108 protein-coding genes and 1 pseudogene are annotated in these 110887 nt (G+C 71.8%); 43 read left to right on the forward strand and 66 right to left on the reverse strand.

Features of this window, described 5'->3' with window-relative positions; all coding sequences use genetic code 11:
• From ACIOC0_RS37795 to ACIOC0_RS37830, 8 genes and pseudogenes are all read left to right on the forward strand, one after another.
• The coding region (locus ACIOC0_RS37795; RefSeq protein ID WP_402161177.1) for an alpha/beta fold hydrolase at window positions 1-2661 on the forward strand (2661 nt) is incomplete at its 5' end.
• A 150-nt stretch (window positions 2662-2811) separates the two neighbouring features.
• Window positions 2812-3021, forward strand: coding sequence for an MbtH family protein (locus ACIOC0_RS37800; protein ID WP_351097890.1), 210 nt, complete (start codon window positions 2812-2814; stop codon window positions 3019-3021).
• A 34-nt stretch (window positions 3022-3055) separates the two neighbouring features.
• Window positions 3056-3313: an acyl carrier protein gene (locus ACIOC0_RS37805; protein WP_402161180.1), complete on the forward strand. Its 258-nt coding sequence runs from the start codon at window positions 3056-3058 to the stop codon at window positions 3311-3313.
• A complete protein-coding gene (locus tag ACIOC0_RS37810) occupies window positions 3310-4578 on the forward strand; it encodes a beta-ketoacyl-[acyl-carrier-protein] synthase family protein (RefSeq protein ID WP_402161182.1) in 1269 nt (422 codons plus the stop codon). Before ACIOC0_RS37805 ends, ACIOC0_RS37810 begins: the two co-directional genes overlap by 4 nt.
• Window positions 4575-5648 carry a beta-ketoacyl synthase N-terminal-like domain-containing protein gene (locus tag ACIOC0_RS37815; RefSeq protein ID WP_402161183.1) on the forward strand — a complete coding sequence of 358 codons (1074 nt, stop codon included), beginning with the start codon at window positions 4575-4577 and terminating at the stop codon, window positions 5646-5648. Before ACIOC0_RS37810 ends, ACIOC0_RS37815 begins: the two co-directional genes overlap by 4 nt.
• Window positions 5645-6397 (forward strand): 3-oxoacyl-[acyl-carrier-protein] reductase, encoded by a 753-nt coding sequence (fabG, locus tag ACIOC0_RS37820; protein WP_402161185.1) that lies wholly within the window; start codon window positions 5645-5647, stop codon window positions 6395-6397. The genes ACIOC0_RS37815 and fabG overlap by 4 nt, the downstream gene beginning before the upstream one ends.
• Window positions 6394-7200 (forward strand): 4'-phosphopantetheinyl transferase family protein, encoded by an 807-nt coding sequence (locus ACIOC0_RS37825; protein WP_402161188.1) that lies wholly within the window; start codon window positions 6394-6396, stop codon window positions 7198-7200. Before fabG ends, ACIOC0_RS37825 begins: the two co-directional genes overlap by 4 nt.
• A pseudogene (locus tag ACIOC0_RS37830) lies at window positions 7197-8141 on the forward strand (hydroxyacid dehydrogenase); the annotation flags it as partial. The gene ACIOC0_RS37825 and the pseudogene ACIOC0_RS37830, both read left to right, overlap by 4 nt.
• A 137-nt stretch (window positions 8142-8278) precedes the next feature.
• Here the strand turns inward: ACIOC0_RS37830 and ACIOC0_RS37835 are convergent.
• Window positions 8279-9352: a LuxR C-terminal-related transcriptional regulator gene (locus tag ACIOC0_RS37835; protein ID WP_402161190.1), complete on the reverse strand. Its 1074-nt coding sequence runs from the start codon at window positions 9350-9352 to the stop codon at window positions 8279-8281.
• Window positions 9353-9462: 110 nt separating this feature from the next.
• On the opposite strand from ACIOC0_RS37835, the gene ACIOC0_RS37840 reads away from it, so the two are divergent.
• The 10 genes from ACIOC0_RS37840 to ACIOC0_RS37885 all read left to right on the forward strand — a co-directional run bounded on the left by ACIOC0_RS37840 (window position 9463) and on the right by ACIOC0_RS37885 (window position 19556).
• Window positions 9463-9843, forward strand: coding sequence for a hypothetical protein (locus ACIOC0_RS37840; RefSeq protein ID WP_402161192.1), 381 nt, complete (start codon window positions 9463-9465; stop codon window positions 9841-9843).
• A gap of 83 nt (window positions 9844-9926) precedes the next feature.
• On the forward strand, window positions 9927-10133 hold the full coding sequence (locus ACIOC0_RS37845) for a hypothetical protein (RefSeq protein WP_352246736.1): 207 nt from the start codon (window positions 9927-9929) through the stop codon (window positions 10131-10133).
• 2 nt (window positions 10134-10135) lie between these two features.
• Entirely contained in the window at window positions 10136-10411 is a 276-nt protein-coding gene (locus ACIOC0_RS37850) for a chorismate mutase (RefSeq protein WP_402161195.1), read from the forward strand.
• Between the two features lie 78 nt (window positions 10412-10489).
• The gene (locus tag ACIOC0_RS37855; protein WP_402161196.1) at window positions 10490-14437 is read left to right on the forward strand and encodes an amino acid adenylation domain-containing protein; all 3948 of its coding nucleotides are present in this window, start codon (window positions 10490-10492) and stop codon (window positions 14435-14437) included.
• Window positions 14437-15213 carry an SDR family NAD(P)-dependent oxidoreductase gene (locus tag ACIOC0_RS37860; protein ID WP_402161198.1) on the forward strand — a complete coding sequence of 259 codons (777 nt, stop codon included), beginning with the start codon at window positions 14437-14439 and terminating at the stop codon, window positions 15211-15213. Before ACIOC0_RS37855 ends, ACIOC0_RS37860 begins: the two co-directional genes overlap by 1 nt.
• Before the next feature lie 36 nt (window positions 15214-15249).
• A complete protein-coding gene (locus ACIOC0_RS37865) occupies window positions 15250-16287 on the forward strand; it encodes a 3-oxoacyl-ACP synthase III family protein (protein WP_402161201.1) in 1038 nt (345 codons plus the stop codon).
• Between the two features lie 10 nt (window positions 16288-16297).
• Window positions 16298-17260, forward strand: a complete 963-nt coding sequence (locus ACIOC0_RS37870) for a zinc-binding dehydrogenase (protein WP_402161203.1) — start codon at window positions 16298-16300, stop codon at window positions 17258-17260.
• 388 nt (window positions 17261-17648) lie between these two features.
• A complete protein-coding gene (locus ACIOC0_RS37875) occupies window positions 17649-17900 on the forward strand; it encodes a hypothetical protein (protein ID WP_402161205.1) in 252 nt (83 codons plus the stop codon).
• Entirely contained in the window at window positions 17900-18292 is a 393-nt protein-coding gene (locus ACIOC0_RS37880; protein WP_402161208.1) for a DNA-binding protein, read from the forward strand. Before ACIOC0_RS37875 ends, ACIOC0_RS37880 begins: the two co-directional genes overlap by 1 nt.
• A 595-nt stretch (window positions 18293-18887) precedes the next feature.
• Window positions 18888-19556 (forward strand): DUF5134 domain-containing protein, encoded by a 669-nt coding sequence (locus tag ACIOC0_RS37885; protein ID WP_402161210.1) that lies wholly within the window; start codon window positions 18888-18890, stop codon window positions 19554-19556.
• 544 nt (window positions 19557-20100) lie between these two features.
• Here ACIOC0_RS37885 and ACIOC0_RS37890 read toward each other — a convergent pair.
• Together ACIOC0_RS37890 and ACIOC0_RS37895 are read right to left on the reverse strand one after the other, a co-directional pair.
• Window positions 20101-20316: a heavy-metal-associated domain-containing protein gene (locus tag ACIOC0_RS37890; RefSeq protein WP_402161212.1), complete on the reverse strand. Its 216-nt coding sequence runs from the start codon at window positions 20314-20316 to the stop codon at window positions 20101-20103.
• Window positions 20317-20548: 232 nt separating this feature from the next.
• Window positions 20549-22000, reverse strand: a complete 1452-nt coding sequence (locus ACIOC0_RS37895; protein ID WP_402161215.1) for a PepSY-associated TM helix domain-containing protein — start codon at window positions 21998-22000, stop codon at window positions 20549-20551.
• Between the two features lie 327 nt (window positions 22001-22327).
• On the opposite strand from ACIOC0_RS37895, the gene ACIOC0_RS37900 reads away from it, so the two are divergent.
• Window positions 22328-22519, forward strand: coding sequence for a hypothetical protein (locus ACIOC0_RS37900; protein WP_402161217.1), 192 nt, complete (start codon window positions 22328-22330; stop codon window positions 22517-22519).
• Window positions 22520-22573: 54 nt separating this feature from the next.
• Here the strand turns inward: ACIOC0_RS37900 and ACIOC0_RS37905 are convergent, their stop codons facing one another.
• The 3 genes from ACIOC0_RS37905 to ACIOC0_RS37915 form a co-directional block, all read right to left on the reverse strand.
• Window positions 22574-23104: a copper resistance protein CopC gene (locus ACIOC0_RS37905; protein ID WP_402161220.1), complete on the reverse strand. Its 531-nt coding sequence runs from the start codon at window positions 23102-23104 to the stop codon at window positions 22574-22576.
• A gap of 32 nt (window positions 23105-23136) precedes the next feature.
• Window positions 23137-23583 (reverse strand): superoxide dismutase family protein, encoded by a 447-nt coding sequence (locus ACIOC0_RS37910; protein ID WP_402161223.1) that lies wholly within the window; start codon window positions 23581-23583, stop codon window positions 23137-23139.
• A 372-nt stretch (window positions 23584-23955) separates the two neighbouring features.
• Window positions 23956-24756, reverse strand: a complete 801-nt coding sequence (locus tag ACIOC0_RS37915; RefSeq protein ID WP_402161225.1) for a hypothetical protein — start codon at window positions 24754-24756, stop codon at window positions 23956-23958.
• A gap of 154 nt (window positions 24757-24910) precedes the next feature.
• Between ACIOC0_RS37915 and ACIOC0_RS37920 the strand changes: the two genes are divergently transcribed.
• The gene (locus ACIOC0_RS37920) at window positions 24911-25318 is read left to right on the forward strand and encodes a hypothetical protein (RefSeq protein ID WP_402161227.1); all 408 of its coding nucleotides are present in this window, start codon (window positions 24911-24913) and stop codon (window positions 25316-25318) included.
• Between the two features lie 12 nt (window positions 25319-25330).
• Here the strand turns inward: ACIOC0_RS37920 and ACIOC0_RS37925 are convergent, their stop codons facing one another.
• Entirely contained in the window at window positions 25331-25624 is a 294-nt protein-coding gene (locus ACIOC0_RS37925) for a hypothetical protein (protein ID WP_402161229.1), read from the reverse strand.
• A gap of 3 nt (window positions 25625-25627) precedes the next feature.
• Window positions 25628-25843, reverse strand: a complete 216-nt coding sequence (locus ACIOC0_RS37930) for a hypothetical protein (protein WP_402161231.1) — start codon at window positions 25841-25843, stop codon at window positions 25628-25630.
• A gap of 282 nt (window positions 25844-26125) precedes the next feature.
• On the opposite strand from ACIOC0_RS37930, the gene ACIOC0_RS37935 reads away from it, so the two are divergent.
• Window positions 26126-26737: a DJ-1/PfpI family protein gene (locus ACIOC0_RS37935; RefSeq protein WP_402161234.1), complete on the forward strand. Its 612-nt coding sequence runs from the start codon at window positions 26126-26128 to the stop codon at window positions 26735-26737.
• 18 nt (window positions 26738-26755) lie between these two features.
• Here the strand turns inward: ACIOC0_RS37935 and ACIOC0_RS37940 are convergent, their stop codons facing one another.
• From ACIOC0_RS37940 to ychF, 25 genes are all read right to left on the reverse strand, one after another.
• Window positions 26756-27598 (reverse strand): ABC transporter ATP-binding protein, encoded by an 843-nt coding sequence (locus tag ACIOC0_RS37940; RefSeq protein WP_402161236.1) that lies wholly within the window; start codon window positions 27596-27598, stop codon window positions 26756-26758.
• Window positions 27595-28566 (reverse strand): FecCD family ABC transporter permease, encoded by a 972-nt coding sequence (locus ACIOC0_RS37945; RefSeq protein WP_402161239.1) that lies wholly within the window; start codon window positions 28564-28566, stop codon window positions 27595-27597. The genes ACIOC0_RS37940 and ACIOC0_RS37945 overlap by 4 nt, the downstream gene beginning before the upstream one ends.
• 56 nt (window positions 28567-28622) lie before the next feature.
• Window positions 28623-29663, reverse strand: a complete 1041-nt coding sequence (locus ACIOC0_RS37950; RefSeq protein WP_402161489.1) for an ABC transporter substrate-binding protein — start codon at window positions 29661-29663, stop codon at window positions 28623-28625.
• 92 nt (window positions 29664-29755) lie between these two features.
• The gene (locus tag ACIOC0_RS37955) at window positions 29756-34072 is read right to left on the reverse strand and encodes an amino acid adenylation domain-containing protein (RefSeq protein ID WP_402161242.1); all 4317 of its coding nucleotides are present in this window, start codon (window positions 34070-34072) and stop codon (window positions 29756-29758) included.
• On the reverse strand, window positions 34069-34314 hold the full coding sequence (locus ACIOC0_RS37960) for a phosphopantetheine-binding protein (RefSeq protein ID WP_402161244.1): 246 nt from the start codon (window positions 34312-34314) through the stop codon (window positions 34069-34071). The genes ACIOC0_RS37955 and ACIOC0_RS37960 overlap by 4 nt, the downstream gene beginning before the upstream one ends.
• 49 nt (window positions 34315-34363) lie before the next feature.
• Window positions 34364-35947, reverse strand: a complete 1584-nt coding sequence (locus ACIOC0_RS37965; protein WP_402161247.1) for a fatty acid--CoA ligase — start codon at window positions 35945-35947, stop codon at window positions 34364-34366.
• 22 nt (window positions 35948-35969) lie between these two features.
• Window positions 35970-36506 (reverse strand): FcoT family thioesterase, encoded by a 537-nt coding sequence (locus ACIOC0_RS37970; protein ID WP_402161249.1) that lies wholly within the window; start codon window positions 36504-36506, stop codon window positions 35970-35972.
• Entirely contained in the window at window positions 36503-37393 is an 891-nt protein-coding gene (locus ACIOC0_RS37975; RefSeq protein WP_402161251.1) for a TauD/TfdA dioxygenase family protein, read from the reverse strand. Before ACIOC0_RS37975 ends, ACIOC0_RS37970 begins: the two co-directional genes overlap by 4 nt.
• Before the next feature lie 23 nt (window positions 37394-37416).
• Complete coding sequence (locus ACIOC0_RS37980; RefSeq protein ID WP_402161253.1) at window positions 37417-37656, reverse strand: acyl carrier protein; 240 nt, start codon at window positions 37654-37656, stop codon at window positions 37417-37419.
• Complete coding sequence (locus ACIOC0_RS37985; protein ID WP_402161255.1) at window positions 37653-38708, reverse strand: beta-ketoacyl-ACP synthase III; 1056 nt, start codon at window positions 38706-38708, stop codon at window positions 37653-37655. Before ACIOC0_RS37985 ends, ACIOC0_RS37980 begins: the two co-directional genes overlap by 4 nt.
• A gap of 55 nt (window positions 38709-38763) precedes the next feature.
• Window positions 38764-40137: an MFS transporter gene (locus ACIOC0_RS37990; RefSeq protein ID WP_402161258.1), complete on the reverse strand. Its 1374-nt coding sequence runs from the start codon at window positions 40135-40137 to the stop codon at window positions 38764-38766.
• A 219-nt stretch (window positions 40138-40356) separates the two neighbouring features.
• The gene (locus ACIOC0_RS37995; RefSeq protein WP_402161261.1) at window positions 40357-41112 is read right to left on the reverse strand and encodes an aspartyl/asparaginyl beta-hydroxylase domain-containing protein; all 756 of its coding nucleotides are present in this window, start codon (window positions 41110-41112) and stop codon (window positions 40357-40359) included.
• Between the two features lie 105 nt (window positions 41113-41217).
• Window positions 41218-41913, reverse strand: a complete 696-nt coding sequence (locus ACIOC0_RS38000) for an ATP-binding cassette domain-containing protein (RefSeq protein WP_402161264.1) — start codon at window positions 41911-41913, stop codon at window positions 41218-41220.
• A 105-nt stretch (window positions 41914-42018) separates the two neighbouring features.
• Window positions 42019-42621, reverse strand: a complete 603-nt coding sequence (locus ACIOC0_RS38005) for a sigma-70 family RNA polymerase sigma factor (protein ID WP_402161267.1) — start codon at window positions 42619-42621, stop codon at window positions 42019-42021.
• Between the two features lie 217 nt (window positions 42622-42838).
• A complete protein-coding gene (locus ACIOC0_RS38010; protein WP_402161269.1) occupies window positions 42839-43546 on the reverse strand; it encodes a hypothetical protein in 708 nt (235 codons plus the stop codon).
• 134 nt (window positions 43547-43680) lie between these two features.
• A complete protein-coding gene (locus ACIOC0_RS38015) occupies window positions 43681-44184 on the reverse strand; it encodes a copper chaperone PCu(A)C (RefSeq protein WP_402161272.1) in 504 nt (167 codons plus the stop codon).
• Between the two features lie 8 nt (window positions 44185-44192).
• A complete protein-coding gene (locus ACIOC0_RS38020; protein ID WP_402161275.1) occupies window positions 44193-46493 on the reverse strand; it encodes a heavy metal translocating P-type ATPase in 2301 nt (766 codons plus the stop codon).
• Window positions 46493-46762, reverse strand: coding sequence for a hypothetical protein (locus ACIOC0_RS38025; protein WP_402161491.1), 270 nt, complete (start codon window positions 46760-46762; stop codon window positions 46493-46495). Before ACIOC0_RS38025 ends, ACIOC0_RS38020 begins: the two co-directional genes overlap by 1 nt.
• Before the next feature lie 144 nt (window positions 46763-46906).
• Window positions 46907-47857, reverse strand: coding sequence for a GlxA family transcriptional regulator (locus tag ACIOC0_RS38030; RefSeq protein WP_402161278.1), 951 nt, complete (start codon window positions 47855-47857; stop codon window positions 46907-46909).
• A gap of 180 nt (window positions 47858-48037) precedes the next feature.
• A complete protein-coding gene (locus ACIOC0_RS38035; protein ID WP_402161281.1) occupies window positions 48038-48667 on the reverse strand; it encodes a DJ-1/PfpI family protein in 630 nt (209 codons plus the stop codon).
• Between the two features lie 103 nt (window positions 48668-48770).
• On the reverse strand, window positions 48771-49547 hold the full coding sequence (locus ACIOC0_RS38040; protein WP_402161283.1) for an ABC transporter ATP-binding protein: 777 nt from the start codon (window positions 49545-49547) through the stop codon (window positions 48771-48773).
• Complete coding sequence (locus tag ACIOC0_RS38045; protein WP_402161286.1) at window positions 49544-50620, reverse strand: FecCD family ABC transporter permease; 1077 nt, start codon at window positions 50618-50620, stop codon at window positions 49544-49546. The genes ACIOC0_RS38040 and ACIOC0_RS38045 overlap by 4 nt, the downstream gene beginning before the upstream one ends.
• Window positions 50601-51671 (reverse strand): ABC transporter substrate-binding protein, encoded by a 1071-nt coding sequence (locus tag ACIOC0_RS38050; RefSeq protein ID WP_402161493.1) that lies wholly within the window; start codon window positions 51669-51671, stop codon window positions 50601-50603. The genes ACIOC0_RS38045 and ACIOC0_RS38050 overlap by 20 nt, the downstream gene beginning before the upstream one ends.
• 221 nt (window positions 51672-51892) lie before the next feature.
• Window positions 51893-52879, reverse strand: coding sequence for a GlxA family transcriptional regulator (locus ACIOC0_RS38055; protein ID WP_402161496.1), 987 nt, complete (start codon window positions 52877-52879; stop codon window positions 51893-51895).
• A 360-nt stretch (window positions 52880-53239) separates the two neighbouring features.
• Window positions 53240-54328 (reverse strand): redox-regulated ATPase YchF, encoded by a 1089-nt coding sequence (gene ychF / locus ACIOC0_RS38060; protein WP_130441592.1) that lies wholly within the window; start codon window positions 54326-54328, stop codon window positions 53240-53242.
• Between the two features lie 331 nt (window positions 54329-54659).
• On the opposite strand from ychF, the gene ACIOC0_RS38065 reads away from it, so the two are divergent.
• Window positions 54660-55187, forward strand: coding sequence for a DUF6542 domain-containing protein (locus ACIOC0_RS38065; RefSeq protein ID WP_402161290.1), 528 nt, complete (start codon window positions 54660-54662; stop codon window positions 55185-55187).
• Window positions 55188-55248: 61 nt separating this feature from the next.
• On the opposite strand, the gene ppgK is transcribed toward ACIOC0_RS38065, so the two are convergent.
• Both ppgK and ACIOC0_RS38075 read right to left on the reverse strand, forming a co-directional pair.
• Window positions 55249-55995, reverse strand: coding sequence for a polyphosphate--glucose phosphotransferase (gene ppgK, locus ACIOC0_RS38070; RefSeq protein WP_402161293.1), 747 nt, complete (start codon window positions 55993-55995; stop codon window positions 55249-55251).
• A 29-nt stretch (window positions 55996-56024) separates the two neighbouring features.
• Window positions 56025-57062, reverse strand: coding sequence for a 4-hydroxy-3-methylbut-2-enyl diphosphate reductase (locus tag ACIOC0_RS38075; RefSeq protein WP_402161296.1), 1038 nt, complete (start codon window positions 57060-57062; stop codon window positions 56025-56027).
• Window positions 57063-57194: 132 nt separating this feature from the next.
• Here ACIOC0_RS38075 and xseA point away from each other — a divergent pair, with 132 nt between their 5' ends.
• From xseA to ACIOC0_RS38090, 3 genes are all read left to right on the forward strand, one after another.
• Entirely contained in the window at window positions 57195-58418 is a 1224-nt protein-coding gene (gene xseA, locus ACIOC0_RS38080) for an exodeoxyribonuclease VII large subunit (RefSeq protein ID WP_402161298.1), read from the forward strand.
• A complete protein-coding gene (locus ACIOC0_RS38085; protein WP_402161300.1) occupies window positions 58415-58657 on the forward strand; it encodes an exodeoxyribonuclease VII small subunit in 243 nt (80 codons plus the stop codon). The genes xseA and ACIOC0_RS38085 overlap by 4 nt, the downstream gene beginning before the upstream one ends.
• 199 nt (window positions 58658-58856) lie before the next feature.
• The gene (locus ACIOC0_RS38090; protein ID WP_402161303.1) at window positions 58857-59447 is read left to right on the forward strand and encodes a malonic semialdehyde reductase; all 591 of its coding nucleotides are present in this window, start codon (window positions 58857-58859) and stop codon (window positions 59445-59447) included.
• 282 nt (window positions 59448-59729) lie between these two features.
• Here ACIOC0_RS38090 and ACIOC0_RS38095 read toward each other — a convergent pair whose 3' ends face one another.
• A complete protein-coding gene (locus tag ACIOC0_RS38095) occupies window positions 59730-60254 on the reverse strand; it encodes a DUF4245 domain-containing protein (protein ID WP_402161306.1) in 525 nt (174 codons plus the stop codon).
• Window positions 60255-60380: 126 nt separating this feature from the next.
• On the opposite strand from ACIOC0_RS38095, the gene glpX reads away from it, so the two are divergent.
• Window positions 60381-61415, forward strand: a complete 1035-nt coding sequence (gene glpX, locus ACIOC0_RS38100; RefSeq protein ID WP_402161308.1) for a class II fructose-bisphosphatase — start codon at window positions 60381-60383, stop codon at window positions 61413-61415.
• Between the two features lie 199 nt (window positions 61416-61614).
• Here glpX and ACIOC0_RS38105 read toward each other — a convergent pair whose 3' ends face one another.
• Window positions 61615-61989 (reverse strand): WhiB family transcriptional regulator, encoded by a 375-nt coding sequence (locus ACIOC0_RS38105; protein ID WP_130441576.1) that lies wholly within the window; start codon window positions 61987-61989, stop codon window positions 61615-61617.
• Between the two features lie 117 nt (window positions 61990-62106).
• Complete coding sequence (locus ACIOC0_RS38110; RefSeq protein WP_402161312.1) at window positions 62107-62793, reverse strand: DUF1707 domain-containing protein; 687 nt, start codon at window positions 62791-62793, stop codon at window positions 62107-62109.
• 192 nt (window positions 62794-62985) lie between these two features.
• On the opposite strand from ACIOC0_RS38110, the gene ACIOC0_RS38115 reads away from it, so the two are divergent.
• The 4 genes from ACIOC0_RS38115 to ACIOC0_RS38130 all read left to right on the forward strand — a co-directional run bounded on the left by ACIOC0_RS38115 (window position 62986) and on the right by ACIOC0_RS38130 (window position 69534).
• Window positions 62986-64653, forward strand: a complete 1668-nt coding sequence (locus tag ACIOC0_RS38115) for a fumarate hydratase (RefSeq protein WP_402161315.1) — start codon at window positions 62986-62988, stop codon at window positions 64651-64653.
• A gap of 191 nt (window positions 64654-64844) precedes the next feature.
• On the forward strand, window positions 64845-66230 hold the full coding sequence (locus ACIOC0_RS38120; protein WP_402161318.1) for a class II fumarate hydratase: 1386 nt from the start codon (window positions 64845-64847) through the stop codon (window positions 66228-66230).
• Between the two features lie 72 nt (window positions 66231-66302).
• A complete protein-coding gene (locus tag ACIOC0_RS38125; protein ID WP_402161320.1) occupies window positions 66303-66995 on the forward strand; it encodes a DUF402 domain-containing protein in 693 nt (230 codons plus the stop codon).
• A gap of 337 nt (window positions 66996-67332) precedes the next feature.
• Window positions 67333-69534 carry a SpoIIE family protein phosphatase gene (locus tag ACIOC0_RS38130; protein WP_402161323.1) on the forward strand — a complete coding sequence of 734 codons (2202 nt, stop codon included), beginning with the start codon at window positions 67333-67335 and terminating at the stop codon, window positions 69532-69534.
• Window positions 69535-69598: 64 nt separating this feature from the next.
• On the opposite strand, the gene ACIOC0_RS38135 is transcribed toward ACIOC0_RS38130, so the two are convergent.
• Window positions 69599-72046: a transglycosylase domain-containing protein gene (locus tag ACIOC0_RS38135; protein ID WP_402161325.1), complete on the reverse strand. Its 2448-nt coding sequence runs from the start codon at window positions 72044-72046 to the stop codon at window positions 69599-69601.
• A gap of 258 nt (window positions 72047-72304) precedes the next feature.
• Here ACIOC0_RS38135 and ACIOC0_RS38140 point away from each other — a divergent pair, with 258 nt between their 5' ends.
• The 5 genes from ACIOC0_RS38140 (at window position 72305) to ACIOC0_RS38160 (ending at window position 77189) form a co-directional block, all read left to right on the forward strand.
• Window positions 72305-73270, forward strand: a complete 966-nt coding sequence (locus tag ACIOC0_RS38140) for an SPFH domain-containing protein (protein ID WP_402161327.1) — start codon at window positions 72305-72307, stop codon at window positions 73268-73270.
• Window positions 73267-73524, forward strand: a complete 258-nt coding sequence (locus tag ACIOC0_RS38145) for a hypothetical protein (protein ID WP_402161329.1) — start codon at window positions 73267-73269, stop codon at window positions 73522-73524. Before ACIOC0_RS38140 ends, ACIOC0_RS38145 begins: the two co-directional genes overlap by 4 nt.
• A 139-nt stretch (window positions 73525-73663) precedes the next feature.
• Window positions 73664-74188: a PadR family transcriptional regulator gene (locus ACIOC0_RS38150; RefSeq protein ID WP_402161332.1), complete on the forward strand. Its 525-nt coding sequence runs from the start codon at window positions 73664-73666 to the stop codon at window positions 74186-74188.
• A complete protein-coding gene (locus ACIOC0_RS38155; protein WP_402161335.1) occupies window positions 74185-74874 on the forward strand; it encodes an ABC transporter ATP-binding protein in 690 nt (229 codons plus the stop codon). Before ACIOC0_RS38150 ends, ACIOC0_RS38155 begins: the two co-directional genes overlap by 4 nt.
• Window positions 74871-77189 (forward strand): ABC transporter permease, encoded by a 2319-nt coding sequence (locus ACIOC0_RS38160; RefSeq protein WP_402161336.1) that lies wholly within the window; start codon window positions 74871-74873, stop codon window positions 77187-77189. The genes ACIOC0_RS38155 and ACIOC0_RS38160 overlap by 4 nt, the downstream gene beginning before the upstream one ends.
• 61 nt (window positions 77190-77250) lie before the next feature.
• Here the strand turns inward: ACIOC0_RS38160 and ACIOC0_RS38165 are convergent, their stop codons facing one another.
• The 4 genes from ACIOC0_RS38165 to ACIOC0_RS38180 form a co-directional block, all read right to left on the reverse strand.
• Window positions 77251-77679: a hypothetical protein gene (locus ACIOC0_RS38165; protein WP_352246760.1), complete on the reverse strand. Its 429-nt coding sequence runs from the start codon at window positions 77677-77679 to the stop codon at window positions 77251-77253.
• A gap of 4 nt (window positions 77680-77683) precedes the next feature.
• The gene (locus ACIOC0_RS38170) at window positions 77684-78106 is read right to left on the reverse strand and encodes a roadblock/LC7 domain-containing protein (RefSeq protein WP_402161339.1); all 423 of its coding nucleotides are present in this window, start codon (window positions 78104-78106) and stop codon (window positions 77684-77686) included.
• Between the two features lie 66 nt (window positions 78107-78172).
• The gene (locus ACIOC0_RS38175) at window positions 78173-79075 is read right to left on the reverse strand and encodes a MarR family transcriptional regulator (protein ID WP_402161342.1); all 903 of its coding nucleotides are present in this window, start codon (window positions 79073-79075) and stop codon (window positions 78173-78175) included.
• Window positions 79076-79262: 187 nt separating this feature from the next.
• A complete protein-coding gene (locus tag ACIOC0_RS38180) occupies window positions 79263-80255 on the reverse strand; it encodes a LysR substrate-binding domain-containing protein (protein ID WP_402161344.1) in 993 nt (330 codons plus the stop codon).
• Between the two features lie 133 nt (window positions 80256-80388).
• On the opposite strand from ACIOC0_RS38180, the gene ACIOC0_RS38185 reads away from it, so the two are divergent.
• A complete protein-coding gene (locus tag ACIOC0_RS38185) occupies window positions 80389-80943 on the forward strand; it encodes a peroxiredoxin (protein ID WP_023547062.1) in 555 nt (184 codons plus the stop codon).
• A gap of 6 nt (window positions 80944-80949) precedes the next feature.
• Window positions 80950-81483: an alkyl hydroperoxide reductase gene (locus tag ACIOC0_RS38190; protein WP_402161346.1), complete on the forward strand. Its 534-nt coding sequence runs from the start codon at window positions 80950-80952 to the stop codon at window positions 81481-81483.
• Window positions 81484-81631: 148 nt separating this feature from the next.
• Here ACIOC0_RS38190 and ACIOC0_RS38195 read toward each other — a convergent pair whose 3' ends face one another.
• The 7 genes from ACIOC0_RS38195 to ACIOC0_RS38225 all read right to left on the reverse strand — a co-directional run bounded on the left by ACIOC0_RS38195 (window position 81632) and on the right by ACIOC0_RS38225 (window position 90044).
• Window positions 81632-82945 carry an AI-2E family transporter gene (locus ACIOC0_RS38195; protein ID WP_402161348.1) on the reverse strand — a complete coding sequence of 438 codons (1314 nt, stop codon included), beginning with the start codon at window positions 82943-82945 and terminating at the stop codon, window positions 81632-81634.
• A 157-nt stretch (window positions 82946-83102) separates the two neighbouring features.
• On the reverse strand, window positions 83103-83837 hold the full coding sequence (locus ACIOC0_RS38200) for a transglycosylase SLT domain-containing protein (protein WP_130441540.1): 735 nt from the start codon (window positions 83835-83837) through the stop codon (window positions 83103-83105).
• Window positions 83838-83898: 61 nt separating this feature from the next.
• Window positions 83899-84582, reverse strand: coding sequence for a transglycosylase SLT domain-containing protein (locus ACIOC0_RS38205; RefSeq protein WP_402161351.1), 684 nt, complete (start codon window positions 84580-84582; stop codon window positions 83899-83901).
• 417 nt (window positions 84583-84999) lie between these two features.
• On the reverse strand, window positions 85000-86325 hold the full coding sequence (locus tag ACIOC0_RS38210) for a PhoH family protein (protein WP_402161353.1): 1326 nt from the start codon (window positions 86323-86325) through the stop codon (window positions 85000-85002).
• Between the two features lie 365 nt (window positions 86326-86690).
• On the reverse strand, window positions 86691-87464 hold the full coding sequence (locus ACIOC0_RS38215; protein ID WP_130441532.1) for an isoprenyl transferase: 774 nt from the start codon (window positions 87462-87464) through the stop codon (window positions 86691-86693).
• A gap of 893 nt (window positions 87465-88357) precedes the next feature.
• A complete protein-coding gene (locus ACIOC0_RS38220) occupies window positions 88358-89167 on the reverse strand; it encodes a methyltransferase domain-containing protein (RefSeq protein WP_402161356.1) in 810 nt (269 codons plus the stop codon).
• Between the two features lies 1 nt (window position 89168).
• Window positions 89169-90044 (reverse strand): LLM class flavin-dependent oxidoreductase, encoded by an 876-nt coding sequence (locus tag ACIOC0_RS38225; protein WP_402161359.1) that lies wholly within the window; start codon window positions 90042-90044, stop codon window positions 89169-89171.
• A 65-nt stretch (window positions 90045-90109) separates the two neighbouring features.
• Here ACIOC0_RS38225 and ACIOC0_RS38230 point away from each other — a divergent pair, with 65 nt between their 5' ends.
• The gene (locus ACIOC0_RS38230) at window positions 90110-90487 is read left to right on the forward strand and encodes a DUF192 domain-containing protein (RefSeq protein WP_402161362.1); all 378 of its coding nucleotides are present in this window, start codon (window positions 90110-90112) and stop codon (window positions 90485-90487) included.
• On the opposite strand, the gene ACIOC0_RS38235 is transcribed toward ACIOC0_RS38230, so the two are convergent.
• The 14 genes from ACIOC0_RS38235 to ACIOC0_RS38300 form a co-directional block, all read right to left on the reverse strand.
• Entirely contained in the window at window positions 90462-91076 is a 615-nt protein-coding gene (locus ACIOC0_RS38235; protein ID WP_402161364.1) for an OmpA family protein, read from the reverse strand. The two genes, ACIOC0_RS38230 and ACIOC0_RS38235, sit on opposite strands and share 26 nt — an antisense overlap.
• A 7-nt stretch (window positions 91077-91083) precedes the next feature.
• A complete protein-coding gene (locus tag ACIOC0_RS38240; protein ID WP_402161367.1) occupies window positions 91084-91668 on the reverse strand; it encodes a hypothetical protein in 585 nt (194 codons plus the stop codon).
• Window positions 91669-91684: 16 nt separating this feature from the next.
• Entirely contained in the window at window positions 91685-92221 is a 537-nt protein-coding gene (locus tag ACIOC0_RS38245; protein WP_402161369.1) for a pilus assembly protein TadG-related protein, read from the reverse strand.
• 56 nt (window positions 92222-92277) lie between these two features.
• A complete protein-coding gene (locus ACIOC0_RS38250) occupies window positions 92278-92508 on the reverse strand; it encodes a Flp family type IVb pilin (protein WP_402161371.1) in 231 nt (76 codons plus the stop codon).
• A gap of 117 nt (window positions 92509-92625) precedes the next feature.
• Window positions 92626-93396: a response regulator gene (locus tag ACIOC0_RS38255; protein ID WP_402161373.1), complete on the reverse strand. Its 771-nt coding sequence runs from the start codon at window positions 93394-93396 to the stop codon at window positions 92626-92628.
• Window positions 93393-94721 (reverse strand): sensor histidine kinase, encoded by a 1329-nt coding sequence (locus tag ACIOC0_RS38260; RefSeq protein ID WP_402161375.1) that lies wholly within the window; start codon window positions 94719-94721, stop codon window positions 93393-93395. Before ACIOC0_RS38260 ends, ACIOC0_RS38255 begins: the two co-directional genes overlap by 4 nt.
• Before the next feature lie 11 nt (window positions 94722-94732).
• A complete protein-coding gene (locus tag ACIOC0_RS38265) occupies window positions 94733-95620 on the reverse strand; it encodes a DUF5936 domain-containing protein (RefSeq protein ID WP_402161378.1) in 888 nt (295 codons plus the stop codon).
• 16 nt (window positions 95621-95636) lie between these two features.
• Entirely contained in the window at window positions 95637-96581 is a 945-nt protein-coding gene (locus ACIOC0_RS38270; RefSeq protein ID WP_402161381.1) for a type II secretion system F family protein, read from the reverse strand.
• A 4-nt stretch (window positions 96582-96585) separates the two neighbouring features.
• Window positions 96586-97923, reverse strand: coding sequence for a CpaF family protein (locus ACIOC0_RS38275; protein WP_351097807.1), 1338 nt, complete (start codon window positions 97921-97923; stop codon window positions 96586-96588).
• Window positions 97924-97936: 13 nt separating this feature from the next.
• On the reverse strand, window positions 97937-98308 hold the full coding sequence (locus ACIOC0_RS38280; protein ID WP_402161384.1) for a TadE/TadG family type IV pilus assembly protein: 372 nt from the start codon (window positions 98306-98308) through the stop codon (window positions 97937-97939).
• A gap of 1 nt (window position 98309) precedes the next feature.
• A complete protein-coding gene (locus ACIOC0_RS38285; RefSeq protein WP_402161387.1) occupies window positions 98310-98717 on the reverse strand; it encodes a TadE/TadG family type IV pilus assembly protein in 408 nt (135 codons plus the stop codon).
• Between the two features lie 5 nt (window positions 98718-98722).
• On the reverse strand, window positions 98723-99970 hold the full coding sequence (locus ACIOC0_RS38290; protein ID WP_402161390.1) for a CpaE family protein: 1248 nt from the start codon (window positions 99968-99970) through the stop codon (window positions 98723-98725).
• Window positions 99971-99982: 12 nt separating this feature from the next.
• Window positions 99983-100690, reverse strand: coding sequence for a Flp pilus assembly protein CpaB (cpaB, locus tag ACIOC0_RS38295; protein ID WP_130441507.1), 708 nt, complete (start codon window positions 100688-100690; stop codon window positions 99983-99985).
• Window positions 100691-100751: 61 nt separating this feature from the next.
• On the reverse strand, window positions 100752-101618 hold the full coding sequence (locus tag ACIOC0_RS38300; RefSeq protein WP_402161393.1) for a hypothetical protein: 867 nt from the start codon (window positions 101616-101618) through the stop codon (window positions 100752-100754).
• A 290-nt stretch (window positions 101619-101908) separates the two neighbouring features.
• Here ACIOC0_RS38300 and ACIOC0_RS38305 point away from each other — a divergent pair, with 290 nt between their 5' ends.
• Window positions 101909-102418, forward strand: a complete 510-nt coding sequence (locus tag ACIOC0_RS38305) for a SigE family RNA polymerase sigma factor (protein WP_402161395.1) — start codon at window positions 101909-101911, stop codon at window positions 102416-102418.
• Between the two features lie 85 nt (window positions 102419-102503).
• Window positions 102504-103763, forward strand: a complete 1260-nt coding sequence (locus tag ACIOC0_RS38310; protein ID WP_402161398.1) for a hypothetical protein — start codon at window positions 102504-102506, stop codon at window positions 103761-103763.
• Between the two features lie 354 nt (window positions 103764-104117).
• Here ACIOC0_RS38310 and ACIOC0_RS38315 read toward each other — a convergent pair whose 3' ends face one another.
• On the reverse strand, window positions 104118-105446 hold the full coding sequence (locus ACIOC0_RS38315; protein WP_402161401.1) for an Nramp family divalent metal transporter: 1329 nt from the start codon (window positions 105444-105446) through the stop codon (window positions 104118-104120).
• A gap of 213 nt (window positions 105447-105659) precedes the next feature.
• On the opposite strand from ACIOC0_RS38315, the gene ACIOC0_RS38320 reads away from it, so the two are divergent.
• A complete protein-coding gene (locus ACIOC0_RS38320) occupies window positions 105660-107057 on the forward strand; it encodes a M14 family metallopeptidase (protein WP_402161403.1) in 1398 nt (465 codons plus the stop codon).
• Between the two features lie 45 nt (window positions 107058-107102).
• Here ACIOC0_RS38320 and ACIOC0_RS38325 read toward each other — a convergent pair whose 3' ends face one another.
• The gene (locus tag ACIOC0_RS38325) at window positions 107103-107735 is read right to left on the reverse strand and encodes a hypothetical protein (protein ID WP_402161405.1); all 633 of its coding nucleotides are present in this window, start codon (window positions 107733-107735) and stop codon (window positions 107103-107105) included.
• Between the two features lie 215 nt (window positions 107736-107950).
• On the opposite strand from ACIOC0_RS38325, the gene ACIOC0_RS38330 reads away from it, so the two are divergent.
• Window positions 107951-109216 carry an amino acid deaminase gene (locus ACIOC0_RS38330; protein WP_402161407.1) on the forward strand — a complete coding sequence of 422 codons (1266 nt, stop codon included), beginning with the start codon at window positions 107951-107953 and terminating at the stop codon, window positions 109214-109216.
• 11 nt (window positions 109217-109227) lie between these two features.
• Window positions 109228-110853, forward strand: a complete 1626-nt coding sequence (locus tag ACIOC0_RS38335) for an amidohydrolase family protein (RefSeq protein WP_402161409.1) — start codon at window positions 109228-109230, stop codon at window positions 110851-110853.
• Window positions 110854-110887 lie beyond the last annotated feature (34 nt).

Genomic DNA, 110887 nt, shown 5'->3' on the forward strand with positions numbered 1-110887 from the left:
CTCCCCGGCATCACCGACGCCGCCACAACCGTCCACCACGGACGCCTCACCGCCTACCTCATCGGCACCACCCAGAACCCCAGGACGACACTCGCCGACGTCCTGCCCGACTACATGGTCCCCAGCACCTTCCTCACCCTCGACGCACTCCCCCTCACCCCCAACGGCAAGATCGACCGCAAAGCCCTCCCCGCACCCGACCCCTCGGCCCATGTGCAGGGTCCCGCGCGGGAGCCCCGTACGGACACCGAGCGCGCCCTCTGCGAGGTCTTCGCGGCCGTGCTCGGGCTACCGTCCGTGGGCATCGACGACAGCTTCTTCGACCTGGGCGGCGACAGCATCCGCTCCATCGAGGTGGTCGCCGGCGCCCGGCGGGCCGGGCTGCGGGTCACCGCGGCCGATGTGTTCACCCACAAGACGGTGGCCGCGCTGGCCGCCGCCGTCGGCGACGCCGAGCCGGCCGAGATCGTCGGCACCGACGACGGCGTGGGCGAGCTGGCGCCCCTCCCGGTCATGCTGCGGCTCCTCGAAGAGGGCGGCCCGATCGACGGGTTCAACCAGTCCGTCGTCCTGACCACCCCCGCCGATCTGGACCTGGAGCGGCTCACCGGGGCGCTCCAGCGGGTCGTCGACCACCACGACGCCCTGCGGCTGCGCCTGGCGGGCCGGGGTCCCGACGACTGGCGGCTCGTGATCGGCGAACCGGGGACCGTGCGGGTCGCGCCGCTGGTGACCCGCATCGACGCGGGCCACCGGGCGTACGAGGACGAGGCGCTGCTGCGGCGGGCGGTGGCCGCCCAGTCGGAGGCGGCCCGCGACCGGCTCGCCCCGCGCGACGGGGTCACGCTCCAGGCCGTGTGGATCGACCGCGGGGCGGGCCGCCCCGGCCGGCTGGTCCTGATGCTGCACCACCTCGTCGTGGACGGCGTCTCCTGGCGCGTGCTGCTGCCCGACCTGCTCACCGCGTACGAGCGGCCCGACGCGGCCCTCGGCCCGGTCGGCACCTCGCTGCGCCACTGGTCCGGCCTCCTCCGGGAGCAGGCCGCCTCGCGCACCGGGGAAGTGCCGTACTGGACGAAGTTGCTGTCGCACGAGGAGCAGCCGGTCGGCGCGCGGGCGCTGGACCCGGCCCAGGACACGTACGCGACGGCCCGGACGCTGCGCCTGGCCCTGCCGGCCGAGCACACCGGCCCGCTCCTGGAGCACGGCCCCGCCGCCTTCCAGGCGGAGATCAACGACGTGCTGCTCGCCGGCCTCGGCCTCGCGGTCGCCGAGTGGCGCGGCCGGAGCCTGCTCGTCGAGGTCGAGACCCACGGGCGCGAGCAGTTGCGCGAGGGCGTGGACCTCTCCCGTACCGTCGGCTGGTTCACCGGCACCCACCCGGTGCTGCTGAGGGCCGCGGCGCTCGGCGCCGAGCAGGCGGTGAAGGAGATGCGCGAGCAGCTCGCCGCGCTCCCCGACCACGGGCTCGGCCACGGCATCCTGCGTCACCTCGGCGACGGAACCGCCCCGCTGCCCGCGGTCGACCCGCAGCTCGGCTTCAACTACCTCGGCCGCTTCGCCTCGGTGGAGTGGTACGACGGCGGATGGGCGGCCGCGCCCGAGGCGCGGGAGGCGTTCGCGGCGACGGCCGGCGGCATGCCGCTGGGCCACACCGTCGAGGTGGACGCGCTGGTCGAGGACGGCCCCGACGGGCCCGTCCTGATCGCCAACTGGACGTGGGCGGGCCGGCTGCTGGAACCGGACGACGCCGGGGCGCTGGCCGAGGGCTGGTTCCGTGCGCTGCGCACCCTGTCCCGCAGGGCCGGCGAACTCGCCGCGACCCGCCCGTCCGTGACCGGCGGGGCCGGCGGGCGGCGGCCCGCGCTGCTCGCCGAGGCGTTCGAGACCCTGCTGCCCGTCCGGCCCGACGGCACCCGTGAGCCGCTGTTCTTCCTGCACGGCGGTGTGGGGCTCAGCTGGCCCTACCTCGGACTGGCCGAGCACCTGGCGGAGGAATTCCCCGTCTACGGTTTCCAGGCGTCCGGAATCATCACGGAAGCCCCGCTTCCGGGATCGGTGCAGGAAATGGCCAGGGAATACGTCCGCAGAATTCTGGAAATTCAGCCGGAGGGGCCTTACCATCTTCTCGGCTGGTCTTTCGGCGGACTCCTCGCCCACGCGGCGGCCACCCGCCTGGAAGGGCTCGGGCACCGCGTCGCGCTCCTCGCGAACCTGGACGGCTATCCGGTCCCCGAGCCGGACGGCATCCCGGACGACCGGGCCCTGATCGCCAAGATCCTGGAGTACTGCGGCTACGACGCGGCGGCGTTCGCCGGCGGCGAGCCCACGCTCTCCGAGGTCCTGGAGCTGTTCCGGCGGGACGCCAACCCGCTGGCCGGACTGGACGAGGAGCAGTTGGCCCGGCTGCTGCGGATCGTGCGCAACCACGCGGTCCTCAGCGCCGAGTTCGTCCCGGACCGCTTCGGCGGGGACGTGCTCTTCCTCTCGGCCGAGCGGGGCGCCGACGAGGACTCCCCGACGGTCGCGGTGTGGGAGCCGTACATCGGCGGCAGCGTCACCCACCACGGCATCGACTCGGACCACGACGGAATGATGCGGCCCGAACCGCAGCGGGCGATCGGCCGGATCATCGCCGCCCACCTCGAACGACTGCGGTGAACGCGCGGGGGAATTCGCACGGATCCCGCTCACGCGAAATTCCGACGAGTTCCCCCGTGCCTCACCGAGAGAATTCACGAAGAAACTCCGGAAGCTTCCCGGACGACTCTGAACGCGAAATCCGGACGTATTCCCCGAGGAAGGGAAACCATGAAGAACAACCCGTTCGACGACGACAACGGCACCTTCCTGGTGCTGGTCAACGACGAGGGGCAGCACTGCCTCTGGCCCGAGTTCGCGGCCGTCCCGGCCGGCTGGACCACCGTCCTGCCCGCCGGTCCCCGCGAGGCCGCGCTCGAGCACATCGAGCGCACCTGGACCGACATGCGTCCGAAGTCCCTGATCCGCTCCGCCGCCTGACACGCAGGCCATCCAGATCCGAGAGGCAGCTGCCATGACTGCGAACACTTCCGTGGACGTCACGGCCGTCCGGGCCATCATCGTCGACACCCTGGAGCTCGAGGACGACGAGCTGACGGGCACCAGCCTGTTCATCGAGGACCACGGCGCGGACTCGCTGGGCGCCATCGAGATCCTCTCCCGCATCGAGAAGGAGCTCGGCGTCGTCATCCCGCAGGACGACCTGGTCAAGCTGGTCAACCTGGACGCCGTCCTCGCCGTCCTCGTCGGCGCGGAAAGGCGCCGGCCGTGAGCGCCGCCCGGAGAACGGACGGCCCCGCCGCGGGGCCGCGCCGCGTCGTCCTCACCGGATGCGGCGCGCTGTCCAGCATCGGCAACGGGATCGCCGAGTTCACCGAGGGCCTGCGGACCGGCCGGGTCGGCACCGGGGACATCACCGTCTTCGACACCACCGGCTTCCCCAGCGGCCGCGGCCACCAGGTGCGCGGCTTCGACGCCGCCGCCGTGCTCCGCCGGGTGCGGCCCGAAGCGGCCGGCCGGGCGACGCGGTTCGCGGCCGCCGCCGCCCGGATGGCGCTCGACGACGCCGGCCTCGACGAGACCTGGCTGCACGAGCGGCGCGGCACCGTCGTCGTCGGCACCACCGACGGCGAGGTCGGCGAGCTCGACCTGCTGACCGAGTCCGCGCTCACCCTCGGGCTCGCCGCCTTCACCGGCGCGAGCCTGGGCCGGACCGCCACCGGCGGCCTCGCGCTCGGCGTCGTCCGCGAACTGGGCCTGTCCGACGTGGAGACCTCGACGGTCGCCACCGCCTGCGCCGCCGGCAACTACGCGATCGGCGCCGGGTTCGACGCCATCCGCAGCGGCCGCTCCGAATGGGCCCTGGTCGGCGGGGCGGACGCGTTGAACCGGAAGACGTTCGCGGGCTTCGCCCGGCTCGGCCTCGTCGCGCCCGACGAGTGCCGTCCGTTCGACACCGGGCGGACGGGCCTGCTCACCGGCGAGGGCGCGGGCCTGCTGCTGCTGGAAAGCGAGGAGTCCGCGCTCGCCCGCGGCGCGGAGATCTACGCCGAGGTCCTCGGCTACGGCGTCAACTGCGACGCCTCACACCCCACCGCGCCCGAAGAGGACAGCGTCGCCCGCTGCATCCGCCTCGCCCTGGAGAACGCCTCCGTCAAGCCGGAGGAGGTCGACCTGATCTCCGCGCACGGCACCGGGACGCCGACCAACGACACCACCGAGGTCGCGGCCATCCGCCAGGTCTACGGGGACCGGCCGCCGCGCACCGTCGGCGTCAAGGCGATGATCGGGCACACCATGGGGGCCGCCAGCGCCCTGGGCGCCATCGCGTCCGCGCTCGCCGTCCGGTACGGCTTCGTCCCGCCGACGGCCAACCACCGCACCACCGACCCGGACTGCCCCGTCGACGTGGTGCCGAACACGTCCGTCGACGCCGACGTGCGGATCGTGCAGAACAACGGCCTCGCGTTCGGCGGCAACAACGCCGTCGTCCTGCTCGGCCGCCACGAGAGCCCCCGAGGGGAGTACGTCCGATGAGTACCGCGGTCATCACCGCATGGGCGGCCGTGTCGCCGTACGGCACGGGCCGCGACCCGCTCGCGGCGGGCCTGCGCGCCCGCGCCGAGGCGCCCGCGTCCGCCGGACCCGAGGAGTGGACCGCGGACCCGGAGGCGACCGCCCGCGTCGTGCCCGGCTTCGAGGTCCGCGACGCGCTGGGGAAGGCCGGCACCCGGGGCATGGACCGGCTGACGGGCCTCACCGCGGTGACCGTCCGGGAGCTGCTGTCCGGCGCCGGCCCGGACGGCGAGCACGCCGAGCTCGGCACCGGCCTGGTGCTCGGCATCGGCTCCGGAAGCGTCCAGGGGTTCATGGAGTTCACCAAGTCCTCCCTCGAAGGGGCCAGCCCCATCGACGTGTCACCGTCGAAGACCCCCAACATGGCGATGAACAGGGCCGCCTCGGCCAGCGCGATCCGCCACCGCCTCAAGGGCCCCAACACCACCGTGGCGGCCGGCCGGCTCTCCGGTCTCGTCGCCCTGGACCAGGCGCGCCGGCTCCTCGCCGACGGGCGCGCGGAGCGGGTGCTGGCCGGTTCGGCCGAGGAGTACTCGGCGACCCGCGCCCACCTCACGCACGCCGCCCACGGCACCGACGTGGTGCTGGGCGAGGGCTGCGTCATGGTGCTCCTGGAGTCCGGCGACGCCGCGACCGGCGAGCCGCTGGCCGAGGTGCTCGCGGTCCACCACCGGGTGGCGGCGGACGGCGGCTTCGCCGGGGCGCTCACGGCGGCGGTGCGCGCCGCACTCGCCGAGGCGGGCGTCGCGGCCGACGCGGTATGGGCGGCGGTGCCCTCGCAGGCCCCCGGCGCGGCGGGCGAGCAGGAGCTGCGGGTGCACGAGGAGCTGTTCCCGGCACAGGTCCGCGGCCGCGCGGCGTCCGTCGCGCTGCTCGGCGAGACGGCCGCGGCCACCGGGGCGTACCAGCTCGCGGCGCTGCTGTCGGAGCCGGGCGAGCCGGGCCGCGTCGCCCTGGTCACCACCACGGACCCGGACGGTCCCGTGGGGTGCGCGGTGCTGCGGCTGCTGACGGACGGGGCGGACGCGTGAGCGGCGGGGGGACGGCGGGCGACCGGCCGGTCGCCCTGATCAGCGGCGGCTCACGCGGTATCGGCCGGGCCGTCGCCCTGCGGCTGGCGCGGGACGGGCACGACGTCTCCTTCTGCTTCCGCGGCGACGAACAGGCCGCCGCGAACGTGGCGAAGGAGCTGAACGGCCTCGGCGCCCGGGCGCTGGCGCGGCGGGTCGACGTCGCCGACGCGCAGTCCGTGCGGGACTGGGTGGAGGCCACCGAACGGGACTTCGGACCGGTGACGGTCGCCGTCACCTCGGCCGGCATCACCCGGGACAAGCCCCTGCTGATGATGGGCGACAGCGACTGGCACGAGGTCGTGGACACCAATCTGGACGGCGTCTACCACGTCTGCCGGGCGGTGGTCTTCCCGATGATGAAGCGGCGGGCCGGCAGCATCGTGACCGTCGCCTCCGTCTCCGGTCTCTACGGCAATGCGGGGCAGACCAACTACGCGGCGTCCAAGGCCGGGATCATCGCCTTCTCGCGCTCCCTCGCGAAGGAGGTCGGCCGGCGCGGCATCCGCGTCAACGCGGTGGCCCCGGGCCTGATCGACACCGACATGTCGGCCGTGCTCGACGACCAGGTCAGGGCGCAGGTCGCCGAGCGCACCGCGCTGGGCAGGACCGGGCTCGCGGCGGAGGTCGCCGAGGCCGTCGCCTTCCTGGCCTCGGGCCGCGCCTCGTACGTCACCGGCGCGGTGCTGCCCGTGGACGGCGGGCTGTGACGGCCGCGGCCGCGGAACCGGTGCCGGCGCTCCGGCCCGGTGTCTGCCAGTTGTGGTGGGCGTCGTCCCGCGACGCCCACCCGGCACTGCGCGGCCTCCTCGACGAGGACGGACGAGCCCGCGCCCGCCGGCTGCGGCAGCCGGCCGCGCGGGCGCTCCACATCACCGCGCACGCGCTCGCCCGCACCGTGACCGCCGCCCATCTCGGCGTTCCCGCCGGGGAGTTGACACTGACCGCCACCTGCAAGCGGTGCGGCGGCCCGCACGGGAAACCCCGCCCGCCGGGGCCGCTCGGGCTGTCCTGGTCGCACTCCGGCGACCGGGTGGTGGTCGCCGTGACGCTCGGCACCGAGGTCGGCGTGGACGTGGAGCGGATCGCCCCGTACGCCCCGGAGACCGCGGCGCGGGTGCTGCGCGGGCCGGAGCGCGCGGTCCTCGCGGCGCTCCCCGAACCCCGCCGCCCCACCGGCTTCGTGCGCTACTGGACGCGCAAGGAGGCCCTGCTCAAGGCGACCGGCGACGGGCTCTCCGTACCCCCCGAGCTGCTGCACGTCACCGGGCCCGACGCCTGGCCCCTGCTGCTCTCCTGGTCGGGCCCGGAGCAGCCCCGGTTCCCCCTGCACCTGTACGACCTGGACGCCGGCGCCGGCCATCTGGCCGCGCTCGCCTCCGTGGGCGCCCCGGTGCGCCCGACCGCGCACGACGGGTCCGCGCTGCTCGCCGCGGCCGTCGCGGCGGCACACGGCCCCGCGACACCACGTGTCCTCACTCTTCACGCATCGGAAAGGCCGGTCGCCCCATGAGTCAGTACGTCGTCCTCATCGCCGACGCGCTCAGCCCGCAGGCCGCGGAGATCCTCACCCGGGACGGCTCCGTCGAGGTGCGGCACGTCGACGGCACCGACCGGCCGGCGCTGCTCGCCGCGCTCGCCGGGGCCGACGCGGTGCTGGTGCGCTCCGCCACCCGCATCGACGCCGAGGCCCTCGCCGCGGCGCCGCGGCTCAAGGTCGTGGCCCGGGCCGGGGTCGGCCTCGACAACGTGGACGTCACCGCGGCCACCGCCGCCGGCGTGCTCGTCGCCAACGCCCCCGCGTCCAACGTCGTCAGCGCCGCCGAACACGCCGTCGCCCTGCTCCTGGCCCTCGCCCGGCACGTCCCGCAAGCGTCCGCCGCGCTCAAGGACGGCCGCTGGGCGCGGAGTTCGTTCACCGGCGTGGAGCTCGCGGGCAAGACGCTCGGCGTCCTCGGCCTCGGCCGGATCGGCTCGCTGGTGGCGCGCCGGTTCGCCGCGTTCGACATGGAGGTGATCGCGTACGACCCGTACGCGGACGAGGAGCACGCCCGGATCCTCGGCGTGCGGCTGACCGGCCTCGACGGGCTCCTCGCCCGGGCCCAGTTCCTCACGGTCCACCTGCCGCTGACCGAGGCGACGGCCGGGCTGATCGGTTTCGACGCCCTCCGGCGCGTCCGCCCCGACCTGCGGATCGTGAACGCGGCGCGCGGCGGCATCGTCGACGAGCAGGAGCTGTACGCGGCGCTCAAGGAGGGCAGGATCGCCGGCGCCGCCCTGGACGTGTACGCGCAGGAACCCTGCACGGACTCCCCGCTGTTCGAGCTGGACAACGTGATCGCCACACCGCACCTGGGCGCGAGCACGCCCGAGGCGCAGGAGCGGGCCGGCACCCAGGCGGCCGAGTCGGTGCTGCTCGCGCTCACCGGCATGCCCGTGCCCGACGCGGTCAACACGCCCCGTACGCTCTCGGTGCCCGACGCGGTCGACACCGCCCGTACCTCCTGCGTGCCCGACGCGGTCGACGCGCCGCTGCCGTCGCCCGTGCACGCGCGATGAGGTCGTCGAACGGTGTTGCGCGCGGGGCGGTCTCAGTCGCCGGCGGGCGCGTCCGCGGCCGTCGCGGCGGGCGCTCCGTCGTCGTCCCCGACATGGTTCTCGCCGGTACGGGTGCTCCTGCCGAGCCAGCCGCGCTCCATGGCCAGCGCTCCCGCCTGATAGCGGCTGCGCGCCCCCAGACGGGCCATCAGGTCGGCGGTGATACGGCGGCCGGTGCGTACGGACACGCCGAGTTTGCGGGCGACGACGTCGTCGGTGTGACCTTCGAAGAGCAGGTCGAGGACGGCCTGTTCCTGCCGGGTGAGTCCTTCCGGGTCCGCCGTGGTGCTCCGGTTCCCGCAGAGCGGCTGGGCGCGCGTCCAGGTCTCCCGGAAGAGCGACACCAGGGCGGTGACGACGCCGGCGCCCCGCAGGATCAGCACGCCGCGGGCGGCGGCCTCGGGGTCGATGGGCACGATGGCGGCCCGGCGATCGAAGATGATCATGCGGGGCGGCAGCTGAGGCAGCACGCGCACCTCGCCGCCGATGTCGTTCAGCCAGCGCGCGTAGTTCAGCGTGGCCGGGTCGTTGCGCACCGAGTCCAGGTAGATGTAGCGGACCCGGACGCCGCGCTCGACGGTGGCCTTGTCGAGAGGCCGGGCGGCCTCCAGGGCGGCCTCCGTCTGGGCGCCGCCGGGCGCGAACACCTCGACACTGCTCTCGGCGCCCTGCGACAGCCGCTCGATCTGGGAGTTGATGGCGTCCAAGCCGGTGTAGCGGCGGACCTCGTCGGTCTGCGCCTCGGTGTCGTCGCCGTACTCGGTGAGCATCTGGGTGATCGCCAGACGCGTGGCGGCGACGGCCTGCTGATGCTGGGCCAGCTCCCGCTCCCGGCGCTGCAGGAGGCCGGCGAGCCCGAACTCCGGGTTGACCAGGCGGACCTTGCCCAGTTCTTCGGAGGAGTTCCGTATGAGGGTGAGCTCGGCCAGCCTGTCCAAGGTGCGCTCGGCGCGCTCCACGGGCCAGTCGAGCCCCTCGGCGATCTCCGCCACACCCGCCCTGGGCCGCTTCAGAAGGATGCGGTACACCGCCTCGGCGTCCGCATCAAGACCCAATTGTCCCGTCACTCGACTCCCCCCGAAGTTCCCCCGCCGACTGCACGAAGCAGACCACAGTCCCCCCGATCATCCCAGCCCACTCCGAGTCAGGGCAACCTTACGCAGGGGTACAGGAGTCGATGCACCGAATATTCGCGGAGGCGCAACTCATGTACCTGGTGACGACGACCGTGCCCGCCGGAGCGCTGCCCGGCGAGCCCCCGCTCATCGACCGGATCCGCCGTGTGGCACGACCCGAGGACCATCTGGAGCACGTCCACGTGCTGCGCGCACCCGACGGCGGGACGCACCTGACGCTGTTCCTCGGCCATGCCGACAGCGGGGAGACCGAGCGGGCGGCCGCCCGTCTGGTGACGAGAGCGCTGCCCACGGCGCTCGGCGCGCAGCTCGGCTGGGCGCCGGCCCGGCCACTCGTCAGCGCCCTGGAGGCGCTCGGCGCGGGCGCCCAAAACAGCTTGCCTGACAGGGAGTTGCCATCACAGGACCCTGACATTGCGTAGTGCTGACGGGACTCGCGGTGAGTGTGAGGATCGCATCACCGAGAACGACCACCCCACCGACGTGAATGCTGGAGACGACACCCATGCGCATCATCACCCGCAGCACCGCCAAGCCGGCCACCCGCAGAGCCGCCACCGTGGCCTTGGTCGCTCTCGCGGCCCTCGCGGCGGCCCCCTCGGCCACGGCCGCGGAGGAGTCCCCCGCCGGCGGGACGATCTCGGCCACGGCGGAGCTGACCGAGACGGTCGTGAACCTGCTCGGCCCGCTCGGCCACACCTGGGGCAACTGACCATGCCGCAGACCCGGTCGACCGCACTCGCGGACGTGTCCGCCCTCCGCGCCGACCTCGACGTCGTGGACGCGGAGATCCGAGCCCTGGTGGAACGCCGCCGCGAGCTCTCCCGCGAGATCCAGCGCATCCGCCAGGCCGCCGGCGGCACCCGTACCGACCTCACCCGCGAGATGCGCGTCATCTCCCCCTACACCGAGGCGTACGGACGGCAGGGAACGGCCATCGCGATGGCGCTCCTGGAGATCTGTCGCGGCACCGGTGCCACTTCCCGGTAGCCGTACACCCCCCACACGCAGCAGCACCGCACGGGAGGGCCGGGTCGTCCGGCCCTCCTCACACGAGAGGGCTCCGACGTGTCTGGTTCACCCGCCGGCTTCCCGTCCCGGCTTCCGCTCACCGAAGGCCAGGCCGGGATCTGGTACGGCCAGCGGCTGGACACCTCGAAACTCGCTTACGCCTACGCCGAGTTCCTGGACATCGAGGGGCCACTCGACCCGGGACTCCTCCGGGAGGCCGTCCGCAGGACCTTCGCCGAGGCGGAGGCGCTGTCCGTGTCCTTCGGCGAGGACGCGGACGGACCGTGGCAGCAGGTCGGGGCCGTACCGGACCATCCCGTGCCGCTCGTCGACCTGACCGACGAGGCGGACCCCTGGCGGGCGGCGCGGGAGTGGATGCGCGCACGCGTCCACTCCCCGCTCGACCCCGCCGGGGGCGAGGTCCTGCGCACCGCGGTGCTCCGCCTCTCGCCGGAGCGGCACCTGTGGTTCTGGCAGCTGCACCACATCGTCTCCGACGGCGTGGGCTCGCTGCTCCTGGTCCGGCGCGCCGCGGAGGTCCACGGCGCGCTGGCCGCCGGCCGGGCACCGGCCGCCACCCCCTTCGGTCCCCTCGCCGCCCTGGTCGAGGAGGACCGGCGCTACCGTGCCTCGGCCGGCTTCCAGGAGGACCGCCGGTACTGGCTCGGCGTGTTCGACGACCTCGACCGCGTGCCGGCGTTCTCCGACACGTCCCTGCCGCCGACGGGCGTCGCCCTCAGAGAGACCTGGTACGCGGACCCCGCACTCCGGGAGCTGCTCGCCGCCTTCACCCGCGCCCACGGCGTGAAGTGGCCGCGCGCGGTGATCGCCGCGTTCGCCGCGTACACCGCCCTGGTCACCGGCGCGTCCGAGGCCGTCCTCGGGCTCCCGGTCTCCAACCGGCACACGGACGCGGCCGCGACGACCCCCGGCATGGTCTCCAACATCGTCCCGCTGCGGGTCGCCTGCTCCCCGCAGGACAGCTTCCTGGACCTGCTCGCCCGCGTCAGCGCGAAGATCGACGAGACGCGCGCCCACCGCCGGCACCGGTTCGAGGACATCCGACGCGACCTGCGCACCCGGCGCGGGACCGCCCGCGTCTTCGGCCCCACGGCCAATGTCATGTCGCTCGGCACGCCGCTGTCGTTCGACGGATGCCCCGCCCGGCTGGGCAATCTCGCGCCTGGCCCGATCGAGGACTTCATGCTGGGCGTGTACGCGACGCCCGAAGAACTGACGTTCACCTTGGACGCCAACCCGGGCCTCTACGAGGCCGACGGACTCGTCGGTCACCGGGCGCGGTTCGACGCGTTCCTCCGGCAGGTCCTCGCGGGGGCCGGCCGTCCCCTCGGCGAGATCGGCGTCCTCGGCGACGAGGAGCGGCACGCCCTCCTACGGGTGCGCCCGCGCCGGCCGGAGTCGTCCGGCGGACCCCCTACCCTCGTGGCCGCGTTCGAGGAGCGGGCCCGCCTCGACCCGGCCGCCACCGCCGTGACGTGCGAAGGCGAGGCCCTGACGTACGGGGAGCTGAACGCGCGGGCCAACCGGCTGGCCCGTCTGCTCCTGCGGCGCGGCTGCGGCCCCGACCGGCTGGTCGCCGTCCGTCTGCCGCCCTCCGTCGACCTCGTGGTGGCGCTCCTGGCCGTCCTCAAGGCGGGCGCCGCGTACGTTCCCGTCGACCCGGAGTACCCACCGGAGCGGGTCGAGTCCCTGCTCGCCGACGCGAAGCCCTCGCTGCTGATCGACGCCTCCGCGGTCGCCCTGGTGCCCGCCAAGACGCTCCTGGACACCGCCGCCGGGGACACCCTCGCGGCCCTGGCCGCCCTCCCCCCGGACGACCTGCGCCCCGAGGAGCTCGGCCGTCGCCTCACCCGGGACGACGCCGCCTACGTCATCCACACCTCGGGCTCCACCGGGCGGCCCAAGGGCGTGGTCGTCCCGCACGGCAACGTGCTCGACCTGTTCTCCGCGAGCCGTGAGCTCTTCGACCTCCGCACGGACGACGTGTGGTCGACGGCCCACTCCTTCTCGTTCGACTTCTCCGTCTGGGAACTGTGGGGGCCCCTCCTGCACGGGGGCCGGCTCGTCCTGGTGCCCCCGGCCACCCGCCGCGCGCCGGAGCGCTTCCTCCGGGTCCTGGTGGACGAGGCCGTCACCGTCCTGAGCCAGACGCCCTCGGCGTTCCAGCAGTTGCTCCGGGCGTACGCGGACGATCCGCCGCTGGGCCGGCGACTGGCTCTGCGCTACGTCGTCTTCGGCGGCGAGGCGCTCGACTTCCGGCAGCCGGCGCAGTGGTACGCGCTGCATCCCGGCGACGAGCCGGTGCTGGTCAACATGTACGGGATCACCGAGACCACGGTCCACGCCAGCCATCTTGCGCTCGACCGGTCCCGCACCGCCGACCGGGCCGGGAGCCTGATCGGGCGCAGCCTGCCGGGCCTCGCGCTGTACGTCCTCGACGAGCGGCTGCGCCCCGTTCCCCCCGGGGTCACGGGCGAGGTCTACGTGGCCGGCGCCCAGCTCGCCCGCGGGTACCTCAACCTCCCGGGGCTCACCGCCGCGCGCTTCGTCGCCGACCCGTTCGGGCCGCCCGGCTCCCGCATGTACCGGTCCGGCGACCTCGCCCGCCGCACCGCCGAGGGCCTCCTGCGGTACGAGGGCCGCGCCGACGACCAGGTGAAGGTGCGCGGCTTCCGTATCGAGCTCGGCGAGATCGAGGCCGAGCTGCGGGCCTGCCCGGCGGTCGCGGACTGCCGCGTCGTCGTCCGGAAGGACGCGGTCGGCGACAGTGTGCTCGCCGCGTACGTCGTGCCCACCGGTCCGGCCAATCCCGACACGGCCGGCCTGCGCCGCCGCCTCGCCCGCCGACTCCCCTCCCACATGGTGCCGGCCACCGTGACGGCGATCGACCGGATCCCCCTCACCTCCAACGGGAAGCTCGACCGCCGCGCCCTGCCGGACCCGGTCGTCACCGGCGGCCGGGACGACACGGCGGCGACACCCACCGAGCGGATCGTCCTGGACGCCTTCCGGACCGTCCTCGCAGTGGCGGACCTCTCGGTCCGCGACGACTTCTTCGACCTGGGCGGCGACTCCTTCAAGGCCGTACGGGTGGCCCGCGCCGTCGGCCGGGGCACCGAGGTCCTCGACGTCTTCCAGCACCCGACGCCGCAGCGGCTGGCCCGCCGGGTCCAGGAGCTCCACGACACCGGAGGGCGACGCCTCCTGCGGCCCCTGACCAAGGGCGGGGACGCCATGACGGAGCGGACCCCGACCCTCGTCTGCGTGCCCTACGGCGGCGGCACCGCGGCGGCCTACCACCGCCTCGCCGCCGAGCTGGCCCCCGGGATCGCGACCTGGAGCGCCGCGCTGCCCGGCCACGACCCGACGCACGCCGGCGAACCCCTGCTCGGCCTGGACGAGACGGCCGACCTCATCGCCGCGGAGATCCTCGACGCGCTCGACGGCCCCTTCGCCGTGTACGGCCACTGCGCCGGCTCGGCCCTCGCCGTCGCGGTCGCGCAGCGCGTGGAGCGACAGGGCCGGCGGCCGGCCGCCGTGTTCATCGGCGCCGCGCTGCCGTCCACCGCTCCCGTGCCGGAACTGGAGCGCGCCCGGGACTGGCCCGCGGACTCCCTGTACGCCCACATGAAGTCGCTCGGCGGCTTCGACGGCGTCCTGGACGAAGGGGATCTGCGGACGGTCCTGGCGGTGCTCCGGCACGACATGACGCAGGGCCTGCGCTTCCAGATCGAGGCCGAGGAGGGCCGCCACCGGCTGCTCGACGCCCCGCTCGTCGTCGTCATCGGCGACGAGGACGCCGCCACCCGCGGCTACGCGCACGCGTACACGGACTGGAAGCGGTACGCGGCCCACGTCGAGCTGGCCGGGATCCCCGGCGGCGGGCACTACTTCGTCACCCACCGGCCGCGCGAGCTCGCCGCGATCATCTCGGAACGTCTCGGCGCCTCCCGGCGTCCCGGCGGCCCGGACGAGGAGATCTGATGTCACCCACCACGGCAGCGCTGGTCACCGGCGGCACGTCCGGTCTCGGACTCGCCGTCGCCGCGAGGCTGATGGCCTCCGGTGTCGTCCCGGTCCTCCTCGGCCGGAGCGAGGAGCGCGGTGAGGCGGCGCTGAAGTCCCTCGACGGGAAGGCGGTGTTCGTCCGCGGCGACGTGGCGAGCGAGCCGGAGGTGGCCGGGGCGCTGGACGCGGCGGAGCGGCACGGCTCCCTCCGCGCGGTCGTGAACTGCGCCGGGGTGCCGCACGCGGCGCGGGTGCTCGGCCGGTCCGGCCCGCACTCCCTGGACCGGTTCGTGCAGGTCGTCACGGCCAACCTGGTCGGCACGTTCAACGTCGTACGCCTGGCCGCCGCGCGCATGGCCGCGAACGAGCCGGCCGGCGAGGAGCGCGGCGTGATCGTCAACACCGCGTCCCTCGCGGCCTTCGAGGGGCAGGTCGGGCAGGCGGCCTACGCCGCGTCCAAAGGCGGCGTCGTCTCCATGACGCTGCCCCTCGCGCGCGAGCTGGCCGGGTCCCTGATCCGCGTCGTCACCGTCGCGCCGGGCTTCTTCGCGACGCCGGCGGTCGCCACGGTGCCCGAGGCGGCCCGCGCGGAGCTGGACCACGATCTCGTGCATCCGCGGCGGTGGGGCGACCCGGCCGAGTTCGCCGCGCTGGTCGCCCACGTCATCGACAACCCGATGATCAACGGCGGGACGATCCGCGTCGACGGCGCGGTGCGGATGTCGTCCGGCCTGCGGCACCGCAGTTCTTGACAGGACAGTGTCCGAGACAGGGGAAGCGAGTCCACCATGACGGGGTCCGTCGACAGTACGCGGGTGCCCACCGGCGTCGGCATACGCTCCATAGGCGTCTGCCTCCCGGAGCGGGAGGTCACCAACGCGCAGCTCGTCGAGCGCTTCGACACCAGCGACGCCTGGATGCGCGAGCGGCTCGGCATCACCGGCCGGCGGATCGCCGGGCCCGACGAGTTCACCTCGGACCTGGCGCTCGGCGCGCTGGAGGACGCCTGCAAGCGGGCCTTCGTGGACCCGGCGAGCATCGACCTGCTGATCTGCTGCACCTCCACGCCCGACCACATGATCCCGGCGGTCGCCACGCTGGTCCTGCGCAAGGCGCAGGTCCGCGGCGTGCCCGGCTTCGACGTGAACGCGGGCGGCTGCGCCGGCGGCCTCTTCGCCCTGGACGTCGGCCACAAGTACATGGAGTCGGGGCAGTACGAGCGCGTCGCCGTCGTCGTCGCCGACACGGTGGCCCAGCTCAACGACCCGGACGACCGCACCCAGCACGCGATCTTCGGCGACGGCGCGGCCTGCTACCTCCTGGAGCGCTGTGCGGACAGCCCCGGCATCGGCCGGACGCTCCTCGGCACGGACCCGGAGCGCTACTACACGGCGTACATCGAACGCGTCGCCGAGGAAGGCCGGTTGAACCGCTTCAGCGGAGCGAACGTGACGCGCATGGACGGCAAGGGCGTCAAGGACTTCGCCCTCTCGGTGGTCCCCGGGTTCGTCGACGAGGTGGTCGCGTCGGCGGGCGTCGCCCTCGACGAGCTGAAGCTGGTCGTCACCCACCAGGCGAACCCCACCCTCGTACGGGAGCTGGTCCGCCGCCTCGGCCAGCCGGCCGGCAAGGCCGTCATCGTCGCCGACCGGTTCGGCAACACCAGCGGCTCCAGCGTCGTCATCGCCCTCGCCGAGGCCGAGCGCACGGGCCGCCTCGTGCCCGGCGACAGGGTCCTGCTGCTCGGCTTCGGCGCCGGCATGAGCTACGGCGGCACCGTCGTCCACTGGTGCGGCGGCGAGAACTTCCCGCAGCGGGAGTGGTGAGCTCCCCGACATGTTCGCCGCCTACGCCGCCGAGATCGGACTGCCCGAGCCCCTGCGGGGCCTGCGCCTCGGGGAGCTTCCGGCCCCCCGCCCCCGCCCGGGCTGGAGCCGCGTGACCGTCAGGGCCGCCTCGCTGAACCACCACGACCTGTGGTCGCTGCGCGGGGTCGGTCTCACCGTGGAGCGGCTCCCCATGATCCTGGGCACCGACGCCGCCGGCGTCGACGAGGACGGCAACGAGGTCGTCGTCCATCCCGTGGTCGGCCTCACCGGCCACGGGCTCGCCCCCGGCGAGTCACGCTCGATCCTCACCGAGAAGTACCAGGGCACCTTCGCCGAGCAGGTCACCGTCCCCACCGCGAACCTCGTCCCCAAGCCACCGGGACTCTCCTTCGCGGAGGCCGCCTGCCTCCCCACCGCCTGGCTCACCGCCTACCGCATGCTCTTCACCCAGGCCCGCGTCCGCCCCGGCGACTCGGTCCTCGTCCAGGGCGCCGGCGGCGGAGTCGCCACCGCCGCGATCGCCCTCGCCCGAGCCGCCGGCCTCCGCGTCTACGCCACCAGCCGCGACCCTCTCAAACGCGCCCGCGCCCTCACCCTGGGCGCCACCGACGCCGTCGAACCCGGCGCACGCCTGCCCCACCCGGTCGACGCCGTCCTCGAGACCGTCGGCGCCGCCACCTGGTCCCACTCGGTCCGCTCCCTCCGCCGAGGCGGCACCCTGGTCATCTCCGGCGCCACCACCGGCGACCGCCCCGCCCACGCCGAACTGACCCGTGTCTTCCGCCGGGAACTCACCGTCATCGGCTCCACCGTGGCCACCAGGGACGAGCTGACCTCCCTGCTCGCCTTCTGCACCACCACCGGCACCCGCCCCACCATCGACCACACCCTCCCCCTGACCGAAGCCCCCGAAGGCTTCACCCGCATGTCCTCGGGCACCCACTTCGGCAAGATCGTCTTCACCCTCTGACCGGGGCAGTTGTCCATCCGCACTCATAGGGCCGAGCGCCGCCCGCACCGCCTCGACCGCCCTGGCGTGGTCACCGGCCACTTCCTGCGCCGCCTCGTACAGTCGCGCTCCCCTTGCGACCGTGTCACGCTCACCACGCCCCACGCGTCCCGCCCCGCTTTCGCAGCCGCCGCCTCCTCCCACCGCCGAATCCGGCCCTGCTCGGGGTGCCCGTCCTGTCCGGGTGACATGCCGATGCCCCATCGGACGGGGCGCCTGCCCTGCGCTGCCGCAGACCGGAGGCCACCTTCTCGCGGTCTCGAGGATGCGGGAGAAGCCGGCGCGGATCAGGCGCACCTGCGGGACTTCTCACCACCGAAGGCTTACGACTGCGGGTAGGACCGGCGGCATGAGCGGTAGTAGGAAGTACTCCGTCAGTCTCCCCGAGGACCTCGCCGAGGCCGTACGCGCCCACGTCGGCCCCGGTGGCTTCTCCGCCTACGTCGCCGAGGCCCTTGAACAGCGGGTCGCCATGGACAAGCTCCGGGAGATCGTCGCCGACTTCGAGACCGAGAACGAAGTTCTCACCCGCGAGGAGGTCGAGGCCGCCCGGGCGCTGCTGCGCCACGACCACCGGCAGGCCGGCGGGGCCGCCGCCTGATGCCCGGCACCCTCCTGCTCGACAGCGAAGGCCTCTCGAAGCTCTACCGCAAGGACCGGACCATCGTGGCTCTGGTCCAAGCGGCGTCGGAAGAGGGCATCCGCGTCGCCACCAGCGCCATGACCACTCTTGAGGCCGACCGCGAGCGTATCCACCCGGCCCGTATCAAGTGGGTCCTCTCCCGCGTCGACGTTCACGACGTCACCGAGGAGATCACCGACCAGGCCGCCGCGCTTCTACGCACTCATCACCTCTCCGGCCACAAGTACGCCATCGGTGCCGCCTTCGCCGTCATCGCCCGCAGCGCACCCCGGCCGGTCACCGCCCTCACGTCCGACCCCGAGGACCTGAAGCTCCTGTGCGGCCCTTCCGTGGAGGTCATCAAGGTCTGAGGCAGTGTCCCTGCCAGGCGACCAGACCTGCCACTGCCCTCCATCACGGGGCGAGGACTCCCCGCGGACAAACGCTCATGCCCGACCCGCCAACAAGCGGGTCGGGCACAGTTTCTTGACGAGACGTCACACGTTGAAGCGGAACTCAAATGCGAGGCTCTGACCTGCGTAAATGCCCGCTTATCCAGCACCGATCCAGCACGGGCAGCACGTCAGGGGATGAGGAGTTCCACGTTACCCGGCAGGCGCCCGCACATGCGTGAAATCCTCACGCCTTCTACAACCACCGCATCAGACTCGCGAGTCGACATCAGTCCCACTGCTCTGCGATCACGGGGAGGCAAGGCACGCCCGGCGTACGGGCGTGCCGCTGCCCTCCGATGGCTACGCCACCCTGTCGGCACCGATTTCTCGCAACGGGTGTGACGCTGCTCACGGCATGAGTCCGGAACTCGCACCACCGTCCCGCCGACTCCTGGTACGGCCCTTCGCAGGTCGTCGGTGGCAGGGCGACACAGGAGACCCCCGCACCCGTGCGTCTGGCCCTGAATTCGTTCGTCAGCGCCTTACGGCGTCCGAAAGTTGAGGTGGTCCGGTGATTGCCGCGAGCGGGCTGCGCTGGGTGCTGAGTCTGATGTTCGCCGTGCCCGTCCTGTACGGGCTGTGGAGGCTGGTTCTGCCCGGTACGGGCGCCGCTGATCGGGTGGACCACGCCTTGCACGCGGCCATGGGGCTGCTGATGATCGCGATGGCCTGGCCCTGGGGGGCGGACCTTCCGGCAGGTCCGCAGGTCGTGTTGTTCTCCGGGGGAGCTGTGTGGTTCGTCGTCGTGGCTCCGCTCCGCGCGAAGGGGGACTCGCGAGGCCGGGCGGTGCTGGGGGCACTCCCCCATGTCGTGATGATGGCGGCCATGGCGTGGATGGTGTCGGCGATGGACTCGGCGGGGACGGTGGCGGGCGGCACGGGGGCGGGCGGGATGCATGACATGCCGGGGATGGACATGGCGGGTGAGACGGGCCTGGCCGCCATGAGTCTGAGCGGGACCGTGCCCGTCGTGACTGCAGTGGTTCTCGCGGTCGTGCTGGGGGTGTTCGGTCTGGCCTGGCTCAGCCGTGCGCTCGACCGGGCGCGGGGCCGACAGGGAGATGGCCGGCCGAGGGAGGGCGGGCCCGTGGTGGACGCGGGGCCCCTTGATGTCCTGGCTCCGGCGTGTCATGCGGCGATGGCGCTGGGCATGGCCGTCATGTTCGCCGTGCTGGCTTGAGGTCGCCGACCCGCCGGTGCCGCGGCACGGTATGGGGACACACCCGCCGTCGACGCCGCGCGGAATTCTGTCGGTTCGCTGTTTTCCGCGACTCCGTCCGGGGAGATATCGGGGGCGCCTTCAGCTGTCGGCTGGCGGGCGGAGGCGAGGCAGGAAGCAGGTGGGGGTTCCGTGCACGGCACTCTGGAAGGACAGATGACCTTCGCGGAGGGGGCGTGGCCGTGGGAGCCGCCGGTCGCCCGCAGGCGCGGCCGGGCGGCGAGCGGGCGTCTGAAGGGGCTGTGGTCCCTGTCCGTTCTGACGACGGTGCTGGTCGCCGGAGGCTACGCCTGGCTGGGTTCCCTCGTCGGGGAAGGGCCCGGGGCCGTGGCTGGCGCGGTCATCGGGCTGGGGATGAGTGGGGGGCTGCACATGACGGTGGACCGTGTGGTGTCGGGCCCGCGCGGGCGCCGTCCCGCAGCCGCTTCCAGGCGCCCTGGCGCTCGCTGACGTCCGGGACGCCGTGGCCGGATAAGGTCCAGCGGCCGGCGGTGCGGTGTGTTCGTCAGGCCGCGGCCCTCTCTGCCACCTCGTACCCCGCCGCCACGATCGCCGCGCGCAGCCGCCCGTCGTCCAGGTCGGTGCCGCCGACGGAGACGGACCCGGCCGTGACGTCGACGTCCACCTCGGTGACTCCCGGGACCTCGGAGAGTTCCTCGGTGATGCTCGCGGCACAGTGCTGGCAGCTCATGCCGGTGACGAGGTACTGCTTGCGTGTCATGGCGCAACTCCTGGGTGCGACTGAGGCGTTCGTATGTTTCTTGATACGGATGCACCGGTTCGGCTGTTCATCCGGTGTCGTCGTTCACTGAGTCGTGGCGCTCCCCGGGCCAGTTCCTGGCTGTGGTGTGTGTCACCCGTCCGGGGCACGCGAGCTCGCGTCGGTTGACGGGGTCTCGGGCAGGCCGCCGGGCCGGGACGCGGAGGTTGCGCGTCCCGGCCAGGATCGGCGGTCAGCCGGTGGGTGCGGATCCGGCCGCACGGTGGCCCCGGAGGGCGCCCACGGCCAGGTCGACGGCGAGGAACGCGGCCAGGGGTATGCCGAACAGCGGTATCACCCAGCCGACCGCTGCGACCGCGACGATGCCGACGGCGAGGACCCCGGAGGGAACTCCGCGCCAGGCGCCCCGGGCGGGCGGGGCGCCCATGAGGGCCCGGCGGTCGGAGCGGGTGGGGCGGCGCAGCCACCACATGCGGTAGCCCCACACGATCACGTAGATCAGACCGATGGCCAGCATGGCGAGCACGATCTGGTTGACGATCCCGAAGAGGAGCCCCATGTGGGCCTGGATGCCCCAGGTGGTCAGCTTGGACAGCAGGGGCCAGTCCGCGAAGTCCACCCGGTCGACCACCTTGTCGGTCGAGGCGTCGACGGCGACGCTGTCCCGTCCGACCGGCCAGAGGTTGCGGGTCTGCGACACGGTCCACGCGGTGGCACCGTCCTCCGGCACGCTGACCGAGACAGGGCCGCTGAGACCGTCGTCCCGGGCCGCCTTCAGGACGCCGTCGATGTCACTCGGGTCAGCCTGCTTGGCCGCTGCCGAGCCGCTACCCGAGGAGTCCGCGTGGTCGCCCAGGGTGGTGGATACGTAAGGGGTGCTGGACCGCAGCGAGTCCAGGGCCTTGCTGAAGTTGGCCCCCGCATAGGTGGACCAGGTCAGGCCGGTCGCGGAGAGGAACAGCAGGCCGAGTGCGATCCATACGCCGGTCACCGCGTGCCAGCTGCGGGCGCGACGCACTCCGCCCTTCTTCGCGCTCCGGTCCGGCAGCAGCAGACGCTGGGCGGTCCGGTTGCCGCGCGAGCGGCGCCACCACAGGACCAGCCCGCCGAGGACGAGCACCCACAGCCAGCTGGCGGCGATCTCTGAGTACAGGTTGCCGACCGTGCCCAGATGGAGATCGCGGTGCAGGACGTCCAGCCAGGTCGTCAGCGGGGTCGAGGTCCACCACGTGGTCAACTGCCCGGTGACATCACCGGTGTACGGGTCGACGTACACCGTGTGCGTCTTCTCCCCGAGCTCGGGGAGCGAGAAGTCCACCTGGGTGGTGTCGTCGCCGTTTCCCGGGCGTACGGCGGTCAGCGTGCCCTTCGGATGCTCGGCGCGCGCGGCGGCCACCTGTTCGGACAGGGGCAGAGTGCTGTCACCGGCGTGGGAGACGTGGAGTTCATGGCCGTAGACGAGCGAGTCCAGTTGCGGCGTGAACGTGTAGAGCAGGCCGGTGAGAGCCGCGACGAGCAGGAACGGCGCGACCATGACGCCGGCGTAGAAGTGCAGCCGTGTCAACAGTGCGCCGAAGCCGTCCGGTCGCCGGGCGGTGGGCGTGGCCGTCGCGGTGGCCGTGGCCTCGACACCGTCATCGGCTGGGACGGGTGGGCTGGGCTTTTCCGAGTCCGTGGATGTCATGGTCGCCTCCGGGTGAGCGGTGCAGTGTGGGGAACACGTTCGGGCGCCCGGTTCCCCGCCGCCGTATCGCCGTTGCAGCGGCCCGGTTTGAGCCACTGTCTTGAAACAGTCGGACAGAAGGGCCTTCCAGTTCCCGGCCGATCACGCGGAGTCCGTCGGCGCCGGCGCCGTGGAACCCCGCCGTCGGGACAGGGCGATCTGATGTAGTCGTCCCGGAGCAGGCAGTAGTTCCCGGCGGCCACAGGGACAATCCTCACGTGGGAAGATCCCGCGTCGGACCTCCTGCGGCACGCCGACGCCGTGCCACGATGACGTCACCGGGCCACGATGGAATTCGCCTTCCCGAGCGTGGCCCGGCCTGTGCCTGCCGACCGCCACATCGCCATGTCCCGCCCCACCCCGGTGCGGGCGGCGGCCGGCGGGCCCGGCGGCCGGTCGGAGCCGTCGCGCTGGACCACGGACTCGTTTCCGTGCGCCGCCCACCACCAGGAGCCGGCACGGCGGATCGCCGCCGCCTGACCGAACGCCGTCCGGGCTCCCCAGCAGGGTGCGGAAGCCCGGACTGCGTCACGCTCAGCCGCTCCCCTCCCGCGCGCTGCGGCGCCGCAGCGCGCGCATGGCGAGAAGTCCGCCGCCCGCTGCCACGACGACCGCGCCCGCGAGGGCGGCGGTCGCCGTGGTACGGCCCAGGCCCAGGTAGGTGCGCTCCGAGCCGCCTGTGGCCGGGGCCGGCAGGCTCAGGTCCGCACAGGCCGGAGGAGTACCGGCGGGCTTGGTGCCCGTGGCGACCTCGAACTGGTAGGCGTTGGTCTGCGCGTCCCCGTCTCCCGCAGTGATCGAGTAGGTGAGGGTGATGACGCCCTTCGGCAGTGGGGAGACAGCGGCGCAGGCGGTGGTGGTATCGGTGACGACCGGCTCTCCGACCGGGATCTCCTTGCCGTCCGGCCCGATCATCCTGATCTTCGGCGCGATGCCGGAGGTCAGGTTGTCGAACGTCAGCCTGACCACGTCGGTCCCGGCCCCGACCGTGGCCCCGGGGGCCGGTGCGGCGTCCTTGAGCGCGGTGTGGGCGTACGCGGGCGCGTTCCCCAGGATCAGCAGCACGCCCGCACACACGGTAGATCCGGCCGTCGCCGTCAGAAGTCGAAGTCGGCGCATGCGATCCGGTTGTCCTGTGCCTCGTTGGGGTGGACCACGATCGCGACCGCGTCCTTGCCGGTCTTGCGGGAGTTGGTCACCGTGGTCATGCCCATACCGGACTTGTCGGCGGTGAACATGAGGTGGATCTCGTTCGGGGGCTTGGCCGGGCCACCCTTCTCGAACTGGAAGTGCGACCCGCCGTTGTCGGCGGAGCAGTGCTGGGCGTGCAGATGGGCCATGTAGACGTGACCAGGCTTGAGCCCGGTCAGGGAGACCGTCACGGTGGTGCCCTTGGACCCCTGGGCCAGCCAGGCCGTGCCCTTGACGTCGTTCATGCCCGGCGGGCGGGTGTCGAGCAGCGTGAAGGTGCCCTTGACGACGGACGCTCCGGCCATCTTGTAGGCGGGCGTGGCCGACGGGTCCCCCATCGCCTTGTCGGACATGCCGGCCATGCTGCCGTCCATTCCGTGAGAGGAGGACGAGGCAGAGGAGCCGGTCTTGGAGGATGCATGGTCGGCCGTGTCGCCCCCGCAGCCGGAGACAAGAGCGGTCACGGCGGCAGCCAGAGCCGCCCAGATGACAATTCGTTTGCCACTGCGGACGGTTGGGGTCGCGAAGGGACCGCCCGGCGTGGATGCGGAGGCGGCGGTGTGGTGGTGCATGGAACTCCCGATCGGTGAGCGGTGGGCGTGCGCCGTCGACTGCGCCTGGGCAGGAGGGCACGCCGGAGGCCAGGGGGACGACCAACGCGCGTGAGTACGCGTCGGTTGCGGGCGTGAACCGGCCCTGGCCGACATCGGGTACCTGAACACAACTCAGGGACGTGCGAAAGCCGATGAGCCGGTGGATCGGCGCCGTAGCGCCGAACCGGCCCTCGGTGGTCCCCGGCGGACGACGGCGTGTCTGAGCACGGTGGAGGCCGTCGGAAAAGCCTCCGTCCAGCCGTCCGGCCACCGGACCACCGGTGCCCGTCCGCCGCAATCGGTGCGCTCGAGCAGGCGGCTGGCACGCCGAAGCGGAGCGAACAGCGTGACGGCGAGCGCCCTTCCGAGCCGGTGGGCCGCCGTCTCTCCCCGCCACAGCCACAGCCCGCATACGACGGCGGCCAGCAGATGCGCCAGGACCATCCCCGTGGAGCCCTGCCGCGCGAGGACCGACTCCAGCGGAGACACGGGAGCGCCGCTCGTCCCGGCGTGCGGCATCGCCGTCGCCGGCATCGGGTGGTCCATGTGCATGGCCATGCCGGCGTGGGAGAACGTCATCGTGTGGTCCATGCCGTCGGTGGGTCCCGCCGGTCCGCGGACCAGTGTGTGGGCCACGTCGAACAGCAGGTGCAGCAGCGCCTGCGCGAGGGCCGTTGCCCCGACCACGGTCGCGGCGCCGCGCTCGCGGCCGGTCAGCCACCACGCGCCCGAAGCCGTTCCCGTGAAGCCCAGGACCAGGGTCCACCAGGGCAGGAGTTCGCCGGACATCAGGGCGTGACCCAGTGCCGTGATCGCCACGCAGAGGCCCGCAGCGACGGCCACCCGCACCGGGCGCAACATGCCGACGCTCTCGGCGGCGGCCGGGGAGCGCGTCGCCCGGACCGCTTCGCCGCCGCGGTACCTCCCGGACATCGCGTAACTCCTCGCACCGTTGGGCTCCTTCCGTCCCATACGGGCGCAAGCGCCTCTGCGTTCACTCGGCGGTGTCCGTCGCTTCCGATGCGGCGCGGGCGGTACTAGCGTCGGCGGAGTACACCCCGCCTCTTCTCACACCCTTGGGGTTGTCATGATCCACACCCGGGAACTCCTCGACAGCGTCACCAGCCAGAGCATCCTCGGAGGTGAGGTGCTGGCCCGTGCCGTCGACACACTCACCGCGTGCGAGACGGCCGTCATCGCCTGCGCGACGGGCATGCTCGCCGAGAAGGACGCCGACGAACTGCGCGCCTCCGTCGACCAGGATCTGGACTGCGCCGACGTCACGGCCGCGACCCGCCGGATCCTGACCCGGCACAGCGGCCACGACCCGGCGCTGCTCACAGCCCAGGTCGAAGCCTGCCTCATCGCCTGCCGCCGCAGCCACGAGCTGTGCAGCAGGCACGCCGAGCACCACGAGCACTGCCGTATCTGCGCCGAGGCCACCGACCAGGCGTCCGACGCCTGTCGGGACGTACTCGACGCCGTACGGGCCTGAGGCGGGCCGGTGTCAGTCCCGCGGGGGCGGTGACGGTCGGGGCGGCGGGCGGCCGGACACCACCCGGTGTACCAGCAGGTGGAGCAGTCCGGCGACAGCGAGTCCGGCCAGGCAGCCGATGAAGGCACCCGCCGTGCCGGCCACCACCTCGCCGAGCCAGCCGTAGCCCGCGGCCAGCACCGTCACCGTGGCGGCCGACAGCGGCCAGAGCGGGCCGGGCCGCTTCCCGAGGTGTCGGGCCGACCGGCCCGGCGGCTCGTCCCAGGGCCATACCGCCTGGGGCGGGTTCCGTCGTGCGCGTGCCATCGGTCAGGCGACGGCTATGCCGTCCAGCTTGCCCGCCTTCGCCTCCTCCACCAGGGAGGCGAACTGCACGGCGCTCATCTCGACGCGCTGGCCGAAGTCGTCGGTGAGCAGGACGCGTCGCTCCTCGGGTGCGCTCGGGTCGACGAACAGTTGCGGGCAACCGCAGTTGCACTCGCCGCAGAAGGTGGCCAGCGGCTCAAGACCGGTGATGTCGCTCATCGTGCGCTGCCTTTCGGGATGTCGGGCGGCCGGAGGCGGGCGTTCTCCTGAGGCCAGGTACTGCCAAGGGCATACCCCCGGGCGTGCGGCCCGACGCGCCCGCGTGCCCGGCTGACGGAGCGCGCCTCTGTGCTCCCCTACGCCGGTTCGCCCCCAGTGCTTCCGCCGAGACGAGTCCGGTCGGAACCAAAGGTTCTCGTTCAACGACCAACTGGGTAGGGGCTGTTCCTGCGACAGGGGCGGAACTCTGGTAGGCGGCGCGGTGCGGGCTAGGGTGTGGTCATGACCGACACCCTCACCATCGGAGTGCTGCTCTTCGAGGACGTCGAGGAACTCGACGTGGTGGGCCCGTGGGAGGTGCTCGGCTTCTGGGCCTCCCATGTCACGTCGTCCTCCGTGCGGGTCCTGGCCCTCGGGCCGGAAGCCCGGGTGGTGCGCGGTTCCCAGGGGCTCGGGCTTGTCGCAGACCACGCCCTGGACGAGGCGCCGCCGCTCGACGTGCTCATCCACCCCGGCGGCAACGGCACGCGTGCCCTGATCGAGGACACCGGGCACCTGGAGTGGCTGCGGGGACTGCACGAGCGGGGCACTGTCCTGGCGAGCGTGTGCACCGGATCGCTGGTGCTCGCCGCCGCCGGGCTGCTGTCGGGCCGCCCGGCGACCACGCACCGGGACTTCCTCGGCAAGCTCGCGAAGATAGACCCTTCGGTCGAGGTGCGGAACCAGGAGCGCTACGTGGACGACGGTGACATCGTCACCAGCGCCGGGGTGTCGGCCGGCATCGACATGGCCCTGCACCTGGTGGCCCGCTACGACGGGGCCGAGGCGGGCGAGCGGACGCGAGCCGGGATCCAGTACGAGGCTCCGGACCCCGTGGTGGGCTCCGGAGCCTGACCGGGTGTCAGCGAGCGGTCAGCGGACGGCGCTCTCGGCGGTCCTGCCCTCCCCGTCCGCCGTGGGGTCGTCGTCGGCCGTCATGTCGTCGGCGAGCGGCCGGGCGCCGTAGGTGACGCGGGTGACGCCGTCGGCGTGCCGCTCGGTGCTCGCCCGGACGCCGAAGACGTCCCGGAGGACCTCCGGGGTCAGCACCTCCAGGACCGGTCCGGCGGTGACCACGGCTCCCTCGTGGAGGACGACCAGGTGGTCGCAGAGGCGGGCGGCGAGGTCCAGGTCATGGAGGACCGCCAGTGTGGTGACGCCGGTGGCGCGGATCAGGTCCAGCAGTTCGAACCGGGCCCGGATGTCGAGGTGGTTGGTGACCTCGTCCAGGACCAGGAGCTGGGGGTTCTGCGCCAACGCGCGTGCCAGCAGGACGCGTTGGCGTTCGCCGCCGGAGAGGGAGGCGTAGTCGCGCTCCGCGAAGGGGCGCACGCCGCAGTGGTCGATGGCCTCCTCGACGGCCTGGTGGTCCTCGGTTCCGTCGCGGCCGAGCAGTCCGTGGTGGGGGGCGCGGCCGAGGGCGACGATCTCGGTGACGGTCAGGCCGGTGGTGTTGCCCCCCGCGTCCTGGAGGACGGCGGCCGTGCGACGGGCGGCTGCCCGCGGGGACAAGGCCCAGACGTCGTCTTCGCCGACCCGGACCACACCTTCCGCCGGACGCAGTGAGCGGTAGACGGTGCGCAGCAGGGTGGACTTGCCGCTGCCGTTGGGGCCGACGAGGCCGACGATGTCGCCTTTGTGGGCCTCCAGGCTCACGTCCCGCAGGATCGGAGCGCGGTCCAGGGTGACGTGGAGCTGGTCGACGGTGAGTTTCATACGGAGTCCAGGCCCTTGTTGCGGCGCAGCAGCCACAGGAAGAAGGGGGCGCCGAGGAGGGCGGTGAGGATGCCCAGCGGCAGTTCGTTGGGGCGGTTGAGGGTGCGGGAGAGCAGGTCGACGAGGACCAGGTAGACCGCGCCCAGCAGAGCGGTCAGCGGCAGTAGCCGGCGGTGGTCGGCGCCGATGGTGAGGCGTACCAGGTGCGGGATCATCAGGCCCACGAACCCGATACTGCCCGCGACCGCGATGACAGTGCCGGTCAGCAGCGCGGCGAGGACGAGCAGGAGGGCCCGCAGCCGGTTGACGTCGACGCCGAGCGCGGTGGCCGACTCGTCCCCCGCCAGCAGGACATTGAGGCGGCGGCCGAACAGGGACAGCAGCACAGTGGTCACCAGCACCACGACGGTGACCGTGGGCAGCTGGTCCCACTTCGCGCCCGCCACACTGCCCAGCATCCAGAACATCACCGTCCGCAACTCGGTCGGCGTCGCCTGGAGTTGCACGAAGCTGGTCGCGGAAAGGAAGACGTATCCGACGGCGACGCCCGCCAGCACCAGCCGGGTCGGCGCCATCCGGCCCCGCCGCTGTCCGAGCGCGAACACCAGGGCCCCGGCGGCGATCGCCCCGAGGAAGGCCGCCGCCGAGACCCCGAGCCCGGCGAGCGCCACGCCCCCACCTAGGGTGATCACGAGGACGGCGCCTAGCGTGGCTCCGTAGGAGAAGCCCAGCACGATGGGGTCGGCCAGCGGGTTGGACACCACCGTCTGGAGCACCGCGCCGGACACCGCCAGGCCCGCGCCTACCAAGGCCGCCAGGACCACCCGCGGAGTGCGGAAGTTCCAGACGATCTGGTCGAGCGCGGGGTCGGAGGGAGCCGGACCCGCGCCGGTGACGTGGTGCCAGACGATCGACCACACATCACCGAGCGGGACGTTGACCGCGCCAATGCTGATCGCCACGATCATGGTGGCGAGCAGCGCGACGGGCAGGAGCGTGAACGCCAGCGGGAGCCTGAGCCGGGTCAGTAGGCGTCCGGGTGCAGCATCTTCGCGACCTTCTCCACGGCCAGGTCGTTGCTGGGGCCCAGGTACATCGAGTCGGACAGCGTCACGTACGCGTTGTTCTTGGCGGCCGGCCACTGGGGGAACTCCTTGAGAAGTTTCTTGGCGTAGGCCGCCGGGTTCGGGTCGTTGTAGGCGATGACGACGAGGGCGTCGACGTCGGTGGCGGCCACCTTTTCCTTGCTGAGGTCGGCGAAGGAGGTCTTGGAGGCGTTCTCGAAGGCGTTGGCGCCGCCGGCCTTGGTGAGGATGTCGTTGTAGATGCCCTTGGCGACGACCGAACTAAAGTCGTTGCCGCCCATGGACATGTTGGAGAAGAGCACCATCACCTTGGGCTTCTTCTCCCCCTTCACCTTGTCCGAGACGGACGCGATGTTCTTCTCGGAGGCGGCTATCAGCTTCTCCGCCCTGTCGCTGACGTTGAAGACCTTGCCCATGTCGCGCAGCAGCTGGTAGCTGTCGGCGATGGTCATCTTGGAGGTGTCCTGGTCGCAGCCCTGCGGCGAGACGTAACTGTTCGCGCCGACGTCCTTGAGCTGGTCGCGGGTGGCGAAGCCATTCTTCTCGTCGAAGCCGTACGACGTGGTGGACAGCACCAGGTCCGGGCGCAGACCGAGCATGGCCTCGCGGGGGATGTCGTAGGCGTCGTTGAGTTTGACGTCCCCGGTGGGCAGCTTCTTGATGGCGGCGGCCCGGCCCTCCACCTCGGACATGCCGTAGGTCTGCTGGTTGGCGACGATCTTGTCGCCGAGGCCGAGGGCGAGAAGCGTGGAGACCTCAGCGACCGAGGCGCCGTTCATGACGACCACCCTGCTGGGGGCCTTCTTGAAGGTCTCCTTCTGGCCGCAGTTGTCGAGGGTGACCGGGTACCCGCTCTTCGAGGCCGCGGCCTCGGTCATCGTGTCGCTCGCCTTGTCGTCGGACGACGAGCCGCATGCTGCCGTGAGCAGACAGAGGGCTGCGGCCAGGGCGACGGCAGCGGCCGGCCGGTGCATCGACATGCGGGCTCCTTGCGTGAGGAATGTGCTCATGGGCTGACGGTTCTGTTGCAGTAGTCGGAGCGAAGCGACGTTGAGTTCCCGGAAGTTGCCGACTATTTCGCGGGGAGCGGGGAGCAGGACCGCCGAGCCGGGGCAGGCAGCGCACCGACCGCCACACAGTGGTCCAGGTAGCGGAAGAAGAGGGCACGGTCGACAGGCGGGCAGGTGATCCCGCTGCCCGTCAGGCCCGCCCGGACCCGGCCGGCGTGCACATGACCGAGGCGCAGGTCAGCCGGAGCGGCCCGATGGAAGACGGCCTCTTCTGTGGAGTCGAAGAAGGCCAGGGTGGTGGCCGCCACGTCGGCTGAGCGCGGCAGGCGTTCCCGCCACCGGGCGAGCGGGAGTGCGCGCACCGGATACCCGTATGCCCGCACCCAGTCGTAGACGTCCGCGAGGCGTACGCGGGGCAGGGTGGCGTGGTGGAAGACCGGGCCCGCGGCCGTCGCGTCCGGCTGCCCCAGGCACAGGTGGACGAGGGAACGCGCGACGAAGTCCACCGGGGTCCACACCTCGTCCTCGAACAGCTCCGGAACGATGCCTGCCGGAATGCCCGCGCGCAGCACGCTCCATAGGAAGTCGCGCTCGTTGACGTACCCGGTGTCGGCGGGCCCCGTCACCCGGCCCAGACGGTGGACGGTGACGGGCATACCGCGCTCCGCCGCCTGTTCGAGGAGCCGCTCGGAGGCCCACTTGGACTGCTGGTAGCCGTACCGCAGACCCTCGTGGAGCGGCAGGAACTCCTCCGGCGCCTCGGCACTGAGGCTCGCCGGTGGGGCGACGGAGAGGGTGGAGACGTAGTGCAGGGGGGTCGAGTTGACGGCGGCTAGGCGCAGCAGTTGCCGGGTGGACTCGGTGTTGGCTGCGCGCAGGGTGGCGTAGTCGCGCATGATGCTGACGGTGGCGGCGTTGTGGAAGATCGCGTCGCAGCTCGCGGCGAGGTCGGACAGGGTCTCGCGGGGCAGTCCGAGGCCGGGCCTGGCTAGGTCGGCGGGCAAGGCCGTCACGCGGTTCGCCGCTCGGCCGTCGAGCGTGAGGCCGTGGCGCGTGAGGGCTTCGTGGACGCGGGCGGTGGCTTCGGGCACGTCGGCGGCCCGCACAGCGCAGACGATCTCGGCCTCCGTGTCGGCCAGCAGCCGGGCCAGCAGATGCGCGCCCACGAAGCCGGTGGCGCCGGTCAGCAGGATGCGCCTGGGCGCGGCATGCGGAGTACGGCGGATGCCGCGCCGGATGCCCGGATCGAGCTCGGCGTCGGTGAGGAGAGCCGGCGGGAAGGCGGCCGTGGTCTCGGTTCCGGCCCCCGTTCCCGCCTCCGCCTCCGCTTCGGTGAGGAAGCGGGCCAGAGCCGCGGCGGTCGGGTGCTGGAAGAGCCAGGCGACCTTCACGTCCCGGCCGAGTTCGACGCCCAGCCGGTTGGCGGCCTGGATGGCCTGGAGGGACTGGGCGCCCAGGTCGAACACGTCGTCGTCCACCGTGACGGTGTCGTTCCCGAGCAGGTGTGCCCAGACGCCGGTGATGGTCAGCTCCAGGGGGCTGCCGGTCGTGGGCGCCCGGTGGGCGCGCGGTTCGGCGAGCACGTTCCGGTCGATCTTGCCGGAGCCGGTGCGAGGCAGCCGGTCCGTGAACTCGATCGCGGAGGGCACCATCGCCGCGGGCAGCGACGCCCGCAGGTGGTCTCTGACATCGGCGGCGGACGGCGCGGGGGATTCCGCCACGAGGTGGGCCACCAGGCGCCGGGTGCCGTCCGCCAGCACCTGCCCGACGACGGCAGCCTCCCTGATCCGCGGAAACGTGAGCAGGGCGGTTTCGACCTCGGCGGGCTGGACCCGATGTCCGCTGATCTTGAACTCGGTGTCGGCCCGGCCGAGGTAGCGCAGTTGGCCGTCCTCGCCGATGCGGACGAGGTCGCCGGTGCGGTAGGCGCGCGGGGCGTCCGGCAGGGCGGTGAGCGGGGCGAAGCGCGCGCTGTCCGGCACGTCGGGCCGGTATCCGTCGGCGAGGGTGGGGCCGAGGAGGTACAGCTCGCCGTCGGCCACCGCCGCCCGCGTGCCGGGCAGGGGCAGGCCGATGGGGACGTCTCCGCCGGCGAGGGCGGGGGCGTGCAGGTCGGCGACGGTGGCGACCACTGTGGCCTCGGTGGGGCCGTAGGTGTTCAGCAGCGCGACCGAGGTGCCGACCGCCTTGCGCCAGCGCTCGACCCGTTCGGGCAGGGCCGCTTCGCCGCCGATGACGACGGTGCGTACGCCCTCGGGGAGGGCGGCGGCGCCGGTCGAGACCGCGTAGGCGAGTTCGTGCCAGTAGGAGGTGGGCAGGTCGAGCACGCTCACCCGCAGCCGTGCGCAGGCGTCGAGGAAGCCCGGCACGGACTCGGTCATGTCGTCGGTGCGGACGACCAGGGTGGCCCCGGTGCACAGGGTCAGGAAGATCTCCTCCACGCTGGCGTCGAAGTGCAGTGGCGCGAACTGCAGGACGCGGTCCTCGCGACGCAGTCCGTAGCGGTGCGTGGCCGCGGCGACGAAGTGGGCCAGCGCTGCGTGGCCGACCGCCACCCCTTTGGGGCGGCCGGTGGAGCCGGAGGTGTGCAGGACGTACGCGAGGTCTGCCGGTGCCGGTGGCGCGGGTGGCCTGGAAACGCCGGCGTGCTCCGGGTCCCGGTCGTCAGAAGGGAGCAGCGGGAGTACGGCGTGCTCCGCGAAGTCGGCCGCTCTGTCGCCGGTCGTCAGAACGAGGGCGGGGACGGTGTCGGCCAGCAGGCGGGCCGTGCGGTCGGCGGGTGCCTTCGGGTCGAGGGGGCAGTAGGCGGCGCCGGACATCAGTACGCCGAGGACGGCGGTGACGGCGGCGCCGCCCCGGGGCAGGGCAACCGCCACCACGTCGCCGCGACCCACGCCCCGGGCTGCCAGACGGCGCGCGATGTCCCGGGCCGCGCCGAAGAGTTGGGCGTAGGTCAGTGCGTCTCCGCCATGCTCGACGGCGACGGCCCCGCCCCTGCGGGCCGCGTGGTCTGCGATCTGGCTCAGGACCGGGCGGGCGGGTGCGGGCAGCGGGCCGCCGTCCAGGACGGGGACGCTGGCGTGCGCCCGTGATCCGCCGAGCGGCCGGTCCGGGTCGGTGAGGGCCGTGGTCAGCAGGGCGAGCAGGCCCTCCTGAAAGGCGGCCGTCTCCGCCGCCGTGTACAGGTCGGGGTTGGCGTCGACGGCGACGCGTAGACCGGTGCCGTCGCCGCGGTCGTAGACGTTGACGGCGAGGTCGTCGACAGGGCCCGCGGACACGTTGTGGACGGTGCTCGGATGTCCGGCGAACTTCAGGTCGTACTGGAACGGCATGATGTTCACGCCAGGACCGGACAGCCGGCGTTGGCCGCCCACCAGTTTCAGGTCGCGGCGCAACTGCTCGTAGCGGTAACGCTGGTGGGGCAGTCCGGCGCGCAGCTCGCGCGAGACGCGGGGAGCGAGGACGCGCAGGCTGTCGTCGGGGGCGACCGGTACGCGCAGGGGCAGGATGTTGCGCACCATCGCGGGCACCCGCAGGGAGACGGAACCCAGGCGGCCCATGGCGGGCAGGCTCAGGACGATCTCCGGTGCCCGGGTGAGCCGGTGCAGGTGGGCGACGGTCACCGCGAGGAGCACCTCGGACCAGGTGACCGACAGGTCACGGGCGACCGTACGCAGTTGACCTGCTGCGGACGGGTCGAGGTCGGTGACATGGCGGTGGAAGGTGCGGGCGGGCAGCGCGGAGCGGCCCGCCGGAGTGGCCACCGGCGGACGGTCCGCGTAACGGCCGGTCCAGTAGGCCCGGTCCTTGGCGTGCCGGGCGGAGTCGCGGTAGGCGGCTTCCTCTGCGCGGACGGACTCCAGGGTGCCGAAGCCGCTCTCCCGTACGGGTTCGCCCGCCATGAGGGCGGTGTACACCTCGGCGACCCGCCGGGCCACTAGGGAGAGGCCGAAGCCGTCGAGCGCGATGTGGTGGACGCGGTGGTACCAGAGGAACTCCTCCGGCCCCGTCAGCAGCAGCGCGTGGCCGAAGACCGGGCCCCGGGTGAGGTCGACGGGGCGGGTCATGTCCTGGTCCATCCAGGCCAGGGCGGCTGCGTGCGGGTCGGGTTCGGCGGTCAGGTCGGCGATGTGAGTGCGCCAGTCCCCTGCCGGAGTGCTGATCTGCCAAGGGCGGCCGGTGTCGTCGGTGTCGAAGGTGACGTTGAGGGCCTCGGTCTCGGCGACGACGTGGTGCAGGGCCCGGTCGAAGACAGCCGGGTCGACCGCGCCGGTGATGCGCAGGTACTCGGCGGTGTTGTAGGCGGGGCTGTCCGCGTCCAGCTGCTGGCCGGCCCAGATGCCCTCCTGGGCGGCCAGCAGTGGTTGACTGCCCGTCATGTCCGCTGCCCCTGACGCTGGGAGAGGAGCTGCCACCACTGAGCGAACGTGGTGCGTTCGGCGAGTTCGACGAAGGTCACCTCGGCACCCGCCGCCTGCCAGCGCTCCAGCAGGGTGACAATGCGCAGCGAGTCCAGCCCCGCGTCCAACGGGCTGTCCTCCAGGTCGACTTCACCGGGCTCCAGGAACAGACACTCTGCGAGGTCCGCGCGGAAGCCGTCCAGGGTGAGGGGTTCAGGCATAAGGGCTCTCTCTCGTGGCTCGTCCCGTGATGTGGCGATGACGGGCCGGTCAGTTGACCTTGCGCGCGGAGTCGCTCCAGAAGCGGTCGCGCAGCTCGCGGCGGAGGATCTTGCCGCTGGGGTTGCGCGGGACGTGGTCGGTGAACTCGTAGCTCGCGGGCAGCTTGAACGCGGCCAGGCGCGGCACGAGGAAGGTGTGCAGGTCCCGGGGGCTGGGCCGCTCCCCGGCCGCGGGGACGACGAAGGCGTGCACCTTCTCGCCCCACCGCTCGTCGGGGATGCCGACGACGACCGCCTCCCCGACCCCGGGGTGGTGTTCCAGGACGTTCTCGATCTCGGCGGGGTAGACGTTCTCGCCCGCGACGAGGATGGCGTCCTTGATCCGGTCGCGGATGAAGACGTAGCCGTCCTCGTCGAGGTACCCGGCGTCCCCGGTGTGGATCCAGCCGTCGACGAGCGTCTCAGCCGTCTTGTCGGGCAGGCCCCAGTACTCGACCATCCGGGCCGGGGTGTGCAGGCAGACCTCGCCGACCGCGCCCGGGGGCAGTTCTCGGCCCTGGTCGTCGATGACCTTGGCGCGTACGCCCGGGTAGGGGTGGCCGGCGGCCTGCATGAGCGTCCCGCCCGGGACATGCGCGGCCGGGGGCAGGCAGACAGCGGTGTTGCCGGTCTCGGTAAGCCCGTAGATCTGGGCGAACTCGCAGTCCAGGACGGCGAGGCTCTCCTCCAGCAGCGCCTCCGAGATCGGGGAGCCGCCGTACACGGTCTTGCGCAGGGTGGTGAAGTCCTTCGCGCTCACCCCGGGTTCGGTGAGCATCATGCGCAACATCGCCGGGACCACGCAGGCGGTGGTGATGCCGAGGTCGCGGATGAGGTCGACGGCCTGCCGGGCGGCGAAGGCGCGCATCGCCACCACCGTCGTCCCGGCGTTGAAGTTCTGGGTGGCCCACCACAGTCCGCCGACGTGGAAGCCGGGGATGCCGATCAGGGCGATGTCGCCCGCTCGCCAGTCGATCCAGTCCAGTCCCTCGCTCGCGAGACCGTCGCGGATCGCGAAGAAGCTGCGGTGGGCGAGGACGACGCCCTTGGGCAGGCCGGTGGTGCCGCTGGTGTAGAGCTGGGCGACCGGGGTGTCCGGGCCGGCCTCGAACTCCGTCTCGCTGTCCGGGTGCCCGGCCCGCCAGGTGGTGATCGAGGTCACCGGTACGACGGTCTCCGGCGGCTTGGTGGGCATGGCCTCGACGATCGGGGCGAACTCGTCCTCCAGGAACAGCAGCCGGGTGCCGGAGTCCTGGAGGATGTGGCTCACCTCGGGTGCGGTGAGCCGCCAGTTGACCGGGACCAGCACGGTGCCGGTCTTGGCACAGGCGAAGAGGGCCTCGTAGTAGTGCTCGGACTCCTTGCCCAGGTAGGCCACCCGGTCGCCGACGCCGAGTCCAGCGGCCCGCAGGGCGTGTGCCATGCGGTTGCTGTGGTGGTGGAGGTCCGCGTAGGTCAGGGTGCGGTCCTCGCAGATCACCGCGGCGGCTTCGGGCTGCCGGGCGGCGTGGAAGCGGGTGGTGTGGACGAGGGTGCTCAGTTCGGGGTGGTGGAGCTTCGCGTCCTGCGGCTGCGGCGCCGTGGATGTCTCCATGAAAGCTCTGCCTCCGGTGGGGTCAGGGGACGTTGACGAATGCGAGGGTCGCCTCGCCGTCGCACCGGCCGCCGTGGGCGTCCTGGTAGCGGAAGACGGTCTGGGCGTGGAGGAAGGGGCTGCCGCCGCCCGGAGCGCGCCGGGCCACGGAGCGGAACTCCATCTCCCCCGTGAAATCACGGGGATTGACGGGCCGCCGGAAGTTCGACGCGAAGCGGGCGATGAGGATGTCCGGGAGCTGGTGGCGCCAGAAGTCGTCGAGAGTCCAGTCCTCGAACCCGGTCAGCAGCCCCTCCTGCACGGACTTGGCGACCAGGTAGTACATCAACTGGTTGTAGGCGATGTTGACCTCGACCGAGTTCAGATGGCCGGTGTCGTCGATGTAGCAGGACTCCGAGATCGCGAACACACCCTGTGCGCGGGCGAGTCCGGCGCCAGGTATGACCTCGGCCGACCTCAGGTACTTGCAGTGCGGCTTGTAGGGCGCGAGGACGCGGACCAGCAGTTCCCCGTCAGGGGGATACGACCGTTGCGGCGATGCGTCGGCGGGCGCGGTCACGCGGCGCGCATCCCGTCGTAGAGCCTGCGCTCGTCGTGGACGGTGACGCGGTGCGAGACGGTCGGCTCCGGAGTGGTGGTGTGACGGGCGCGGTGGATGAGACTGCGGTTGTCCCAGACCAGCAGGTCGCCCTTCTCGAAGCTCTGCAGGTGGATGCCCTCGTGCTCGAAGGAGTCGTCGAGCTGGCCGGTGGCCTCGAAGAGCCGCTTGAGGAGCTCCTCGTCGAGCGGTTCGCCGGCCGCGTCCTCGATCCCGACGGTGAAGCCCTCGCTGATGTAGAGGACGGTCTCACCGGTCATGGGGTGGGTGAAGGTGGTGGGCTGGACGACGGGCGGGGTCTTCGTCTCGACCTCCTCGATGATCTCGGAGATCGGGCGGTAGACGTCGTGCGGTCGGATCTTGAAGTACTTGCGCACCGAGTGGCGGCAGCGCGTCCCGGCGATCTCCTTCTTCAGCTCGGCCGACAGCTTCTCGTACGCCCGGCCCATGTCGATGAAGTAGGTGCCGCGGTTCTTCTCGGGGACGACCTGGGGGTGGATGAGGGTGATGCCGAAGGGGTCGGGCATGAACTGGTAGTCGGCGTGCCAGAACTTGCCGGTCTTCGGCACACCTATCTGCCTGCCGTTCTCCGGGACGTTGGAGGAGACGAATATCTCGGGCACGTCCGGGTGCTTGTACATCGGCTCGTAGTACGTCTCAGGGCGGCCCAGCCGCATGCCGAGGGCGAGGAACTGCTCGGGGGTGAGGTCCTGGCCCTTCAGGACAGCGATCTTCTTCGTGTAGACGGCCGCCTTGAGAGCCTCGATGTCCGCCTCGGAGGCCGTGGTGTGGTCGAAGCCCTCGACGGTGACACCGAGCGCGGCTCCCGGCTGGTCCTTGATCTGCATGGCTGTCGGTCCTTCCGTTCGGTTCAGACGGCGGTGGTGCGGCGGGAGTCGACCAGGTCGGCGATCTGGCCGAGGGTGAGGTCGGGCTGGAGTTCGTCGTCGCCGACGGTGACGCCCAGGTCGCGTTCGATGCGGATGCTGATCTCGACGGTGGTCAGGGAGTCCACGTCCAGTGCGCCGAGGGTGGCCTCGGGGCGGATCAGGTCGGCGGGGACGTCGTGCAGCTTCACGATGACGTCGACGATCTGCTCGTAGGTGGTCATGGTGTGGTCCGTTCCGATTGCGGGTGAGGGTGCGGGGGGAGTTCGGGCCAGGTCATCAGGCAGGAGCCCCAGGTGAGGCCGCCGCCGAAGGCAGTCAGAAGGAGGCGGTCGCCGGGGCGGATCCGCTGCCCGGCCACGGCGTCGGCGAGGGCGAGCGGGATGGAGGCGGCTCCGGTGTTGCCGACGGCGTCGACGTTGGCCACGCAACGCTCCCTCAGCAGGCCCAGGTCGTCGGCGACGGAGTGCAGGATGCGCAGGTTGGCCTGGTGGGGCACGAAGTGGTCGACGTCGCCGGTCTTCCACCCGGCCCGCTCCAGGGTGGCCCGCGCCGAGGCGGCCATGCGGGTCACCGCATGCCGGTAGACCTCCTTACCGCGCATCGCGAAGTGCCTTTCCGCGTGGGTGGGTTCGGCTCCGGTCGAGCGCTGGCGGGAGCCGCCGCCCGCGACGGTGATCAGGTCCTCGTGGGCGCCGTCGCTGCCCAGGTCGAAGTGGCCGACCGCGCCCGGCTCGTCGGGGCGTCCCGCCCGTAGGACGACCGCTCCGGCGCCGTCCCCGAAGATGATCGCGTTGGTGCGGTCCAGAGGGTCGACGATGGTGGAGTAGGTGTCCGCGCCGATCAGCAGCACCCGGCGGGCGACCCCGGCGGCGATCAGCCCGGCGGCGGTCGCGAGGCCGTACACGAACCCCGTACACACCGCGCCGACGTCGAAGGCCGCCACCCCCACGAGGCCGAGGCGGGCGGCCACCACGGGCGCGGTGGCGGGGCAGGGACGGTCCGGGGTGGTCGTGGTGACGATCACCGCGTCAGCGGGGGCGCCACCGGCAGAGCGCAGGGCGAGCCGACCCGCTTCGACGGCGAGGTCGGAGGTGGCCTGGCCGGGCTCGGCGACGTGCCGGCTGCGAATCCCGGTGCGGGTACGGATCCAGGTGTCATCGGTGTCCAGGCGTGCGGCGAGTTCGTCGTTGGTGACCACACGGGGCGGCACCCATCCGGCCAGTCCGCACAGGACGGCCACCGGGCCCGGCGGGCTGGAGGCGTTGCTGGGCACAGCTGTTCTCCTCGTGGGGCTCGTGGGGTGGTGAGAAGGAGGGTGGTTGAGGCGTCTACACGGCGGCGGTCGCGGTTCTGCGCAGGACCAGGGTGAGCGGCACGCCGCAGCACAGGACGGCCGCGACCGCGAACACGGCGCCACGTATCCCGGACAGCAGGGCCTCGGCCGGCGGACCCGTGCCAACGCTGCCCGACAGGGCGACCAGCAGGGCGAGGCCGACCGCACCGCCCACCTGGAGCGTCGTGGAAGCCATACCGGAGGCCACGCCCTGGTCCTCGGCGGCCACTCCGGAGGCGGCGACGATCCACATGCCGGTCCAGGCGGCGCCCTGGCCGAGCCCCAGCAGCACGATCCCCGGCAGCAGCAGGGCGTACGAACCGTCCCCGGTCAGCGCGAGACCGAGGGCGGCCGCCCCTGCCGCACCCAGCGCCATGCCGCCGACCAGCATGCGGCGCACTCCGACGCGGGCGACGGCCCGCTCACCGGCCTGCGTGCCCAGCGCGGTCACCACCGCCGGGACGAGGAACGCCAGGCCCGTCGCGAACGCGCCGTAGCCGCGTACGTTCTGGAAGTAGAGGGTCATGAAATAGGGCAGGGAGCTGAAGGTGGCGCTGTACAGGGCGGTGATCGCCATGGCGGCGACCAGGCCCCGGTGGGCGAACAGCCGCGCCGGCACCAGCGGGTCCCGCGAGCGGGTCTCGACGAGCGCGAAGACACTGAGCAGGGTGAAGGAGATAACCGCGCTGAGCAGTGCGGAGGGGCTGCCCCAGCCGGCCTCGGGGGCGTGCACCAGCAGGAACACGAAGAGCGTGATACCGCCGGTGGCGGCCAGCGCGCCCGTGACGTCGAACCGGCGGGTGACGTTGCGCTGGCCGTCCGCAGGGAAGAACCGCAGACCCGCCCACGCGAGTGCCGCCGCGATGGGGACGTTCACGAAGAACACCGACGGCCAGCCGAACGCCTCCACGAGCACCCCGCCCAGGAGCGACCCGAAGCACAGGCCACCGGCCCCCGCCGCGCCCCACACCGCCAGGGCTCGGTTCCGGGCGGGCCCCTCCTCATAGATCGTGTTGATCAGGGCGAGGGTGGCCGGGAACAGCAGCGAGCCGCCGAGCCCCTGCACCGCGCGCACCACGACCAGCACCCCCGCCGACTGGGAGAGTCCGCCGACCAGGGACGAACCCGCATACAGGAGCGCCGCGGCGACGAACGCCCGCCGCCTTCCCAGCAGATCGGCCGTCCGGCCGCCCAGCAGGAGGAAGCCGCCCGTGGTCACGACGTAGGCGCTGACCACCCACTGGAGGTCGTGCGAGGAGAAACCGAGCTCGGCGCCTATGTCCGGAAGGGCAACATAGACGATGTTGTAGTCGAGCGCGATGACCAGCTGGGCCAGCGCCAGAACGAGAAGGGACAGTCGTGCCCGCACCTGTCGACATCCTCCTCAGCCGTCAATGAAAAGCAGCGAAAAATTCAGATCCGATAATCGGTCCAGTCGATCATTTTCAGTCACCATAACACTGGCAAGAAGGCTTGAAAAGCGCCACCGGAAAAACAGATAGAGCGCGCCTTAATTGCATTTTAGGGCAGCACTTCTATCCGGCAGCACCGGACTGCCGGATGATTTTCACTGACAGGATTCAGGCGGTCAGCCGTCCCCCATGAGGCGCCTGATCTCCGTGATGAGCACGGTCAGCGCGCGCCGTTCGGGAACGGTTGTCTCCGGATGCCACAGGTCTACGAGCAGGCAGGTTCGCGGCCGGTCGCCGTCATTGCGCGCCTCATGCTCGAAGGAGTAGTCGAAGAGCAGGCACTTCCCCTCCTCCCAGGAACGAGTTTCTCCAGCGACCGTGATACTGCACCCGTCCGGAATATCCACGGCGAGATGGAGATTGATGCTGAAGTTCCACAGGTCACAATGCGGGGCGACGGCAGCACCTGGCAGCAGGGTGGAGAAATGACATTCCAGCAGCGGGCATATTTTCTCAGTGTCGACTGCGAACTCTTTGAGAGCCTTGTACGCCGTCGGTGCGGTGTCCGCCGATTCCTCGACCAGGCCCCCTCCCCGGTACAGATAGAGCGCCTGCCAGTCCTCCTGGCGCGTCAGGTAGTGCTCGTAGTCGGAGAACACCTCCCGGCGTGTCTCCCAAGCCGCGGCCAGCTCCTCCTTGATCACCGGATGAGCGGCTTCGAACGCCTCGACCAGGGGGGTCAGTTCCGGATGGCCACGCGGATCGTGCCATGGGGTCGGGGACAAACCCGGCAGGATCCACTTGGCCCCCTTCTGGAGAGGATGGCGCGGCGCTCCTCCCCCGGGCTCCAGCATCCGCTCCACACGCTTCAAGGTGTCCGTGCCGTGCTCGCCTCTGATCGCCGCGAAGGCGTCCTCTATCTCGGGTGTCATGCTGGCCCCTCCCGGCCGCTACCGCGGTGGCCGACCGGTGGGTCGGCGTCGCAGTAGTAGTCGGGGGGAGAAGCCGGGGAGTTCCCGCGAGTTTCCGCCAATTCTTCAGCGCGCCAGGGGAGTTGACCCAAGCACCGGACGTACCTTCCGGTCGCACAGCGCTGTGAGCGCCGGGTCGGCGGTCGACACCAGCAGGGTCACCGGCAGTTCGGCGAGCAGCCGCACGAGAGCGTCCCGGTGGGCCGGTTCCAGTCCGTCGGTGGGGTCGTCGGCAGCCAGTACGCCGGCTCCCGCCGTCACACAGCCGATCACCCGGGCCAGATGTAGAAGCTGGGCCTCGCTCCGGGTGAGGCTGTGCAGGGGGCGGTCCGTCAGCCTGCCCACGCCCAGCAGGTCGGCGGCCAGTGCCGCCGCCGCCGGGTTTCCGCTGCGGGCCAGTACGCCGCCCGCGGTCGCCCGGGACCGGGCGGGGACGGCGGCCCGGGGCAGCCACGCGCAGGCCCGGCCGCGCCACGCACGTTCGGCGGGGGTCCGGTCTCCCCGGCCACCGACGGTGATCTCGCCGCCGTGCACCGGACGCAGGCCGGCGACCGCGCGTAGCAGTGTCGTGCCCGTCGCGCCGTCCCGGCCGGTCAGAGCGACACGTTCGCCCGGGGCGACATCGAGGCACAGCCCCGTGACGTCCTCGAAGGTCACGTCCCGCAGTCGTACGTCCAGCGCAACCGGATCGGCGGCGGCCGACGGCACCTGAGGTGCCGGACTCTCCGTCGGACGACGGAATCGCTTGCTGATGACTGCCACGCGGTAGTAGTCGTCCCACTGTCCCGTCGAGTTCCCGGCGGAACGGCCCCGGTGCGGGGACCGTGCCGCCGGGACCGGCCGACGCAAGTGCTCCCGCGCCTGGGGTCAGGCCGCCAGGGTGCTGGGCGCCTCGGCCTCCTGGAGCAGCCGCTCCAGCGTCGTACGGGCGCGGGAGACCCGGGAGCGGACCGTGCCGACGGGGCAGCCGACGAAGCCGGCCGCCTCCTCGTACGACAGCCCGACCACCTGGGTCAGCACGAACGCCTCCCGGCGTTCCTCGGGCAGGCTCTCCAGCAGGTCCAGCAGGGCCACCCCGTCGTCGAAGCCCGGCAGGTCGCGTGGCTGGGCCCGCTCCTGCGCGGCCCGCCAGTCGACGGTGTCAGCGATGCGCGGGCGGACCGCGGCGCGGCGCAGGCTGTCGGCGACCGCGCGCCGGGCGATCGACAGCAGCCAGGTGCGGGCCGAGGCGCGGCCTTCGTACCGGTGCAGGCTGCCGAGCGCCCGCGCGAAGGTGTCCTGGGTCAGGTCGTGCGCGGACTGGGGGTCGCCGCTGAGGTGGGCGACGTAGCGCAGCACGTCACCGTGCAGGGCGCGGACGAAATGGTCGGCCGCGTCGGGGTCGCCGCCGCGGGCGGCCAGGGCCCAGGCGGTCGCCGACGCGTCGGCGCTGGCGCGTTCCGTCGGGCGAGCGGGCAGGACGGAGATCATCACGTGATGTCCTTCTCGGGTTCTTCCGGGGCCGGGCCCGCACAGGGGCATGGCTCGCCGGTAAAGGGGAGGGCGCCCGTACCCGGAGGGGGTACGGCGGTGCCCGGGGCCCGTCAGGGAGCACATGGGTGCCCCGAGGTGAGGAGTCCGCCGGTCGAGCCGCGCGCGAGGACGCCGCGGGAGGGTGGCGGGGTGAGCCCCGGTGGATCCGGCTGTCTCAGAGGACAGCGGCGCCCTCGGGTGGCCCCCGGAAGGTGAGGGAACAACACAGCAGCAGCCGTACGGGAGCCGGACACGCGGCAGCGCGGCACCCGCGCACGGACGGTCGGTCGAGCGGTGCGGGCAGGGCCAGCAACAGCCGCAGAGGGGCCACCAGCCTGGCCGCCGCCGCCCGCAGGACGCGGAAGACGGCTCGCTCGCCGTGGGCCAGCCACAGCCCGCACAGGGTCGCGGCGAGCAGGTGGGCGGCGAACATGCCGACCGAGGCCGTGCCGCTCATGCCGGCCATGTCGTGCGCGTGGTCGAGGCCGCTCATGCCGTGCATCGAGTGCGCGGCGGCCCCCATGTCCATACCGCTCATGGAACCCATGTCCATGGAGCCCGTCGAGCCCATGTCCATCGAGTGCGCGCCCGGGGAAGTGCCGGCGTGCGGGACGGCCGACTCGGACGCGAGCGTCTGCGCCAGGGAGAACGTCTCGTGGAGCACCGCCTGCGCGGCGGTCACGACCGCGACGATCAGTGTCCGGCCGCGTTCCCGCCCTGCCAGCAGCCAGCCGGCCGCACCGGTCCCGGCCGCGCCCGCGGCCATGGCCCACCAGGGCACGGGAGTTGCCGACATCGTGGCGTGACCGAGGGCGGCGAGCAGCACACAGACGGCGGCGAACACGCCGGCCCGCGTCGTGCGGCACCACCCTCGGACAGTCATAGCCCGCTCATCCTCGCACCCGGCATCCGAACGTCGTCAGAGGGTACGTACGGACTCCCACCCCTCGACTCACCGACACCGGGGTGACTCAACTCACACCCGGCAGCCGGGAACTCGGAGTCCGCGACGGACGACTACTGGAAGGAGACCTCTCCTGGCCGCACCACCACGGCCAGGGACTTCACCGGGCCGCTGCGCCGGAACTCCAGGGTGAACGACACGAGGTCACCCGACCGCCACCCCGCCGAAGGCACGGGCACGGTCAGGTCCACGCCGCTCGGCGACATGGCGAGGGTGTCGCCCGCGGCGACGGAGACGGAGTCGATCTGGGAGCGGTAGGCCGCGTTGCCCTGCCGCATGCGGTGCCGGGAGAGCGTCACCTCGCCGGACACATCACGTGCCGTGATCCTGACCAGTGCGTCGGCAGAGCCGCCCGTGTTGGCTATGTGGAAGAACGCGGCTGTCTCCGGGACTCCGGCGGACGGCAGCAGCACCTTCCCCTCGGTGACCTGGATGCGGGCCGGACTGCCCGCCCGTCCGGTGCCGATCCAGGTGGTCAGACCGGCAAGGGCGACGCTGCACGCGGCAACGGGCACCAGGGCGGCAAGCGCGGTGTCCCGCAGCCGTCGGGGGTCCATGACCCGCTTCATCGGGCACCGGCCCTCGCGCCGCGCGCCCCGCCGCCGCTCCGGCCGCGGGCGACGGACGGCTGCCAGCTGCGCAGCCGCAGGCTGTTGGCGACCACCAGCACGGAACTCAACGACATGGCGGCGGCGGCGAACATGGGATCGAGCAGACCGACCATGGCGAGGGGCACGGTGACGACGTTGTAGCCGAACGCCCAGGCCAGGTTGGCCCGGATCGTGCCCAGCGTGCGCCGGGCGAGCCGGACCGCGTCGACGAGCGCCTCGATGTCGCCGCGCGCGAGGGTGAGGTCGGCCGCGCCGATGGCCACGTCGGTGCCGCTGCCCATGGCGATGCCCAGGTCGGCGGCGGCGAGCGCGGCGGCGTCGTTCACGCCGTCGCCGACCACCGCGACCCGGTAGCCCTCCTCCTTCAGCTGTTGTACGAGGGCGGCCTTGTCGTCGGGGGTGCAGCGGGCGTGCACCTCGTCGATGCCGAGGGCTCCGGCGACGGCCTCGGCGGGTGCCCTGCGGTCGCCGGTGGCCAGCACCGGGCGGATACCGAGCCGCCGCAACCGGTCCACGGCCCGGTAGCTGCCGGGGCGCACCAGGTCGCCGACGGCGATGAGCGCTTTGGCCCGGCCGTCGACCTTCACCAGGACCGGTGTGTGCGCGGCCTCCTCCGCGGCGGCCAGCGCCTTGGCCAGCGCGCGCGGCAGCCTGCCGTCGGGCGCGCCCACCTCGACCGTACGGTCGTCCACACGGCCGCTGACTCCGAATCCCGGGACCGCGGCGAAGTCCGTCACGTCCGGCAGCGGTTCGTCCGCTTCCTTGCGGCGCGCGTACGCGGTGACCGCCCGCCCGATCGGATGCTCGGAGCCCTGCTCCACCGCCCCGGCCAGCCGCACCGCCTCCGCCTCGCTGAGCGCGCCCGGCAGCGCGGTGACCTTGGCGACCGTCATATGGCCGGTGGTCAGAGTGCCGGTCTTGTCCAGGACGACGGTGTCCACGTGCTGCAGGGCCTCCAGCGTCTGCGGACCGCTCACCAGCACGCCCAGCTGGGCACCGCGGCCGGTGGCCGCCATCAGGGCGGTCGGGGTCGCGAGGCCCAGCGCACAGGGACAGGCCACCACGAGTACGGCCACACAGGCGGTGAGCGCCGCCTGCGGGTCGGCTCCGGCGCCGAGCCAGAAGCCGAGGACGGTCACCGCGATCGCCAGCACGACGGGTACGAACACTCCGGCGACCGCGTCGGCCAGCCGCTGTGCCCGCGCCTTGCCGGCCTGTGCCTCCGTGACCAGGCGGGTGATCCGGGCCAGCTGGGTGTCCGCGCCGACCGCCGTGGCCTCGACGAGCAGCAGCCCGCCCGCGTTGACGGCGCCGCCGACCAGCGCCGATCCCGGGCTCACCTCGACGGGTTCGCTCTCGCCGGTGACCAGGGACAGGTCCACCGCCGAACTGCCTTCCGTGACCCGGCCGTCGGTGGCGACCCGCTCACCGGGGCGCACGACGAAGACCTGCCCCAGCCGCAGCTGCTCGATGGGGACCGACCGCTCGCCGTTCCCGTCGCGCACCGACACCTTCTTGGCCGCCAGCTCCGCCAGCGACCGCAGTGCCGCACCGGTCCCCCGCCGGGCACGGCCCTCCAGGAACCGCCCGGCCAGTACGAACAGGGGCACGCTCACCGCGGCTTCGAGATACAGGTGCGCCATACCCTCCGACGCGGACGGCACCAGGCTGAACGACATCCGCATCCCGGGCTCGCCCGCCCCGCCCAGGAACAGCGCGTACACCGACCAGGAGAACGACGCCACGACCCCCAACGAGACCAGGGTGTCCATGGTGGCCGTGGAGTGCCGCAGCCCCCGCAGCGCCCGGATGTGGAAGGGCCACGCGCTCCACACCGCCACCGGGGCGGCCAGCACGAAGCACAGCCACTGCCAGTTGCGGAACTGGAGCGCCGGCACCATCGACAGCACCAGAACCGGCACCGCGAGCAAAGCGGTGATCAGGAGCCGCTCCCGCTCGCGACGGGCCGCCCCGTCGGCATCCGCCCCGTCGGCGCCCTCGGGTACCTCCTGGTCCTCGGGCGGCGCGGGCAGAGCCGCCTCGTACCCGGCCTGCTCGACCGCGGTCACCAGTTCCTCGGGCGCCACAGCCGCCGGATGACTGACGCGAGCCAGTCCCGTGGCCAGGTTCACCGTGGCCGTGACGCCCTCAAGCTTGCCGAGCTTCTTCTCCACCCGGCGGACGCAGGCCGCACAGGTCATCCCGCCCACGGTGATGTCCGTGACCACCAGGCTCGCCGTCGGTTCGGCCGCCATCACTCACCACTCCCGTGCCCCATGCCCGGCATGTCGTCCATGCCGCCGTCACCGCCATCACCGCCGTCGCCGTCGCCGCCCCCGCCACTTCCCCCTGTTCCCCCGGTGCCCTGGATGCCGGGCGCCACCGGGCCCGCCGCCGATCCGACGGCGTAGGACACCGAGAACACCAGGACGAGAAGGAGCAGGAAGCCGCAGAGCGCGGGAGGGGGCAGCACTCTGCGGAGGGTCCCGCCGACGGGGCGGGGTGACAACGGAATATCGGCCATGCCCGGCCTTTCCTGGTCGCGTCGAACCGTCTTGGAGAAGATGGCAGTCGTAGCCGTACCGCTCCAGTAGTCGAGCTGACGGAGCATCGAGTTCCGACACCTAATCGTGACTCGCATCACATGCGCGCCGGAAGGCAGTCGCCATCAAGAGAACCGCTCCCGGTAGTCGAGCGGTGAGATGCCCAGCACCCGGTGAAAGGCATGCCCCATCGTGGCGACGGTGCCGAATCCCGTCTCCTCCGCGACGGTTTCGATACTGCGGAGCGTCTCGGTCAGCAGGCGCGACGCGACCGCCACCCGGGCACGTTCCACGTACACCCTCGCCGACATACCGGTCTGCTCCCGGAAGAGGCGGGAGAGGTGCCGCTCGGACAGACCCGCGCGCCGGGACAGGGAACGCAGCGTCAGATCCGCGTCCGGGTGGGCGAGAACCATGCGCTGCACCTCACGCAGGGACGCGTTCCGCGCCTCCCGGAGATGCAGTTCGGCGGACTGGGCCTGCCCGCCCGGCCTACGCACGTGGGTGACCAGGTTCCGAGCGACGACGTGGGCGGCCTCCCTGCCCAGATCCTGCTCCACCAGATCGAGCGCCAGGTCGACGCCGGACGCGATGCCGCCCGCGGTCGTGACGGGCCCGTCTCGGACCACGGTCACCCGCGCGTCGACCTCGACGGCCGGATGGCGGCGCTGGAGCTCCTCCGCGAACTGCCAGTGCGTGGCCGCCCTGCGGCCGTGGAGGAGACCGGTCGCGGCGAGCAGGAAGGCGCCGGTGCACACAGACGCGGCCCGCCCCGCCCGTCCGACCAGGACGCTGATGGCCGCTACGGTCTCCTCGTCGAAGGCAGGGACGCCCTCAGCACCGGGCACGACCACCGTGCCCGCGTCGGTCACGTCCTCGAAGGCCGCATCCGGCACGACTCGGAGCCCGCTGGACGTGCGGACCGCAGCACCGCCACGGGACGCCGTCAGCACCTCGTAGCCGAACGCCTTCCTACTCGGCTCCGCCTCGACAGCCGCGGTCGCCGCGGAGAAGACATCAGCGGGGCCCGAGACGGTCAGGCTCTGGACCCCGTCGAACAGGGGAATGAGCACCACATGCCGTGCCCCGCTTCCACCCGGGCGATCCATCAAGCGCCTCGCTCTCCGTCTCCTGCGCCGCTGCGGCCTCCTGGCGGAATCGAGCGGCACCGGTCCAGGAGTCGGACTCTTCGGTGCCCGGGTTCCGGAACAAGCATGTGGCGTGCGCCACACGAAGGCCCCCGGTGGCTCACACGGTCACGCGGACGGAAACAGCGTGAACAGCTTCTCGACGACCTCCGCCGGAGCTGAGTTCGGGGAGCCCGCGTGATAGGGCGGCTCCGGTGCGTACTCAATGAGGAGTTGAAGGGCTTGCGCCACGTCGTGGTCGGCGATCAGGCCCGCCAGGGTCAGAGCCATGTCGATGCCCGCCGAGACGCCTGCCGCAGTCGCGTAGTGACCGTCGATGACGACCCGTTCGTTCGTCGGCGTCGCGCCGAACTCGGCGAGATGCTCCAGCGCCCCCCAGTGGGTGGTCGCCCGGCGGCCGTCGAGGACTCCGGCGGCGGCAAGGATCAGGGCGCCCGTGCAGACGGAGGCCGTCCACGCAGCGGTCCGGTCGACCGTGCGCAGCCATGTGTGCAGGGCCCCGTCGGACATCTGCTCCGCCTGCCCCGGGCCGCCGCCGACGATCACCATGTCCGGGCGCGGCACGTCGTCGAGACATGCCACGACGTCGGCCGACAGACTGCCCAGGTCGTTGCGGACCAGGCCCGGCTGTTCGGCGACGAAGACGACCTCGGTGTCCGGGAGGCGGCCCAGGACCTCATACGGCCCGATGACGTCCAGCGCCGTGAACCCGGGGTAGAGAACGATCGCGACCTGCATAGAGGGGACTCCTTCAGTTGCCTTGGTGGCGGGCGGTTGCCTTTGTGACGGAACGGTCCGAACGGACACCGGACATCCGGCTGACCGCCGTGGACATGGACGCTCAGCAACGGGCGACGGACGCGACCGCGATGCGAGGCCGGCCCGTGATCGGGTGGGTGTCGAGCACCGCACGCACCCCGAACACGTCATGCACGAGACCGGGCGTCAGTACCTCGGTCGGCATGCCCACCGCCACGAGCCTGCCTTCCTTAATGACCGCGACCCGGTCGCAGTAGGAGACCGCGTGGTCGAGATCGTGCAGGGCCGTGAGCGTCGTCAGGCCCAACTGCCGGAGCAGGTCGAGGACTTCGAACTGCGCGCGCACGTCGAGGTGATTCGTCGGCTCGTCGAGTATCAGCAGCCCCGCTTCCTGCGCGAGCGCACGGGCGATCAGGACACGCTGCTGTTCACCGCCGGAGAGCGTCGAGAACGACCGCTGGGCCGCCCAGCGCATGTGTACGTCCTCAAGTGCCTGCTCGATGACCTGGCGGTCCCGTTCGCCGTCCCGTTCGAGCATGCCCTTGCGAGGCGTCCGGCCCATGGCCACGACCTCCCGGACGGAGAACTCCGCACCGAGCACGGTGTGCTGGGTGACGAGCGCGCGCCGTCGTGCCGCCTCCCGCGCGGACAGGTTCCACACGCTCTCGCCATCGATGAGCGCCGCCCCGCCGCTGGGTCTCAGGACCCGGTAGGCGCTGCGCAGGAGCGTGGACTTCCCGCTGCCGTTGGGACCGACGAGACCTACGATCTCCCCCGGCTCGACGCGCAACGACACCTCGGAGACGATCCGTGTCGAAGCGATGTCGATGCTGACGCCTTCGAACTCCAGCCGCGTCACGATCCCTCCCCTCGGCTGCTGCGGCGGAGCAGCCACAGCAGTGCGGGCACGCCGATGCCGGCGGTGAAGATGCCAGCCGGCAACTCGTTCGGCCGGGCCACCGTGCGGCTCGCGAGGTCGACGAGGACCAGGAAGGTCGCTCCGACGAGCATGGACGTCGGCAGGACACGCCGGTGCTCGGCGCCGACAACAAGGCGGGCGATGTGGGGGATCACGAGTCCGACGAATCCGAGCCCGCCAGCGACCACGACGATGGTCGCGGTCATCAGCGACGTCACCACGAGCAGCCGACGCCGAACCCGGTGCACGTCGACCCCGAGCCCGGCCGCCGCGTCATCGCCGATCATGAGCGCGTTGAGGGCGCGCCCCTGGGCGAACAGCCAGACGACGCCAAGCGCGAGCGCGACGGTCGGTATGCGAAGGTCGGGCCACGCCGCCCCGGCGAGGCTGCCCATGAGCCAGAACATGATGCCGGCAAGCTGGTTCGGGTTCGTCTGCAACTGCACGAAGCTCGTGGCCGCGACCGCGAGATAGCCCACGGCGACTCCGGCCAGGATCAGTCGCGTGTCGGTGAGCCGGCCGCTCCGCTGGGCGATCAGGAATACCGCGGCCATGGTGAGCACCGCCGCGACGAAGGCGCCGCCCGTCACTCCCAGCCCGTTCAACGCCGCCGAGCCGACCGCAAGCACGAGTACCGCTCCGAGCGACGCGCCGGGAGTGATCCCCAGCATGTAGGGATCGGCGAGCGGATTGCGGACCAGCGCCTGCAGCCCGACCCCGATGACACTCAGGCTCGCACCGACCGCCGCGGCCACGAGAACGCGCGGCAGCCGCAGCTCCCAGACGATCTGGTCCTGGAGCGGGTTCAGACCGCCGGTGTCACCCGTGATGTGGCGCAGGATCACGGTCCACACCTCACGGGCGGGGATGGTGACAGTCCCCATGGAGACTCCGGCGGTGACGGCCGCCGCGAGCGCCACGGCGAGCGCGCCGTACAGGAGTACGGTCGCGCGGCCCGTCACCAGGTGGGGACCGCGCGTCGGTACGGCGGGCCTACTGAGGGTGCGCCGCATCGGCGATCTTCTCCACGGCGTTCGCGTTCGTCGGCCCGATGAACGCGCCGTCCGAGACGCTGGTGTACGTCTTCGTCCTCGACGCCGCCCACTGCGGATACTTCTTGAACAGCTGGTCGGCGAACTGCTTCACCTTGCTCTTCTCGGAGGGATCGGACAGTCCGATCACGAGCACATCGACATCGGCGGACGCCAGCGCCTCGGCACTCAGGTTCGAGGTCAGCTCCGGATTCGGCTTGTCGCTCGGGAAGGCGTTCTCGCCGCCCGCCGCCTCGATGATGTCGTCGTAGACACCCCCGGAGAACACGGCCGGCAGGTTGTTGGCGCTCATCATCGCCATACCGGGATACGCCAACAGCACCTTTTTGCGATGCTCGCCCTTGACGCGATCCTTGACAGCCGAAATCCGGCCTTCGAGCTCGGCGACGAGGTCCGCGGCCTTTTGCTGCTCGTCGAAGATGACCCCGGTCTGCCTGATGAATTCAAACGTCGACGCGATCGACTGCCGGTCGTAGACGGCCTGATCCTCGGCCGAGGGATTCGTCGCGCCGTACGCGCAGTCGACCGGGTTGACGTACGACTTGATGCCGACCTTCGCCAACTGTTCCCTGGTGGCGAATCCGCTCTTGGCGTTGAACCCGCCGCTCCACGTCGACACCACGAGGTCGGGCTTGAGGTCGAGCACCTGCTCGGCGGGAACATCGAAATTCTTGTTCCACTCGACGCCCCGGGTCGGTAGTTTCGCGACTTCGGCGACCATCTTCGGGTCATCGGAAATGGTGACGCGTTGCGCGTTCGCGAGTACATGGCTCTGAAGGCCGAGAAGAACGTACGTCTCAACCTCTCCGACGGACGCGCCATTCATGATCAGGACACGCTTGGGCGGCGCGTCGAACGTCACCTTCTGGCCGCAGTTCTCCAACGTCAATGGATACGACGTTCTGGTCGGCGCGACGCTTTTCTCCGCGGCAGCCGAACCACCCGAACCGGACCCCGACGAGTCGTCGGAGCCGCATCCCGTGACCGGAAAAGTCAATGCGGCGGTGAACATCACGACGGCACATCGCTTCACTTTGGGCCGCATGGAAGAGACGGACGTCAAAGGCATCTACACATCTGCTTTCAGGAATTCACAGGCACATCCAGGGCGCGCGTTCGCACCAACTCGGCCTGCTCACAGAGCGTATGAGCGTTCCACCACGTCGTCGATGTCACACTGCCCAAGAAATCTGCCATTCCGCGGACCGGGAGGACGCGAAGCAGGACGCCGTCCTACCGAGGAATGGTGTCGAGCGTCGACGGCTTCGCGAACCTACTGCGGTACTCCGTCGGCGAGACGTCGAGTTCCCGCATGAAGGCGAGACGCATCGCCTCCGCCGTCCCGTATCCGCAAGCGCGCGCGATACGCACCACGCCGTCGCGAGTGTCCGTCAGCAGGCGCTGCGCGGCCTCCAGGCGGAGGAGATCCACATAGCGGCCCGGGGTCATCCCGACCTGCTCGCCGAACGCACGGGCGAACTGACGGGGAGACAGCCCGGCACGCTGCGCCAGCGCAGGAACCGACAGATCGGATGCCAGATGGGCGGCGGCCCAGTACTGGACCTCACGCAGCGGATCCGAACGCGCAACCTGCGCCGAGAGCTGCACGCTGAACTGCGCCTGGTTGCCCGGCCGACGCACGTAGACCACCAGCAGCCGCGCGATCTCGTGTGCCACCGCGCGGCCGTAGTCCTCCTCGACCAGGGCCATGGCGAGGTCCACGCCGGCCGTCACTCCCGCCGACGTGGAGATCGGGCCGTCCCGGACAAAGATCGGGACCGGGTCGACCAGCACCTGGGGAAACCTGTTCGCGAGGTAGTCACAGGAATCCCAGTGGGTCGTCGCCCGACGGCCGTCGAGCAGCCCGGCAAGAGCCAGGAGATACGCCCCGGTGCACACCGACATCACACGTCTCACGTGCGGAGCGCGCCCTCGAAGCCACGCCACGAGCCGGCTGTCGACGTCCCCCACGCCCGGCCCGCCCGGCACGAGAAGGAGGTCGGGATCCTCGGCGTCGGCCAGATCGAGATCAGGAACCAGCCGCAGGCCACCCGCGGACCGCACGGCCTCGCCTCCGAGTGAGGCCGTACGAACGACATACGGAGGCGTGTCGGTGCTTCCGGCGAAGCGTGCCGCCACCGAGAACACGTCCACAGGCCCCGCCACGTCGAGGGGCTGAACGCCGTCGAACAGGACGACGAGTACCGACTGGGTTCCCATCCGGGCGATACCGGCCCCGCGGGCATGGCTCATCACGCCGCCGAGGCTACTGGGTCGCCGGATGCGGCCGAGGCCCGCAGCAGGGCAGACCAACCGGACCCCGCGGAACTGGCTCAGCACCTCGCGCGCACAGCATCGACGCCCGAGGTATCCACACACCCCGAGGCGTCCACCCATGTTGTCCGCGTCCAGCACGGATCCAGCACGGTAGGGATGAGCAGGGGTGATGACAGGTGACGAGAGGTCAGAAAATCCAGCACCTATCCAGCACGGTAAAAATCAAGGGGCCTGACCCCGAAGAGCCAGACCCCATTTGACCTGCGCATTTGCCAGATCAGCGAAGTGGTGCTAAGTCACCCGCTAGACATTGAAGCGGAACTCCACCACATCCCCGTCCTGCATGACGTACTCCTTGCCCTCCATGCGGGCCTTGCCCTTCGCGCGGGCCTCCGCGACCGAACCCGTCTCCACCAGGTCGGCGAAGGAGATGACCTCCGCCTTGATGAAGCCCTTCTGGAAGTCGGTGTGGATCACTCCGGCGGCCTCGGGGGCCGTCGCGCCCTTCTTGATGGTCCAGGCGCGGGACTCCTTGGGGCCGGCCGTGAGGTAGGTCTGGAGGCCGAGGGTGTTGAAGCCGACCCTCGCCAGAGTCGCCAGGCCCGGCTCCTCCGCGCCGACCGACTCCAGCAGCTCCATGGCGTCGGCCTCGTCGAGCTCGGCGAGGTCCGCCTCCAGCTTGGCGTTCAGGAAGATCGCCTCGGCCGGGGCGACCAGGGCCCGCTGCTCGTTCTTGAAGTCTTCGTCCACCAGTTCGTCCTCGTCGACGTTGAAGACGTAGAGGAACGGCTTGGTGGTGAGGAGGTGCAGGTCGTGGAGGAGCTCGTTGCGCTCGGTGCCCTGGACGATGCCGTGCGCGAAGAGCGTGTCGCCCTTCTCCAGGATCTCCTTCGCCTCCTCGACCGCCTTCACCTTCGGGGCGATGTCCTTCTTGATGCGCGACTCCTTCTGGAGACGCGGCAGGACCTTCTCGATCGTCTGGAGGTCGGCGAGGATCAGCTCGGTGTTGATCGTCTCGATGTCGTCCTTCGGCGAGACCTTGCCGTCGACGTGGACGACGTTCTCGTCCTTGAAGGCGCGGATGACCTGGCAGATCGCGTCCGACTCGCGGATGTTCGCGAGGAACTTGTTGCCGAGGCCCTCGCCCTCGCTCGCGCCGCGCACGATGCCGGCGATGTCCACGAAGTCGACGGTCGCCGGGAGGACCCGCTGCGAGCTGAAGATCTCCGCCAGCTTGGCCAGGCGGGGGTCGGGGACGCCGACCACACCGACGTTGGGCTCGATCGTGGCGAACGGGTAGTTGGCCGCGAGCACGTCGTTCTTGGTCAGGGCGTTGAACAGGGTCGACTTGCCGACATTCGGCAGACCGACGATTCCGATCGTGAGCGACACGTTGCGACTTCCCGTAGTCAGAGGGCCAGGGGGCCAGACGGCCAGGGGCCAGCGGGCTGGCCGATCCACCAGTTTACGGCGTGCCCAGGACCGGCCCCGCTGGCCTCTCGAACGCAGTCCCGGGGCCCGTCCCCCGGCGTGTCCCGGGCCCGATTCGGCACATTAACCGACCTAAGTTGGTCCGATGGAGCACCACAGGACGCGCCCACGGCAGAGCACCCCGCGAGGCCGCACCCCACCAGTCCCGCCGCAGGTGGGGCGGAACGGGGGCAGTGGTGGTGGAGGCCGGGGCGGGGGGAGAGACAAGGGCCCGGGGGGCGCCGGGCGGCCCGTGCGGGGCGGCGGGCCGGCCGGACGCGGCTACGACGCCGTCCGTCGGCGGCCGCTCGGCGGCGCCAGGCCCGCGCCGGCCGCTCCGCCCGCCGCGTCGCCCGTACGGCGTCTGCCGAACCCCCGGCTCACCGGGCTCGGGGCCGGGCTCCTCTTCGGGGGGACGGCACTCGCGCTGGGGTGGCTCGACGAGCTGCTGTTCGGGGCCTCGCCGACGGTGTACGGCGCGCTGTTCCTGCCCCTCTGTGTGCTGGCCGGCCTCTGGGTGAGCGGGACGGAGCTGGTGGCGGCGCCGGTCGTCGTACCGATCGCCTACACGCTGGGGCTGCTTCCGATGACCGAGGCGGGGGACGGGATCGGGCATCGGCTGATGAGTCTGTTCACCGCCCTGGGCACGCAGGTCGGCTGGCTGTACAGCGGGACGCTGGTGGCGGGGCTGGTGGCGCTGGGCCGGGGCCTGGCACGGATGGCCCGCCGCCGCAGGGCCGCCCTGCGGGAGAGGGCTGTGCGGGGCGGCGGCAGGCGGTAAGCGCCGTGCGGTAGGCCGAAGGGGGAGGCGGGGCGGGCGGGGAAACGCCCGCCCCGCACTGTTACGCCTGCTTGGCCGCGTGCATCGCCGCGCCCACGATCCCCGCGTTGTTCTGCAGCTGCGCCGGGACGATCTCCGCCTCGATGCCCTCGATGTAGTGCAGGAACTTCTCCGACTTGCGGCTGACGCCGCCGCCGATGATGAAGAGTTCCGGCGAGAACAGCATCTCGACGTGCGCCAGGTACTTCTGCACGCGGTGGGCCCAGTGCTCCCACGTCAGGTCGTTGTCCTCCTTGGCCTTGCTGGAGGCGCGCTTCTCCGCGTCGTGGCCCTTCAGTTCGAGGTGGCCCAGCTCGGTGTTGGGGACGAGGACGCCGTCCACGAAGACGGCGCTGCCGATGCCCGTGCCGAAGGTCAGCAGGATCACGGTGCCGCTGCGGTCGCGGCCGGCACCGAAGGCGATCTCGGCGACGCCCGCCGCGTCCGCGTCGTTGACCACTGTGACCGGCAGGCCGCCGAGCCGCTCGCTGAAGAGGGCCCGCGCGTCCGTGTCGATCCAGTTCTTGTCCACGTTGGCCGCCGTGCGAACGTGGGATCCACCGGTGACCACACCCGGGAAGGTAAGGCCGACCGGGCCCGTCCAGCCGTAGTGCTCGACGACCTGCTTCACGCCGTCGGCCACGCCGTCGGGCGTCGCCGGGTGCGGGGTGAGCACCTTGAAGCGCTCCTCCGCCAGGTCGCCCCTGTCCAGGTCCACCGGGGCGCCCTTGATTCCGGATCCGCCGATGTCCACGCCGAAGATCTGCATGGCTCCACGTTACGACGGCCGACTGACAGTCACTCAGCGGGTGCCGGGGAGTCCGCTCCCGCCGCACCGCTGCCGCCGCGCTGGGCGACCAGTGCCGCCGCCTCATCGCGCAGGTCGCGGCGGAGTTCCTTGGGCAGCGAGAAGGTGATGTGCTCGTCGGCGGCCTTGACCAGTTCCACGTCCCCGTAGCCACGCTCGGCGAGCCAGGCGAGGACCTCCTCGACGAGGACCTCGGGGACGGACGCGCCGGAGGTGACGCCGACCGTGGTCACGCCCTCCAGCCAGGCCTCCTCGATCTCGCTCGCGAAGTCCACCAGGAAGGCCTCGCGCGCACCGGCCAGCTTGGCGACCTCGACGAGCCGCTTGGAGTTGGAGGAGTTGCGCGAGCCGACGACGATGACCAGCTCCGCCTCGGCGCCCATCTGCTTCACCGCGAGCTGACGGTTCTGCGTGGCGTAGCAGATGTCGTCGCTCGGCGGGGAGATGAGCTGCGGGAACTTCTCCTTGAGCGCGTCCACCGTCTCCATGGTCTCGTCCACGCTCAGCGTGGTCTGGGACAGCCAGACGACCTTGGAGGGGTCGCGGACCTCGACGCCCGCGACGTCGCCGGGGCCGTCGACGAGCTGGATGTGGTCAGGGGCCTCGCCGGAGGTGCCGATGACCTCCTCGTGGCCCTCGTGGCCGATCAGCAGGATGTCGTAGTCGTCGTCGGCGAAGCGGACGGCTTCCTTGTGGACCTTGGTGACCAGCGGGCAGGTGGCGTCGATGGTGGCGAGGCGGCCGCGCCGGGCCTCCTCGTGGACGACGGGGGCCACGCCGTGGGCGGAGAACATGACGATGTTGCCCGGGGGCACCTCCTCCGTCCGCTCGACGAAGATCGCGCCCTTCTTCTCCAGGGTCTGCACGACGTACTTGTTGTGGACGATCTCGTGGCGGACGTAGACGGGGGCGCCGTACTGTTCCAGGGCTTTCTCGACGGCGATCACGGCGCGGTCCACACCGGCGCAGTAGCCCCTCGGGGCGGCGAGCAGGACACGGCGGCCAGGCGAAGCAGTCATGTGGTCCATCGTAAGGCCGGGTGCCGGCCACCGATCGCGGCCGGGGGCTGCCGCCCCCAGGCCCTCGCTCCGGCCCTGACGGGCCTCGGCCTCGAACACCGGACGGGCTGAAATGTCAGTCGCGGCCACTACCCTCGCCGCATGGCTGTCAACACGTCCGCGGACTCCCCGCTGCCGGTCGGCGAGGTGTCCCGGCTCATCGGGAGGTGGATCGACCGGCTCGGCGCGGTGTGGGTCGAGGGGCAGATCACCCAGTTGTCGCGGCGTCCGGGCGCGGGCGTCGTGTTCCTCACCCTGCGGGATCCGTCGTACGACGTCTCCGTGAGCGTGACCTGCTTCCGGCAGGCGTTCGACGCCGTCGCGGACGTCGTCGGGGAGGGCGCGCGGGTCGTCGTCCACGCCAAGCCGGAGTGGTACGCGCCGCGTGGTCAGCTGTCGCTGCGGGCGGTCGAGATCCGGCCGGTGGGCGTCGGGGAGCTGCTGGCGCGGCTCGAACAGCTGAAGAAGTCGCTGGGGGCGGAGGGGCTGTTCGCCCGGGAGCGCAAGAAGCCACTGCCGTTCCTGCCGCAGCTGATCGGGCTGGTCTGCGGGCGGGCCTCGGCCGCCGAGCGGGACGTGCTGGAGAACGCCCGGCACCGCTGGCCCGCCGTCCGCTTCGAGGTGCGCAACGTCGCGGTGCAGGGGGTGCACGCGGTGCCGCAGGTCGTGCAGGCGGTGAAGGAGCTGGACGCCATGGCCGACGTGGACGTGATCATCGTCGCGCGGGGCGGCGGGAGCGTGGAGGACCTGCTGCCGTTCTCCGACGAGCAGTTGGTCCGGGCGGTCGCGGCCTGCCGTACTCCGGTGGTGTCGGCGATCGGGCACGAGCCCGACAATCCGCTGCTGGACCATGTGGCGGACCTGCGTGCCTCGACGCCGACCGACGCGGCGAAGAAGGTCGTGCCGGACGTGGGCGAGGAGCTGGAGCGGGTGCGGATGCTGCTCGGCCGGGCGCGGCGGTGTGTTGAGGCGCTCGTGGAGCGGGAGGAGCGTGGGCTCGCCCATGCGCTGGCGCGGCCCGTGATGCAGGATCCGCACCGGATGATCGAGGAGCGGGCGGACCACGTCACCTCGCTCACCGACCGGTCGCGGCGCACGCTGGGGCACCTCCTGGACCGCGCCGACTCCGAGCTGACGCACACGCACGCGCGCGTGGTGGCGCTGTCCCCCGCCGCGACGCTGAAACGGGGGTACGCCGTGCTGCAGAAGGCCGACGGGCATGTGGTCCGGGGGCCGGAGGAGGTGGCGGCGGCGGAGCCGCTGCGGGCGCGGGTCGCCGAGGGCGAGTTCATGGTGATTGTCGACGAGCAGGGATCGGACGCATGACGAGCAGGACGGACGAGGCGCTCGGATACGAGCAGGCGCGCGACGAGCTGATCGAGGTGGTGCGCCGCCTGGAGGCGGGGGGCACGACGCTGGAGGAGTCCCTCGCCCTGTGGGAGCGCGGGGAGGAGCTGGCCAAGGTGTGCCGGCGCTGGCTGGAGGGCGCCCGGGCCCGGCTGGACGCGGCGCTCGCCGAGGAGGAGGCGGAGGAAGGGGACGGGAGCCCCTCCGGGGACGCCTGACGGGGGCGCGCGAAGAGGTGCGCGTGAGGCTCCGGGTGGCCCGTGACGCCTCACGCGCACACCAGCACTCCGTGAGGTGGATCACGTCATACCTCTCACATCCCCGCCTTGTTGAACGTTGAACTTCTTTGGCGTACGGTCTTCCTGTCAGCCGGTCCGGCGCCGCCGGACCGGGACGCGCATTGGAGGAAGTTCCCGCATGTCTTTCGTTCTTGACCCCGCCGCCCAGGACCTGCTGTTCCGCGAGGCCCGCACCGCGAACGCGTTCACCGACGAGCAGGTCACCGACGAGCAGGTGCAGGCGATCTACGACCTGGTCAAGTACGGCCCGACCGCCTTCAACCAGACCCCGCTGCGCATCACCCTGGTCCGCTCCCCCGAGGCCCGCGAGCGCCTGGTGCAGCACATGGCCGAGGGCAACCAGGCCAAGACCGCCGCCGCGCCGCTGGTGGCGATCCTCTCCGCCGACAACGAGTTCCACGAGGAGCTGCCGACCCTGTTCCCGGCGTTCCCGCAGGCCAAGGACCTCTTCTTCGCCGAGCGCACCGCCCGCGAGGGCTCCGCCACGGTGAACGCCGCCCTCCAGGCCGCGTACTTCATCGTCGGCGTCCGCGCCGCGGGTCTCGCCGCCGGCCCGATGACCGGCTTCGACTTCGAGGGCGTCCGCAAGGAGTTCCTGGACGACGACCACACCCCGCTGATGGTCGTCAACATCGGCAAGCCTGCCGAGAACGCGTCCTACCCGCGCTCCCCGCGCCTGGCCTACGACGACGTGGTCACCACCGTCTGAGCGGCAACCGCATGACGCAGGCCCCCGGCGATGATCGCCGGGGGCCTGCGTCACATCCGGGGCGGCACGCCTCGGCCGCCGCACACTCACGCCGTCATCTGCGCCTGAGCCATAGGGCAGCTCGCGCCACCGTCGGCGCCCGAGCCGCCCGGCCGCTCGCCGGCTTCAGCGCCGGGCCACCGGGCCGCTCACGCCGGCTTCAGCGCCGGGCCACTGGAGCCGCTCACGCCGCCGTCCGCCCCTGAGCCGCCTGACCGCTCGCCGGCTTCAGCGCCGGGCCGCTCACGCCGTCTTCAGTGCCTGGGCCATCTGTGTCAGCCGGGCCCACGACGCGGTGCCGGCCACCACCGTCGTCGAGCCGTCCGCGCCTTCCTGCACCAGCGCGTTGTAGCGGCCGTCGACGTAGCGGACCCAGGTCCGGCCCGCCAGCTGCTCCGTCCTGTCCGTCCGGCGGGCGGCCTGCGTCGCCTCCTCGACGAACGTGGAGCGCTTCTCGGTGGACTGCTCGATCTGCACGTACTCCCCGTCCGGGGTGTGGAAGCCCAGGTGCCAGGCGTCGAACTGGTCGCCCCGGAACCGCACCGACGTCGCCTTCCACGTCGCTGGCAGCCCCTCGGGCGCCGCGACCGGGTACGAGGCCGCGCGGCGGGCGGTGAGGAGCTCCACGCGGTAGTCGACCGCCTTGGTCTCGGGCGGGGTGTCGTCATGCGGGACGAACATGTACATCACCAAGCCGGCGACCATGATCAGGCCCAGGGAGAGCACCATGTCCCGGACCGTCTGCATCTTGCCTTTCCTACCTGCCACGCTCCCTATCGTCGCAGGTGCCCGGGCCGCTCATCCGTGGGGTCCCCTGCTCATTTTGTCGGACTGGCGATAGAGTCAGGCTTCGAACCCTCATACGGCCGTCGCCGTATCAGAAAGGTGCGATCGATGACCGAGCATCATCATCTCCCGTCCGAGCTGGACGTTCCCTCCGAGGCGCCCGACCGCAACCTCGCCCTCGAACTGGTCCGCGTGACCGAGGCAGCCGCGATGGCCGCGGGCCGCTGGGTGGGGCGCGGCGACAAGAACGGCGCCGACGGCGCCGCGGTACGCGCCATGCGGACCCTCGTCTCCACGGTGTCGATGAACGGCGTGGTCGTCATCGGCGAGGGCGAGAAGGACGAGGCGCCGATGCTCTTCAACGGCGAGCGCGTCGGTGACGGAACCGGGCCCGAGGTGGACATCGCCGTCGACCCGATCGACGGCACCACGCTGACGGCCAAGGGCATGCCGAACGCGATCGCCGTCCTCGCCGCCACCGAGCGCGGGGCCATGTTCGACCCGTCCGCCGTGTTCTACATGGACAAGCTGGTCACCGGCCCCGAGGCCGCCGACTTCGTGGACATCGACGCGCCGGTCTCGGTGAACATCCGCCGGGTCGCGAAGGCCAAGCGGGGCACGCCCGAGGACGTCACCGTCGTCATCCTGGACCGGCCGCGGCACCAGGGCCTCATAGAGGAGATCCGGGCGACCGGGGCCCGCATCAAGCTGATCTCCGACGGTGATGTGGCCGGCTCCATCCTGGCGCTGCGCGAGGGCACCGGCATCGACCTGCTGCTCGGCGTGGGCGGGACGCCCGAGGGCATCATCTCGGCCTGTGCCGTGAAGTGCCTGGGCGGCACCATCCAGGGCAAGCTGTGGCCCAAGGACGACGAGGAGCGGCAGCGGGCGGTCGACGCCGGGCACGACCTGGACCGGGTGCTGACGACCGAGGACCTCGTCCAGGGCGAGAACGTGTTCTTCGTCGCCACCGGCATCACCGACGGTGAGCTGCTGCGTGGGGTGCGGTACCGGGCGGAGACGGCCACGACCGACTCGATCGTGATGCGCTCCAAGTCGGGCACGGTCCGGCGGATCGACTCCGAGCACCGGCTGAGCAAGCTGCGGGCGTACTCGGCGATCGACTTCGACCGCGCGAAGTAGCTACGCGGGCTGTTCGGCGGGGATCTGCGGGCCGTCGTGCGCGTGCGGGATCGCTGTGGCTGGTCGCCCACGCGGCTGAGCCGCAGATCGACACCGCACCGCGCCCCTGAAAGACGCACATGCCCGCGTCCCGACGAGGAACTCCCGGGTCCGGAATCGAGAAGGGCGCCCCCGGTGCGGAGGGGGCGCCCTTTTCGCGTCAGCCTGCCGCGGCTATGCGACCCGTGGTGTGCGCCGCCTTCAGGTCGAGGTCGCGGCGGCGGCGCCGGGCCAGGACCACGCGGCGTTCGGCGGCGGTGAGGCCGCCCCAGACGCCGTACGGCTCGGGCTGCAGCAAGGCGTGCTCGCGGCACTCCACCATCACGGGGCACCGGGCGCAGACCCGCTTGGCCGCCTCCTCGCGCGAGAGCCGGGCGGCGGTCGGCTCCTTCGACGGGGCGAAGAACAGCCCCGCCTCGTCGCGCCGGCACACCGCCTCGGTGTGCCATGGAGCGTCTTGGTCCCTGTCGCGCGCTGACACCCGCTGGGCCGGCACGGCGGCTACCTGCAAGGACGAATGCGGCGGTTGCAGCACGGTCTACTCCTGACGACGGCTTCGCGAGCGAGAGACGACGCAGCAAGCCCTACCCGCTGTGCGCGCGCCTATGCACAGGGTTCCCAGCCGCCGCCTGGGGAACCGCTTCGACCGGCGTCACCGGTCGAGGTGTTTGCGCAGGCTCTTGTCGACCTTGCGATGGACGCGGTCCAGGATGTCGGCGACGAGCCGCCCGCGCTTCGGCCGGCCCTCGATGTTGCCGAGGACGGCCCATCCGTCGACGTAGACCACCGGGGCGTCCGGCTCGGGCGAGTCGAGCGTCTCCACCTCGAAGTGGCCGAGGACGCCGCCGCCGGTGCCGCGCAGCGAGATGTTCTCCGGGACGTGGACCTCGACGCTGCCGAAGACGGAGATGGCCTTGATGACGACCTGCCGGTACTCGAACAGGGCCTCGCTGAGGTCGATCTCGACGCTGCCGAAGATCGCGTAGGCGTGGATGCGGCGGCCCGCGCGCCAGCGGCCCTTGCGGACGTTCGCGCTGAAGATCGCGACCAGGTTGTCGTCCGGGTCGGCGGGGATCGCGCCGGCCGGCGGGCGGTTGGGGGCGGACGCGTGGGGCGGGGCGTGCCGCTGGTGGGCGGCGGGCAGGTCCCGTATGTAGACGTCCAGTTCGCCGACCGTCTTGGCGCCGAGGACGCCCTCGACGCGCTCGGCGTGCTCATCGGCGGTGAGCCGGCCCTCGGCGAGGGCGTCGCGCAGGATGTCGGCGATACGGTCGCGGTCGGCGTCCGAGGCGCGCAGCTCGGCGGCGGCAGCGGGGGCGGTCTGCTTCTGAAGGTCCACGGCAGCAGCGTACCCAAACACGATAGATCGCGATAGTCCCCCGATCGGGTGCCGCGGACGGGCCCGCCGGGCGGAGCCGGCCGCCGAACTGAGCCTTACCTCACAAGCCCGGCCCCTCCGGGCAGGTTCTACGCTGGTGGGCGCTGCCAACGGAGGTCAGCCGCGCTGTCTGTCGAGTGAGGAATGGGCGAGATGCCTGAGTTCGAGTACACCGATCTGCTCCCCATGGGAGAGGACACCACCCCCTACCGGCTGGTGACCTCCGAGGGTGTCTCCACCTTCGAGGCCGACGGGCGGACCTTCCTCAAGGTGGAGCCGGAGGCGCTGCGCAAGCTCGCCGCCGAGGCGATCCACGACATCCAGCACTACCTGCGCCCCGCCCACCTCGCGCAGCTGCGGCGGATCATCGACGACCCCGAGGCGTCGGCCAACGACAAGTTCGTCGCGCTGGACCTGCTGAAGAACGCGAACATCGCGGCGGCGGGCGTGCTGCCGATGTGCCAGGACACCGGCACGGCGATCGTGATGGGCAAGCGCGGCCAGAACGTGCTGACCGAGGGCGGCGACGAGGCGGCGCTGAGCCGCGGCATCCACGACGCCTACCTGAACCTCAACCTGCGCTACTCGCAGATGGCTCCGCTCACCATGTGGGAGGAGAAGAACACCGGCTCCAACCTCCCGGCGCAGATCGAGCTGTACGCCACGGACGGCGGCGCGTACAAGTTCCTGTTCATGGCGAAGGGCGGCGGCTCCGCCAACAAGTCGTTCCTCTACCAGGAGACGAAGGCCGTCCTGAACGAGGCCTCCATGATGAAGTTCCTGGAGGAGAAGATCCGTTCGCTCGGTACGGCCGCCTGCCCGCCGTACCACCTGGCGATCGTCGTCGGCGGCACCAGCGCCGAGTACGCGCTGAAGACGGCGAAGTACGCCTCCGCGCACTACCTGGACGAGATCCCGGCCGAGGGCTCGCCGCTCGGGCACGGGTTCCGGGACAAGGAGCTGGAGGAGAAGGTCTTCGAGCTGACGCAGAAGATCGGGATCGGCGCGCAGTTCGGCGGCAAGTACTTCTGCCACGACGTGCGCGTGGTGCGGCTGCCGCGGCACGGCGCGTCCTGCCCGGTCGCGATCGCCGTCTCCTGCTCGGCCGACCGCCAGGCCGTCGCGAAGATCACCGCAGAGGGCGTCTTCCTGGAGCAGCTGGAGACAGACCCGGCGCGCTTCCTGCCGGACACCACCGACGAGCACCTCGACGAGTCGTCGGACGTCGTGAAGATCGACCTGAACCAGCCGATGGACGACATCCTCGCCGAGCTGACGAAGTACCCGGTGAAGACCCGTCTGTCGCTGACCGGCCCGCTGGTCGTGGCCCGTGACATCGCGCACGCCAAGATCAAGGAACGCCTTGACGCGGGCGAGGAGATGCCGCAGTACCTGAAGGACCACCCGGTGTACTACGCGGGCCCGGCCAAGACGCCCGAGGGCTACGCGTCGGGCTCGTTCGGTCCGACGACGGCCGGGCGCATGGACTCCTACGTCGAGCAGTTCCAGGCGGCGGGCGGCTCCAAGGTGATGCTGGCCAAGGGCAACCGCTCGCAGCAGGTCACCGACGCGTGCGGCGCGCACGGCGGTTTCTACCTCGGCTCGATCGGCGGTCCCGCCGCCCGGCTCGCGCAGGACTGCATCAAGAAGGTCGAGGTCGTCGAGTACGAGGAGCTCGGCATGGAGGCCGTGTGGAAGATCGAGGTCGAGGACTTCCCGGCGTTCATCGTCGTCGACGACAAGGGCAACGACTTCTTCAAGGACCCCGCCCCCGCCCCGACGTTCACCTCGATCCCGGTGCGCGGCCCCGGCCTGGCGTGATCCGCTGAACGGACGCCCGCCCCCGGTCACGCCAGGGGCGGGCGTCCGTTCGTCGGTGCGAGCCGGGTGCGGCACGTAGCCGGTCCGGGCAGGCTTCGCCGAGGCGTGGGGCACAGGATGCGCGCGGGGCCGTCCCGGGACGTTCACCGGGCGGCAGGAACATCACCGGCGTTCCGATCGCTGTACAGGGCATGAGCGACTACCGCATCGAACACGACTCCATGGGCGAGGTCCGCGTCCCCGCGCACGCGAAGTGGCGGGCGCAGACGCAGCGCGCGGTGGAGAACTTCCCCATCTCCGGGCAGCGCATCGAGCGCGCGCACATCGAGGCGCTCGCCCGGATCAAGCAGGCGGCGGCCAAGGTCAACGCCGAGCTGGGGGTCCTGGACAAGGACGTCGCGCAGGCGGTCCAGGACGCGGCCGGGGAGGTCGCCGCGGGCGACTGGGACGAGCACTTCCCCGTCGACGTGTTCCAGACCGGCTCGGGCACCTCGTCCAACATGAACGCCAACGAGGTGATCGCGACCCTGGCGAGCGAGCGGCTGGGCCGGGACGTGCACCCCAACGACCACGTCAACGCCTCGCAGTCCTCCAACGACGTGTTCCCGTCGTCGATCCACATCGCCGCGACCGCCGCCGTCACCCGGGACCTGATCCCCGCCCTGGAGCACCTCGCCGAGGCCCTCGGCCGCAAGGCGGAGGAGTTCGCCGACGTGGTGAAGTCGGGGCGCACGCATCTGATGGACGCCACCCCGGTGACGCTGGGGCAGGAGTTCGGCGGGTACGCCGCGCAGGTGCGCTACGGAGTGGAGCGGCTGCGGGCCTCCCTCCCCCGGCTGGCCGAGCTGCCGCTGGGCGGCACCGCCGTCGGCACCGGCATCAACACGCCGCCGGGCTTCTCCGCGGCCGTGATCGAGGAGGTCGCCCGGGTCACCGGACTGCCGCTGACGGAGGCCCGCGACCACTTCGAGGCGCAGGGTGCGCGGGACGGCATCGTCGAGACGAGCGGGCAGCTGAGGACCGTCGCGGTGGGCCTGACGAAGATCGCCAACGATCTGCGCTGGATGGCGTCCGGGCCGATGACCGGGCTGGCGGAGATCAGCCTCCCCGACCTCCAGCCCGGTTCCTCGATCATGCCGGGCAAGGTGAACCCGGTGATCCCGGAGGCGGTGCTGATGGTCGCGGCGCAGGTCGTCGGCAACGACGCCACCGTCGCCACCGCGGGGGCGGCCGGCAACTTCGAGCTCAACGTGATGCTCCCGGTGATCGCCAAGAACGTCCTGGAGTCGGTGCGGCTGCTGGCCAACGCCTCGCGGCTGCTCGCCGACCGGACCGTGGACGGCATCGTCGCGCACCGCGAACGCGCCCGTGAGTACGCGGAGTCCTCGCCGTCCGTGGTGACCCCGCTCAACAAGTACATCGGGTACGAGGAGGCCGCGAAGGTCGCCAAGAAGGCGCTGGCGGAGCGGAAGACGATCCGGGAGGCGGTGCTCGACGGCGGCTACGTGGAGCGGGGCGACCTGACGCTCCAGCAGCTCGACGAGGCGCTGGATGTCCTGCGGATGACGCGCCCGTGACCTTTCGCCGCTGACGGGCGAACCGTGACAGGAACCGCAGCGTCGGGTGCCCGGGGCACCTAATATCTGTCCATGGCAGACGGCGGAGCGGTGAGAAGCGTGGGAACGGGCGGTGCGGCGGTCCACTGGGAGCCCGGGGACCAGATCCTGTGGCGTTACCGGGAGAACGGCGGCGCGCGCATCCACATCGCCCGTCCCGTCACGGTGGTGCGCGACGACGCTGAGCTGCTCGCCGTGTGGATGGCGCCCGGCACCCAGTGCGTGAAGCCGGTGCTCGCGGACGGCACCCCGCTGCACCGGGAGCCGCTGGCCACCCGCTACACGAAGCCGCGCGGTGTGGTGCGCGACCGCTGGTTCGGCACCGGGGTGCTGAAGCTGGCCCGGCCCGGCGCGCCGTGGTCGGTGTGGCTGTTCTGGGAGCCGGGCTGGAAGTTCAAGAACTGGTACGTCAACCTCGAGGAGCCGCTGGCCCGTTGGGAGGGCGGGGTGGACTCCGAGGACCACTTCCTGGACATCTGCGTCTACCCGGACCGCAGTTGGGGCTGGTGCGACGAGGACGAGTTCGCGCAGGCGCAGGCTGACGGCTTGATGCACGCTCAGGTGGCCGAGCGGGTGCGGGAGGCGGGCCGCTCGGCGGTGGCGGAGATCTCCGCGTGGACGTCCCCGTTCGCGGACGGCTGGCAGCACTGGCGCCCCGATCCGTCCTGGGCCGTACCGTTGCTGCCGGAGGACTGGGACCGCACGCCCGCGCATCTGTCCACATGAGACCCTTGATGTGCCCCCGGGCAGCAAACGTAGGATCGTCCTCCGCAAGGATGCGCAACAGCAACTCCCGGAGCACGTGCCGGGTCTGACCGAACGTCACCGAGGGGCGGCAGGACGTGAGCGAGGGGTACGAGGGCGGCACCGGCGGGGCGGACGGTACGTCCGGAACACGCCCCGGGAGAGGCCCCGGGGGCCGCGCACGGTCCACCGGTGGCACGGGAACAGCCTCTGACCACGCGGGAAATCCGTTCCGGGGACACGTATTCCGGGTATCGGGATTTCTGCGGGACCGACTGCGTGCGCGGCACGCAGCCCCGGACGGACGGATTCGACGCGCGTGACGGAGCAGCCCACCTCGTTCGAACGCCCCCAGGGCGTGGAACCCACGGAGTCCCGTGGGGCGCTCCCCCGTACCCCGGCGCACGCGCCGGAGGACGCCACCGGATCGGCCTCCGCGGCGCCGGGCGACACAGCGCCGTGCGGGCCGGGTGGCCCGGCCGGTCCGGCGGTCCGGGGAGGCAAGGGGAGCAAAGGGAGCAAAGCGATCAGGGGGAGCAAGGGCATCATGGGGCAAGATCCGGCCGGTTCCGAGCCCGAGCACTCCCAGCCGGCGACCGCCGAGACGGACACCCACCGGCCGCGCCCCGCGCCCGAGTCCATCCCGGTCCAGCCCGGCGCCCGGGCCGACCCGCGGACCGACCGGGGAGCCGAGCGCGCCGCGGACATGGGTTACGACCGGGTGCTGGAGCAGGCGGCCGACGGCCGGGAGCGCCGCACCGGGCAGATCCCGGCGCCCGGCCGGCCCACGCCGATGCGGCGGGACGGGGACCGGCTGCGCTTCGTGGGCGCCGCGACCCGGCGGATCGCCCGCGGTCTGGACCTGGACGAGATCGTGATGGGGCTGTGCCGGGCGACCGTGCCGACGTTCTCCGACGCGATCCTCGTCTATCTGCGCGACCCGCTGCCGGTCGGTGACGAGCGGACGGTCGCGGACCGGGTGGTGCTGCGGCTGCGGCGCACCGACCGCATCCCGGAGGATCGGGACACCGAGAGCGGCTTCGCGGCCCTGGCGGCGCCGCCGGAGGCGCCGGAGCTGTCCGAACTGTCGGCGGCGATCGCCGAGCTGTGCGAGGTACGGCCCGGCGGGGCGCTCGCGGAGGTGCTGCGCGGGGTGCGCCCGGTGTTCGCGGACGCCCCGGCCGCTCTCGCCGCGCTGCCCGAACTCCTGGGCGAACAAAGCCAGTTGGAGGTGCCCGACCAGCAGCGGGCGATCCTCGCCCCGTTGCGCGGGCGGCGCCGGGTGATCGGCGCGGCGGTGTTCATTCGCCGGCCGGACCGGATGCCGTTCGAGAACGACGACCTGCTGGTCGCCGCCCAGCTCGCCACGCACAGCGCCCTCGGCATCGACAAGGCCGTGCTGTACGACCGTGAGGCGTACATCGCGGACGAGCTCCAGCGCACGATGCTCCCGGAGACCCTGCCGCGCCCCACCGGCGTACGGCTGGCGTCCCGCTATCTGCCGGCCGCGGAGACCGCGCGGGTCGGCGGCGACTGGTACGACGCGATCCCGCTGCCGGGCAGCCGGGTGGCGCTGGTGGTGGGCGACGTCATGGGGCACTCCATGACCAGCGCGGCCATCATGGGCCAGCTGCGCACGACCGCGCAGACCCTGGCCGGGCTCGACCTGCCGCCGCAGGAGGTGCTGCACCACCTCGACGAGCAGGCCCAGCGCCTGGGCACCGACCGCATGGCGACCTGCCTGTACGCGGTGTACGACCCGGTCTCGCACCGCATCACCATCGCCAACGCCGGCCATCCGCCGCCCGTCCTGCTGCATCTGGGCGGCCGGGCCGAGGTGCTGCGGGTGCCGCCGGGCGCGCCGATCGGCGTGGGCGGCGTCGACTTCGAGGCGGTGCAGCTGGACGCGCCCGCCGGGGCGACGCTGCTGCTGTACACCGACGGCCTGGTGGAGTCCCGGCTGCGGGACGTGGCGACCGGCATAGAGCAGCTGCGGGAGAAGCTCGCGGCGACCGCGCAGCTCACCGGGCCGGATCACCCGCCGCCGCTGGAGGCGCTGTGCGACGAGGTGCTCGACATGCTCGGCCCGGGCGACCGGGACGACGACATCGCGCTGCTCGCCGCCCGGTTCGACGGGATCGCGCCGAGCGACGTGGCGTACTGGTACCTGGAACCGGAGGACGCCGCTCCGGGGCAGGCGCGCCGGCTGGCCCGGCGGGCGCTGTCCCGCTGGGGGCTGGAGGAGCTGACCGACTCGGTCGAGCTGCTGGTGAGCGAGGTGGTCACCAACGCGGTGCGTTACGCCACGCGGCCGGTGACACTGCGGCTGCTGCGGACGGACGTGCTGCGCTGCGAGGTGGGCGACGACGTGCCGCAGCTGCCGCGGCTGCGGCAGGCGCGGGCCACGGACGAGGGCGGCCGCGGGCTGTACCTGGTGAACCGGCTGGCCCGCCGATGGGGCGCCACCCGGCTGAGCACCGGCAAGGTGGTCTGGTTCGAGCTGAACAAGGGCGGTCAGTGACCGGACGACGACGGCGGAGGGCGCCCGGTGGTGATCACCGGGCGCCCTCCGCCGTTCCCGCCGCCTACTGTCCCGTCCCGCTCCCCAGCTGCGGGTCGAGCGGGTTGGCGGGGTCCTCCGTGGTGGGCGGCTCCTCGGTGGTCGGCGACTCCGACGGCTCCTCGGTGGTCGGGGACTCCGACGGCTCCTGAGTGGTCGGCGACTGGGAGGGCGAGGGGCTCTTGGGCGGCGCGCTGCTCGTGGGCGGCTCGCTGCTCGGTTCCTGCGACGGCTCGTCGGACTGCGACGGCGACGAGCTGGGCGAGGGGGGCTGCTGGACGGCGGCGCCCTGGTCGGTCTCCAGGTCGAACTTGCTGACCTTGGTGGAGACGCCGAAGGTGTACCCGGCCCAGATCTCGGCCGGGAAGGTGCCGCCGTTGACGCGGCCGTCGTCGCCCTTCAGGCCGTTGGTCGCGCCGGTCAGCGGGACCTGGGCGTGCGGGGGCTTGGCGGACTCGCCGAACAGGCCGACCGAGGTGACCAGGTCGGGGGTGTAACCGGTGAACCAGGCCGACCTGTTGAAGTCGGAGGTGCCCGTCTTGCCGGCGACCTTCTGGCCCTTGCGCAGCGGGTTGTCGCGCACGGACAGCTTGGCCGTGCCGTCGTCGACCACGCCGGTGAGGACGGAGGTGACCGAGTCGGCGGCCTTGCGGTCGATGACCTGCTCGCCGACGCCGTCGGCCGGCTGCACCGAGTGGGCGCTGTTCTGTGCCGACTTGATGAGGGTCGGGGTGACCTTCCTGCCGTGGTTGTCGAGGGTGGCGTAGACGCCTGCCATCTGCAGGGGGCTCGCGCCCATGGTGCCGAGCGTCTGGGCGGGCACCGCCTTCAGGTCCTTGGTGTTCATGCCGAGGTCGCTCGCGGTCTTGAGCACCTCGTCCATGCCGACGTCGACGCCCATCTGCGCGAAGACGGAGTTGATGGACTTGTTCATCGCGGTCTGCACGGTGACGTCGCCGTAGTCGCGTTCGTCCTCGTTCTCGGGGGCGAAGCCGATGTCACTGCCCTTGACGGGGCGCTTGCTGGTGCCGTCGTAGATGGTGTTCGCGGTGATCCGGTCGCCTTCCTGGGTCTTGGCGCCCTTGTCCAGGGCGGCGGCCAGGATCACCGGCTTGAAGGTGGAGGCGGGCTGGTAGTCGGCGCGGGTGGCGTTGTTGACGTAGTGCTTGACGTAGTCCACGCCGCCGTACATCGCCACGACCGCGCCCGTCTTCGGGTCCACCGAGGCGGCGCCGGCCTGGACGTCGGCGTCGACCGAGCGCTTCTTCGGGTCCAGCTTGTCGGTGAGCTGCTCCTTGACGGAGGCTTCCAGCGCCTTCTGCTTCTTCTTGTCGATGTTGAGCGTGATGTTCCAGCCGCCGGCGTTGACCATCGCCTCGGCTTCCTTGGCGTTCGCCGCGACGCCCTGGGCGACGAGCTGCTTCTCCAGCTCGCCGTTGGCGGCGTCGACCAGGTAGCCGACCTGGCCCTGCATGCCGGGCGCGGCCTTCGGTTCCTTCGGGACCGGGAACTTCATGCCGGCGCGCTCGGACTGCCCCAGCCACTTCTCCTCGACCATGTTGTTCAGGACGTAGTTCCAGCGCTGCTGGACCAGCCGCTTGCCGGTGGGGGTGGCGGAGCTCCAGTCGTACTGGCTGGGGGCCTGGAGCAGCGCGGCGAGGTAGGCGCCCTGCGCGACGGTGAGCTTGTCGGCGTCGACGCGGTAGTAGGCCTGGGCGGCGGCCTGGATGCCGTAGGCGCCGCGGCCGTAGTAGCTGGTGTTGATGTAGCCGGCCAGGATGTACTCCTTGGACTCCTCCTGGTCCAGCTTCAGGGAGATGACCAGCTCCTTCAGCTTGCGCGTGACGGTCTGTTCCTGGGTCAGGTAGTAGTTCTTGACGTACTGCTGGGTGATCGTCGAGCCGCCCTGCGCGCCCTTGCCCATGAGGGTGTTGAGGACACCGCGGGCGGTGCCGCGCAGGTCGACGCCGGCGTCGTCGTAGAAGGACTTGTTCTCGGCGGCGACGAAGGTGCGCTGGACGGCCTTGGGCACGTCGGCGAGGTCGACGTTCTCGCGGTTGAGCTTGCCGTCGCGGGCGAGGAGCGTGCCGTCGCTGAACTTGTAGACGTTGCTCTGCAGTTGTGCCTCGGCGTTGGCGGTGTCCGGGATCGGCGTGGTCACGTAGAGCACGATGAACGCGCCGATGGTGAGCAGGGACACGCCGAGGAACGTGCCGAGCACCTTCTTCCACGTGAACATGCGGCGTATGAGGCCGCGGTCGGCCTTGCCGGCGTTGGCGCCCTTCTTGGCCCCCCGGCGGGCGGCGGCGCGGCCGCCCGCGGAGGCGGTGGCTGTGGCCGCGGGCGGCGTCTCCTCGGCCGGGGACGCCGGCCTGCTGTGCGTGGGCGGCGCCTCCGCCCGTGACGAACGATTTTTGGGCGCCGCGCGGCGGCCACCGCGCTGGCGCGCTCGTCTGTCGTCCGCTCGTCCCATGAGTCCGCTCGCTCCGCTTCCTACTCGGCTGTCACACCCGTGCCCGGAGGCAGTCAGCTCAGAAAGCTAACACCGCTCTCTATGACAAAGGGCCCTCGATCCGGCCCCGGCCGGGGGTGAGAATCAGCACCCCGTCCGCTGGAACCGGCCCCCGTTCCAAGGGATTCGACGTGCGAAAGGGGTTCAGGGTTGCCATCCCGAGGTAAAGTGATATCACTTAGCTAGACAGAAGCTGAGTTCGAGAAACGGGGGACCCCCATGACCGCGCACGACCCGTCCACGACAGACCCGTCGGCTGTCCGCCCGTCGGACACCGTCGACGCGCCCGCGATGCCCGCCCCGCGCGTGCACGAGTTCCCGGCGCGCAGCGTCGGCGGCGGGCTGGCCCTGCTCACCGGCCTGCTGGGGCTGCTGGTCGGCGTCGCGCTGATCCTGGCCGGTGCGGCCATGACCGTGACCGCCGCCAAGGCCGGTCTGATCGTCGGCGGCATCGCGGTGGCGCTGGCCTCCTTCATAGCGATGTGCGGGCTGAACATGGTCGCGCCGGGCGAGGCCCGGGTGGTGCAGCTCTTCGGCCGCTACCGGGGGACGATCCGCGAGGACGGACTGCGCTGGGTGAACCCCTTCACCTCCCGCGAGAAGATCTCCACCCGGGTGCGCAACCACGAGACCTCGGTGCTGAAGGTCAACGACGCCTACGGCAACCCGATCGAGCTCGCCGCGGTCGTGGTGTGGAACGTGCAGGACACCGCCCAGGCCAGCTTCGAGGTGGACGACTTCCTGGAGTTCGTCGCCACCCAGACCGAGGCCGCCGTCCGGCACATCGCCATCGAGTACCCCTACGACGCCCATGACGAGAGCGAGCTCTCGCTGCGGGGCAACGCCGAGGAGATCACCGAGAAGCTCGCCGCCGAGCTCCACGCGCGCGTGGAGGCGGCCGGTGTGCGGATCATCGAGTCCCGCTTCACCCACCTCGCCTACGCCCCGGAGATCGCCTCCGCGATGCTCCAGCGGCAGCAGGCGGGCGCGGTGGTCGCGGCCCGGCGGGAGATCGTGGACGGCGCGGTCGGCATGGTGGAGGCGGCGCTCCAGCGGATCGCCGAGCAGGACATCGTGGAACTGGACGAGGAGCGCAAGGCGGCGATGGTGTCCAACCTGATGGTGGTGCTCTGCGGGGACCGGGCGCCCCAGCCCGTGCTCAACACCGGGACGCTCTACCAGTGACCCCGCCCGAAGAGGGGACGCCCCCTCGGCGTCGGCCGCAGCAGCGCAAGCAGGTGCTGCTGCGGCTGGACCCGCTGGTGTACGAGGCTCTGGCCCGGTGGGCCGGGGACGAACTGCGGTCCGCCAACGCGCAGATCGAGTTCCTGCTGCGCCGCGCCCTCGCCGAGGCCGGGAGGCTGCCGCGCGACACCGGGCCGATCCCGCGCCGCGGACGGCCGCCCGGGTGCCCGCCCCCCGGTCCTCCACCGACCTGAACGGCCCGGGGCGCACCACGCGGCGGCGCTGTAGCGAAACGGTGACAACCCCTCCTCACCTGCGCACTCGCACACCGGGCCACCGCCTCCGCACACCGCGTATACATCGCGGGTATACACCGCATGTACAGTCCTGGCCATGTCCATCGGTCACACGCTCCTCGGACTCCTGGAGTCCGGGCCCCGCCACGGCTACGACCTGAAGCGGGCCTTCGACGAGAAGTTCGGTCACGACCGGCCGCTGCACTACGGCCAGGTCTACTCGACGATGTCCAGGCTGCTGAAGAACGGCCTCGTGGAGGTCGACGGCATCGAGGCGGGCGGCGGTCCCGAGCGCAAGCGCTACGCCATCACCGACGCCGGCGTCACCGACGTGCAGCGGTGGCTGGCGACCCCGGAGAAGCCGGAGGAGTACCTCCAGTCGACCCTCTACACCAAGGTCGTTCTGGCCCTGCTCACCCGGCGCGACGCCACCGAGATCCTCGACGCCCAACGCTCCGAGCATCTGCGCAGCATGCGGATCCTCACCGACCGCAAACGCAAGGGCGACCTCGCCGACCAGCTGATCTGCGACCACGCCCTGTTCCACCTGGAAGCCGATCTGCGCTGGCTGGAGCTCACCGCCGCGCGCCTCGACAAGCTCCGAGAGGCGGTGACCGCGTGAAAGCTCCCGCGGGCTCCCTGCTGGCCGCACACGACCTGCGCAAGGCGTACGGGCCGACCCTGGCGCTGGACGGCGCCGAGTTCTCCATCCACCCCGGCGAGGTCGTCGCAGTGATGGGCCCCTCCGGGTCCGGCAAGTCCACCCTGCTGCACTGCCTCGCCGGCATCGTCACGCCCGACTCGGGCTCGATCCTCTACGACGGGCAGGAGCTGGCGACGATGAACGACGCCCGGCGCAGCGCCCTCAGGCGCTCGGAGTTCGGGTTCGTGTTCCAGTTCGGCCAGCTGGTGCCGGAGCTGACCTGCGTGGAGAACGTGGCGCTGCCGCTCAGGCTGAACGGCACCCCCCGCAAGCAGGCCGAGCGCGGTGCGCTGGCCTGGATGGAGCGGCTGGAGGTCGAAGACCTCGCCAGGAAGCGGCCCGGCGAGGTGTCCGGCGGCCAGGGGCAGCGCGTCGCCGTGGCCCGTTCGCTGGTGACCGGCCCGCGGGTGGTGTTCGCCGACGAGCCGACCGGAGCGCTGGACTCCCTCAACGGCGAACGCGTGATGGAACTGCTCACCGAGGCGGCCCGGTCGACCAACGCCGCCGTGGTGCTGGTGACGCACGAGGCCCGGGTGGCGGCCTACTCCGACCGCGAGATCGTCGTGAGGGACGGGAAGTCGCGGGACATGGAGCGGGCGATATGAGACGTCGCCTGTGGGTGTCGGACCTGGGCATGGGGGCCAGGTTCGCCTTCGCCGGCGGGCGGGAGGGGTGGGCGCGGATGCTGCTCACCGCCGTCGGCGTGGGACTCGGAGTGGCGCTGCTGCTGCTCACCACCGCGATCCCCAACGCGCTTGCCGTACGGCAGGAGCGGGAGGAGGCGCGCACCGACGTCACGTTCAACAACCCGAAGATCCCGAGGTCGGACGCCACGCTGCTGGTCGCCGACGTCCCCACGACCTTCCGCGAGAAGGAGGTGCGCGGGCGCGAGGTGCAGCCGGAGGGGCCGCGGGCGCCGGTGCCGCCGGGGCTCTCGCGGCTGCCGGGTGTGGGCGAGATGGTGGTCTCCCCGGCGCTGAAGCGGCTGCTGGAGTCGGACGACGGGAAGCTGCTGCGGGAGCGGCTGCCGGACCGGATCGTCGGCACCATCGGCGAGTCGGGGCTGATCGGCTCGCAGGAGTTCGCGTACTTCCGGGGTGTGGACCACCTCGTGATCACCGAGGAGACTTACCGGATCGCCCGCATCGACCGGTTCGGCGACCCGGATCCGACCCCGCAGAGCATGGACCCCATCCTGGTCCTGCTGACCCTCGTGGTGTTCCTGGTGCTGCTGATGCCGGTGGCCGTGTTCATCGCCACTGCCGTGCGGTTCGGCGGCGAGCGCCGCGACCGGCGGCTCGCCGCCCTGCGGCTGGTGGGCTCCGACAGCGGGATGACCCGGCGGATGGCCGCGGGCGAGGCGATGGCCGGCGCCGTGGTGGGCCTCGTCTTCGGCACGGTGTTCTTCCTGATCGGACGTCAGGCCGCCGGGTCCGTGGAACTGCTCGACGTGAGCGTGTTCCCCAGCTATCTGGACCCCTCCCCCACGCTGGCCCTGCTGGTCGCGGTCGCGGTCCCGGCCGCCGCCGTGCTGGTCACGCTGTTCGCGCTGCGGGGCGTGGTGATCGAGCCGCTCGGCGTGGTGCGCACGGCGAAGCCGCCGCGCCGCCGACTGTGGTGGCGGCTGCTGGTGCCGCTGGCCGGGCTCGGGCTGCTCTACCCGATGATCGGAAAGGGCCGCGGCAACGGGGACTTCAACCAGTACCTGGTCTCCGGTGGCGTGCTGCTGCTGCTCGTCGGCGTGACCGCGCTGCTGCCGTGGATCGTGGAGGCGGTCGTCGCCCGGCTCGGCGCGGGCGGTCTCGCCTGGCAACTGGCCATCCGCAGGCTCCAGTTGAGCAGCGGGACGGCCGCCCGCATGGTGAACGGCATCGCGGTCGCGGTGGCGGGCGCCATCGCCCTGCAGATGCTGTTCGCCGGGGTGGAGGGCCAGTACACCGAGGAGACCGGGAACGACCTCTCCCGGGCGCAGATGCAGGTGTGGCTGCCGAAGGGGACGGCCCTGGCCGGGACGGCGGCCGCGTTCGACGCGACCGAAGGGGTGCGGAAGGTCCACGTCCTCGGTGAGGCCTACGTCAACGACCGGCGCAGGGACGCCGAGGAGCTCACCCAGCTCACCGTCGCCGACTGCGCCACCCTGCGCTCGGTGGCGTCGATCCCCTCCTGCCGCGACGGCGACTCCTTCCTCGTCGAGGGCGGCGACTACGGGGCCGCCACGCCCGAGGTGTCGAAGCCCGGCACGCGCCTCTGGTTCGACGACGGCCAGGACAGCCCGTACGGCTGGACGGTGCCCGCGGGCATCGAGCGGGTGCGTCCGGTCACCGACCCGACGGGGCAGATGCGCGGCGGCTTCCTGCTGACTCCCGCCGCGCTGCCCGCGGGATCCGAGCGTGCGGTGTCCGTGCAGGTCTACCTCTCGCTCGACGACAAGGTGGCCGACGCGGCCGAGTACGTGCGGAACACGACCGGGCGGATCAGCCCGGTCGGGGAGGCCTCGATGTGGACGGCCGAGGAGCGGTCGGAGACGTTCGACAAGATCCGTACCGGCCTCTTGGTCGGCGCCGCCTGTGTGCTGGCGCTGATCGGGGCGAGCCTGCTGGTGTCGCAGCTGGAGCAGTTGCGCGAACGGCGCAAGCTGCTGTCCTCGCTGGTCGCCTTCGGCACCCGGCGGCGCACGCTGAGCCTGTCGGTGCTGTGGCAGACGGCGATCCCGATCGGGCTGGGCCTGCTGCTGGCCTCGCTGGTGGGGATCACGCTGGGCACGGTGCTGCTGATGATGACGGACACGCCGGTGAGCGTGGACTGGGCGAGCGTGCTGTCCATGACCGGCATCGGCGCGGCCGTCGTACTGGCGGTGACGCTGCTCAGCCTGCCGCCGCTGGTGCGGCTGATGCGGCCGGAGGGCCTGCGCACGGAGTGAGCGCCGGCCCGTGGGCACCGGCGACGGCCCTTCCCCGCCCGGGGAGGGGCCGTCGCCCGTCTCAGAGGCTGTACTCCTTCACCACGCGCCGCACCTGGGCGAAGAGCATCCCCACGTTGACCGACTTGCGGCAGACGACCACCGCGACGACGTCCTGCTGCTCGTTCATCCTCACGAACAGGTGGGTGAGGTTCTCGCTGTTGACGAGGATCTCCTGGAAGAAGTGGTTGTCGCTGCTGCTCCCGCGGCGCTCCTTGAAGACGTCCTCGATCATCACCACCGTCCGCCCCTGGAACAGGTCGAGGGTCGCGCCCGCGAGCAGGTCGAGGACCTCCGGCGGGTGGTTGTCGACGGTCTCGTAGGACAGCAGCATGCCGGTCGACATGTCGACGACGCCCGAGGCGAGGCAGTCGGGTGCATCCGTGCGCAACGACTTGACCAGGCCCATCACCTGGTCGGAGAAACCGGGGGTCATACGCTTCGTCGCCATCCTTTCAGACTCCTTCGGCTGCCTTGTGGGGCTGCGCGAACGGGGTGGGCTCCGGGGCCCGGTCGGTGAGGATCAGGTCGATGCGGCGCAGGGCCGGCTGGGTCGCCCGGTGCAGGCGCTCCACGTCCATGCCCTCGTCGCCGAGGACGACCATGAGCGCGGTCTCGCCGACCGCGTAGAACGCGGCGCAGCCGTGGCTGCCGTAGGCCACCGTGCGGTCGAGGGAGCCGCGGGAGGTGGCCTCGGCGGTGCGGCGGGCGAGGCCGAGGCCGGCCGCGGCGAGGGCGGCGAGGCCGTCGGGGTCGATGGAGTCCGCGGTGTCGGCGGCGATGAGCAGGCCGTCTGCCGCCGCGACCGCGGTGTCGGTGATGCCGCTCACCTGCTCGCGCAGGCCGCGCATCTCCCGCGCGAGGGCTTGGTGGTCCATGGGTGGAACTCCCTTGTCTCTGTTCGCATATGACCGTCTGTCGTCTGTCGCGTACCTACGGGGGGCCTATTTCGTCGTCGGGTTGCGCAGCCGGAAGAACTCCTTCCAGCCCGTCCCGCCGCGTTCGTCGCCGATCGCCTCGGTGATGCCGCTGGCGCCGGGACGCCGGCGGGGCAGCGCGGCCGGTTCGGGAGGACGGGCCTGAGCGGGCGCGGGTACGGGCGGGGGCGGTGCGGGTTCTCGGGGGCGGACGGGCTGTCCGCCGGGCGGGAGCCGGACCGGGATCGGCGCGGGTGTGCGAGGGCACTCCAGGAGTCCCTCCCCGAGCATCCGGGCCACCTCCACGGTGACGGTGTACACCCCGCGCCCGGTGAGGAATGCCAGGTCACGGGAGGTGCGGCGGCCGTCGGCGTGCAGGAGCAGCTCCCGTTGCAGCGGGCCGAGCCGGGTGGCGTCGTACGACGGCAGGGCGGGCACGGGGCGTTCCCGCTCGGGGCGCACCGGACACGGGAGCGCGAGCAGCGCGTTGACCTTGCGTGCCGCGTCCTGGAGGAGCCGGGTGGGCGGTTCGCCGACGGCGATGGCGGCGGGCGGGCTGCCGTCGCCGGGGCCGCGCTCGCAGTCGTCGACGATGCCCGCGACGAGCGCGAACACGGCGTCCTGGAGGGCCATCACGCAGACGACGCGGAGCTGGGCGGCGCCGGCGCGGCCCTGGGCGATGAGCTGGGCGGCCGGCCAGCGCGATCCGCCGGACTCGCGGACCAGGTCGGCCCATTCCTCGCCGCCGATCCGGCCGGAGCGCAGCAGCAGGGCGTCCGGTCCCGGAGCGCCCGGCGACTCGACGGCGACGACCAGTCCGCCGCGCAGGTGGACCGTGCCGCCGGGTGAGCCGGACACCCGCACCTCGCCAGTGAAGCCGTCACGCCCGCACGCGGCCAGTTCGCGTGCCAGCAGCTCGTAGCCCGACATCACTCCCCTTGGCCTGTCGCACATACGCCTGACGCGTAGCACTGAGGAGGGAAGGTGTATCAGGGCGGGCGGATGTTCCAGTGGCGGATTCCCCAGCTGCCCCCAGGGTGAGAGAAGTTGCCCGTTCGGGTTCTCGCAGGGCGCTCAATTCACCGGATCGGGCGCTCGGTTGACCGGGTGTGAGCGGTCAGCCGCCGGCCCCGAGAACCCGTACGGGCAGCGGCCGCAACGCCTCGCGCAGGGCGTCGGCCAGCTCCGTGTACTCGGCCCGGCGCGCGGCGCCCGCGCGCATGGCGAGGGCGACGCGCCGGGTGGGGGCGGGGTCGGCGAAGCGGCCGGTGCGCAACTGGGTGCTGCGGCTGGTCTCGACGGTGACGGCGGTGCGCGGCAGCAGGGTGCAGCCCAGGCCGCCGGCGACGAGCTGGACGAGCGTGGAGAGCCCGGCGGCGGTGGTGGTGACCGGCGCTCCCTCCTGGCCGGCCTCACGGCAGACTTCCAGGGCCTGGTCGCGCAGGCAGTGCCCCTCGTCCAGGAGCAGCAGGTTCAGCTCCTTGAGCGCCTCGCGGGCGATGCCGTCCTGGCCGCCGAGCGGATGCCCCAGGGGCGTGACGAGCACGAAGTCCTCGTCGAACAGGGGTAGTTCGACCGTGCCGGGAACCCCCAGGGGCACGGCGAGGAGCAGCAGGTCGAGCCGGCCGGTGTGCAGGCCGTCGACGAGGCTGGCGGTCTGCTCCTCGTGGACCTGGAGGTCGAGGCGCGGATAGCGGTCGTGGACCAGGCGCAGGACGGTGGGCAGGAGGTACGGCGCCACGGTGGGGATGACGCCGAGGCGCAACGCCCCGGTGAAGGGCGCCCGCACCGCCTCGGCCTCCTCCATCAGCGCGCCGACCTCCGCCAGCACCGCCCTGGCCCGTACGGCGAGCCGCTCGCCGGCCGGGGAGAGCAGCACCTTGCGCGTCGTACGCTCCAGGAGGGTCACACCGAGCGCCTCCTCCAGCGCGGAGACGGCGCCGGACAGGGCGGGCTGGCTCATGCCGATGGCGGCTGCCGCGTCCCGGAAGTGCAGATGGTCGGCGACGGCCGCGAAGGCGCGCAGCTGGGCGAGACTGGGGAGCCGCCGCTTGGCTCCGACGCCCACGCTGACGCCGGTGCTCTTGGGGTTCAGGTCACCCACGGTCACTGATAGCCACCTCCGATCAACCCGACCGAGTGTAGCGATTTCTCTAATCAATGCACCCTGTGCCAGAGTCGCACTCGTCCAACCCATGAGAAGCGTCCGCGATCCGGACGCTTCTTCGCTGCAAGGAGAGCGTGTGCTCACTGTTGGTGACAAGTTCCCCGAGTTCGAACTGACGGCCTGTGTCTCGCTGGAGAAGGGCAAGGAGTTCGAGCAGATCCACCACAAGTCCTACGAGGGCAAGTGGCTGGTGGTCTTCGCATGGCCCAAGGACTTCACCTTCGTCTGCCCGACCGAGATCGCCGCGTTCGGCAAGCTGAACGACGAGTTCGCCGACCGCGACGCGCAGATCCTCGGCTTCTCCGGTGACTCCGAGTTCGTCCACCACGCCTGGCGCAAGGACCACCCGGACCTGACGGACCTGCCGTTCCCGATGATGGCCGACTCCAAGCACGAGCTGATGCGGGACCTGGGCATCGAGGGCGAGGACGGCTTCGCGCAGCGCGCCGTGTTCGTCGTGGACCCCAACCGCGAGATCCAGTTCACGATGGTCACCGCGGGCTCCGTCGGCCGTAACCCCAAGGAGGTCCTGCGGGTCCTGGACGCCCTGCAGACCGACGAGCTGTGCCCCTGCAACTGGTCCAAGGGCGAGGACACCCTCGACCCGGTCGCGCTGCTGGCCGGGGAGTGATCTGACATGTCCCTCGACACCCTGAAGTCGCGCGTCCCGGACTACGCCAAGGACCTCAAGCTCAACCTGGGCTCGGTCATCGGCAACTCCGACCTTCCCGCGCAGCAGCTGTGGGGCACGGTGCTGGCGACGGCGATCGCCTCCCGCTCCCCCATCGTCCTGCGCGAGCTGGAGCCGGAGGCCAAGGCGAACCTGTCGCCGGAGGCGTACACGGCCGCCAAGTCCGCCGCCGCGGTGATGGCGATGAACAACGTCTTCTACCGCACCCGGCACCTGCTGTCCGACCACGAGTACGGCAACCTGCGGGCCGGTCTGCGGATGAACGTCATCGGCAACCCCGGGGTCGACAAGGTCGACTTCGAGCTGTGGTCGTTCGCCGTGTCCGCGATCAACGGCTGCGGGATGTGCCTGGACTCGCACGAGCAGGTGCTGCGCAAGGCCGGCGTCGAGCGTGAGGTCATCCAGGAGGCGTTCAAGATCGCCTCGGTGATCCAGGCGGTCGGCGTGACGCTGGACGCGGAGTCGGTTCTCTCCGAGTGACCGCGCCACGCGCCTCGGGCCCCGTTCACCTGATGGTGGGCGGGGCTCGTCGTCGTACCTGGGGGCTCCGCCCCCAGACCCCCGGCCTGTGCCCACCCACCGATCGACTCGCTCGGGGGAAAGCGGCGGGGGAGGGACCGGGTCGCCGTTACGACGACGGGTCCTCCGAGGAGGGCGGGCTCACCGGCGCCGCGTCCAGCGCCGTCGCCCCCCGCGGCCGCGGAGCCGTCCGCACCGCCGCCTCCCGCGAGTAGGCGTGCAGATAGGACACCACCGTGTTCGAAACCGCCACCAGCGGCACCGCCACCACCGCCCCGCCGATCCCCGCGACCATCCCGCCGGAGGCCACCGCGAGGACCACCGCCAGCGGATGCACCCGCACCGCCCGCCCGAGGATGAACGGCTGGAGGATGTGGCCCTCGATCTGCTGCACCGCCAGCACCACCGCCAGCGTCATCACCGCGGTGAACACACCCTGCGTCACCAGCGCCACCACCACCGCCAGCGCGCCGGAGGCGACCGCGCCGACGAGCGGGATGAAGGAGAACAGGAAGATGAAGACGGCGAGCGGGACCGCCATGGGCACGTCGAGGAAGTAGATGCCGAGGCCGATGAAGATGGCGTCGATCAGCGCGACGACCACCGTGCCGCGCACGTACGCCGTCAGCGTCGCCCACGCGCGCGGGCCCGCGCCGGCCACGCCGGGCCGCGCCGCCGCGGGCACCAGCTTCAGCGTCCACTCCCAGATGCGCTTGCCGTCGTAGAGCAGGAACAGCGTCGAGAAGAACGCCAGCAGGATGCCGGTGAGCGCCTCGACGACGACGGTGACGCCCTCCAGGCCCGCCGAGGTGATCTGCTCGGTGTTCGCGCCGATGGCGTCCCGCAGATTCTGGGCGATGCCGTTGATCTGCTTGTCGGTGACGTGGAAGGGGCTGTTGAGCAGCCAGCGGCGCAGGTCGTCGATGCCGTCCTGGACCTGGTCGGAGAGGTTGTCGATGTTCTCCATGACCTGCCAGGTCACGAACCAGCCCATCAGGCCGATGATGACGAACCCGAGGATGGCGGTCAGCGCGGTGGCGAGCCCCTGGGGGACGCCCTTCCGCCGCAGCCGGGCGACCGTCGGCTGCAGCAGCGCCGTCAGCAGCAGCGCCACCACGAAGGCCAGCACGACGAGTTGGACCGCGCTGATCACCTTCATCAGCACCCAGACGGTGCCCGCCAGCACCAGCAGCCGCCAGCCGGCCTCGGCCGCGACCCGCACCCCCCACGGCACGACGTGCGCGGGGTCGGGGCGTTGGACGTGCGGCGGCAGTTCCTCGGGGAGCGTCCGGACGATGTCCGGCAGCGGCGGCTCGATGCCGTCGTCCTTCCGCTCGGCCTCGGCGCGGCGCTGGTCGAGCCGCTCGCCCATCTCGCTCAGACCCGTGCCCAGTCGGCCAAGCCACCCCGGCAGTCGCGACATGTCCGTCCTCTTCCCCCGTCTCTCCCTCACCGGTTCCCCCCTCCGGGTGACCTGATGTCGCCCTGGAGTCGTCGGCTTCGACCGTACAGGGCGACAGCCCCTCACCCGGGGACGGGGAGGGGCTGTCGAAGGAATCGCGGCCGGGCGCGGGACGGGCTCAGTAGGAGCCGTTGGCCTGCCAGAACGCCCAGGCGTCACAGGGACTGCCGTAGCGGTCGTTCATGTAGTTCAGGCCCCACTTGATCTGCGTGGCCGGATTGGTCCGCCAGTCGGCGCCCACGGACGACATCTTGGAGCCGGGGTAGGCCTGGACGAGGCCGTAGGCGCCCGAAGAGGGGTTGACGGCCCGGTAGTTCCAGGTGGACTCGTGGTCCACGATGTTGCTGAAGCACTGGAACTGGCCGCTGGGCACGATCTGCCGGGCGATGGCCTGCACTTCGGAGACCGAGTACGACGACTGCTGCGGGAAGCTCGCGCTGCTGCCGCCCGTGACGGCGCTCTCGGTCGTGGCCTGGGCCGACTTGGCCTGGAGCTCCGCGCGCTCCTTGGCCTCCTGCGCGGCCTTGTCGGCCTTCGCCTTGTCCGCGGCGGCCTTCTGCTTGGCCACCGCGTCCTCGGCGGCCTGCTTGCGGGCCGCCTCCTCCGCCGATTTGCGGGCGGTGGAGTCCGCGGCGATGGCCTGGGCGTCCGCCTGCTCGGTCAGCGAGGCGGTCTGCACCTGCGCCTGTGCGCCTACAGGTAAGTCGGCGAGGAGAGCGGATCCGCTCGCCTTGGTCTCGGCCTCGTCGCCGGGCTGTCCGGTGTTGGCCTGGGCCACGCCCATGACCGCGCCGACAGTGGTGACCGCGGTGGCCGACACCACGGCGAATCCTCTGGCCGGTATCCGGCTCACACGTTTTCCTTAACTCTGGGCGTCAGATGGAAGTGGTGCGCGCGGCCGGGGCCGCCGGTGCTCAGTACCAGTGGTTCGCCTGCCAGAACGACCAGGCCTCGCACGGGCTGCCGTAGCGGTCGTTCATGTAGTTCAGGCCCCACTTGATCTGCGTGGCCGGGTTGGTCCGCCAGTCGGCCCCCGCGGACGAGTACTTGGACGCCGGCAGGGCCTGGAACAGGCCGTAGGAGCCGGAGGAGGGGTTGACCGCGTCGATCTTCCAGTCGGACTCGTGGTCCACGATGTTGCTGAAGCACTGGAACTGGCCGCTGGGGACCATCTGCCGTGCCATCGCCTGGATCTGCTCGATGCTGTAGTGGCTGAGGACGGGGAAGTCGGAGGCGCTGCGGCTGGCCGCGGCCTTGAGCTCAGCACGCTTCTTGGCGTCCGCGGCCGCCTTCTCGGCGGCTTCCTTCTTCGCGACGGCGGTCTTGGCGGCGGCCTTGCGAGCGGCTTCCTCGGCACCCTTCTTGGCGCTCTCGTCCGCGGCGATCGCCTGGACGCTGGCCTGCTCCGTCAGGGACGTCGTCTGGACGGTGGCCTGGAGGCCGACCGGCACGTCCGCGAGGAGCGTGGCGTCGCCCGCCGTCGCCTCTGCGTCGTTGGCCTGCGCGGTGCTGCCCGAGGCAACGCCCACGACGCTTCCGACAGCGGTGACCGCCGTGGCCGAGGCCACTGCGAATCCCCGGACCGAGATCCGGCTCACACGGTTTTCCTTCCAGCAGCGCCCGCCGCGGTGACCCTGGCGGACGCAATCGTGCCCCTGGCGCTGGCCTCCCAACTGCGGGGTCACGGAGGCGCGGGCCCGGTGGTCGACTCCCTTGCGGGAGAGCCGTGTGATGCTCGGGCGGCATACGACGCGGATATGGAGTTGAAGGTGGTGCTTCGGTGCTGTGGACCGCTGGGGGTACACGTGTGTCGTATGCGGGGCCTGACAGGAATGAGACTTTGCCGTAACCGGACGCCGCGAGGCAATTCCGAGTTGCGTGTGAAAGCTCACACCCCGTTTGGCCCCGGGAATTTCAGGGTTCGGCCACACATGGAGGCGCCGCCCGGCTAAGCTCACGGCCTTTGCCGGACGGCGCCAACTGCCCTACGGGCCCCGCGAAACGGGGCGAGCGGGTCAGATCTGCACGTCCTCCAGCATTTCGGTCACGAGTGCCGCGATCTGGGACCTCTCGGACCGGCTCAGTGTGACGTGCGCGAAGAGCGGATGCCCCTTCAGTTTCTCCACCACGGCGACGACACCGTCGTAGCGGCCGACCCGCAGGTTGTCCCGCTGCGCCACGTCATGGGTCAGAACGACCCGCGAGTTGGCGCCGATCCGGGACAGAACCGTCAACAGCACGTTCCGTTCCAGGGACTGGGCCTCGTCCACGATCACGAACGCGTCGTGGAGCGAGCGGCCGCGGATGTGGGTCAGCGGCAGGACCTCCAGCATGCCGCGGGCGGTGACCTCCTCGATGACCTCGCGGGAGGCGACGGCCGACAGCGTGTCGAACACCGCCTGCGCCCAGGGGCCCATCTTCTCGGCCTCGGTGCCCGGCAGGTAGCCCAGGTCCTGCCCGCCCACCGCGTACAGCGGACGGAAGACCATCACCTTCTGGTGCTGACGGCGCTCCAGCACCGCCTCGAGACCCGCGCACAGCGCCAGCGCCGACTTGCCGGTGCCGGCCCGGCCGCCCATCGACAGGATGCCGACGTCCGGGTCGAGCAGCAGGTCCAGGGCGATCCGCTGTTCGGCGCTGCGGCCCTTGATGCCGAACGCCTCCCGGTCGCCGCGCACGAGGCGGACGTTGCCGTCGGGCGTGACCCGGCCCAGTGCCTTGCCGCGTTCGGACTGGATGGTCAGACCGGTGTGCACGGGCAGGTCGGCGGCCTCCGGGACGTGCACGCGGCCTTCCTCGAAGAGGATGTCCACCTGCTCGCCGGACAGGCTCAGTTCGGACATCCCGGTCCAGCCGGAGGCGTCCGTGATGGCGAGTTCGGCGCGGTACTCCTCCGCCAGCAGGCCGACCGAGGACGCCTTGATCCTCAGGGGGAGGTCCTTCGACACGACGGTGACGTCGAACCCCTCGGCCTGCAGGTTGCGGGCGACCGCGAGGATGCGTGAGTCGTTGTCCCCCAGGCGGTAGCCGGTGGGCAGCACGCTGGGGTCCGAGTGGTTGAGCTCGACACGGATGGTCCCGCCCAGGTCCCCGATGGGGATGGGGGCGTCGAGGCGTCCATGCTGCACCCGGTAGTCGTCCAGCAGGCGCAGGGCCTGCCGGGCGAAGTAGCCGAGCTCGGGATGGTGCCGCTTGGCCTCCAGCTCCGTGACCACGACGATGGGGAGCACGACCTCGTGCTCGTCGAATCGGGTCAGGGCGTTCGGGTCGGCCAGCAGGACGCTGGTGTCGAGAACGTAGGTGCGCCGGTCGGGCTTGTGGCGCTTTGTGCTGGTCACCACGGAAGGACGTACCCCCTCGGATGAGGTCGGGGAGCGACGGAGTGGAACTGGGCCGGAAGTCGGCCGTCTGCACGGGCCGAGAACCGGCCCTCCGCTGCGTCCGTGCGGACCGCACGGTCGGGCTGGTGCAAAGGGCCTCCCGGGCGGACGGCCCCGTGCCGTCCGCTGAGGATCCGACACCCGTGGTTCGGGCATCGACCTGCTTGGCTTATTCCCTCGAACACACGCCGCCATGCCACGGCATATGACGGCGCACCGGTGAACTCCGCGTTACTTCCGCCCCGAACGGGGTACTCGAACGGCCCAGTGGGCCGCGTGTGACCGCTCGACGGCGCTGAAACGCGCCCCCTGGCCGTGGCTGATTGTCAGCCGCCGTAGCGCCGGTGGCGCGCGGCGTAGTCACGCATGGCGCGCAGGAAGTCGACCTTACGGAAGGCCGGCCAGAAGACCTCGCAGAAGAAGTACTCCGAGTGGGCCGTCTGCCACAGCATGAACCCGGACAGCCGCTGCTCGCCGCTGGTGCGGATCACCAGGTCGGGGTCGGGCTGCGCCTTGGTGTAGAGGTGGCGGCCGATCATGTCGACGGTGACGGAGTCGGCTAGCTCCTCCATCGGGACGCCCTTGTCGTGGGCATCGAGGATCATCGAGCGCACGGCGTCGGCGATCTCCTGGCGGCCGCCGTAGCCGATGGCGACGTTGACCAGTATCCCGTCCTTGTCGGCGGTGCTCTCCTCGGCTTCCTTCAGGGTGCGCTGCATGCCGGCCGGGAGGAGGTCCAAGGTGCCCACGTGGTGGACGCGCCAGCGGCCGTCGGCGGCGAGGGTGCGCACGACGTCCTCGATGATGCCGAGGAGCGGTACGAGTTCCTCCTTGGCGCGGTCGAAGTTGTCCGTGGACAGCAGCCAGAGGGTGACCACCTCGACGTCGGTCTCGGAGCACCAGCCGAGGAACTCCTCGATCTTCTCGGCGCCCGCCCGGTGGCCGTGCACGGTGGTGGAGCCGGCGGCCTTCGCCCAGCGGCGGTTGCCGTCCATGATGACGCCGATGTGCTTGGGCACCTGAGCGTGGTCCAGGTGACCTTCCACCCGGCGCGCGTACAGCCTCACCAACAGGCCGCGCAGCTTGTCGCGCAGGTTCACGTGATTGTCAGCCCCTCCATGCGGTGGCGGTCCCCGCGAGGCGCAGCCTACCTCTCCGGGAGCGGTCGGGCGCCAGCGGGGTGCGGTGCTCGGGCGGTTGCTTCGGTCGAGTCACCCGGATGCGGGCAGAAAAACGGGCCGGTCCGTGGGGGGGGAGACGGACCGGCCCGAGGGGGGGTTTCCACCATAACCCTTCGTGAGGGATGCCGCGTGCATCGGCGCACAATAATTACTCTCCGGAACCGCTCGGCGACGGGGCGGCGGTCGCCCGGAGGCAGGCATTCGGGTGATTCATGGCCGGAAAACGGCGGATTCGCAGGCGAATCAGGTGGCACACGGCGGAAGTGGAGGCGTCGAGGCCGGTTCACCTCGCGGCGGGTCGCCGCACCCGGGGTCCCTCCGACGGACTACCCCGGGCACGTGCGTCCCCTTGACGCCGACGGCACCGCGCGGCCCCCTCCTCCGCGCGGTGACGCCCGCGCAGCTTTGCTCACGCGAATTGCCTGAAACTGAACTTACGTGAGGCGGGGAGCAGATGCGAGCCGTTCGCGATAACGATGTGGAAACCGCGTGGAGATGAGGGTCACTCTGCAGCAGAGTGACCTGGAATGTCCGATTCCTTGTCGGGTGCGGGGCTTGAATGCGGCTCTCTTCCCGGCGTTGCAGCGGCAGGGAGCTTGGGGCGCGCAGAGGCTGCGGGTGGCGCGCGGCAGCCGGGCGATGGGCGGCGGATGCGCGGCGAGCGGGCAAGTGGTTTCGGCGGCGATCCCCGGCCGGTCCGGCCGGAACCCCGGACACGGACCCACTTTCCGATCGTGAACTTCCTTTCGACAATTGGCTGTTGACGTCCGGTCAGCGAGGTCCGGGATGGGGCGGGCCGCCTCCCCTCTCGGTCAGCGGGACGGCTTGCGCGCCTCGACGAGGTGACGGGTGCTGTGGGCGACGAACGGGCCCTCGGACTCGATCCGTTCGTGCAGCGCCCGCAGCCGGGACTCGTGGCCCGCCACGGTGAAGCCCGGCACCATCCAGACCACCTTGCGCAGGAAGTGGACGACGGCGGCGATGTCGTGGAACTCGACACGCAGCCGCTCCGCCCGCAGGTCGACGATCTCCAGGCCGGCGGCCTCGGCGTCGGCGCGCTCGCGGTCGGGGTGGCGGGCGGAGCTGACCTCGTCCGGCAGGGGGCCGAGGAAGTGTTCGACGAGTTCGAAGACGCTGCGCGGGCCCACGTGCTGTGCGAAGTAGGTGCCGCCCGGCTGGAGGACCCGGGTGATCTCCGCCCACGGCGGCCGTACCGGATGCCGGCTGGAGACCAGGTCGAAGGCGTCGTCGGCGAAGGGCAGGGGCGCGTCCTCGGGGACGGCGACGACCGCGACGCCGCGCGGCCGGAGCAGGGCGGTGGCCTTGGTCACGTTCGCCGGCCAGCCCTCGGTGGCGACGGTGAGGACCGGGGCCCTGGGGGCGGCGCGGCCGAGGGCGAAGTCCAGGACCTCCCCTCCGCCGGTGTCCAGGTCGAGCGCAGCGTTCGCGAGGGCCAGCCGTCCCGCCAGCGACACGGCGTACCCCCAGGAGGGCCGCGTCTCGGTGGCCCGCCCCTCGAACCAGGAGAAGTCCCACCCCTCGGTGGGCACGGCGGCGCCCTCGGCGACGAGGTCCTCGAAGGTGCGCCCGGCGGCGCCCCTCTGATCGTGAGTGTGCGTCATGTCACTTCACCAGCGGTCGTACGGCGTCCCCGGCGAACCGGACGAAACCCTCGGGGTCGGGCTCGTCGGCCGTCGGGAGGAGGACGACGGTGTCGGCACCGGCGTCGGCGAACCGCTGGACGGTCTCCGCGACCGTGGCCGCGTCACCGGCGACGCCCAGCCCGGGGGTGCCTGTGAGCCCGGTCGCGGCCAGTTCGCGGTCCAGGCGGGCGGAGGCGTCGGGGCCGGTGGCGGTGGTGAGGTAGACGACGATCCGGTGGTGTCCGTCGTCCCGGCCGGCCGCCGACCTGCCCTCCTCGATGATCCGGCGGGCCTCGCGCACGCCGTCCGGCGAGAAGGACTCGTTGAGGACGGTGCCGTCGGCGACCTCGCCGGACAGCCGCAGGGTGTGCGGGCCGATGCCGCCCACCAGCACCTCGGCGCCGCTCTGCGGGGGCCAGTCCAGGGCGACGTCGTCCAGCGTCACGTAACGCCCCCCGCTCGTGAGCCGCTCGCCGTTCAGCAGACCGCGCAGGGCGAGGGTGTACTCACGCAGCAGCGTCAGCGGGGACGCGGCACGGACGCCGACCTGGCCCATCCAGTCCTGGACGCCGTGGCCGACGCCGAGGACGACGCGGCCCGGGAACATCCGGTGCAGGGTGGCCGCCTCCATCGCGGTGAGCGCGACGTTGCGCAGTGGGGCGGGCAGCAGTCCGACGCCGATGCGGACCCGCTCGGTCCAGGCGAGCGCGGCCGCCGCCGAGGAGATCCCCGCCTCCCGGAAGCAGTCCTCCCACAGCCAGAGCTCGTCCAGCCCGGTACCGTCGGCGAGACGGGCGATCTCGCGCAGCCGTTCGGGCGGCAGTTGGGGTCGGAAGAGGGCGCCGAGTGCGGTCATGATCCTTTCCTATCCGCCGTCCGCCGCGACGACAAGTGCTTTACGGATCCGCTGAGGGGGGCGCCATGGCGCGCTGGCGTGACGGACGGGGTCATCTGGTCGTGCAGGGGGAGGCGGGGGCGGTCACCGTCCCGCTGGAGATCGCGTCCTCCTACCGCGCCCGCACACGGGGGCTGTTGGGGCGGACGTCCCTGGACGGGGCGCTGCTTCTGTCCCCCGCCAACAGCGTCCACACCTTCCGCATGCGCATCCCCATCGACGTGGCCTACCTGGACCGCGACCTGCGCGTCCTCACGGTACGCACCATGCCCCCGAACCGCCTGGGCCTGCCCCGCCCGCGAGCCCGGCATGTTCTGGAGGCGGAGGCCGGTGCGATGGCGGGGTGGGGGATGGGGGCCGGGGTGCGGGTCGAGGTCGTCAGTTCGTCGTGCGGGGGAACGTGACCTCCACTCGGCGGTTCTTCTTGCGGCCCTCCTCGGTGGAGTTGTCGGAGATGGGGTACTGCTCGCCGTAGCCGCGCACCTCGAAGGTGATGCCCGGGTTGTTCAGGTCGCCGGCGAGTTCCGCCTGTACGGCGTCGGCGCGCTGTTTCGACAGGACGTCGCCGTGGGCGGAGGAGCCCAGGTTGTCGGTGAAGCCGAAGACGCGGACCAGGGTGGTGTTCTGCTTCTTGATCTCGGCGGCGATCGCCGCGACCCGTGCCTTCGCCGCCACGCCGAGTCGCGCGCTGTCCTTGCCGAACAGGACCTCCGCCTGGAGGGCGAACGTCACGTCCGCGTTGGTGTCCTCGCGCCGCTCGTCACCCGACTCGTCCTCGACGACCTCCTTGATGTCCAGCACCTTGGGCTCGGCCAGGGTGCCGCCCTCGGGCAGCTTGAGATCCGGGTCGTTGGCGTCGACCTTCACGGGGGCGGCGGCGGTGGGTTCGGTGCCCGGGGGGACGCTGGGCGAGGTGTCGGCGTGCGCGGTGGGGGCCGTGCCGACGATCACCAAGGTGGCCGTGACGACCGCGAGGGTGAGGCGTGGGGTCATGGCGGCCTCACCCGGAGATCTTGACTACCGCGCTGGGGAACAGCGGGAGTTGGAAGGAGACGTCGGTGGTGTCGGCGGGCGGGGCCGGGAACTGGAGGAAGACGTCGATCGATTCGCCGGCCTTGAGGGCCGAGAACCCGGTGGTCGTCAGAGGTCGGCCCTCGGTGTCGCGCAGTACGTAGTAGCGCTTCTTGCTCTTGGAGTCGACGAGGGTCGCGCCGCCCAAGGACAGCCCGTTGTTGATGATCTCGGTTTCGTTGCCGCTCAATTGTTGTGGAATCACGGCTACTTCCGCCCCGTCGTTCTTAAGGGAACCGTTGAGGGTGATGAAGCCACCGGAATCCCGTACCGCGGAGGTGATGCGGAGAAGGAGTCCGCTGGGGCCCTTCACCTCGGCGATCGGCGCCTCTGATTGCGCCTCCTGTGGGTTGGGCTTCGATCCTTCGGGCTTGGAGGCGGACTGTGAGGCCTGGGGCTTCTTGTCGCTGCCGTCACCTCCGCTCCCGCACGCGGCCGAGCCCAGGGCGAGCCCCGCGACGACCGCCAGCGCGACCATCCCCCGTCGGGCCTTCGCCGTGCATCGCATGTTCATCACTCCGCTTTCTTCGTCAGCCGCGGGCCAGGTGGACGTCGAACAGGTCCTCGGGCCCCGGCAGATCGGTCAGATTCGCCGGGTCCAGCACCCAGTCGATGTCGTCGTCGCATTCGAGCGTGGGCAGTGTGTTGCCCGGCGGGGTCTGGCCGGGAAGGTCGAAATCGCACAACTGCTCGATCACCGCGACGGCGTCAGCGTGCGCCTGCTTGCCGGCCGTACCGGGAACGACCGACTCGCCGACGGGCTTGTTCGTGGCCGCCTCGACTCTGTAGCTCAGAGGGCCGTCACGGAAGCATCGGACCGTCGCGTCGTTCATCGCGGCCAGCTCGACCGCCCGGTCACACTGGTCGCTTCCGCCCTCGCCGTGAAAGATGGCCAGCCATTTCGTCGGGTCGAGAACGGCCAGCGCCCACAGGTCGGCGAGCTCGTCCCTGGTCTCCTGGGCCGCCGCCAGCGCCGCGGCGTCCGCGGCGGTCTGCGCCTCGTTGCGCTTCACCGCCGCCTGACCGACCGCAAAGAACGCGAACGCGACAAAGAGCAGGCCCGCCACCACCGTGATGTAGATGGGGAAGGCCTGCCCTGAGTCTGCGTATCCGCGGCAACGGATCAGGGCGCCACCTTTTCGATCTGCGTCCGGAGCTTGTTGACGATGGTGGCCCCGAGGTTCGTGTTCGCGATCAGCACCACGATCGCCACCACCACCGCGATGATGCCCAGGTACTCGACCGCCGTCTGCCCCCGGTCGCTGCGCCGGCGCAGCGCCCGGACCGTCGTGTCGGCCCAGCCGCTCACCCGGGTCCTGGCCGCGACGGTGGTCTTCAGCATCAGGTCGCTCATGGCGTTCCTCTCCGTATGGGGCGTTACCGGCACGAGGAACGTAAGGCGCGCGGCGGGAAGAGGGGGAGGGTCCCAGGGCCCACGGCCGGGCCCAAGTCGCCGGTCGGCGGTGCGTCTTCATGTCGTCACCGCCGTGCCCAGCCACTTGGCCGCCGCTTCGGCGCGGCTGCTGCTGTGCAGCTTGGCGAAGATGCGGTTGATGTGGTTCTTGACCGTCTTCTCGCTGATGAAGCAGGCGGCGGCGATCTGCCGGTTGTTCATGCCCGAGGCGATCAGCTCCATGATCTCCGCCTCCCTCCCGCTGAGCCGGAACCCTGTCCGTGACTGTCCCACAGGCGATTGCAGTTGCGAAAGTGGTTCCGTAAAAGTTCCCGGAAATTGGGGCATTGAGCCTACGTCAGCATGTGCAGTCGCACCGGCGCGGAGGTGGGCGAGGGCTGCGGTGGCCGCCGTCGGGGTGAAGTGGGCGCGGCCCCGGCAGGCGTCCCGTACGGCGGAGAGCAGCTCGTCCACGGTGAACTCCCCGTGGACCAGGTAGCCGCCGGCCCCCCGCAGCAGGGCCTCCTGGACGATCCTGTGTTCGTCGCTGTAGGTGAGCATCAGCACCGGGGAGATCGGCGCCAGGTGGGGCAGGACGGCGAGGCCGTCCACGCCGGGCATGCGGACGTCGAGGAGGACGACGTCGGGCCGGTGACGGAGGGTGGCCTCGTAGGCCTGGCGGCCGTCCGCGGCCTCCGCGACGACGTCGATGTCCTCCCGGTGGTGGAGCAGTGCGGTCAGGCCCGCGCGGACCACCGGGTTGTCGTCCACCACGACCACGCGCACGGGCGTGGGGGCGGGTTCCCGGCCGGGCGGCGGCTGGTTCGGCATCGGGCGGCCTCCTCTCATGAGGTGAGCGGGTGGTCGGTCAGGGCGTCGAGCGGTAGTTCCAGGAGGACTTCGGTGCCGTGGGCGTCCGGGCGGGGTCCGATGGTGAGGCGGGCGCCGACGGAGGCGGCTCGCTCGGTCATGCCGACGATCCCGAAGTGCCCTTCGGTCCGCAGTCGTTGCAGGTCGGTGTCGGCCGGCAGGCCGCGGCCGTCGTCGAGGACGCCGACGCGGAGGAGGTCACCGTCCACACCCGCCCGCACCTGGATGTGGGAGGGGTCTGCGTGGCGGTGGGCGTTCTCCAGGGCTTCCGAGGCGATCGTCAGGAGCTGGCGGGCGACGGCGGGCGGGACGGGGAGGCAGACGTGGTCGCCCGTGGCGTGGTACGTGGCCGGCAGGTCCGTACGGGCCGCGAAGTCGTGTGTGAGGGCGGCGAGTTCGGCGAGGACGTCGACACCGTGGGCGGGGTCGGATTCGCGGCGCAGGTCGGTGAGGAGTGCGCGGGACTCGGCGGCGGCTCGGCGGGCGGCGCGGGCGACGAGTTCGGCCTGTTGCCGTACCCTCTCGGGGTCGGGGTGCGGCGATGTCGCGGAGTGGGCCAGGCCGTCCGCCGCGAGGGCGACGCCGTGCAGGGTCTTGGCGACGGAGTCGTGCATCTCGCGGGCGAGCCGGGCCCGTTCGGCGGCGACCGCCTCGGTGACGGCGAGCCGGGCCCGGACGGCGGTCAGGGCCTGGGTGGCGGTGCCGAAGCGCAGCATGAGGCCGCGCAGGGTGGATCCCACGGCCCCGGTGATGAGGCAGAAGCCGGGCAGAACGAGTCTCTCGGCGAGGCCGGTGCCCGACTCCCGCTCCAGGGTGGCGTGGACCAGCAGGAGGATCAGCGACTGGAGGGACGCGAAGCAGGCGGCGCCGCGCCAGCCGTAGACGATGCCGGCGAGCAGCGGGGTGCAGACGCTGACGTAGGCGAGCGTGGTGTCGGGACCGGCGGAGACCAGCAGCAGGGTGCCGAAGAGGGTGTCGACGGCCAGGAGGCTGGGGTGGCGCAGGAGGAGGGGGCCGAAGCGCTCCCAGTCGCGGAAGAGGACGTAGGAGCCCATGAAGGTGATGACGACGGCCGCGCCCACCAGGCGGACGCCCAGGCCGGGGGTGGCGTTGAGGAGCGCCGCCGGGGCGGCCAGGGCGATCATGGCGAGGCGGAAGCCGAAGACCTGCCGGCACATCGCCTGGAGGGCGTTGATCTGGAGGGTGAGCGGCGGACCGGTGACGGGGTCCCGGGGCGCTGTTCGGCGTCCGAACAGTGCTCTGAGTCCTCTGTCTTCCCGTCGCGCCGCCGCCGTCACGGCCATCCCCCTCCCCCCTACTCGCCCGTGATCGAGGTGAAGTCGGTGCCGGAGCCGAGCAGCATGCCCGCGCCGAGGAGGAGCATCGTGGCCGGGACCATGAACGTGGTGATCATCAGGGTGGCCTTGGGGACGGCGCGGGCGGCCTTGCGGCGGGCGTTCTGGGCGTCCGTGCGGCGCATGTCCTTGGCGATGGAGACGAGGGTGTCGACGATCGGCGCGCCCAGTTCCTCGCCCTGCTGGAGCGCGGTGACGAACATGGCGACCTGTTCGGAGTCGTTGCGGCGGCGCAGTTCCTGGAAGGCCGCGCGGCGGCTGACGCCGAGGTCCATCTGGCGCAGGGTGATGCGGATCTCGTCCGCCCACGGGCCCTGGTAGCGGGACGCGACGCGGTCCAGGGCCTGGCGGAAGCCGAGGCCTGCGCTGACGACGACGGCCAGCACGTCGAGGAAGTCGGGCAGGGTGCGTTCGATGGCGTCCTTGCGGACGCGGATCGCGGACCAGATGCCGACCTCCGACCAGAACGCGGCGAAGGCGAACATCAGCAGGGCGATGAGGAAGCTGCCCTGGAGTAGTGCGGCGAGGACGCCGAGGGCGCCGATCGCGCCGTAGACCGCGCGGCGGGCCGCGTAGCGGTCGACGGTGAGTCCGCCGGGGTTGCCGGCGAGGTCGATGCGCCGCCGGTAGCGGGCGACCTGCCGGGGGCCCATGAGCCGCAGGACGGCGGGCGCGTACCGCATGCCCAGGCGGTCGACGAGCGAGCCCACCGCGCCGGTGCGGGTGGAGCCGACCTCCAGGGCCAGGGCGAGGTCGCCGGGGAGTTTCACCTCTGCGCGGTACATGCGGATGCCGGTGAAGACGCCCCAGACGGCGACGCCCATGAGGAGTGCGAGCAGGAGATCCATGCCGGGGTTTCCCTCCTCAGACGTCGATGCGGGACATGCGGCGGATGAGGACGAAGCCGACGGCGTAGAGGGCGAAGGCGACGATCACGCAGGCCTGGCCGACGGCGGAGCCGGTCATGCGGTCCAGGGTGCCGTCCTCGACGCTGTCCATGAGGAACAGCGCCCCGACGCCCAGCGCCGGCACCGCGTAGGACGTCATGTTCACCTGGGACAGCTGCGTGCGTACCTCACGTCGGGTCTCCTTGCGTTCCTCCAGGGTCTCCGTCAGGTTGCGCAGGGCGGCGACGACCTGGCCGCCGGCGCGGTTGGAGAGGACCAACGTGGTGACGAGGACGACCAGTTCGCGGGAGGGGAGGCGGTCGGCGAGTTCGCCGAGTGCGTCGTCCAGGGAGTGGCCGACGGCCAACTGGTTCGCCACTTTGGCGAGTTCCTCCCCGGCGGGAGCTTCGAGTTCTTCCGCCGCCATGCCGATCGCGGTGCGCAGGGCGAGTCCGGCGTTGGTCGCGTTGGCCAGGATGCGGGCCAGTTCGGGGAGTTGGTTGATGAAGCGCTCGATGCGTTTCTGGCGTTGCCAGTTGAGGAACTGCCAGGCCGCCCAGAGGCCCAGGAGTCCGGCCAGCGGGCCGAAGAAGGGGGCCAGGGTGGCCTGGCCGATCAGCCACAGTCCGGCCACCGCCGCCAGCATGCAGACGGCGAACTCCCCGGGTGTGACGTCGAGTCCGGTCGCCGCCAGTTTCCGTTCCAGTCTGCGGCCCGCCGCCGTGCGGCGCAGCCGCCGGTCCAGGGCGCGGAAGCGGCGCCGGCGTCCGGTGGCCGCGACCTGTCCGGTGTACGACAGCCGTTCCACGAGCGCCGCGCGCTGCGCGCGGCCTCTGGCGTAGACGTGCACGCCGGCGACGGCCAGGGCGCAGGTCAGCAGGGCGGCGCCGGTGGTGAGGCTGATGAGGGTGTCGAGGTCCATGCGGCTACCGAGCTTCCCTGGTCGTCAGTTCGTCGAGGGTGCGAGCCACGCCGAAGGCCTGTGGGACGGGCTGGCTCGCCATGTGGAGGCGGTCGGCGGTGCGGCGCGGCAGGGGGAAGTACTCGAAGACGCCGTGGACGCGGCCGTCGGCGGTCATCGGCCGGGCGTTGAAGCGGGCGATCGTCGCCAGCCGGTACGGCTCTCCGCCGTGGCTCTCCAGCAGGGCGATCTCGGTGATGCGGCGGGCTCCGTCGGCGAAGCGGGTGAGCTGGATGACGACGTCGACGGCGCTGTTGATCTGGTCGTGCAGGGCGACGAAGGGGATCTCGACGTCGCTCATGGAGGCCAGGGTCTGCAGCCGCATCAGCGCGTCCTCGGCGCTGTTGGCGTGGACGGTGGCGAGGGAGCCGTCGTGGCCGGTGGACATGGCCTGGAGCATGTCGAGCGACTCCCCGCCGCGGACCTCGCCGACCACGATCCGGTCGGGCCGCATCCGCAGGGAGTTGCGGACCAGGTCGCGGATGGTGATGCGGCCCTTGCCCTCGACGTTCGGCGGGCGGGACTCCAGCCGGATCACGTGGGACTGCTGGAGCTGGAGTTCCGCCGAGTCCTCGATGGTGATGATGCGTTCGCCGTCGGGGATGAGCCCGGACAGGGCGTTCAGCAGGGTGGTCTTGCCGGTGCCGGTGGCGCCGGACACGATCACGTTGAACCTGGCCTGCACCAGGCCGGCCAGCAGATGGACCATGGACTCGTCGAGGGAACCGAAGCCGATCAGCTCGTTGAGGGTGAAGGAGCGCGGGAAGCGGCGGATGGTGAGGGTCGGGCCGGTCAGCGACAGCGGCGGGATGATGACGTTGACGCGTTCGCCGGACGGCAGCCGGGCGTCGACCATGGGGTTCGTCTCGTCCACGCGCCGGTTGACCGTGGAGACGATGCGTTCGATGGTCTGCATCAGCTGGTCGTCGGAGGCGAAGCGGAGGGGGAGCTGCTCCACCCGGCCGGCCCGCTCGACAAAAATCGCGTCGGGGCCGTTGACCATGATCTCGGTGATGGAGGCGTCCTCCAGGAGCGGTTCCAGGATGCCGAGGCCGAGGGCCTCGTCGACGACTCGGCGGATCAGCTGCGAGCGTTCGACGGTGGACAGCACCGGGCCCTCGCGGCTGATGATGTGCCCGAGGACGCGCTCCAGGCGTGCCCGGCGCTCGGCCGCCGCGAGCGAGCTCATCTCGGCGAGGTCGATCTCCTCCAGGAGTTTCGCCCGGTACGAGGAGACCAGGTGGCCGTCCTCGCCCCGGCCGCCGTTCTCCTCGGGGGAGGTGATGCGGGCCCTCAGGCTCATCTTCGGTTCCTCCTCATGGGCTTCGGTGGTCGACCGGCATGGTGGCCGTCTTGTGGGCCTGACCGAAGTCGGCGATGCCGGGGATGACGGACGGGATGTCGACGGTGGAGGTGACCTGGACCTCGTCGCCCAGGAACACGGGGCCGTCGCAGCGGGCGTTGAGCCGGCCGCTCACCGCCCGTGCGCAGTCCCCCTGCGCGTCGCCGGCGAGGGACGCGCTGCGGGCGCCCGCGCGGGCCGCGGTGCCGGCCTGCTGCGCGGCGTACGCGATCAGGCCCAACTGGACGGCGGCCAGCGCGACGAGGAGGAGGAGCGGGAGGAAACCCAGGTACTCCAGGGCCACCTGGCCCCGGTCCCGGCCCCGGCGTGCGGGTGCGTGCCGCATGTCAGTCGCCGTCCTCTTCCTCTACGGCGCCGGCGTGGCCGTGCACCGGGAACGGGAAGTCGATCAGGCCCGGGAAGAGGACGGGGACGTACAGGGTGACCTGGGCCGTCACATAGCCCTCGCCGCCGCACGTCACCTCCGCGTTCCCCTTCCACGCCGGCGGCAGGTTCCTGCGTCCCGCCTGTTCGCACGCCGCGGGCCGCTCCCCCCGCGGCGCCGCCGTCCCCGCCCGCACCGCCTCGTCGGCGGCATGGCCCGCGAGCGTGAACGTGTATCCCACCAGTACGAACTGCCAGACCACCGCCAGGGTCACGATGATCAGCGGGGTCATGCCGAGGAACTCGATCGTGACCTGGCCCCGGTCCCGTGCGAGCCGTCCCGTTCTCATCGCCGTCGCGGTCCCCCTCATCCCCCTCACTCCTTCCGCCGCCGCAGGCCGCCCGCGCCCCGCTCCCGGGCGCGTCCCCCGCGGCGCGCCGGCTCGCCCCCGGGCGCCCGGACCAGCCCCAGTTCCCCGGCGAGCGCCCACATCGCCTGCCGTACGGCGCCCTTGGCGTCGAGGTCGTGGACGCGGCCGGCGTCGACGGCCGCCTGGAGTTCCTTGAAGTTCGCCGGGACCGTGGTGGCCGCGACGGCGGTGCCGGTGATGCGCTGGATCAGCGCGGGCTGGATCTCCGTACCGCGGCCGTGGCGGTTGACGACGACGGTGGTCTCCTCCGCCTTGCGGATCTGGAGCCGGTCCCACATGCGGACAGCGCGTTTCGCGCCGCGGACCGCGACCACGTCGGGGGTGGTGACCAGCAGGGCCCGGTCGGCCATCTCCACGGCGGCGGCCCCGGCGCCGGCGAGCTGGGCGCCGCAGTCGACGACGACGACCTCGTAGCGGGAGCGCAGGGCGCCGACGATCTGGCGGGCGGCGCGGTCGGTGACCTCCTCGCCGCGTTCGCCCTCGCCGGGGGCGAGGAGCAGGGCGACGCCGCTGTCGTGGCGGAAGACGGCCTCGGCGAGGATGCGGGGCGAGATGTCGGCGATGGCGGCGAGGTCGACGACGGAGCGGCGGAACTGCACGTCCAGGTAGGAGGCGACGTCGCCGGTCTGGAGGTCCATGTCGACGAGGGCCGTGGGCCGGCCGGAGGCCTGGGCGGCCAGGGCGAGCTGGACGGCGAGCAGGGTCGCGCCGACGCCGCCCTTGGCGCCGCTGACGGTGACGACGGTGCCGCCGACGCCGGTGAACACGTCGCCGCCGTGACCGAGATGGCGTCGGACGCCGACCGACCACTGGGCGACGGACTGGACGCGGCTGGCGAGTTCCTCGTAGCTCAGCGGCAGGGTGACCAGGCCGCGGGCCCCGGCGTCCATGGCGGCCTGGAAGAGACCGGGGCTCGCGTCGGTGGTGACGAGGACGACGCCGACGGCGGGGAAGCGCAGGGCGACCTCGCGCACGAGCTCCAACGCCGGGACGGGCCCGATCCGTTCGTGGACGACGACGACCTCGGGGAGTTCGTCGACGGACTCCGCGGCGAGGCGGGCGAGGGCGTCGACGAGCTGGGTGGAGTCGGTGACGGGGGTGAGGGGCTCGGCGTCCGGGAGCTGGCTGAGCAGGGTGGTGAGGGAGCGGACCGCGTCCGCGTCGCCGACGGCCGGGAGGATCCTCGTGGGCATGGCGGCGGCCTCTCACTTGTCCGTGGCGAGTTCGTACGTCCGGTCCTGGTCGGGGACCGTGGTGGGGGTGCCGGGCGCCACCAGGGCGAGCCGGACGCGCTTGGCGAACGACTCGGCGTACGTGATGCGCTGGGCGTCGCGGGTGGACAGCGCGAAGGTGATGGGGACCGCGTCGGTGGGCCGACGGGTGCGGTCGTCGGCGTCGGGCTTGAGCGCGGTGAGCTCGCCGACGTCGAGGACGCGGGCGTTGGTGACGATGATCTTCGACTGGTCGGGATCGCTCTGCTTGGCGCCCTCGAAGGTGGCGTAGACGTTGACGGAGGAGCCCGGGGTGATCTTGCCGGCGACGCCGGTGGCCGCGTCGATCATGATGGCGACCTCCTGCTCGCCGGCCTGGAGGGCGGGCTGGTCGACGATCATGTCGGTCTGGAGCAGGGAGCCCTTCTTCAGGGTCGTCACGGCGATCTTGCCTCGGATGGCGGCGAGGTCGGTGACGGCGTTGTCGGACAGCCAGCGCTCGGGCATCTCGATCTTCTCGAACTGGGCCGTGGTGAGCGGCGTGTAGGGCGCGATGTTCGCCCTGAGCCGGTACGCGGCGACCTCCGGGCCGACCTTGGAGCGCACGTCGTCGATGACGGAGAGGACACCGGCGAAGGCGCCGAGGGCGCACAGGACCGACAGGAGCAGGAGGATCACGCCGCGGCGCTGACGGGAGTTCATTTCCGTGCAACCTCGTTGGGGTCGGGTCGAGCGGGACGGACGCGCTGGGTTCCTGGGTTGTTCAGCCGCCCGCGGTGAGCGCTCGGGCGGGGTGGGCGGTGATCTCGGCGGGGGGCGGCGGGGTGGCGGAGCAGAAGACGCAGCGGTCGCCGATGACGTCGATGCCGCACCAGTGGCAGGCGGTCTGCCGTACGGAGGCGACCAGTTGGTAGAGGACCGGCAGGTCGGGGAGGTAGGCGCAGAACTCGATCAGCCGGCCGGTGCCCCACCAGTGGGCGGACTCGGCGGGCAGTCCGGTCTCGCGCAGTCCCTGCGCCTGCCAGGCGGGGGCGAGGACGCCGGTGACCCAGTCGGACTGGAGCTGGCCGCGGGCGACCAGCATCCAGGTGCCGAACTCCGGTCCGGGCAGGACGGTTTCGGGGCCGGCCTTGACCAACCGGGGCTGGGGGTGGGCGAGGACGCCGAACTGGCTGCCGGGCATCCAGGAGCGGGCGTGCGACTTCAGGCCGACGGGGACGCGGTCGAGGCGGGCGACGGAGGCGAGGAGGGCGCCGGCGTGGATGTAGTGGGTGAGCAGCCGGCCCGCGGAGGCGAGGACGCCGGGGCCGAGGTCGCAGGAGGCCAACTGGCGTAACTGGCGGGCCAGCACGGCGACGGACAGCGGGGGCAGTTCGGGCCGGAACAGGGCGACGCGGTCGCTCTCCATGAGGGAGCGCACGGTGTGCAGCCGCTGTACGACGGCCGGCGGTGTGGCCCGCGAGTACAGGACGATCACATGGCCGTGCTGGTCGACGAGGGTCTGCACGGCGGTGACGGCGTCGTCGAGGGAGCGGCGGTCCAGGCCGTCGAGGACGGCCGCGGGCTGGGTCCGTTCGTCCTGCGGCGGCAACGCCAGATCGGCGCCGGTCACGGCAATGGCAGTTGGCACGCGCAGCTCCCCGACTTCCCGCGGTCCGGTGCGCCGGTGTTACTCCGGTGCACCGGGGTGACTTCATTGCGTGACTACAGCAGCACTGTAGCCACGTGGTTGTGGGCGGAGAACCGCTTTCGACGGCCTCTCGGAGACTGCCTCCGGCGCAAGTGGCGGCAAACCGGGGCAGGTTGCGCACACCGGCCCCGGGAGAAGAAGTTTCCGCCGGCTCTGAAACATTTCCCCGGGGCCGGCGCATCGGTGGGGTTGAGGACGGTACGGACGGACAGAGCGAAGAGGGAGAGCCGATGAGACAGGCCCGCGCGGACGAGTACGCGGAGTTCGCCGCGGCCCGGACGGGGCAGCTGTACCGGTCCGCTTGTCTGCTCACCGCGGGGGACACCCACCTCGCCGAGGATCTGGTTCAGGAGACCCTCGGCAGGCTGTACGTCCGCTGGGGGCGCGTCGCGCGCGCCGACAACCCCGCCGCGTACGCCCAGACCGTCCTCACCCGCGCCTTCCTCGCGCACCAGCGCCGGCGCAGCAGCGGCGAGCGCGTCGTGGACGTCGTCCCCGAACGCGCCGTCGGCGCGGGAGCCGACGTGACGCTGCGGCTGACGCTGCTGCAGGCCCTCGGCCGGCTGCCCGCCAAGGACCGGGCCGTCCTCGTCCTGCGGTACTGGGAGGACCGGTCCGTGGAGGAGACGGCCGGGGCCATGAACGCCAGTTCCGCCGCCGTGCGCACCCGGTGCGTGCGGGCTCTCGGCCGGCTGCGGGAGCTGCTGGGCGAGGACATCGGCGAGTACGCGCGGCCGTAGGGCGAGCTGCCCGCTCGCGTCGCGCCCGCACACGACCCCCACGACTTCTCTCATCACTTCGAGCCACGGAAACCGGTGGTGTGCCATGTCCGTCGACCAGTTCCCCGACCCCTTCGAGGAGCAGCTCTCCGTCGCCCTGCGCGACGCGGGCGGCTCCTTCGACACCGACCGGGCGGCGCTCGCCGCCGCGGGCCAGGCGCGTGGTCGCCGGCTGCGGCTGCGGCGGCGGGCCGCCGTCGCGGGGGGTGCGGCAGGGCTCGCCCTCGTGGGGGTGGGCGGGGCCCTGCTCGTACCGTCCGGCAGCACTCATGGGCCGGCCGAGTCCTCCGTCGCCGCGAAGGGCACGGCCACGCCCGCGGCGGGCGGGTTCTCCGCCCGTGAAGTGGTCAGGACGCTCGAGAGGCTGCTGCCGGGGGGCACGTTCGGCGGCCAGGAGGGCCGGGGGACGGCCGACGAGGCCGGGCCGCTCGCCTACGTCGTGTACGACGACGGCAAGGGCCCGGCTGCCGTCTCCGTCGCCCTGAGCCGGATCCCGACGGGCCGCGGCTTCGACCCGGCCCGCGAGGTGCAGCCCTGCCCCGAGACGGGTGAGGGCGCGCCGTCCGGGCTGGACAGCTGTGAGACCGGCAAGCTGCCCGACGGGTCCGCGATCACCGTGTACCAGGGGTACGAGTACCCCGACCGGCGCGCGGACACCAAGGCGTGGGGCGCGGAGCTGATCACGCCGACCGGGCAGCGGGTGAACGTGTCCGAGTGGAACTCCCCCGCCGAGAAGGGCAAGCCGGTCAGCCGTCCCGAACCGCCGCTGGACACGGCTGGGTTGAAGCGGCTCGCCGCGGCGAAGGAGTGGCGCCGGATCATCGACGTCCTGCCCGAGCCGTCCCCGGCGCCGACCGCTTCGCCGAGCGCAGGCCAGAGCGTGGGGCTCCAGCGGATCCTCGGCGTCCTCACCGCGCGGCTGCCGAAGGACGTGAAGGTCGTCTCGCGCGGCGGGCAGGAGACGGAGTACGGCTATGTCGTCGTCGACGACGGCAAGGGCCGCGGCTACGTCGAGATCAACGTGCAGCCGAACATGCTGGACGCCGCCGACGCGCTGTACCAGGGGGCCGAGACCCTCCCCGACGGCACCCGGGTGAAGACCCGTCAGCAGCCGGACGAGAAGGGGCGCGAGGGGGTCGTCATGTGGACCGTCGACACCATGCGCAAGGACGGCAAGCGGGTCGTGGTCAGCGCCTACAACGCGGCCGGCCTGAAGACGGGGGCGACCCGGCCGGAACCGGCGCTCAGCATGCGGGAGTTGAGGGACATCGCCCTCGCACCGCACTGGGAGTCGCTCGGCAGCTGATCAGCCACGCCCCGCCGGCCGGCCTCTGCCCACGGTCGGCCGGCGGGACGGGGCGACCCACCGTCCGTGCGCTGCCACTCTGTGGGACGAGGGTGCGGTCGGTCCGCACGTCTCGGCCCGCAAGGCCATCGTGCACCCCGGGTCGGCGAGGTGACATGCGACTGCGACGTGCTCACCGTCCCGGGCTGCGACGTCCGCCTCGTCGTCTCCACGGTGCCCGCGGGTTCCGCCGATGCGGAAAAGCTGGAGTTCCTGCGGGTCACGAACGGCGTCCGAGCCGACGGCTCCTCGCCTCCGGGGCCAGGCCTGTACTCCAGGTCATAGCGTGATCGGCACCCTTGAGGAGAGCGAGGCTCAGAAGAACTCGGCCCATGGCTGGTCCCAGACCTGCTTCACGCACAGCACCAGGAACAGCAGACCCGCCGCCGCGAGCATCACGTTGCTCAGCGGGCCGTTGCGCCATTCCTGGGGTGTGCGGGCCGAGTTGAGCAGCCAGATCAGCGTCACGGCGAGGAACGGCAGGAAGGCCGCGCCCAGCACCCCGTACAGGATGATCAGCCGGAACGGCTGGCCCTGGAAGAGGAGCACGATCGGCGGGAACGTCAGCCACAGCAGGTACAGCCGGAACGGCCATGAGCGCTCCCGCTCGCCCGAGGCGACCTCCGCGCCCGTCGCGCTGTCGCCCCGGCGGTAGCGGGCCACGAAGTCGGCGAACATCAGGCTCACGCCGTGCCAGACGCCGATGAGGGAGGTGAACGAGGTGGCGAAGAAGCCGATGAGGAAGAACGTGGCGGTGACCGAGCCGTACTCCTCCTCCAGGATGTCGCCGAGCTGGATCAGCCCCTTGTCGCCGCTCGCGATGGCCACGTTCGCCGAGTGCAGCAGCTCCGCCCCGACGAAGAGCATCGCGATGACGAAGACCCCGGTGGTGGCGTACGCGACCCGGTTGTCCAGGCGCATCACCTTCATCCACCCGGTGTCGGTCCAGCCCTTGGCGTTGACCCAGTAGCCGTACGCGGCGAGCGTGATGGTGCCGCCCACGCCGCCGATCAGGCCGAGGGTGTTGAGGACGGAGTCCTTCTCGTCGGGCAGGACCGGCAGCAGGCCGGCGAGGGCGTCCGGGAGGTTGGGGGTGACACGGACGGCCAGGTAGACCGTCACCGCGAACATGACGCCGACCAGGACCGTCATGACCTTCTCGAAGACGGCGTACTTGTTGAACCAGACGAAGACCAGGCCGACCAGTCCGCAGGCGACGGCCCACCATCGCAGGTCCATCACGCCGGGGAACAGCGCCTGCAGCGGCAGCGCGCTGGACGACATCGCCGCCGCCCCGTACACGAAGCCCCAGACGACGACGTAGACGACGAAGAACCACGTCGTCCAGCGGCCGAGGCTCGCCCAGCCGTCGAAGAGGGTGCGCCCGGTGGAGAGGTGCCAGCGGCCGGCCGCCTCCGCGAGGGAGATCTTCACCAGACAGCCCGCGACGGCCGCCCACAGCAGGGTGTAGCCGAAGTTGCTGCCCGCGATGAGGGTGGCGACCAGGTCGCCGGCGCCGACGCCGGTCGCGGCGACGACGATGCCGGGGCCGATGTGGCGCCAACTGGACGTGCGGGGGGAGGTGGTGCGGTCGGTGCCGGATGATGCCTCGGAGTGCGTGGGGTTTCCCGTGGTGTCCGCCATGAAGGTCAAGGAACAGCAAAGCCGGTCCGGCCGCAAGAGGGCACGCTATTGACCTGACCATGACATGCATCGACGATGAGCGACACCCCCGCACGCCGTTCACGGCAAACGCACAGCAAGCGCACAGCAGCAGCACGTCGCACGCAGGACCACCCCCGCTCCACTCCCCACACGTCCGGCGACCCCGGACTCCCGGAGAACCGAGGAGACTTCATGCGACTTCGCACACGCGGCTCAGGCGCGCGACACGCGGCCGGCCGGCCCGGCGCACCGGACGGCCGGAGTTCCCGCGGCGGACGGACCGCCGCCCTCGCCGCACTGCTGGCCCTCGCCCTCGCCGCGCCCCTCTCGGCGACCGCCACCGACGCCGCCGCGCGCAGCGCCCTCAGGACCGCGCCGGCCGCCGACGACATCCGACAGTACGAGATCCACGTCCCCCACAGCACCCCGCAGACCCGCACCGCGATCGCCGCCTCCGGCGTGAGCGTGGACGAGGCCGACGAGGAGACCGTCGTCGTCTCCGGCCGCGCCGACCAGATCGGCAAGCTGCGCGCCCAGGGCTACGAGGTCGCGCTCCTGGGCTCCGCGCCGGACCGCGCCGCCGGGGGCGGGGCGCGGCTGTACGACTTCCCCTCCGCCGACTCCCGCTACCACAACTACGCCGAGATGAACGCGGAGATCGACCAGCGGATCGCGGCCCACCCGGGGATCATCAGCAAGCGGGTGATCGGGAAGTCGTACCAGGGCCGGGACGTCGTCGCCGTCAAGATCAGCGACAACGTCGGCGCCGACGAGGCCGAGCCGGAGGTGCTGTTCACCCACCACCAGCACGCCCGTGAGCACCTCACCGTCGAGATGGCGCTCTACCTGATCCGCGAGCTGGGCGCCGGCTACGGCACCGACGCGCGCATCACGAACATGGTGAACAGCCGGGAGATCTGGATCGTCCCTGACGTCAACCCGGACGGCGGCGAGTACGACGTCGCCACCGGCTCCTACCGCTCCTGGCGCAAGAACCGCCAGCCCAACTCCGGTTCCTCGAACGTCGGTACGGACCTCAACCGCAACTGGGCCTTCCGCTGGGGCTGCTGCGGCGGCTCCTCCGGCTCGACGTCCTCCGAGACCTACCGGGGCCCGGCGGCCGAGTCGGCGCCCGAGGTGAAGGTGGTCTCCGACTTCGTGCGCGGCCGGGTCGTCGGCGGCGTGCAGCAGATCAAGGCCGGCATCGACTTCCACACCTACAGCGAACTGGTGCTGTGGCCCTTCGGTTTCACCTACTCCGACACCACCACCGGGATGACGGCGGACGACCGCAACGCCTTCGCCACGGTGGGCCGTTCGATGGCCGCGAGCAACGGCTACACGCCCGAGCAGTCGAGCGACCTTTACATCACGGACGGCTCGATCGACGACTACCTCTGGGGCGCCCACAAGATCTTCGCGTACACCTTCGAGATGTACCCGGGCTCGGCGGGCGGCGGCGGCTTCTACCCGCCCGACGAGGTCATCGAGCGGGAGACCGCGCGGAACAGGGACGCGGTGCTGCAACTGCTGGAGAACGCGGACTGCATGTACCGGTCCATCGGCAAGGCGGCGCAGTACTGCGGTTAGCGCCGCGGCGGACGCAGGTGCGCGGCTTCCCGCGCACCTGTCGGCTCACTTGTCGGCGGCTGCCGGCTCTGACGCTTCCGCCGGTTCCGCCGGTTCGTCGGAGGCTGCCGGCTCCGCGGGGGTCTCGTCCTCGAAGTAGGCGTCCAGCACCTCGTCGAGGCGGTCGTCCCACTCCTTGAAGCGGTCCCTGGCCGTCGCCTCGATCTCGATCGGGTACCAGCGGCGGTCAGGGGTATGGACCGTGACGGTGTACCGCTTGCCGAAGCGGGGCGTCTCCGTCTCCACGGCGCCGATCTCGTCCCAGCGGAACTCGCACTCCTCCTCGTCGAGGCGGAGCCGGACGCCCCTGGCGTCGGCGACGATCCGCGCCCGCCGGTCGGAGGCCTCGAAGACGGGGCCGTCGGTCGCGCCCTGCTCCTCGGCGGACTCGTCTTCGGTCTCGTCGGCGCTCTTGTCGGCGTCGGCCTTCTCGGCCTCGGGCGCCTCAGGCGCCTCGGGCCTCGCCGCGTCGGACTTCGCCGCCTCGGCGGTCCCCGCCTTCGCGTCCCCCGGCTTCCGGTCCCCCGGCTTCCCGTCTTCCGGCTCGACGGTCGCGGGCGACGTGAGCCCGGGGATGAATGCCGGGTCGAATCCGGCGCCCTCCAGGGGCTGGCTGCTCGAACCTATGCGCTGCTCCACACCGGGCAGTATGGTCGACGATCCTGTGCCGGACACAGCCCGCCCCTAACTTCGTTATCAGACGCCTACTTCAGACGGTCGGGACTCCAAGCGGTCAGACGGGGGCGACCCGTCGGCCTGGGGACGGCCTCACGCGGCCCGGATGCCGGACAGGAGCGGACGACATGAGCGACTAGCGTGAGGCAGTCGCGACAAGGCAGATCAGGAGGCCCTCGATGAGCAGTGAAGCGCTCGCCCGCCTCGCCGGGGAACGAGTCGACCACCGTTTCAAGGGCCTCCCTCCGGACGCCGACGGACTCACCTTCGCCGAACTCGCCGCCCAGCGCCGCAACCTCTTCACCGACGGCTTCACCACCCCCGTCCTGGTCCTGTCCGCCGAGCGCCTGGAGCACAACCTGCGCCTGATGGAGACCTACGCGACCCGTCACGGCCTCGCCTTCGCCCCGCACGGCAAGACGACGATGGCCCCCCGGCTCTTCCGGCGGCAGCTCGACCACGGCGCCTGGGGCATCACCCTCGCCGTCCCCCACCAGGTGCGTGTGGCAAGGGAATTCGGCTTCCAGCGGGTGTTCCTCGCGAACGAGGTCGTGGACGCGGCGGCGCTGCGCTGGCTCTCCGCCCAGCTCGACGCGGACGACGCCTTCCGTCTCGTGTGCTACGTCGACTCCGTGCGCGGCGTCGAGCTGATGGACGCGGCGCTGCGCGGTGCGCGGCGCCCCCTGGACGTCGTGGTCGAGCTGGCCGCCGGGGAAGGCGCCCGCACCGGTGTGCGGACGGAGGCGGAGTGCGCGGCGGTCGCGGACGCGGTCGCGGCCACGACGACCCTGCGCCTGGTCGGTGTCGCCGGCTACGAGGCCTCGGTGCCGGACGCCTCCCCGGAGCGCGTGCGGGCCTGGCTGCGGCGACTGGTCGCCCTCGCCGTGGGTTTCGACGAGGCGGGACGCTTCCCGGGCCTGGACGAGATCGTGATCAGCGCGGGCGGCAGCGAGTGGTTCGACGTGGTCGCCGAGGTCTTCGCGGAGATCCCCGAACTCTCTGCTCCGGTGCTGAAGTTGCTGCGCTCGGGCGCGTACGTCTCGCACGACGACGGTCACTACCGCGAGCTCACCCCGTTCAACCGGGTCCCCGAGGAGGGCGCCCTGGAACCGGCGTTCCTGCTGTGGACGCAGGTGGTCTCCCGGCCCTCTCCGGAGCAGGCGTTCGTGAACGGCGGCAAGCGGGACGCCGCGCACGACATGGACCTCCCCGTCGCCCGGGTGATCCGCCGGGACGGCGTGGAACGCCCCGCGACCGGCGTCTGTGTCACCGCGCTGTCCGACCAGCACGCCTGGCTGCGCACCCGGCCCGAGGCGGACGTCGAGGTCGGCGACTGGGTGGGCCTCGGCCTGTCCCACCCGTGCACGACCTTCGACAAGTGGCCGGTGATCCCGCTGGCCGAGGCGGACGGCACGGTCGTCGACTACGTCCGCACCTTCTTCTGAGGAGCGCCGGGATGCAGGACCTCGTCATCCGGGACGCGGACGTCGTCGACGGCTCCGGCGGGCCGTCGTACCGCGCGGACGTGGTGGTCGACGACGGCAGGATCGTCGCGATCGTCAGGGAAGCCGCGGCTGCTGGCTGTCAACGCCCGAGTGCGATGCGCGAGTTGGACGCGGAGGGCCTGGTCCTCTCCCCCGGTTTCATCGACATGCATGCCCACAGCGATCTGGCGCTGCTGCGCGACCCCGACCACAGCGCCAAGGCCGCGCAGGGCGTGACCCTCGAAGTCCTGGGCCAGGACGGCCTGTCGTACGCCCCGGTCGACGACCGGACGCTGGCCGGGGTGCGTCGCGCGATCGCCGGTTGGAACGGCCACGGCGACGACGTCGACTTCGACTGGCGTTCGGTGGGCGAGTACCTGGACCGGCTGGACCGCGGCGTCGACGGCCGGGGCATCGCGGTCAACGCCGCCTACCTGCTCCCGCAGGGGACGGTCCGGGCGCTCGCCGTCGGCTGGGAGGACCGGGCGGCGACGCCCCGGGAGCTGGAGCGGATGCGGCGGCTGGCCGCGGAGGGCATGGAGCAGGGCGCGGTCGGCATGTCCTCCGGGCTGACGTACCCGCCCGGCATGTACGCCGGGGACGCCGAACTGACCGAGCTGTGCCGGGTGGTGGCGTCGTACGGCGGCTACTTCTGCGCGCACCACCGCTCCTACGGCGCGGGCACGCTCGACGCGTACGCGGACATGGTGGAGGTGGCCCGGAACTCCGGCTGCCCGCTCCATCTCGCGCACGCCACACTGAACTTCGGCCTGAATGAGGGCCGTGCGCCGCGGCTGCTGTCCCTGCTGGACGAGGCGTCGGCGGCCGGCGTAGACCTCACCCTCGACACCTACCCGTACACCTCCGGCTGCACGACGCTGGCCGCCCTGCTGCCGAGCTGGGCGGCCGACGGCGGCCCCGACGCGCTCCTCGCCCGACTGGCGGACGACGCGACCGCCGCCCGGATCCGCCACGAGCTGGAGGTCGTGGGCTCCGACGGCTGCCACGGCGTGCCCGTCGACTGGGACACGGTCGAGATCTCCGGCGTGACGGCCGCGCACCTCGCCGACCACGTCGGCCGCACGGTCCGGGAGTCGGCGGACCTGCGCGGCGAGGCGCCCTGGACGACGGCCCGCCGGCTCCTCGTCGAAGACCGGCCGGCCCCGACGATCCTCCAGCACGTGGGGCACGAGGAGAACGTCCGCGCGATCATGCGGCACCGCGCCCACACCGGCGGATCCGACGGCATCCTGCACGGCGCGAAACCGCACCCGCGCGCGTACGGCACGTTCCCGCACTACCTCGGTCACTACGTGCGGGAGGCGGGCGTGCTGTCGCTGGAGGAGTGCGTCGCCCATCTCACCTCGCGCCCGGCGGCCCGGCTGCGCCTGCCGGACCGGGGCCTGGTCCGCGAGGGACACCGGGCCGACCTGGTCCTCTTCGACCCGCGCACCGTCGCGGCCGGCTCCAGCCACGCCGCCCCGCGCACCCTGCCCACCGGCATCCCGCACGTCCTGATCGACGGCCGTTTCGTCATCGAGGACGGCCGTCGCACGGACATCCTCGCGGGCCGGGCGATCCGTCGCAGTCCCGTGTGACGGAGCGCCCCCCGGCGTGGCCTGCGGCTGTGGC

The organism is Streptomyces sp. NPDC088254 (assembly GCF_044740925.1).
Lineage (GTDB): Bacteria > Actinomycetota > Actinomycetes > Streptomycetales > Streptomycetaceae > Streptomyces.

Excerpts from the sequence above, each read along its gene's own strand:
- ACIOC0_RS38235 (WP_402161364.1), bottom strand. The coding sequence starts at position 91,076 with ATGACCCCACGCCTCACCCTCGCGGTCGTCACGGCCACCTTGGTGATC.
- ACIOC0_RS37900 (WP_402161217.1), top strand. The coding sequence starts at position 22,328 with ATGGAATTCGCCTTCCCGAGCGTGGCCCGGCCTGTGCCTGCCGACCGC.
- ACIOC0_RS37965 (WP_402161247.1), bottom strand. The coding sequence starts at position 35,947 with ATGGAGACATCCACGGCGCCGCAGCCGCAGGACGCGAAGCTCCACCAC.
- ACIOC0_RS38270 (WP_402161381.1), bottom strand. The coding sequence starts at position 96,581 with ATGGACCTCGACACCCTCATCAGCCTCACCACCGGCGCCGCCCTGCTG.
- ACIOC0_RS38250 (WP_402161371.1), bottom strand. The coding sequence starts at position 92,508 with ATGAGCGACCTGATGCTGAAGACCACCGTCGCGGCCAGGACCCGGGTG.
- ACIOC0_RS37910 (WP_402161223.1), bottom strand. The coding sequence starts at position 23,583 with ATGTCCGACAAGGCGATGGGGGACCCGTCGGCCACGCCCGCCTACAAG.
- ACIOC0_RS38025 (WP_402161491.1), bottom strand. The coding sequence starts at position 46,762 with ATGGCCGATATTCCGTTGTCACCCCGCCCCGTCGGCGGGACCCTCCGC.
- ACIOC0_RS37980 (WP_402161253.1), bottom strand. The coding sequence starts at position 37,656 with ATGACCACCTACGAGCAGATCGTCGACGTCATCGTGAAGCTGCACGAC.
- ACIOC0_RS38255 (WP_402161373.1), bottom strand. The coding sequence starts at position 93,396 with ATGAGAGGAGGCCGCCCGATGCCGAACCAGCCGCCGCCCGGCCGGGAA.
- glpX (WP_402161308.1), top strand. The coding sequence starts at position 60,381 with ATGACCGAGCATCATCATCTCCCGTCCGAGCTGGACGTTCCCTCCGAG.
- ACIOC0_RS38140 (WP_402161327.1), top strand. The coding sequence starts at position 72,305 with ATGACCGCGCACGACCCGTCCACGACAGACCCGTCGGCTGTCCGCCCG.
- ACIOC0_RS37975 (WP_402161251.1), bottom strand. The coding sequence starts at position 37,393 with ATGCAGATCAAGGACCAGCCGGGAGCCGCGCTCGGTGTCACCGTCGAG.
- ACIOC0_RS38125 (WP_402161320.1), top strand. The coding sequence starts at position 66,303 with ATGGCAGACGGCGGAGCGGTGAGAAGCGTGGGAACGGGCGGTGCGGCG.
- ACIOC0_RS38075 (WP_402161296.1), bottom strand. The coding sequence starts at position 57,062 with ATGGACCACATGACTGCTTCGCCTGGCCGCCGTGTCCTGCTCGCCGCC.
- ACIOC0_RS37800 (WP_351097890.1), top strand. The coding sequence starts at position 2,812 with ATGAAGAACAACCCGTTCGACGACGACAACGGCACCTTCCTGGTGCTG.
- ACIOC0_RS38320 (WP_402161403.1), top strand. The coding sequence starts at position 105,660 with ATGCGACTTCGCACACGCGGCTCAGGCGCGCGACACGCGGCCGGCCGG.
- ACIOC0_RS38035 (WP_402161281.1), bottom strand. The coding sequence starts at position 48,667 with ATGCAGGTCGCGATCGTTCTCTACCCCGGGTTCACGGCGCTGGACGTC.
- ACIOC0_RS37950 (WP_402161489.1), bottom strand. The coding sequence starts at position 29,663 with ATGTCGATGCACCGGCCGGCCGCTGCCGTCGCCCTGGCCGCAGCCCTC.
- ACIOC0_RS38265 (WP_402161378.1), bottom strand. The coding sequence starts at position 95,620 with ATGGATCTCCTGCTCGCACTCCTCATGGGCGTCGCCGTCTGGGGCGTC.
- ACIOC0_RS38335 (WP_402161409.1), top strand. The coding sequence starts at position 109,228 with ATGCAGGACCTCGTCATCCGGGACGCGGACGTCGTCGACGGCTCCGGC.
- ACIOC0_RS37935 (WP_402161234.1), top strand. The coding sequence starts at position 26,126 with ATGACCGACACCCTCACCATCGGAGTGCTGCTCTTCGAGGACGTCGAG.
- ACIOC0_RS37815 (WP_402161183.1), top strand. The coding sequence starts at position 4,575 with ATGAGTACCGCGGTCATCACCGCATGGGCGGCCGTGTCGCCGTACGGC.
- ACIOC0_RS37860 (WP_402161198.1), top strand. The coding sequence starts at position 14,437 with ATGTCACCCACCACGGCAGCGCTGGTCACCGGCGGCACGTCCGGTCTC.
- ACIOC0_RS38290 (WP_402161390.1), bottom strand. The coding sequence starts at position 99,970 with ATGCCCACGAGGATCCTCCCGGCCGTCGGCGACGCGGACGCGGTCCGC.
- ACIOC0_RS38050 (WP_402161493.1), bottom strand. The coding sequence starts at position 51,671 with ATGTTCACCGCCGCATTGACTTTTCCGGTCACGGGATGCGGCTCCGAC.
- ACIOC0_RS38005 (WP_402161267.1), bottom strand. The coding sequence starts at position 42,621 with ATGATCTCCGTCCTGCCCGCTCGCCCGACGGAACGCGCCAGCGCCGAC.
- ACIOC0_RS37865 (WP_402161201.1), top strand. The coding sequence starts at position 15,250 with ATGACGGGGTCCGTCGACAGTACGCGGGTGCCCACCGGCGTCGGCATA.
- ACIOC0_RS38230 (WP_402161362.1), top strand. The coding sequence starts at position 90,110 with ATGGCGCGCTGGCGTGACGGACGGGGTCATCTGGTCGTGCAGGGGGAG.
- ACIOC0_RS37995 (WP_402161261.1), bottom strand. The coding sequence starts at position 41,112 with ATGACACCCGAGATAGAGGACGCCTTCGCGGCGATCAGAGGCGAGCAC.
- ACIOC0_RS37925 (WP_402161229.1), bottom strand. The coding sequence starts at position 25,624 with ATGGCACGCGCACGACGGAACCCGCCCCAGGCGGTATGGCCCTGGGAC.
- ppgK (WP_402161293.1), bottom strand. The coding sequence starts at position 55,995 with ATGCAGATCTTCGGCGTGGACATCGGCGGATCCGGAATCAAGGGCGCC.
- ACIOC0_RS37945 (WP_402161239.1), bottom strand. The coding sequence starts at position 28,566 with ATGATCGTGGCGATCAGCATTGGCGCGGTCAACGTCCCGCTCGGTGAT.
- ACIOC0_RS37915 (WP_402161225.1), bottom strand. The coding sequence starts at position 24,756 with ATGTCCGGGAGGTACCGCGGCGGCGAAGCGGTCCGGGCGACGCGCTCC.
- ACIOC0_RS37840 (WP_402161192.1), top strand. The coding sequence starts at position 9,463 with ATGCACCGAATATTCGCGGAGGCGCAACTCATGTACCTGGTGACGACG.
- ACIOC0_RS38225 (WP_402161359.1), bottom strand. The coding sequence starts at position 90,044 with ATGACCGCACTCGGCGCCCTCTTCCGACCCCAACTGCCGCCCGAACGG.
- ACIOC0_RS37850 (WP_402161195.1), top strand. The coding sequence starts at position 10,136 with ATGCCGCAGACCCGGTCGACCGCACTCGCGGACGTGTCCGCCCTCCGC.
- ACIOC0_RS38150 (WP_402161332.1), top strand. The coding sequence starts at position 73,664 with ATGTCCATCGGTCACACGCTCCTCGGACTCCTGGAGTCCGGGCCCCGC.
- ACIOC0_RS38280 (WP_402161384.1), bottom strand. The coding sequence starts at position 98,308 with ATGCGGCACGCACCCGCACGCCGGGGCCGGGACCGGGGCCAGGTGGCC.
- ACIOC0_RS38190 (WP_402161346.1), top strand. The coding sequence starts at position 80,950 with ATGTCCCTCGACACCCTGAAGTCGCGCGTCCCGGACTACGCCAAGGAC.
- ACIOC0_RS37955 (WP_402161242.1), bottom strand. The coding sequence starts at position 34,072 with ATGACGGGCAGTCAACCACTGCTGGCCGCCCAGGAGGGCATCTGGGCC.
- ACIOC0_RS37920 (WP_402161227.1), top strand. The coding sequence starts at position 24,911 with ATGATCCACACCCGGGAACTCCTCGACAGCGTCACCAGCCAGAGCATC.
- ACIOC0_RS38330 (WP_402161407.1), top strand. The coding sequence starts at position 107,951 with ATGAGCAGTGAAGCGCTCGCCCGCCTCGCCGGGGAACGAGTCGACCAC.
- ACIOC0_RS37880 (WP_402161208.1), top strand. The coding sequence starts at position 17,900 with ATGCCCGGCACCCTCCTGCTCGACAGCGAAGGCCTCTCGAAGCTCTAC.
- ACIOC0_RS38170 (WP_402161339.1), bottom strand. The coding sequence starts at position 78,106 with ATGGACCACCAAGCCCTCGCGCGGGAGATGCGCGGCCTGCGCGAGCAG.
- ACIOC0_RS38195 (WP_402161348.1), bottom strand. The coding sequence starts at position 82,945 with ATGTCGCGACTGCCGGGGTGGCTTGGCCGACTGGGCACGGGTCTGAGC.
- ACIOC0_RS37940 (WP_402161236.1), bottom strand. The coding sequence starts at position 27,598 with ATGAAACTCACCGTCGACCAGCTCCACGTCACCCTGGACCGCGCTCCG.
- ACIOC0_RS37875 (WP_402161205.1), top strand. The coding sequence starts at position 17,649 with ATGAGCGGTAGTAGGAAGTACTCCGTCAGTCTCCCCGAGGACCTCGCC.
- ACIOC0_RS38165 (WP_352246760.1), bottom strand. The coding sequence starts at position 77,679 with ATGGCGACGAAGCGTATGACCCCCGGTTTCTCCGACCAGGTGATGGGC.
- ACIOC0_RS38285 (WP_402161387.1), bottom strand. The coding sequence starts at position 98,717 with ATGAGGGGGACCGCGACGGCGATGAGAACGGGACGGCTCGCACGGGAC.
- ACIOC0_RS38160 (WP_402161336.1), top strand. The coding sequence starts at position 74,871 with ATGAGACGTCGCCTGTGGGTGTCGGACCTGGGCATGGGGGCCAGGTTC.
- ACIOC0_RS37890 (WP_402161212.1), bottom strand. The coding sequence starts at position 20,316 with ATGACACGCAAGCAGTACCTCGTCACCGGCATGAGCTGCCAGCACTGT.
- xseA (WP_402161298.1), top strand. The coding sequence starts at position 57,195 with ATGGCTGTCAACACGTCCGCGGACTCCCCGCTGCCGGTCGGCGAGGTG.
- ACIOC0_RS38010 (WP_402161269.1), bottom strand. The coding sequence starts at position 43,546 with ATGACTGTCCGAGGGTGGTGCCGCACGACGCGGGCCGGCGTGTTCGCC.
- ACIOC0_RS38175 (WP_402161342.1), bottom strand. The coding sequence starts at position 79,075 with ATGTCGGGCTACGAGCTGCTGGCACGCGAACTGGCCGCGTGCGGGCGT.
- ACIOC0_RS37805 (WP_402161180.1), top strand. The coding sequence starts at position 3,056 with ATGACTGCGAACACTTCCGTGGACGTCACGGCCGTCCGGGCCATCATC.
- ACIOC0_RS38240 (WP_402161367.1), bottom strand. The coding sequence starts at position 91,668 with ATGAACATGCGATGCACGGCGAAGGCCCGACGGGGGATGGTCGCGCTG.
- ACIOC0_RS37930 (WP_402161231.1), bottom strand. The coding sequence starts at position 25,843 with ATGAGCGACATCACCGGTCTTGAGCCGCTGGCCACCTTCTGCGGCGAG.
- ACIOC0_RS38275 (WP_351097807.1), bottom strand. The coding sequence starts at position 97,923 with ATGAGCCTGAGGGCCCGCATCACCTCCCCCGAGGAGAACGGCGGCCGG.
- ACIOC0_RS38220 (WP_402161356.1), bottom strand. The coding sequence starts at position 89,167 with ATGACGCACACTCACGATCAGAGGGGCGCCGCCGGGCGCACCTTCGAG.
- cpaB (WP_130441507.1), bottom strand. The coding sequence starts at position 100,690 with ATGAACTCCCGTCAGCGCCGCGGCGTGATCCTCCTGCTCCTGTCGGTC.
- ACIOC0_RS38045 (WP_402161286.1), bottom strand. The coding sequence starts at position 50,620 with ATGCGGCGCACCCTCAGTAGGCCCGCCGTACCGACGCGCGGTCCCCAC.
- ACIOC0_RS38115 (WP_402161315.1), top strand. The coding sequence starts at position 62,986 with ATGCCTGAGTTCGAGTACACCGATCTGCTCCCCATGGGAGAGGACACC.
- ACIOC0_RS38015 (WP_402161272.1), bottom strand. The coding sequence starts at position 44,184 with ATGGACCCCCGACGGCTGCGGGACACCGCGCTTGCCGCCCTGGTGCCC.
- ACIOC0_RS38260 (WP_402161375.1), bottom strand. The coding sequence starts at position 94,721 with ATGGCCGTGACGGCGGCGGCGCGACGGGAAGACAGAGGACTCAGAGCA.
- ACIOC0_RS38090 (WP_402161303.1), top strand. The coding sequence starts at position 58,857 with ATGTCTTTCGTTCTTGACCCCGCCGCCCAGGACCTGCTGTTCCGCGAG.
- ACIOC0_RS37870 (WP_402161203.1), top strand. The coding sequence starts at position 16,298 with ATGTTCGCCGCCTACGCCGCCGAGATCGGACTGCCCGAGCCCCTGCGG.
- ACIOC0_RS37845 (WP_352246736.1), top strand. The coding sequence starts at position 9,927 with ATGCGCATCATCACCCGCAGCACCGCCAAGCCGGCCACCCGCAGAGCC.
- ACIOC0_RS38085 (WP_402161300.1), top strand. The coding sequence starts at position 58,415 with ATGACGAGCAGGACGGACGAGGCGCTCGGATACGAGCAGGCGCGCGAC.
- ACIOC0_RS37960 (WP_402161244.1), bottom strand. The coding sequence starts at position 34,314 with ATGCCTGAACCCCTCACCCTGGACGGCTTCCGCGCGGACCTCGCAGAG.
- ACIOC0_RS38305 (WP_402161395.1), top strand. The coding sequence starts at position 101,909 with ATGAGACAGGCCCGCGCGGACGAGTACGCGGAGTTCGCCGCGGCCCGG.
- ACIOC0_RS38055 (WP_402161496.1), bottom strand. The coding sequence starts at position 52,879 with ATGGGAACCCAGTCGGTACTCGTCGTCCTGTTCGACGGCGTTCAGCCC.
- ACIOC0_RS38315 (WP_402161401.1), bottom strand. The coding sequence starts at position 105,446 with ATGGCGGACACCACGGGAAACCCCACGCACTCCGAGGCATCATCCGGC.
- ACIOC0_RS38310 (WP_402161398.1), top strand. The coding sequence starts at position 102,504 with ATGTCCGTCGACCAGTTCCCCGACCCCTTCGAGGAGCAGCTCTCCGTC.
- ACIOC0_RS38135 (WP_402161325.1), bottom strand. The coding sequence starts at position 72,046 with ATGGGACGAGCGGACGACAGACGAGCGCGCCAGCGCGGTGGCCGCCGC.
- ACIOC0_RS38020 (WP_402161275.1), bottom strand. The coding sequence starts at position 46,493 with ATGGCGGCCGAACCGACGGCGAGCCTGGTGGTCACGGACATCACCGTG.
- ACIOC0_RS38120 (WP_402161318.1), top strand. The coding sequence starts at position 64,845 with ATGAGCGACTACCGCATCGAACACGACTCCATGGGCGAGGTCCGCGTC.
- ACIOC0_RS37895 (WP_402161215.1), bottom strand. The coding sequence starts at position 22,000 with ATGACATCCACGGACTCGGAAAAGCCCAGCCCACCCGTCCCAGCCGAT.